Genomic DNA, 97,161 nt, shown 5'->3' with positions numbered 1-97,161 from the left:
CTCGCTCCTACAGTAGGCAGCCGCGGTAGCTGACCCAAGGCATCTGTGATGAAATGCGACCCCAACCAATTTCGCGCCGCACCGCCATCACTTGCCGTGAAACCACGCCTGATCCGCCAACTGTTCCTGCCGCCGTTGATCATCGCCCTGATGATCGGCCTGGGTTTCATCGGCTTCTGGGTCAGTGAGTACTACGGCATCCGCACCCTCAGCGACACCGGCGAACGCCAGCTGGAGCTGCATGCCCGCACCGTCGAAAGTGAACTGAGCAAATACACCTACCTGCCCAGCCTGCTCGAACTGGAGTCCAGCGTCTCCACGCTGCTGGCCGATCCGAACCAGGAAACCCGCAAGACCGTCAACGATTACCTCGAAGGCCTGAACCGACGCAGTCGCAGTCGGGCCATCTACGTGATGGACACCACTGGCCGCGTGCTGGCCACCAGTAACTGGCGCGATGCCGACAGTTACCAGGGTGAAGACCTGTCCTTCCGTGCCTATTTCCAGAATGCCGTGCGTGGCCAGCCGGGCCGTTTCTACGGTATCGGCAGCACCAACGGCGAACCCGGCTACTACCTGGCCCATGGCCTGGAAGAGCACGGCAAGATCATCGGCGTCGCGGTGGTCAAGGTGCGCCTCGAAGCCCTCGAAGAGCGCTGGCAGCGCGCGCGCCTCGAAGCCTTTGTGAGCGACGAGAACGGCATCATCATCCTTTCCAGCGACCCGGCCCGCCGCCTCAAGGCCGTGCGCCCGCTGAGCGATGACACCAAGGACCGCCTGGCCCATAGCCTGCAATATTACTGGGCAACGCTGAACGAACTGGAGCCCCTGGCCCGCGAGCGTCTCAACGAAGGCACCGAAAAACTGACCTTTCCGGCCAACAGCGAAGTGGTCAACGACGAGCACGAAGTCAGCTACCTGGCGCAAACCCGCCCGCTGAATGACACGCCGTGGAATTTCACCTTGCTCACGCCGCTCAACGACTTGCGCCGCGCCGCGATCAACCAGGGCATTTTGGTCGCTGTCGCGTTTGGCCTGGTGGCGTTTTTGCTGATCGCCTGGAACGAGCGGCGCAAGGTCATCGCCACCCGCCTCGCCGCCCGTGAAGCCCTTCAGGAAGCCAACAGCCAGTTGGAACGGAGAATTGCCGAGCGCACTGCCGACCTGCGCGCCAGCAACGAACGGCTCAAGGGCCAGATCCGCGAACGACGCCAGGCCGAAGAGACGCTGCGCCGCGCCCAGGATGAGCTGGTGCAGGCCGGCAAACTGGCGGCCATCGGCCAGATGTCCACCAGCATCGCCCACGAATTGAACCAGCCACTGGCGGCGCTGCGCACCTTGTCCGGCAATACCGTGCGCTTCCTTGAGCGCGGTGCCCTCGACACCGCCAGCGCCAACCTCAAGACCATCAACGAACTGATCGACCGCATGGGCCGCATCACCGCCAGCCTGCGCTCCTTCGCCCGGCGCGGCGATGACCAGGGTGAAGCCAGCCTGGCCAAAGCGGTCGACGCAGCCTTCCAGGTACTTGGCGCACGCTTGGACAGCCTGCCGCTGACCCTACACCGCGACTTTTCCCACGCTCAATTGCAAATCGACCAGACGCGCCTGGAGCAGATCCTGGTCAACCTGATCGGCAATGCCCTGGACGCCATGCAGGCCCAACCCGCGCCCGAGCTGTGGCTGGAGGGCAGCAGCAGCGAGGGCAAATATCGCCTGCACGTGCGCGATAATGGCCACGGTATCGACGCCGAGGCGCGCAAGCATTTGTTTGAACCGTTCTTCACCACCAAGCCCGGCGAGCAAGGCCTGGGCCTGGGCCTGACGCTGTCCGCCAGCCTCGCGGCGGCCACCGGCGGCAACCTCGCCGTGGAACACCCGGCCAGTGGTGGAACGGCCTTTGTCTTGTGCCTGCCGTTGGCGGGCGCTCAAAAAGCTGAGTCGACATGAATACAGACGCTAAAGCCATTAAAGACGAGCTCACCGTGCTGATCGTCGAAGACGATCCCCATGTGCTGCTCGGCTGCCAGCAGGCCCTGGCCCTGGAAGACATTCCCAGTGTCGGCGTGGGCAGCGCTGAAGAAGCGTTGAAGCGCATCGGCGAGAACTTCGCGGGCATCGTGATCAGCGACATTCGCTTGCCAGGCATTGACGGCCTGGAACTGCTCACCCGCCTCAAGGCCCTGGATAAAAGCCTGCCGGTGGTGCTGATCACCGGGCATGGCGATATCTCCATGGCCGTCGGCGCCATGCGCAATGGCGCTTATGACTTCATGGAAAAACCCTTCTCCCCCGAACGCCTGGTCGACGTGGCGCGTCGCGCCCTGGAGCAGCGCGGGTTGGCACGGGAAGTCTGGTCGTTGCGCCGCCAATTGGCCGAGCGCGATTCGCTGGAAGGCCGCATCATCGGCCGCTCGCCAGCCATGCAAAACCTGCGCGAGCTGATCGCCAACGTCGCAGACACCTCGGCCAATGTGCTGATCGAAGGTGAGACTGGCACCGGCAAGGAACTCGTCGCGCGCTGCCTGCATGATTTCAGCCGGCGTCACGCCCACCAGTTCGTCGCCCTGAACTGCGGCGGCCTGCCGGAGAACCTGTTCGAAAGCGAGATTTTCGGCCACGAAGCCAACGCTTTCACCGGTGCAGGCAAACGTCGCATCGGCAAGATCGAACACGCTCACGAAGGCACGCTGTTCCTCGATGAAGTGGAAAGCATGCCGATCAACCTGCAGATCAAACTGCTGCGGGTGTTGCAGGAGCGCACCCTGGAGCGCCTGGGTTCGAACCAGAGCGTGGCGGTGGATTGCCGGGTGATCGCTGCCACCAAGTCCGACCTCGACGAACTGAGCCGTGCCAACCAGTTCCGCAGCGACCTGTACTATCGCCTCAACGTAGTGACCCTGGAACTGCCGCCATTGCGCGAGCGCCGTGAAGACATCCTGCAGCTGTTCGAACACTTCCTGCAGCAGTCGTCGCTGCGTTTTGACCGTAGCGTGCCGGAGCTGGACAACCAGACCCTGTCGAGCCTGATGAGCCACGACTGGCCGGGCAACGTGCGTGAGCTGCGCAACGTCGCCGAACGCTTCGCCCTGGGCCTGCCAGCCTTCAAGAAAAGCGGCGCCAGCAGCGGCAGCCAGGGCCTGGCCTTCACCGAAGCGGTAGAAGCGTTCGAGCGCAACCTGCTCAACGATGCCTTGCAACGCAGCGGCGGCAACCTGACCCAGGCCAGCCAGGAACTGGGGATGGCCAAGACCACGCTGTTCGACAAAGTCAAAAAATACGGATTGAGCCACTGATGGATCTGTTCTTGAAGGCCGCCCTGGGCGCGGCAGTGGTATTGATCCTGGCCGCGCTGGCCAAGACCAAGAACTATTACATCGCAGGTTTGGTACCGCTGTTTCCGACCTTTGCCTTGATCGCCCACTACATCGTTGGCAAAGGCCGTTCGGTGGACGACTTGAAGACCACGATCCTGTTCGGGATGTGGTCGATCATTCCGTACTTTGTGTATTTGGCGACGTTGTATGTGATGGTCGATCGGATGCGGCTGGAAGCTTCGTTAGCTGTGGCCGCAGTCGCATGGCTAATAGCCGCGACGGTGTTGGTGAGCGTCTGGGTCCGCCTACACGCCTGACACAACTCGGTCAAAAACTGTGGGAGCTGGCTTGCCTGCGATAGCGGTATGTCAGTGCCAAATGAGCTGACTGATACACCGCTATCGCAGGCAAGCCAGCTCCCACATTTAGATTGAGGTGTATCAGACAGGTCAGCGGACTATTTTGTCGACTTGGATGCCCAGCTTCTTCAGCCGATACCAGAAGCTGCGCTCCGAAATCCCGATCTTCGCCGCCGCAGCAGCCTGCACGCCGTTGCTCTCCTGCAACGCCGCGAGTATGTAGGCCTTCTCCACCTCCGCCAGCGCCGCGTCCAGGTCCTGGGGAATGCCCGGCCCATCGCTGAGGATCGCCGTCACACCCTCCTCGCTTGGTTTCGAAGCAAACAAGTAACCCGGCAAGTCGATGTCCTCGATCACCGGCGACGCCGCCACGATGGTCGCGCGCTCTACGCAGTTCTGCAGTTCACGGATATTGCCTGGCCAGTGATACGCCGCCATGGCCTGCAACGCCTCAGGGCTGAAGCCGGTGATGCGTTTACCCGCTGTAGCGCTGAGGGTCTGGGCGAAGTGACGGGCCAGGGGCGCGATGTCTTCCCCCCGCTCACGCAAGGACGGCAGGGGAATCGGGAACACGTTGAGGCGGTAGTACAAGTCTTCGCGAAACTCCTTGTTGGCCACCGCTTCCAGCAGATTCTTGTTGGTCGCGGCGATTACGCGCACGTCGACCTTGCGTTCGCGGGGATCGCCCACAGGCTCAATCACCCGCTCCTGCAACGCCCGCAGGATCTTGGCCTGCAACGCCAGGGGCATATCACCCACTTCATCGAGAAACAGCGTGCCCTTGTCCGCCTGCTGGAAGCGCCCTACCCGGTCCGCCACGGCGCCGGTAAACGCGCCTTTGCGATGGCCGAACATTTCGCTTTCCAGCAGCCCTTCCGGGATGGCCGCGCAATTGACCGCCACGAAGGGCTTGTCGGCGCGGCTGCCATGCTTGTGAATAGCGCGGGCGACCATTTCCTTGCCAGTGCCGCTTTCGCCGGTCAGCAAGATGGTGGCGCTGCTGTCGCGCACAGAATCCACGGCTTGCAGCACCTTGCGAAACGCCGGGCTGTCACCCACCAGGCTGTCGAACTGCGCGTGCTCGTCCAGCTCGGCACGCATGCGCGCGTTGTCGCGCATGATGTCGCGAAATTGCAGGGCCTTGGCCACGGTGATGTCCAGCTCGTCGATATCGAACGGCTTGGCGATGTAGTCGTAAGCGCCGTTGCGCATCGACTGCACGGCGTTTTTCACTGTGCTGTAGGCGGTCATCACGATCACCGGCACATGGGGGTAGCGCACCTTGATCTCGGCCAGCAACGCCGGCCCGTCCATGCCTGGCATGCGCCAGTCGCTGATCACCAGGTCGATGTCTTCCTGCTCCAGCACCTTGAGCGCGTGCAGGCCGTTGCCGGCGACAAACACCTGCACGTCGTTCTGGCCCAGGGCCGAGGCCAACAGGTCGCAGAGCTTGGGTTCGTCGTCGACTACCAGAATGTTATGCGTCATGACTGTCCTCGTCGTCTTCGCCACTCGCCGGAATGTACAGGCTGAAGGTGGCGCCGGCATCTTTCTCACTGGCACATTCGATGCTGCCGTCGTGACTTTCCATGATCGAATAGACTTTGGCCAGGCCCAACCCCGTGCCCGACGCCTTGGTGGTGACAAATGGCGTGAAGATGCGCTCGATCATGTCCGCCGGAATGCCTTGGCCGGTGTCGGTGATGCTGATCAGCGTGTTCTCGCCTTCCGTGCGAATGCCCAGGGTCAGGCGCCCGCCTTCGGGCATCGCGTCGATGGCGTTGAGGATCAGGTTGAGGCACGCCTGCTTGAGCTGCTTGGCATCCGCGTAGATCGTCGCTCCGGGTGCCTGGTCGTCGATGTGCGCGTCGATGTTATGGGTGGCCAGTTCCGGCGCGCAGAAGCCGAGGATTTCCTCCACCAACGGGCGCGCCGGCAGCAACACGCGCAATGGCGGATTGGGCTTGGCAAAGTCGAGGAATTCGGTGATCAGGTCGTTGATGCGGCTGACCTCGCTGACCACATATTCCAGATGGCGCTTGTCGGTTTCCGCCAGGTCGGCGCGGCGGTGCAGCAACTGTGTCGCCGTCTTGATGATGCCCAGCGGGTTGCGGATTTCGTGGGCCAGGCCCATGGCGACTTCACCCAGGGCGTGCAGGCGATCACGTCGACGTAGCTGGGCTTCAAGGTGATGCAACTCGCCCAGGCGTTCGGTCATGTGGTTGAAGGTACTGCTCAACTGCGCCAGCTCGTCGCCACCGCTAACCACCACGCGGTGCGCGTAATCACCGGAAATCACTGCGCTTACGCCCTGGGACAGGTCCCGCAGCGGCTTGGTCAGGCGCCGCGACACCAACACCCCGGCGGCCAGCGACAGCGCCGAACTGAGCAGGAAGATCAGCACGAACAGATTGCTCTGATTCACCAGCCCCACCAGGCTGGTGTGGCGCAGCAAGCCGCTGAAGATCACACCTTGCAGCTCACCGGCGTCGTTGAAGATCGGCCAGTACAACCCGCTGTAGTTGTTGGTGAACTGCTCGCTCGGCTGCTTGGTGCTGCGCATGGCGATTTCGACGTTCTTGGGGATGCGCGACGGGTGATCTTCAAAGCGCTGGGTCGAGAAAATCTCTGAGAAGCCATTGGGGTTGGCCAGGTACAGGCGCAGGTCGAGGGAGTGCACGTCGGCGACGCTGGTGAGGAAACTGCTGTCCAGGTAAGTGGCTACCAGCAGCACATAATCGACGCCGTCCTGGGTGGTCTCGAAGGTGGACACCACCACACCTGTGCTCACCCCAGCCACCTGAACGGTCTGTAATACGGCGTTACTGGTGAGGCTGATCTGCTTGATGATGTCGTCGGAGGCAGTGCTGAACACCAGCTTGTGGTCGCTCACGCGAATCAGTGCCACCACGTCGATATCGGTGGCGTCGGCAATATCGGCGGTCAGGCGGTCATGCTTGGCGGCTTGCCGGCTCGAGGGCGGGCTGGTGTAGCGCAGGAACAACTTGGCCATGCGCGCGTTGTCGTGAAGGATGTCGCCGATCTCGTCCTTGACGATCTTGGTCGACTCCTGCAGCCAGATGCGCACGTTGCTGTCGAAGATCTGCGAAAGCGTGGTGGCCGCCAGTTCGGCGGCGATCATGGTGGGAATCACGCTGACCAACCAGAACGCCAGCACCAGCTTGCGCTGGACGCTCCAGCGCGAAATGGCAAAGGGGCGGGCTTTCTGGCGGGTCTTGGTGATCATCAGGTTTCGCTTATCGCAGCAGCCATGGCAGGGTCGGAACGATCCGGTCGAATAAACAGTTTTACAAGCTTGAGCAGGCCGTTGACCAGCCGGTTGCGGTGGCGGAAAAACACACTGTTGCCCTGGAACTCACAACCCAGGCGCAGCTTACTCGCATACCCGGCCTGGCCGCACTCATACACGGCAATATTGTGTTGAATACAGTAGTCGACATTGGTCAACCAGCTACGGAAGTACAGGTTGTAGTCACGGGTGAACGCGACGTCATGCCCGAAAAACTTGTCCACCAGCCGGTGTTCGTCCACCAGGATCAGGTTGAACGCCACCAGTTGCTCATCCACCCAGTAAAGAACACAGACCGCCCGCTCATCAAGGCGTTCGAGCACACCGGTGAAGTAGCCGGCGGGCAGCCGCTCGAACTGCAACTCGGCACGCGTCAGCGTGGCCTCGTACAAGCGCATGACCTCGGGCAGCACGTCGTCGATATTGCGCCGCCACTCCACCCTAGGCCCCGGCGCGCGCAGTTTGCGGCGCAGGTCCTTGCGTGTGGATTTACCCAGGGAACCCAGGTAGGCGTCCACCGAGCCATAGGGCAGCGGCAACACCCCCGTGGGCAAGCTCGGCATGCTCTGGAAGCCTGCCGCGCGACAACTTTCGACCCAGTGCGGGTCTTTGCTCGGCGCATCCTTGACCGCCACCAGGCCGATACCGAAGTCATCGGCATCCTGGCGCGCGGCTTCCAGCAGGTGCTTGAGCAGCAGCGGGCGGCGTGCATCCGCTACATTGCTGGCAAAGCCAACGTCGCAGCGCTCCGCCACGGGGGAACCGAGGGCATACAGCCCCAGTTGCAAAAGCCCCGGCCACAGCCGCTCTACACGCTCGGTCAAGCGTTTGCCGGCGCCCGACACCGTGGTGTCGAGACGATAATGGGTGATGAACGCCGCGGCCACAGCCACCAGCGCTCCATCGTCGTAAACCGCCAGGTAACGCCACTGAAAATCATCGATGGCGGCGTTTTCCACGGCGACGTAATAGTCCCAGTCCTCCAGGGCACCCGGGAAACAGTCGTTCCAGGCACTGCGCTGGAGGGCCCGGATGGTCGGGAAGGCTTGGGCGGTAATCACAGGGTTTCCTTAAGGCTCAAGCCCGCTGTCGATAATCTTGAGGGGCCGGAATGGACTCGGCATGCTGCCCGACAAACTCCGCGCTCAACTCGATCACACGGCGGTATTGCAAATCGACGGTGATCATGTGGTAGCAGTTGTCCAGCAGGATCTTGGTCACCGGCCCACCGAGGTGGCGTTCCACATAGTCCGCGTTCCAACGGCTGGTGATATCGTCCTCGATGGAGTGCAACACCAACGCCGGCACCTTGACCTGCGGCATGCGCTTCTTGACCACGGCGTTCATCCGGTGCAACTCGCGCACGGTGATGCCCTCCATGGTAAGCAAGCCCGCCTCGCTGCTCTCGCCCTCCTTCATTTGCCGCTCGACGATGCCACGCAGGCGCTCGTTCTTGATGCCATACGGCGGCTTCTCTTCGAAGCGGCAGATATGCACGCCGAAGGGGATTTTCATCAGCAACGGCGTGAGAAACGCCAGCTTGTTGATGCTCCAGCCGTCGTACTTCAGGGTGGTGGAATACATCAACAGCCCGGCGACTTGCCCAGGGTGCTCGGCGGCCACGTACATCGACATCACCGCGCCCATGGACAAGCCACCGACGAACACCTGTTCATGGCGCTGTTTCACAGCCACGAAGGTTTTGCGCACGCCTTCGTACCAGTCGCGCCAGCCGGTGGCTTGAAGGTCGCTGTTATCACCGCAGTGTCCGGCCAGGGTGGGCACGTACACCGTGCAATTGCCCACCTTGGCCAGGCCCTTGGCGACCTGGCGCAATTCCGTCGGGGTGCCGGTCAGGCCGTGGATCAACAGGATCCCGACCGGACCATCACCGAGAACGAAACCGGCATCACCTTCACCGAGGTCGATCTCTGCTGTGTTCACCGGTTGGTCGCCCGCACCAGCAGTTGCTCAAGCAGCTTCAGGCCCAGTTCGATTTCCGGGTAGCTGATTTCCAGCGACGGTGCCAGGGTGATCACGTTTTTGTAGTAACCGCCCACGTCGAGGATCAGGCCGAGTTTCTGGCCGTCCACCACCATGTCACCCTTCATGCCTTCTTCGACCATGTAGTCCAGGGTCGCCTTGTCCGGCGTGAAACCATCCGGGCCGCAGATTTCGCAGCGCAGGGCCAGGCCCAGGCCGTCGACGTCGCCGATGATCGGGAAACGCTTCTGCAGATCTTGCAGGCCTTCTAGGAAGAACTTGCCCTTGGCCATGACCATCGCGCCGTAGTCGACTTCGTTGGTCATCTTGAACATTTCCAGGCCTACCGCCGTGCCCAATGGGTTGGAGGCGAAGGTGGAGTGAGTCGAACCAGGTGGGAAGATCTTCGGGTTGATCAACTCTTCACGGGCCCAGATGCCGCCCAGTGGGTTGAGGCCGTTGGTCAGCGCCTTGCCGAACACGATCACGTCCGGTTGCACGTCGAAGTGTTCGATCGACCACAGTTTGCCGGTGCGGTAGAAGCCCATCTGGATCTCGTCGGAGACCATCAGGATGCCGTGCTGATCCAGCACGTGCTTCAACTCACGGTAGAAGTTCATCGGCGGGATCACGTAGCCGCCTGTGCCCTGGATCGGCTCGACGTAGAACGCGGCGTATTCGCTGGAACCGACTTTCGGGTCCCACACACCGTTGTATTCGGTTTCGAACAGGCGGGCGAATTGCTGCACGCAGTGGCTGCCGTACTCTTCCTTGGTCATGCCTTTAGGGCCACGGAAGTGGTACGGGAACGGGATGAACTGCGCGCGCTCGCCGAAGTGGCCATAACGACGACGGTAGCGGTAGCTGGAAGTGATCGACGACGCGCCGAGGGTACGCCCGTGGTAGCCGCCTTCGAAGGCGAACATCAGGCTCTTGCCGTTGGTGGCGTTACGCACGACCTTCAGGGAGTCTTCGATGGACTGCGAACCGCCGACGTTGAAGTGCACGCGACCGTCGAGGCCGAATTTCTTCTTGGCGTCGACCGCGATCATTTCCGACAGCTCGATCTTGCCCTTGTGCAGGTACTGGCTGGCGATTTGCGGCAGGGTGTCGATCTGTTGTTTCAGTGCATTGTTCAGGCGTGGGTTGGCGTAGCCGAAGTTGACCGCCGAGTACCACATTTGCAGGTCGAGGTAGGCCTGGTCTTCGGTGTCCCACACGTAGGAGCCTTCACAACGGCTGAAAATGCGCGGCGGCTCGATGTAGTGGACGGTGTCGCCGTAGGAGCAGTATTTGGCTTCTTTATCCAGAAGGATCTGGTCTTCGGCAGTAGCGATACGGATATCAGACATGGTGGAAGAGTTCCTGGTTGTCAGCAGCAGTAAAGGAGGTGGCGTTGGCAGCAATGCCTTGTGGCAGTTGGGCCAGCAGCGCAGGCAGTTCGGCAAAGGTGTCGAAGCGTGCGTGAGGAATGTTGTTGGCTTCGCAGTACTTGGCGAGGCTGCCCTTGGCGAACACGAAGTCGGCGGTGGACGCCACGCACATGTCGGACTTGCCGTCGCCGATCACCAGCACGCGCTTGTTGCGCGGCGTGGACTTGCACTTGCAGTTGCCGGAGGCGGCGCGGCAGGCATCGCTGGAATACGGGAAGTCGATGCGCCAGCTGTTCTGGTCGACCTGGCGCAGGCGGTTGGCGAGGATCGGCAGCAAGGTCACGTAGTTGCGCGACAGGATCCGCGCGATGCCTTGCTCGATGCCGTCACTGACCACTTCGATGGTTGCGCCCAAGCCCATGACGTGATCGACGAAGTCCGGGAAGTCCGGGTCAATCTCGACGCTGTCGAAATACGCCAGCAATTCGGAAGGCGTCGCCTTGATCAGCGCCAGTTGGCGGCTCAGGCATTCGCGTGAACCGATATGCCCATCCAGCCATTCCTGTTCGATGGTTTCCCACTCGGGGCCGGCGAAGCGTTGGAGGACGTTGTCGATGACATCGGTGGGGGTAATGGTCCCGTCGAAGTCACACACGATATGCCACTGGATCATCGTTGTTTACCTTGGAGGAGCGCGCTGTGTGCGCTTGCAACAAGGGGTAGAGCAGGGAGTGTGCCAACTGGCCACCGCCCAGCGGGGCTGGGGCTTTGCCTGGCATGGCGGGCAATTTGTGTCGCAAGAGCTACAATTTTTGTAGCTTGCTACAAACAAGATGAGTGCTTGCGTGGAAAGGATGCTTTGCGCGTTCATGCGCGCCTATTCAATCAAGGAACTGTGACCATGTTGAGGATCACATGCGCTGCACTCGCTGGTTTGCTTGGCCTGTGGGGCTTTTCAAACGCAGCCGTGGCCGAGGGCATCACCGGTGAAGTGGGCGCGGGCGTCAGTTATCAGCCCCATGACCCCTCCGGCAGCCGCTATGAAACTCGACCCGTGCCCTACCTGGACCTGGATTGGGGCAGCGTCAGCCTAAGCACCGATGACGGCTTGACCTGGAGCGCGCTCAACACCCAGGGGCTGACCGCCGGCCCCTATATCAACTACCTGTCGGGGCGCACGTCCAATGGCGATCTGCAGGGCCTGCGCAATGTGTCGGACATGGCGGAAGTCGGTGGTTTCATCCAATACGCCCCGGCTGATTTCTGGCGGGTCTACGCGCAACTGGGGCAAGCCGTGGGCGGGGGGCATTCGCAGAGCGGTGCCCTGGGCAAAGTCGGCGGCGAACTGGGCTATCCCCTGGGTGGCGGGATTATCGGCAGCAGCGGCCTGGTCGCACATTTTGCCGATGCGCGCCAGACCAACACGTTTTTCGGCGTGGATGACAACGAGGCCGCGGCCACGGGCTTTCGCCCCTATAACGCCAGTGGCGGCTTCCAGAACCTGACGCTGACCCAGAGTTTCGAGTTTCCCCTGGCGGCTAAATGGTCATTGCTGACCAGCGCCAGTTGGGTTCACCTCGTCGGCTCGGCGGCCGACAGCAGCATCGTGCGGCAGACCGGCGACGTGAACCAAGGCCAGGTGCAGACGGCTATCAGCTACAAGTTCGATTAGGTTGGTCTGGGGTTTGCAGTGAGGTCCTGGAATCCATTTTTCCAGGACACTCTTCATGGCTCGCCCCGCTTACCGCCTGTTGCATCATTCGCTGTGGGATCTGATCCCCATTGCCCTGGGCCTGGCACATTTCGCCTTTGTCATTTGGCTGGTCACCGCCTTCCATAGTCTGAGCTGGTGGGCGCTCGTGCCCCTGGCGCTGGTCTACGCGATCAGCCTGTCGTGGAGCATCAACAGCATCTCCCACAACCAGATCCACAACGCCTACTTCACCCATCGTGCGATGAACCGGGCGTTCGATCTGCTGCTGTCGGTGACCATCGGCTTTTCCCAGACGCTCTATCGCGATATCCACAACCGCCATCACCGTGGCAACGCCGACCTGCCTGGGCCGGACGGTAAAACCATCGACCCGCTGTCGATCTACCAGCGCGGCCACAATGGCCAGCCGGAAAACCCGTGGGCCTACACCTTCCTGAGTTTTTTCCGCGACGATCCCAAGCCGTTCTACGACGAAATGAAGCGCAAGCGCCCGGCGGATGCACGCTGGGTCAAGGTTGAGATCGGCGTGACGGTGGCGTTTTATATCGCCCTGGCCTTCTACAACTGGCAGGCGGTGCTGTGGCTGTTGCCGTTCTGGTACCTGGGCCAGTGCCTGTCATCGCTCAATGGCTACTACGAACACTTCGGCGGCAACCCGGACCTGCCGATCGCCTGGGGCGTGAGTTCCTACAGCGTGCTATACAACCTGATCTGGATGAACAACGGCTATCACGCCGAGCACCACTACCGGCCGAAGATGCACTGGACCCAGGTAAAGGCGTTTCATCGCGAGATTGCCGAGCAGCAGCGTGCGGCAGGGGTCAAGGCGCTTGCGGTGTCCCATGGTTTAGGGTTCTTGGTGGCACACCGCAAACCCTAGGCACTCAGTTTTCTTCGCCCTCTGCCAGGAGGGCGATACCGCCAATGATCACCGCCACCCCCACCCAGTGCAGCGGGCTGATATGTTCCCCCAGCCCCAGCCACGAACCGAGCAGCACCACCACAAACACCAGTGAACTCAGCGGAAACGCCAGGGACAGGCTACTGCGCCGCAGGATCAGCATCCACACGAAAAACGCGCCGATGTAACTGGCGATCGCTGCCAGAATCCCGGGGTTACGCGCTACGTCCGCCAGCCACTGCCAGCTCAAATCCATCTGCCCCAACTGATCCCCGGCCACTTTGGTAAACAACTGGCCGGCGCTTTCGGTACAGATCAACAAGGCCCACAGCACCACCGTGCCGAGGCGCCCGTGCAGCCATCCATTATTCATCGTTTGCGTACTCATGCCTGACTCCCTGCAATGGCTACCAACATCACGCCTAAGGTAATCACCAGCGTGCCCAGCCAGCGGCGGCGGCTGACGGTTTCGCCCAGCACCACCTTGCCCGCCAGCACCACGCCGCAATAAGCCAGCGCAGCGGCCGGAAACAGCAGGCTCAACGGCGCACGGGACAAGGCTTCGAGCCACACGAAGAACTCGACGGCATAGGCGCCGATCCCGGCCCACAACAACGGCGCATTGAACACCTGGCCCCAGAACGCATTCAGGCGAAAACCGCCGTCCAGTTCAGGCAAACGGTCGAGGCCGATCTTGAAACACAACTGGCCGATCACATCGAGCACGATGGAAAACGCCACCAGCAACACCACGGTCAACGTCACGGGAACAGCTCCTCAAACAGGTCGATCAGGGCTTCATTGGTGGCCGCATTACGCTGCAGATCTTCCGCGCTCCAGCGCTCGGGCGGTGGCTGGTCGGACTTGGCTTCCCAACGCTTGAACGCATTGCTGAAGGCGGGGGTGGCGAACTCGCCGCACACGTCGATGCCGATGATGCGTTTACGCGCTGCCAAGGCCCGCAAGGCTTGCAGCAGATGGGTCAGGCGCATGCCGCCCTGGTCCCAGTTGGTGGCCGCGTCTTCGCTGGCGAGTACGTCTTTGTCGATGGTGATCCAGATCGCTTCGGTGGGCAGGCTGGTGATCATCTGATCGAGGAATTGAGCCCAATCCAGCTCGGCCAGGTTGCGCCAGTACAGGTGGTTTTCCTGCTGCTGGTGACCGGCGCCATCCCCTACCCGGCCCCAGACTTTCGACGGCGGATGCTGCCAAGGAAACAACTGCAAGTGCCCGCGCTTGAGGGCACCGAGGTTACCCCCGCGCAGTTGCGGGTTGTGCAGGTCATCGCTGCACGGGCCGAGGGTGACGATGCGCTTGATCGCCGGCATCTTCAGCGCGCGGTTGACCCACGAACCACAGTGGCGCTTGGGCGCAAAGCGTACCCAGTCGGGGTGATTGTCGAAGTGGATCAGGCTGATGGGTTCTTTCAGGTCGGCGAGAAAGGCCGGCGTGAGGTGATGATAGTCGCCGGAGCCGACAAACAGGATTTCCGGCCGCGCATCGGTGGGCCGGGGCCGTTGGGCCAGGCGTTCGGCGAAGCGCTTCCAGGTTTTTTCGGTGGACCACAGGCGCAGCTTGGGGCCCAGGTCCAGCAGGTCGATACGCGTGGCACGGCCGCTGGCCAGACGCCGGGCAATCGGTGCCTGGCCGGTGAGGCTGTGGTCGAGGTCAAGAATGTTCAAGGTAATGTTTCACCCCTAATGGCAGCGCCCATCCGGTACCGGATGGGCTTTAGGGGGTCAATGCAAGGGACGGGCCAGCGCTTAGCCTTTGGCCTCTTGGATGATCTGGCGGATCGCCCCCACAAAGGCTTCCGCCGGCTGGCCGCCGCTGACGGCGTACTGGTCGTTGAACACGATGGTCGGCACCGAGGTCACGCCACGGGAGATCCACAGTTGCTCTTGCTCGCGCACTTCAGCGGCGTATTCATCGGAGGCGAGAATCTCGGCCGCACGCTGGATATCCAGGCCGACGCTTTCGGCGATCATCGCCAGGGTGGCGTGATCGGACGGGTCCTGGCCATCAGTGAAATACGCCTTGAACAGCGCTTCCTTGAGGTTGTACTGCAAGCCTTCCAGCCCGGCCCAATGCAGCAGGCGATGCGCGTCGAAGGTGTTGTAGATGCGGCTTTGGCCGTCGGTGCGGAACGAGAAGCCCAACCCGGCGCCCAGGTCGCGGATACGCTCGCGGTTGGCCTGGGATTGCTCGGCGGTGGAACCGTACTTTTCGGTGATGTGCTCGACGATGTTCTGACCGATGGCAGGCATGTTCGGGTTCAACTCGAACGGCTGGAAATGGATCTCGGCCTGCACCTCGGCGCCCAGTTGGTCGAGGGCCTCAGTCAGGCCACGCAGGCCGATGATGCACCAGGGGCAGGACACGTCGCTGACGAAATCGATTTTCAGGGGAGTACTCATGACAGGCAACCTCGCAGGCGCAAATGGGCCACAAAGGTTGCACGATACACCAATGTCACAACACCTTCGAAGGCTCGCCCAGGTCAATCTGCGCCCAATGCGCCGCGTCTTCGCGATGGGCTTGCAGGTACGGCAACACCGCCGTCAGCAGCGGCGCCTTGAACGCTTCCTGGAAACGATGGGCCATGCCGGGAATCAGCTTCAACTGGCTGCCCTGGATATGCGCCGCGAGGTGCACGCCATGCATCACCGGCAACAGCGGGTCGGCGGTGCCGTGCACCACCAGGGTCGGTACGCGCAGTTGGTTGAGCAACGGTACGCGGCTCGGCTCGGCGAGGATCGCCATGATCTGGCGCTTCACGCCGTCCGGGTTGAAGGCGCGGTCGTAGGACAGCGCCGCCTGGTGCAACAGCGTCTGGCGATCATCCGTCACGTTCGGGCTGCCTAGGGCCGCCAGCAGATCGGCCTGCTGTTCCAGGGCCACTTCACGGTTTGGAGCGCTGCGCCGCGACAGCAGTTGCACCAACGCCGCATTCGGCGCCGGCAAGCCTTCGGCGCCGGAGCTGGTCATGATCAGCGTAAGGCTCTCGACCCGCTGCGGCGCCATGGCCGCCAGGTGCTGGGCGATCATGCCGCCCATGCTCGCGCCCAGCACGTGGAACTGCTGGATCTGCAGGGCGTCCATCAAGCCGATTGCGTCGTCGGCCATGTCGGTCAGCGTGTAGGGCGCCGCCACCGGCAGCCCAAGCTTGTAGCGCAGCACTTCAAAGGTCAGGTTGGCGTTGGCAGGCGCCTGGCGCCAGGTGGACAGGCCAACGTCACGGTTGTCGTAACGGATCACCCGGAAACCCTGTTGGCACAGGGCGACCACCACTTCATCCGGCCAGTGGATCAACTGCCCGCCCAGGCCCATCACCAGCAGCAACGCAGGATCAGACGCACGGCCGATGCTCTGGTAGGCGATGCTTACCTGAGCCAGGTCGACCGTTTGGGTCGGGACATTGACGTCACATCGAGAAGCCGCAAAAGACGGCAGGCCGAACAAGAAGGCGGCCAGTAAAAACAACACGCGCATGAAAAACACCGAAACGCAGAACCCCAGTAGAGCGCGAGTCTGATGAAGTTTGTACAAGCGCGCTGCCACAGTTGCGTGACAGTTTCATGAATGCCGCTCAACGGTCGGCTATCTAACTATCTATCCCTCGCCGTCGTGCTCGGCATTTTTAAATGAGGCACTGACCGGCAGAGCACCGCTCTGCCCTTTTTTTGAGTGCCGCCCCATGACCGATACACCCGACACGCTCTCCCCCATTGTCGTGCGCGACTTCCCGCAGCCCTCCCGCGCCGTGACCCACCCGGTAGATGAAAGCCTGCTGCTGCAAGCCTCGACCCGTTGGCGACAGAGCCAGCAACACATGCTCGCGCTGACCACAGAGGCCCCCAGCGTACGAGCCTCGCTCAAAACGTTTATTAAGGAGCAACTGAACCTGGATGGCGACAGCGTGCAATTGCATTTTGCAGCCACCGACGACAAGCCCGAGCGCCACATTACACTCACCCAGGCGTGTGCCTTTGTTCATCAATTCCCCGCCCACGCCTCGCTATATCTGCATTGCCGGGTCATGGGCCTACCGGATGATCAACAGCAGTACGCGGCGCAGCCGTTTGAATTGCTCAAGCACTTCACGCAACTTAACGTACACCAGGCCCTGAGATCCGCCTGGGTCACCTACTGGTGGTTCACCCGCGCGCCCGGCACGCCGGTATCGCGTCGCGACCACGCCATCGCGCAATACAGCGACCACCTCCAGGCGGCTGCACAATGGGCCTGCGCATCGGGCAGCATCACGGCGGACCAGTTGAAGCCACTGCTCAAAGTGCTCGACCCGCCGGCCGGAGAGCTGCAACTGGACGGCCAAAAGATCTATACCGAACAACTGCTGCTCAAGCGTGCGGGCCACAAAAATGTGGAGTTGCCTGGCGCGCTGGTCATCACCCTGGATACCGACATCGTCCTCCAGTTGTTGTATCTGCCAGCCCAGGAACCGGCGTTGCGGCTGTTCAACAACCGCAACAGCATGGAACAGTGGCTGCTCACTCAGACCGAGCTGTTCCCGGGGGTGGCTCAGGTTACCAGCGAGCACCTGATCGATTACCGCGAAGTCAGCGACGCCCTGCAAACCGGCGTGACCCACTTACTGGAGGAACGCCTCACACAGAAGCAGGCCAGCCTGCAATACCCACATGGCCGAGACCTCGCCGAGCATGGGCATCGCGCCCTGAAAGCGGCCGACCAGGTTGACCTCCAGCAACGCAGCCTGGGGGTTTTCGCCTTGGCGCCGACGTTTTCGCCTGACGACGAAGCACTGCTTGGCAGCCAACCCATGGTCTTCGCCGGCTTGACCGCCGATCTCCCATTGGAGCAGCGCCGCCGTGTACTGGGGCAGCAGCAGGAAGCGTTCAAAGCCGTGCTGGCCGATGACGCAGGCAATGACCGCCTGAGCGCCATCGGCCTCCAGCTTGAACGCCTGCACGAGGCACAGCAGCAAGCCCACGCAGCGGCGAGCGCTCTGTGGGATCAGCCCCTGGCCAACCTGCTGGAGCTATCCCAACAGGCCAATCCGAACTACCACACCTTGCTCCAGGCAAGGCTCAACGGCTTGCTCGCCGAGGCCAGCCTGCAACTTCAGTTGGCTCAGATCTCCGACGCCGAACACAACATGCTCCTGAGCGCATTTGACCCGCCCAACGCCCCAAACCCCGAATTAAAGGTCTCGGTAGCCACGCTAATTGTGTCAACCCGCGAACGCACCAATGGCGAACGCAAAATCAAGAGCAAAGAACTCGATGGGGTCCTGCTCATCACGCGTGAGGAGGCGCTGCTTAACCCTTCATCTTCACAGAATCTGTTGTTGTATTGGCCAGGCAGCCATGGCGGGCTCCAGCGCTTCGACTCTCTCAAGTCCGTTGAACAATGGTTGAAAGTGATGCCGTCTAATGGCTCATCGCTGGAACTCGCCCTGCTCAATCAAACCCCGTTTGACTACAGCCTCACGGCGCAACTGGATGGTTGGGTCGTAAAAATCGAGGAGATGTTGGCACAAGCGCCGGACGATACCGAACGCCAAACCCGGGAGTTGGCCCCCATGCGCCTGCAAGCCCTGCATGAGCTGGGCGTACCCGCCAATGCCGTACGGGAACTGGCCTATGCGCAGGTGCAGGAGCAACACCAGAGCGGCGCACTGGCCGGGCAGTTGCCCACCTGGCTTGGCCAGATAGCGGCAACGGACAGGCGCGAACTCAAGACGCTGCTCGAAGCCTACCTTCGCGCTTTAGAGCAGGCCGAGGCCGCGTTGGGCGTGAAGCTGCCGCTGGTCAGCGATTTTTGCAAAAAGCACCTGGACGCACGCCTGTCACGGGACTTTTCACTCAGTCAGCCGTTCAGTATTCAACTCGACCTGCCCGAGTCGGTCAGCCATCAACAGCACTTCGTTGCGGCACCGGGTGCGCCGGGCACACCGACCAAGACCGTGCCAGTCCCGAGTGCCACCCGGGTGAAAATGTCTCTGGAAGCGTTGGCGCTGAGTAATATCGACACCACGATCTCTGAGCGATTGTCGTTCATGAACGTTGAACTGCGCCCCCTGGGCGCCACGCAGAACCAGGCCCTTACCGCCGGACTTACTGCCAACTACCTGCGCAGACTGGTGCCTGAGCTGGACCTGGCCCAGCGTTACGAAACCCTGATCGTCGAGACCTATCAGGGCGCGGATCGCGAAGCGGACTTCACCCGCGCCCACCGGCTTGAGTGCCTTATAGAGCCCTATCGCCTGATGCTAAAGCTCCAAGGGCGCCAAACATTTCTGCAGAAGCTCATCAATGCCAACGAGTTGGAAGCCTTCAATTTCGCCATCGACGCGGGTTCATCCCACATTGAGTTGCTGCCTGCATTCCTGAGCGTCGGCGGAACCGATACGGCAGACGGCCCGAGCACCTTGTCCGGGATCACCTTTATCCGCCAGAAAAACACCGGGAGTACCCTGCTCTATCTGCCTGACAGCCCGGACGGAGACTACCTGCGTAGCTACACCAGCCTTGAAGCCGCCCGCCAGGCCCTGTTCAACCGATGCCTGAGCAGCAAGATGGTGAGCTACCTCGCCAGTCGCGCCTTGCTGGGCACCGCCGCCAACCACATAAGCCGGATCAACCAGGCTGTGCTCCGGCACTTCGACGCATTGATTGGTGTAGGCGTGCCCTGGCCAGCCACCACGTCACTGGCGAGTCATCTGCTCAATGCGCAAATGGGCCGTGTGATTGAAGCCCACCGCGCCAGCTCGCGGTCCAACAGCGCATTGTTCCTGGAACAGTACGCGGTGAAAGGCACCCAGGCCTTCAATTACATCAAGATGGCGCTCGGCGTGGTGCCTGTCGTGGGTACGGTGATCGGCGTCATCGATGCCTGGGACAGCGCCAATGACGCTGTCGACGCCTTCCGGCGCGGCGAGCACGCCCAAGGCATGCAGCACATCACTCTCGTGTTGCAGTCACTGATCGATGCCGGTGTGGATGTCGCCAGCGGCGTGTTGATCAGCCCCAATGCGGCGCGCGCCCGAACCCTGGGCCGCCAACTGCGTAATGCGTTCAAGGGCGGCGGGTTCCTGCAACCCCCCATGAGCCGTAAAGCCCAACATGTCGCCGAGCGTTTCAAAGGGTACGAATATGAAAAAGTGATTACCCTGGCGCCCCTGAATCCCGCGACGCACGGTCTATACCGCAACATCTACCGTCATGCCGACGGCGATTTTATTGTGCGCCAGGGCAATAGCTACCGGGTCGAACTGCACAACGGCCACTGGCGCTTGAGTGGCAACTCAGTAAAAACCTACAAACAACCGATTGCCCTGGATGAAGCCGGCCAATGGGACACCCACTTCGGTGTCTACGGCACCGCGCAACCCGGTGGGTTGGCCGGAGGTGGCGGCGTGCTCGGGTATATGGCTGACAGGCTGGACCCGCTTTGGCCCCTGGCCATTCGCAGGCAGTTGCCGGTCTGGTGGACCGACCCTGTGCTGCGCCATCAGTTGGCACTCAATAGCACCATCAATACCCTGGGCAGCCGACTTGATACGCAACTCGCCTCGACGGCCAACCTGCAGAACCTGAACAACCAGAGTAATCTCGCCACCCGTAAAACATTGGTGCCAACCCTCTACCAGGCTTATGCAAAAGACATCGACTTGGCGATACAGCACGCCAACGCAATTGACGACGTGATTACGTTCAGCCCCGCAGCCGAACACATGAGCCTCAAAGGCATGCAGAGCCGCGATGCCTGGATTGTGACCAGCAGAAGCCTGGAGCAGCTTAAAAGTGCCGCGGCTAACCTGGAGGCGCTGACCCATCAATTCAACGCAATCACCCTTCCTGAGGTACGGCCGGACGCCGTCCTGAATTTTCTGCAAAACCGAAAACGAATCAGCCAGAACCTGTTGCGTGAGCTCGACCGGATCGACAGTACCTTCACGGTGATCAACGAATGGAACAACAAGATCAACCTCAGGGCGCAGGAAAGCATGGTGCGCACCCAAGGACTAGACGCCCGCAAGACCGCGCAGCAAATCAATCTGGACGTGCAGGAGACGCTTAAGCAGTTGGGAGACGTTCGCAATGAGGTGGCGCAGTGGAACGAGCTCTATGACCTGGAGTTCCGTCTGCACCTCAGAACAGTCCACAGCATCGAAACTTTCAACCGCTATGACCACGTCACCGATTACTCGTGGCTGTATTTGCAGTCCGAAGTCAACCGCGTCTACGTCGATGCTCACCTGGCCCTGACCACGCATTATTCGCTGACAAGCACAACGACCACCGTCAGCCAGCGCACCCGCATCCTCAACGAATGCATCGCCGCCTATGAGCGTTTCAGCCTCAGCCTTAAAACCCTGAGTACAGGCTACCCGCAACATTTTGACCTGGATAACCTGGGCGCACTGCTGCTCAACCTTGAGCGCATTCGCGAACTGGCGCTTAGACGTATCGGCACTGCATCGCCTGTTCGCCGTCAGCCACCCAATATACCCAAAGGCACGGTGTTTGAAACCGAAGACAACCGGCTGTTGATCGGGGTAAAAAGCACCGACCCGCGTACCAACACCACGCGCTACACCATCGACAACCTCAACGGCCGCACGGAAACCTGGGAGCTGCGGCCGAGCGGCAAAGCCCAGCGCCAAGCCGCCCCAGAGGTTCAGCCGCCACCTGAGGCGAACGTAAAATCGGTGTTGGTAACCGAAGCCCAAAAACGCCTGCAAGCCGTACCGACGTACCAGGCCAAAGTCGACGCGTACGCCAGGCAAGGCATGTTGCCGGTAGACCTTGAACACATGCTGGTCAGCGAAGCCGCCGAGCTGACCCTGCGCTCAAACCGCATTGAGCGGCTTGACCCTGAAGACGCAATCATCGAGCAACTAAGGAGCGCCTCGACGGAACTGACCGCCAGGGGCCGCACCCTGCGTACCCAACAATCACTGGACAGCAAAAAACCCACCGACGGCATGTTGGATGACCTGGTGAGACAACGGGTGGTCGACGTGCGCCGCACCACCCCCATCACAGAGTTGGGCAGACGCCCCGGTGGGCATCGGGATTTCATGCAGGAATATGAAGTCTGGGACCTGACCTCAACCCCGCCGCGCCCGCTGTGGTATGCGCACTTCCATTACAACCGCCGTGCGGCGCCCTTCGACGAATTCGAAAAGGCCCACCTGAAACTTCCGGAGCACCGCTACCTGACCCATGCCGATGACCCGTCGCTGCCGTTCTCCGACATTGGCAGGCAGTCCGTGGCATTGACTCATATCCGCCCATTGTGGGTGGCCCAATAGCCGTAGAGCATGAAAAGCCGCAGCGCCCTGCGGCTTTTCATCAAGGCGTAGGAATCACAGTTTCAGGAACAGCTTTTCATCCAGAGGCGGGCCTATGCGGGCCCTGACGATCTGCTCAACGACACGGTTGTTACCCGCCTCCGCGATCAAGTCCTTTTGAGTCTTGGCGCGCTGCGAAGGTATTTTCAAGTGCGCAGCGGTATAGAGGTTGCGGGGTGAGCCTTTTACCGGGTAATGAAAGTGGGCGTACCAAAGGACATCGACTTTGCCTTTGTCACGTACCGCGTACTCGGTGAAGACGTCGCCACTTTTGGTCGCTGTATCCCGCCGTACCAGGTTGATATCGACGAAGCCATGCTTCCACAGGTAGTCGATATTTTCCGGTTTGGGCGGGAGCACCTTGTAGCCGTCGGCGCAATGCTGGCGAGCTTTCTTCAGCAGATCGTCGGCCTGCGCACGCCATTGCTTGACCAGCTGTTCGGTTTCGGGCCTTGCGCTATGGCTGTTTTCGGCTTGCAAGGCCGTGGCTTGCAGTCGGTCGGCTTGAGCTTCCAGCATGTCGTTCCAGTCCAACGGGTTGATACCTTCCCTGCGCTGCGGGTCGTTGAGTTTCTTTTTCTGAAAGGCTATCGAGCGTTCAATCCCGGCACTGTCTTCGAGCAGTTTCTGGGCGTCGGCCTTGAGCGTCGACAGGGACTTGGGCGACGGTGCAGGCCTTGGGGGCTCAGCGGGCACGATCTTTACCCACTCGCCGTCACTGGGGTGCTCGCTGTAACTGGCGACGGGCTTGCCGGTTTGCAGATCCATCACATCAATGATGGTGGTTGTTGAGCCTGACTCTTGAGGGCGTGTGGTGCCAATCAGGGTTTCCTTGTCACGGGTTCTGAACGTTCGCTGGCCCGCCGGCTTTTGTTGTTGATCGATGCGCGCAACCGCCGCAGGCACCAACGATTGTTCCTCTCGAATCACTTCGGCCAGATCTGCTTGGGCATCACCGATAGCTTCATTGAGGCGCTCGACAAAAAGTTGTTGGTATTGAGCCCGCATCAAGCCGGGATTGGCTTCTTGCAGCGACAGGCTATCGCTGAGTACCTGCTGGTACTTGCCGATAACGGTTTCCAGCGTCGCCTTGCGCTCACTCAAGGTGTAGCCGGTGTACTGCCGTTGGTCCATATGGGCCCGGTAGATCGGGATCAGATTGGTTTCCTTGAATCGCCTCAGGTGAAACAGCTCAGCCGGGGCAACCGTTCGGGCATTACGGTCCTGGCTCAGCTCTTTCAGGTTCGACAGCGTGGACAGTTTCATGCGCAGTGCGGTATTGGCGGGTGGTTGCTTGTCTTGAAGCTTTAGAAAGAGCGCAGCCTTCGTCTTGCCAAACGAAGAGTCGTTCGTCCATTTCTCAAGGGCGGTAGCAGAGACAAGGGCGGCTTCTTTCACGTTTTCCAGGTCCTGATAGACCTTCGCGAAATTGTCGATCACCTCGCCGTAGGCACTGACCGAACCTGTTCTTGCCTCATCGACCACCTCTGCCATGGGTCTTCCACTCGGGAGGAACTGGTTACTGTCGTCAACCAGGCTTGTGTAGAACGTTTCGATTTGGCGGTAGTTGTAGAGCATCTCGCCAAAGAGCGTGGAGCGTAATTGCTTTTCATCGGAGAGGTCGTCAAGCGCGCCCATCTTTTTCGGTTGAATCATCTCAATACTGTCTTGAAGGGCTGCACTGTTGCGTTGAGTACGTTGCTTGAGTTCTGCGAACTCATGGTCGATTTTCACCCTGAGCGTTTTTGTAATCTCCAACTGCTTTAAGTAGGGGTCGAGAAAGCGCTGTTGCTGCTCCCCGGTGGTGGACAGGCTCCAGAGTGTGCGCAGTTTTCTACGGGCGCTGTGGTAATCGCTGATGGTTGCCACCAATTCATCACGCGCCTCCTCTCGCAGCTTGTTTAGCGGTGCCGCGTCCAACAGGCTCTGATTGAAGCGGGCATTGCGCTCTTGCCTGGCCTGCAGGTTCTGTTTGACCGTTTCGGCAACGCCGCCTTTTTTCGGCATGCCTCCCCGTAACCGAAGGCTGCTATCGAAATGCCATTGGCCCAGCCCGTCACTGCTCACCGGCGGCCCGGTACGCGCCTTGTTGTGCTCATCGATGATGAATACACCGTCAACGTCGTTGGCCGCCCTGAACCAGCGATTGTCGATCTTGGCATACAGCCGATCCTGACTCAGGTACAAGCCCTTTTTTGGCCCATCGGCAATTACTGCGCCAGCGTCTTCAGGCGCCGGAACCACAAACGAATCTATGTGTGCCCGCTGGCGCTCGGTCAATCGGCGGGGCGTTGAAAACGCAAAATCCAGCTCGGTCGTGTTATCGCCAATAACGCCAACAGTCGGCTCCACAGGACTTTGGCTGATGGTCGCGCGATGGGTGATCGGCTCCTGGCTCGGCGCACGGCGTCCAGGGCCACCGGCCAAAGGAATCTCCTTGAGCGTGTCGAGCGTCACGGGGGGCCGAGTCATGTCAGCCGGTACAGAGTGGGTCAACAACATGCCCATGTTGAGCAACAAGTCCACCACTACCGCCGCTGAGTCTCCCTGGTTATTGGGGTCAGACAGCTTCCTGATATCGTCCTCGCTACCGGCCAACTGTAGCAGCCACCCGGCCATCGCCCCCGGCCCGCGCATCACTGGCAGCAGTGTATTGAACAGCAACCCACCCAGCTCCTTATAGGAAGCCCAGCGGCTTTGTGCATCCGATACGGATTGCCCCTGGGCCAGGTGGACCAGGCTGTGGGTATTGCTTTGAAACAAGTGCTGCATCAGGCGGCCTTGCTCCAGGTCCTGGCGCAAGGTGCTGGCCGTACCATAGCCATCCACGGCCAGTGCGGTCGGTGCCGGAGTGGGAGGCGCGTCGAACTCGTTGAACATACCGTAGCGGGCAATGTTCGGGATCTTGAATCCACCGTTACCGTACACCGCGCGGGTTCTGTCATCGGGCAACCAGGCTAGAACACTTTGCTGCAAGGGGCCGGGTTGTTGTATCGCCTCCAGCAACGCCTGGCGCGTCGCAAACTCCTGCAACGCGGGCGATAACATCGGCCGGTAGAGAACATGCGGGCCAGTAGCGGAGTCCGCAGGCTCAATCACAAACATGTTCTCGACGACATCCGGTGTCGCGCCGGGCTTGCGTAAAAAAGCCAGTGGGCGAACAACGATGTCTTGTCCATCGACTTGCTTGGCACCCCCACCCGGCGTGAACACGGCCTCGACATATGAGTAGCCGCGCGCGGTGATCCCCGCTTCGCCCTTGAGCTTGAGTTCCAGGGCCTGCATCATCAGTTGCAGGGGCACTTGCTCGGCAAACAAGGCGCTGCGCTGGCGTGATTCAGTGCTGTCGCCGAGCAGCCGTTGTTGCAGCAGTTCAGGGTAGTGCTTGCCGATATCCACTTGGGTGATGATGTCTTTGAGGCGCTGGGGTGTTGTCGGGTCGGTGATCAGTTGGCCGAGGTGACGCACTTCCATTTCGCCCTTGGGCAGCCCTGCAAGATTGCGCAAGGCCATGTCGGTCAGGCTCATGGTCACGCGTTCGATGTAGCCGCCGCCCAGGGTGCCTACGGGCACCTTGAACGTGACCTCCAGGTGTTGCGCGAGAAAACCGGTGTCCTGCAATTGAGCCTGGAGTTGTTGCTCGGTATAGGCCCGAATATCCGGAATATCCGCAAGGAAGTTACGGCCCTGATTACGCTGTACGTCGCTGGCCAACTCCAGCGCATGCTGGTGATAGGCAAAACGATCGGCTTCACTGGCGTTACGCAACCACGACGGTAGTTTTTCCTGTAGCCGCGCCACCTGATCGGTGTCTGGCGCATAGGCGCCGACGAGCCAGGGGCTGGGGTCGCTGATCAACGAAAGCCGCTGCTCCAGGTCGCTGAGACTGCTGGTTTGCGGGAGTTCGGTGACCGCCACCGCCTGCAACTGGTTATTCAGAATGATGGCGGCCTGCGCATCGAAGATATTCGCGTCTGGCTCATGACGCTTCCAGGTCAGACTGTCGAACACAAAGTCCTTTTCCAGGCGCTCTCCCCACGCCTTGCCAAACGCTTCCAGCGATTCGTAGGGCGTCACCTGGCCATTAGGACTTGCATGCAGCACCTGGGTGCTGTCGCCAACCTGGCGGGTGATCAACAGATCGGGGCTGAGCTGCGTGGCCATGTCGCCACCCTCGCGGGCGGTGGAGTCCAGGACAAAGACCCTGGCCGCGTCAGCCCCTTTGGCACTCAGGCGCTGCGAACGGTCGGGGTAGGAAACGACCTGGTCAAGCGTGGCGCGTTGCGCATCCGTGAGGCCGGGTTGTTTGAGTGCCGCGCCCCTGAGGCTGTCACTGAGCATGCCGCTCATCCACAACCAGCGACTGCTCGCAGCGGGGCCGGTAGCGCCTGCCGCGCTTTGCCCCCAATACTCCGCCAAGGCCTGTGCAAACGCGCTTTTCAGGCTTGGCCGAAGGCTACGGATCGCCAGCTCAATGACTGACAGGTCTATATCGTCTCTTTGGTTCCCCGAAGGGGCTGGCACTCTGAGGGTGGCGCCTGTGCGCTGATTGACTAGCTTCTGGGGCAATGCGTATTTGTCGGTGAAATCCAGTTGGCTGCCACTGGCAAGATGCTTGAGTGCCATATCCAACAGTGGGGTCAGGCGGTACTGCACCGGATTGTCGCCAATCGGTTCTGCTACGGAAGTCTGTGCCAGGTTGATCTCCAGATCGGGGTACTGGCTTTTGATGGCTTCGCTCAGCATGTCGCTGACCACTGAACGTACCGTGGGCCGTGTTGCGAACTGGCTGTTTACGGCGTGTGCCGCCGGGTTGCTTGTAACGGCTGGGGGCAACGGTGCGGGGGCTGCCTGCACAGGGGAGCTGACGTTGCGAAGCCGGGTAGCAGGCCATTCGGGCGTAGGCGCTGTCGACAGTGGGTGCGGCATAAACGGGCTTGATGAGTTTCTATGGATCATGAAGGCGCATCCTTGGCGTGAAAAACGGGCTCGTCCCAACTCCGTGCTGAGAGAGGCTCACGGCAAAATACCGACCGCCTCCCACGATGAAATCAGAAATGCGTAATCGACTATTTCCAACAACACACACCCCGCGAATCCAGCGAAGGAGCGCCTTTTCGCAATGTGTGGCCGAATATGAACACCTCAGTCGACAGCCCAGTCAACATGAGACAAACTCAACACTATCGAGTTAATCATCAATATTCCTCATGGAGTCCACAGTGCTGGAAATCCGCCACCTGAAAACCCTGCACGCCTTGCGCGAGGCCGATAGCCTGGTCGAAGCCGCCGAACGCCTGCACTTGACGCAGTCCGCCTTGTCCCACCAGTTCAAAGAGCTGGAAGAGCGCCTGGGCATGCCGTTGTTCGTGCGCAAGACCAAGCCGTTGCGCTTCACCAGTGCCGGACTGCGCCTGTTGCAACTGGCCGACGCCACCCTGCCGCTGCTGCGCGGCGCCGAGCGTGATATTGCGCGGTTGGCCGGCGGCACTGCCGGGCGCCTGCACATGGCGATCGAATGCCATAGCTGCTTCCAGTGGCTGATGCCGACCATCGACCAGTTCCGCGATGCCTGGCCGGAAGTCGAGCTGGACCTGGCCTCCGGCTTCGCCTTCGCCCCGCTGCCAGCCCTGGCCCGTGGCGACCTGGACCTGGTGGTGACCTCCGACCCGCTGGACCTGCCGGGCATCACCTATGTGCCGCTGTTCACCTACGAAGCCATGCTCGCCGTCGCCAACCAGCACGCGCTGGCGACCAAGGCGTACATCGTGCCCGAAGACCTGTTGACCGAAACCCTGATCACCTACCCGGTGGAGCGCGACCGCCTGGATATTTTCACGCGTTTCCTCGAACCCGCCGATGTGGAACCGGCTCAGGTGCGCACGTCCGAGCTGTCGGTGATGATGATGCAACTGGTGGCCAGCGGCCGTGGCGTGTGCGGCATGCCCCATTGGGCGCTGCATGAGTACAGCTCGCGTGGCTACGTGAAGGCCAAGCGCCTGGGCGAGAAAGGTTTGTTTGCCACGCTGTATGCCGGGATTCGTGCGGACATGCTGGATGCGCCGTATATGCGCGATTTTTTGCTGACGGCCAAGGACACGTCATTTTCCACCTTGGATGGGGTCAGCGCAGTGCGCTAGCGCGCAAGCTCGCGCCACATGTGGATCTTGTCGAAGTAATCCACACCAACCCGCACCGCCAGCGGCTCCAGGCCGTACTGGATGAAACCGCAGCGCTGGTACAGGGCAAGCGCCGCTTCATTGCCGGCGGTGACCGTCAGCTGGATCACTTTGAGGCGCGGCTGTTTACGCGCTTCGTCGAGTGCCGCTTCCACCAACTGACGGCCCAAGCCTTTTTGTTGGTGGTCCGCATTCACGTACATGCCGAACAGGGTCACCTTGTGCCGCGCTTTTTCTCGCGGCTCAAACGCCAGGCCGACAATGCCGGCCAACTCATCCCCGTCAAACGCACCGAGCAGGCAATCCAACGGGCTGCTCAAGCGTTTTTCCCACCAGCTCAGCGGCATTGCCGCACGCTCCGCCACGCTGGAGGTAAATGCCTGGGGATAGGCGCCATACGCCTCCAGCATCAACGCCCGATACGCCTCGGCATCGCTGGCCGCCAGCGTGCGGATGATCATGCCGTCAGCGAGGCACGGTAAAACGGCAGGATCAGATCGCGCGTCAGCGGAGCCAACTGCAGGCCGCCGTCTCCAGCCGGGTCGATCCAGCGCACTTCTTCAATCTCGGCGGCAGGCGTGACCGCCACATCGATCTGCACCTGGAACAGCTCGGCTTCCACGGTGAAACCCGGCTCGTTGACCGCAGGCGCGGAAAACTTGCCGAGGTAGACCGCAGCGCTTGGCTCGATACGCAGGTTAAGCTCTTCGTGCAGCTCACGGGCCAGGGCTTGCGCAGGCTGCTCGCCAGCATCGATCTTGCCGCCAGGTTGCATGAACGCTTGGGTGCCGCGTTTGCGCACCAGCAGGGTCTGGCCGTCAGCGCCGATCAGGAGGGCGGCGGCGATGCGGATGGTGGAGGGCATGAACGATCTTCCTTGGCTGCAAAGGGCCAAGGATCACATGATCCGCAGACACGCCGCAATCAATGTGGGAGCGGGCTTGCTCGCGAAAGCAGACTGTCAGTCACAGCATCTGTGGCTGATACTCCGCTTTCGCGAGCAAGCCCGCTCCCACATATTGAACTCACTTCAACCTGAAATGATCGCGGGGTCTTTGATGAACACGCTGTAGCGCGCCCCTTCCATGGTCTCGAAGGCAATCAATTTATCCACCAATGGCAGGTTCAACACTTTCCCGGCGTTGAGCAACAGCATGCCGTTGTCGGCATTGAGGTTGCGCGCGAGCACCATGCCCTCCGCAAGCTCGCGTGTACCGAGGACTTTGACGTTGGGATCACCCAGGGTCACGTCATTGAGGTAGGTCGCGCAGACCAGCACAAAGTCTTCGACCATCACCGGGTCATACAGCCGACCGGCGTATTTGCGGATGTACAGCAGCGCTTCGTCGCTGTTCATCTGCCGCTCCAGGATCAAGCCCTTTTGCAACTCGATGAAATCCACCGCCAGTTTCAACAAACGGGAACCGGCAGGAATCGCTTTGCCTTTGAGGTGATCGGGAAAACCGCTGCCATCCCAACGTTCCTGATGATGGCGGATCAGGCGCGCGGCGTCTTTCATCGGTTCCAGGGTCATCAGCAGCGATTCGCTCTGGGTGGCGTAGGCGCGATAGCGTTCACGGTCGCTGCTGTGCAGCAGGTCCGAGGGTGAGGCCATCATGCTGTCGCTCCAGCTCAGCTTGCCGATGTTGTAGAGCGCGGCGGCCATGGTCAGGTCGCGGTTGCTGGCCTCGTCCAGACCATGGGTGTTGCACCAGGTGCGTACCAGTTCGATGATCTGCCGGTTGGTCTGTTTGGCGCGCGGCAGGCGTAGGTTGGCCAGCAACGAGAACACTTCGGTGCCGGTGGCGTAGCTATGTTTGAGTTCTTCATAGGCCAGGTCGAGCATATCGGCGGTCTGCTGCAGTTCGCTGGTACGCGAGGCCACGCGCTTTTCCAGGGTGGCGTTGAGTTGCTTGAGTTCATCGTTCTGCTGCTGGATCAGTTGTTCGAGGCGCAGCCGTTCCAGCTCGGAATGCTGATGGGCCAGGGATTGGCGCAATGCCAGCAGCAATTCTTCGTCTTTCCAGGGTTTGCTCAGGTAGCGGTAGATTTCGCCTTCGTTGATGGCTTTGACGATCAGGGTCAAATCAGTCTCGCCAGTCAGCAGAATGCGCACGGTGTGAGGGTAGTGTTGATGGATATGCGCCAGCAACGAGGCGCCGTCCATGTCGGGCAGGCGTGCGGCACTCATCACCAGGTCGACGGGTTGGCTGGCGAGAATGGCCAGGGCATCCGCAGCGCAGGTGGCGCTGTGCAGATCGAAGGGTTCCAGCCGCAAGAGTTGGGTGAGGCTGTGGAGGACGTCCGGGTGAGCGTCGATCAGCAGCACCACGGCACGTTCGGCATCGGTGAAAGTGACTGACTCTCCCATGGGACACCTCGGATCGTCGGTGTGCGGTCCTTATGGTCTGGGTCTGCCTTCCTGGCGATTACTGACTTGCCTGTTACTGAGTAGCTTAGTAGATTTTTCAGAAAATGATGGCCTTTCAGTATCACCCCTTTTCAACCGCCAATAAAAACCCGGCACTCTCGCCGGGTTTGAAGAAGTCGAACATCAGGCGCAATGCGCGACTTTCTCCACTTCCTTGGATATCTGAGCGCCCTTGGCAATTTCCACCGTACGCAAATCATAAGCAGTCTGCAGGTTAAGCCAAAACTGCGCGGATGTTTCCAACGCAGCGGCCAAGCGAAGCGCCACATCAGCACTGATGCTACGGCGCATCAGCACAATGTCATTCACCGTGGGCGCGGAGACATGCAGCGCCCGCGCAAGGGCTGCAGCCGTAAGGCCCAACGGCTCCAAGTACTCTTCCTTGAGAATCTCTCCAGGGTGTACGGGACGCATGCCGTTTTTAAACATGATTCACCTCAGTGGTAATCCACAATTTCAACGTTTTGCGGACCGTTAGGTCCCCAAATGAAACAGATCCGGAATTGACCATTGATTCGGATGCTGTGCTGCCCCTCTCTGTCACCGTACAGTGCTTCCAGCCTGTTCCCAGGTGGCGAGCGCAAGTCGGCAAGATCAATGGCCGCATCGAGCATGCTGAGCTTTCGTTCAATCACCGACACGATGGCAGACCAGCGCCGGGTTCGACCGGTTTCAAAAAGGGTTTTGGTATCCGCACATTTGAAGCTTCTGATCATCGCTTAATGCTTAACGTTATTCGTTAACGCCGAACTCTACACGGGTTCCCAGGATATTCAACGGGTCATTGAGCACGCTCAGGGATGTAGCGACAAACGGTCAGCACCGAAGCAAAAAAGCCGCTCCAAATACCGGAGCGGCCTTCGAGGTGAAAGCTGTAAACCTCACGCGTCAGCTTTTTTCGGACTCGAACCGAACGAAGCGAAACGCTTGTTGAAGCCGGCAATTCGGCCTTCGGCCTGGGTCTTGCGCTGTTGGCCGGTGTAGATCGGGTGCGAAGCGCTGGAAACGTCCAGCGGGATGTACGGGTAAGTGTTGCCGTCGCTGTGTTTATGGGTGCGGTCGCTGTCGGCGGTGGAGCCGATCAGGAAGAACACGTCGGCGGCAGTATCGTGGAACAGCACGGTGCGGTAGTCGGGATGGATACCAGCTTTCATAAGGCCTCCGGGGCGTCTGGGTGCATTTGATGTGTTATACAGTAACACAAATCATGCACCCAAACGAGAACCGATTGCAATAAGAATAGGCCCGTCGCTTCTATGCGGCTTCCTGGAAGTCCATCTCCGGTGGCTGCTGTGAGAACCCGCGAGTCAGCACGCCCAGGTAAACCAGGCCGATCGCCAACCACACCAGGCCCAGGTAGATCGCCAGATGATCGAGGCTGACCATCAACCACAGGTCCGCCAGCAGGCCAATGAACGGGAACACCAGAAACAGGATCAACTCGCGCAGGCCTCTCTGCTTGGCGCCAATCCAGTAGTGGAAAATCACCGACAGGTTGACCAGACTGAACGCCAGGAATGCACCGAAGTTGATGAACGAGGTGGAAGTGGTCACGTCCAGCTTCAACGCCAGCAGCGCCACCACCGCACACAACAGGATGCTGTTGACCGGCGTGCCGAAGCGCGCATGCAAGGCACCGAAGAACGACTTGGGCAACACACCGTCACGGCCCATGGCGAACAGCAAGCGCGAACCACTGGCCTGGGCCGACAGCCCCGAGGCGAACTGGCCGACAATCAATCCGATCAGGAAGATCGACACAAACAGGTCGCCACCGATATTGCGCGCGATTTCATACGCCGCCGAATCCACATTGGCGAATTCGAACGACGGATGGGCCACCTGCACAAAGTAGGACACCGCCACGAAGATCAGGCCGCCAATCAAGGTAATCAACATGATCGCCCGTGGGATGGTGCGGCGTGGGTCGCGGGTTTCTTCGGTCAGCGTACTCACCGCGTCAAAGCCCAGGAACGAGTAGCAGGCGATGGCCGCGCCGCTCATGATCAACGGCATGTGCATCTGGCCATTGAAGAAGGGGGCGATGGTCCACAGCGGCTTGCTTGCGTCACCACCGATGTAGTGAATGCACAGCGCCACAAACGCAATCAACACCAGAAATTGCACGAGCATCAGCAACGCATTGATGCCGTTGGCCAGCTTGAGGCCGACGATGTTGATGGCGCTGGTGATGCCGATAAAGGCCAGCACCCAGATCCACTGCGGCACCGCCGGGAACGCCGAATTGAGGTACGCCGCCCCGATCAGCCAGATGGCCATGGGCAGGAACAAATAGTCGAGCAACACCGCCCAACCGGCGATAAAGCCCAGCTTGGGGCTGATGGCCTTGCGCACATAGCTGTAGGCGGAACCGGCCACCGGAAACGCCGAGGCCATTCGCCCGTAGCTCATGGCGGTGAAAAACATCGCCACCAGGGCGGCCAGGTAAGCGGCGGGGACCATGCCCGCAGTGGATTGCGCCAGGATGCCGAAGGTGCCGAGCACGATGATCGGCGTCATATAGGCGATGCCAAACAGCACCACCGACCCTAATGACAGGGTGCGTTGCAAACGAGCCATGGGTGATTCTCCGCGCAATTATTAGATTTATGGCAGAACTGAAGTCGGTGTTGCGAATGTCATTTTTCTTATGATCAAGTCTGTTTCGTGTGGCGAGCGGGCTTGTCCCGCGTTGGGCTGCGAAGCGGCCCCCAAAACCTGCCCCTGAGATCTGCTCGGAAAAATGCGGTGAATGTCACTGGGGCTGCTGGGCAGCCCAACGCGGGACAAGCCCGCTCGCCACAATGGTCCGATGCACAAAGGGAGATCAGTGTTGTGGGATCAACAGCTCGCGCGTCCCATCGCTGTGCTCAATCACCTCACCCGGCAATTTCATGCGCTGGTCATCCAGGTAGCGGTAGTCCTTGCGCGCCGCTGCCAGTCGGTCGAGATCCAGCTCAACCGCGAATTGCCCCTCCTCACGCCCCGCTTCAAACAGCAGCGTGCCAAACGGGTCCACCAATGCACTGCCGCCGGCGAACACCAGGTCGCCATCGCCCGCTTCCACCCGGTTGACCATCAGCGCGAACGCCTGGTTTTCCTGGGCTCGGGCCATGATCGCGGTGCGGTGGGTTGGACCGTAGGGGTCCATGTTGCCGTTGGTGACAATCAGCAACTCGGCACCCAACTGCGCCAGGGCGCGAGCAGTTTCAGGGAACTCGATGTCGTAGCAGATCAACAGGCCTACGCGCAGACCGTTCCACATGCAGGTAGGGTAACGGTCACCCGGGTTGAATACGCCTCGCTCCAAAGGCCACAAGTGGGTCTTGCGGTACTTCAGGGCAATGCCTTCGGAAGTGATCAACAAGGTGGCGTTATAGAACTGGCCGCCATCATTTTCGGCGATGCCGATGACCACAGCGACGTCGCGTGCACGAGCTGCCTGGATAATCGCCTGCACGGCGGGGCCATCCAGCGGCTCGGCGATGGCCGCGACGGTCTCGGATGTCGGGAACCCCGTCAGATGGGTTTCCGGGAATACGATCAGTTGCGTATCGTCGGCGCAGGCAGCAATTGACGCCAAGGCGCGCTCAAGGTTGTAAGCTGTATCGTTATCACGACCGGCCAACTGGGCAAATTCGACCTTCATGGGTATTCCTTGTTCTTTAGCTGTGCCGCAGTATGCGCAGCCTCAACCCACCAGGGAATCACGCGGCGGGGGTAACCCGATAGGGGTAGATCAATGACCATGTCGCTGCAAGACATCGCCTGGCACCGTGCGGTGGGGCAAATGATAGACGCGCTGGACCAGCCAAACTTCTGGACCCAGCTTGTCCGATTGCTGGACCAGTACGTGCCGTCCGACAGTTGGGTGGCACTGTTGTTCAGCAGCGAACACCGCCCGCTGGTGTTCGCCGAATGCCCAGGGGCCGACGGCACGCCGGACCACCTGTTCCAGGACTACCTCAACGGCCTGTACCTGCTAGACCCCTTCTACATCGCTAGCCGCGAACACGCGCGCACCGGGCTTTTGCGCCTGGCCGAAGTCGCGCCGGAGCACTTCGAACTCACCGAGTACTACCAGCGCTATTTCCGCCTGAACGTGGTCGCCGATGAAATCCAATTTAATTGCCACCTGCCGGATGGGCGTACCCTGTGCCTGTCGCTGGGATCGAAGCAACGCTTTGACCCGCAGCAGATCGCTCTGCTGTCGCTGATTCAACCTTGGGTGGTGAGCTTGCTGCGCCAGCGTCTGCCGTATGAACTCAGCCAGGTCAGTACGCCGCAACCGATCCAGACTGATGACTGGGGTGCGCAACTCACCGTCCGCGAGCTGGATGTGGGCCGCTTGATGCTCAGCGGTTGCTCCAGCAAGGAAATCGCTCGTAAGCTGGAAATCTCTGTTGAAACCGTGAAAGTCCATAAGAAACACATCTACAGCAAGCTAGGGATCAAATCCCAGTCAGAGCTGTTCTCGATCTTTCTACAGGCGCAAAACGCCTAGCCGATGAGTCCGAACCAAGGAAAACCGTATGAGCCTGTCGTTATTAAGCCGTTACGCCTTCTTTGCCGTGTGCGTCATTTTCACCCTCGCCAGCCTCCCCTTCATCGAGCACGAATGGCTGTGGCCGATCACCCTGGTCACGGGCGTATTGAGTCTGATCGGTATTTTCGACCTGCTGCAAAGCCCGCACGCCGTGCGCCGCAACTACCCGATCCTGGGCAATATCCGTTATCTGGTGGAAGCCATCCGCCCGGAAATCCGCCAGTACCTGCTGGAGTCCGACAGCGACGCCCTGCCCTTCTCCCGGGCCCAGCGTTCACTGGTCTATTCGCGCGCCAAGAATGAAACCGCCGACAAACCCTTCGGCACCCTGATTGACGTGTACCAGTCGGGCTTCGAATTCATCGGCCACTCCATGCGCCCGGCGCCGCTCAGTGACCCTAGCGCATTTCGTGTGATGGTCGGCGGCCCGCAATGCACGCAGCCGTACTCGGCATCGGTGTTCAATATCTCGGCGATGAGTTTTGGCTCGTTGAGCGCCAACGCGATTCGCGCACTCAACCAGGGCGCCAAACTGGGCAACTTCGCCCACGACACCGGCGAAGGCAGCATCAGCCCCTACCACCGCGAAAACGGCGGCGACCTGACCTGGGAGCTGGGCAGCGGCTACTTCGGCTGCCGCACCAGCGACGGCCGCTTCGACCCGGAACGTTTCGCCGTGCAGGCGCAGAACCCGCAAGTGCGCATGATCGAAATCAAGATGAGCCAGGGAGCCAAACCCGGCCATGGCGGTATTTTGCCCAAGCATAAGGTCACCCAGGAAATCGCTGAAACCCGCGGCATCCTGATGGGCGAGGACTGCATCTCGCCGTCACGCCACAGCGCGTTTTCTACGCCAATCGAATTGATGCAGTTCATTGCCCAACTGCGCGAACTGTCCGGCGGTAAACCCGTGGGTTTCAAGTTTTGCCTGGGTCACCCTTGGGAATTCATGGGCATCGCCAAGGCCATGCTCGAAACCGGCATCCTCCCGGACTTTATCGTGGTGGACGGCAAGGAAGGCGGCACCGGCGCTGCGCCCGTGGAGTTTACCGACCATATCGGCGTGCCACTGCGCGAAGGCCTGCTGTTTGTGCACAACACCCTGGTGGGCCTGAACCTGCGCGACAAGATCAAGCTCGGCGCCAGCGGCAAGATCGTCAGTGCGTTCGACATTGCCAGCGTGCTGGCCATCGGCGCCGACTGGGCCAACTCGGCGCGGGGCTTTATGTTTGCGATTGGCTGTATTCAGTCGCAGTCATGCCACACCAACAAATGCCCGACCGGCGTCGCGACCCAAGACCCACTGCGCCAACGCGCCCTGGTAGTGCCGGACAAAGCCCAGCGTGTGTTCAACTTCCATCGCAACACCCTCAAGGCCCTGGCCGAGATGCTGGCTGCGGCGGGCCTGGATCACCCTTCACAACTGTCGGCCAAGCATCTGGTACGGCGTATGTCCGCCACCGAGATCAAGCTGTTCTCGCAATTGCACGTGTTCCTCAAACCCGGCGAATTGCTCACCGGCGAGGTGAATGGCGAGTTCTATTCGCGTATGTGGCAGATGGCACGGGCGGATAGTTTTGAACCCCATGAAGTGGCTGCCGCCTGATAAATAAACAAACCCTACCTGCTGAACCGGACCACCGACGGCATCGCTGAAACAAGGAGATTCACATGCCGTTACTGGATTTCGCCGCCATCGCCGAGCAACTGCCCGATACTTGGAAATCAACGCGCCTGGGCCAGGTTGGCCCGGCGCGGGTCAAGGTGCTGCGCATGGATGAGCAGGCGTATGAGGAGGAAACCCATGATTACAACGAAGGGTTGTTGGTGATCAGTGGGTGTCTGCACTTGTCACTGGGCGGCGAACCGATCCAGGTCGGCGCCGGCCAGATGTACCTGATGGAAGCCGGCACCGCCCATGCCGTGCTTGCAGGCAGCCATGGCACGTTGGTTATCCTGGATGTCTAGAGACATTCAGTAATACCCAACCTTTGCAATTGCTTACAAATACCGCCAACCTGCGCCCGCCCGACGTGCGGCGTACGACAACACCCGCGTTCGCCTGTCCTTACTAAACCTTTCGTACAAGAGCCCGCTGCCATGCTGAACGGACGCGACCCACGCATCGATTTTTTTCGGGGCCTGGCGTTGATCTTCATTTTCTGGGATCACGTCCCCCACAACCCCCTCGGCCAGATCACCCTGCGCAACATCGGTTTCAGCGATGCGGCGGAGGTGTTTGTATTTCTCGCCGGTTATGCCGCCGTGCTCGCCTACGGCAAGATCCTGCAACGCGACGGCTACTGGATTGCCTCGCTGAAAATCCTGCGGCGCGCCTGGGTGCTGTACGTGGTGCATATATTCCTGCTGGCGATGCTGATGGGCATCGTGTTCTTCGCCAACAGCCATGTGGAAACCCGCGACCTGGTTGAAGAGATGGGCCTGACGCACTTCGTCACACACCCGCAACAGGCACTCACCGATGAATTGCTGCTGCGCTTCAAGCCCAACCTGATGGACCCGCTGCCGCTGTACATCGTGCTGTTGGGCGGTTTGCCGCTGGTGTTGCCGTTGCTGCTGCGCAAGACTTGGGCGGTGGTGGGCGTTTCGTTGACCGTGTACCTGCTGGCGCCGTGGATGGGCTGGAACCTGCGGGCGATTGCCGACGGCGTGTGGTATTTCAACCCCGTCACCTGGCAATTGTTGTTTGTGCTGGGCGGCGCAGCGGCGATTCATGCCCGTCAACCACGTCCTGTCGAGACACGTGGCTTGCTCAGGCAGCCATTGTTCGTCGCGGCGGCGGCCTACTCGGTCATGGCCGGGATCATCACGATTTCCTGGCGCTGGCCCGAGGTGCATGACGCGTGGATGCCCTCGGCGCTCAGCGACCTGCTGTACCCCATCAGCAAGACCGACCTGTCACCCGTACGCCTGCTGCACTTCCTGGCCCTGGCCTATGTCACCGCCAAACTCTTGCCCAGCGTGGGCTGGACCCGCCACTGGCTGGCGCAACAAAGCTGTCGCATGGGCCGTTACTCACTGGAAGTATTCTGCCTGGGCGTGCTGCTGGCGCCGTTGGCGGACATGCTCAATGCCCTGGCGGGCGACGCGCTGGCCATGCAGTTGTTCAGCGCAACAATGGGCGTGGTACTGATGGGGCTGCTGGCGGCCTGGCTGGAGTTCAACAAGCGCCTGGACACGTCACTGCAAGAGCGCCGCGCCCGTGCCGTCATTACATAGTTAACCCCGACGGCACCTTCGGCGGTGCTTCCATGACCTTCCACTCATTGTGAAAGGTCATGGTTTATGTCGACGTATCAACTGCTCAATGGTTTATCCGGGAACCTGCAATCCAGCACGTCCTGGGCACGCCAACAAGCCCTTGAGCAGATCCAGCACAACGTGATTCAAGCCTTGAGCAGCTTGAGTCCAGCGGAAAAAACCCGCTACCTCGCCCTGCAACGCGATGCGTTGAACGCCCTGCTCGCCCTCGAAACCGCCCAACAAGCGCTCACGCAAGACTTCAAAACACAGGGCCTTGCGCAACTACGCGCAAAAATCGGCGGGCGCGATCCCGAGCACTACAGCCTGTTCACCCTGTACAAGGAAAAACGCGAACAGGGCTTCCCCTGGGACCCGCCACAGTCACTTGCCCCGGTGGGCTATGTGTCCAGGCAGCGCACGCGACGGGCCCAGTACGACTTTCACTACATCGAACACCTGAAACAGATGTCGCTGTGGGAAGCCGCTTGCCTCAATTTCGGTTTCACCCATGCTATCCCCGGGGATTCGGGGTTCAGCCAGGTGGAGGCCAGCTACATTGTCGGCCCGGACAATGACCGAAGCCTCGACGCCGCCACGTTTATCAAGGCGGCTCGTGAGCTGGACCTGGGTCGCCAATTGCGCGATAAAACCCGCGCCGCCATGGCCGCAAACGGCCCGCTGCACCGGTTATTCATGGCGTCAGCCAAAGCCAGCCTGTTGTTTGACTTGATCGACGCCTACCGCAACCGTGCCACCAGCGGCGTGACGCTGGAGTACTACAACCGGCTGCACGCCGCCCTCGAAGGCTCCGGCCCACAGTTGCCCTTCGACACCCTGAACCTGAACTCCGGTGTCACTCCCATCATCTCGGTGCCGTTCGTGCCGTGGGACACCACCCTACCGGTGCCCCTGCTGCTGATCCGCGTGGCCAGCCTTGGCGTGTTGTCCTATTTCCCCGCCCGCCCTGACGGGGCCCTGCAGTACCACAATGATGCACAGACGGCAGAACGTGCGCTTCGCCAGCAATTGCTCAGGAGCCACGATCAAAAAGACCTGGGTTGGTTTTCCAGGCAACTGCCATTGCTGGGTCTCTCGGTGTTCAAGTCCCTGCTCGACAAAGAGCAACGCCCCAAAGGCCTCAACGCGTTGGCTGGCTACCTGTATGACGCCTTCCACAAGGCCTTCCCGAAAAAGACCCTCGAAAACATCCGCTTCAATACCGACATAAAATCCGGCCGCGAACTCACCCTGGTACAAGCCTATGCCGCCCGCCAGATGCAGCGCTTCCAGACAGACCTGGACGCACTGGCACAAATCCGTTCGGAAAAAGACTGGCAAGCCCTCAAGGACGCGGCGGCAGCGATTGCCGGCGAGGTGCTGCAACTGCTACTCACACCACTGCCCGGCGGCGTTACTGGAATGAACCGGGTCATGCAACTGGCGATGATGGGCAGCCTGACCTACAGCGCCGCCCAAGGCATCAACGAACTGGGCAAGGGTGAGGCCAGCGGGTTTGCCTCGGCCCTGGCCGATGTAGCCGACCTTGCGGTCAGCGGCAGGTTGATCTCGACCGCTGGCAAGGTGCACCGCCAACGCATGCACGCGTACCTGGAAAAACTCGGCAACCCGCAGAAAATCACACGCCCCGACGGCAGCCACGGCCTCTGGAAAGCCGATGCCCGGCCGTACGCCCATGACAATCAGCGTTTGGTCAACGGTATCACCCCCAACGCACTGGGTATTTACACGTACCGGGCCCGGCACTACGCCAAGCTGCGTGAGGGCGAGTTGGATGTACTGGCCGAAGTCCGCTTCGACGAGGTGCATAAACGTTATGTGCTCACCAACGGCAAGGACAGCTACACCCCGCCGATTATTTTCGACCCGGCGATCCAGGCGTGGATCTTCGACCTGCACAACGCCCATGTCATGTCCAACCACGAGTTGCTGCAACGCATGCTGCCCAACGGGTCTTCGACCGTCCCGCCAGCCGACCTCGAACAGATGCTGCGCAGCACCGCCACCACACGCACCACCCTGGACAAGGTCTGGCGCGGCGAAGCGGCGCCACTGAACCTGATCGAAGGCGTGCGGCGTTTGCAGGTCGACCGGGTGATCCGGCAGATCATCACGACCTTTGCCCATACCGGACACCTGCCTGCGCACGCCGACGGCACGGTCTTTTGCCTGCTGACCCAGCTGAGCGGCTGGCCGACCGACAGCCTGTTGCACATCCATGACGCACAGGGCGTACTGATCGAGACCTATGGCAAAACCGAACAACCGCCGCCCAGGCCGCACGCCATCAACCTCAAACGTCGCGACGACGGCAGCTACACAGGCCTCAATGACGAAGGCGACGGGCAGTGGCTGCAACGGATCATCCGCCAGCAACCGCCCGGTTCGACGCTTGGCAAAGAAGGCCAACCCAACGCCAGCGAAGATGCTCGCATCAGCGCGGTACGTGAGCAGGTCGCAGCGTTGGCAAACACCGAGCAACACGCCCTGTTTTCAGCACTGTTCGATTACTGGGGTTTTGAGAAAGGCGATCCCGCCACGGCCATGCAGGTCAGGCGATTCCTGCCGGTCAAGGTGTCCCCTGCCCTGATCACCGTCACGCCCTTACTGAAAAAACTGCGTGAGCTGAACCCGCCGTTAACTGCCGCTGCCCTGGACCGGATTCTCGTCGAACACCCGTTGAGCCCCCGTGAGCAGGCGGCCTTTCTCAGCGGCGGCACACTGCCGGTGGCCTTCGCTGAAGTGATCAGCCACCACCGCACCGCGCTACGCATCGACGCCGTGATCGACAGCCTCTACCACCCACGCGACTTCAATGCCGATACCGATCTGTGGGCCCGGGAGTTTGCCGGTGCGCTGATCCGCGACACCCTCAAGCGTCCCTTTGTGGTGACTGATATCACCCTGGGCGAGACCTTCGTGCCCAGTGGGTTGGACGACAACACCGTGAATCTTCGCTTGCACCACGGCGGTCGCTACCGCGGCTACGATATCCGTAACGACAGTGAAATCCCTGTTTCGCCGGCACAGGACAGCTTCTACCTGGCCATCGCTTCAGTACTCCACCCCCACGAACGCACACTGCTGGGCATGAACAGCGTCACCGACGCCAAGGGCCTGCGTAAAACCCTGGGCGATAACATGAGTGCACGTCGCAACCCCGAAGGGTTTGTCAGCCTGGTCAACGGCTCGCTGGTGCAGTACGAACACCACCTGATGCTGTCACCGGCCCTCAAGCCCAGGGCCGATGGGATCTTCACGGTCGAGGGCAAGGACTACCTGCCGCTGTCCGGCAGCCTTTACCCCATTGTCTTCGATAAAACCCGCTTCAAATGGCGGCTCAAGCACCCGAGCAAGATCGGCGTCGACACCCCGCTGCTGGAACACAACGGCCACGGTGCCTGGCGACTCGCCAGCGAGAACCCCATGACCTGGGACACCCACCAGTTGTTCAGCCGCCTGGGCCACCGGGACTATGCGTTCACCCAGCCGCGAGCCAATCAAATCCTCGCCCTGACCGACACGCCAGACCACGTATTGCGCCAGGTTCACCGCACCGGCCATCCGCCACCGCCGCTGCTGGCCGATACCTGCAAGCGCTTCAGGATCGAGCAACAGATTCAATACTTTATCAACGCACTGCAGGCGAACCCGAACACCCAGGAGGCAAACCCGGACCTGCAACTGCTGGTGATTTCCTCGATGCCGGGTTGGCCGGACAGCCACCGTCTGCACATCACTGGCACCGATGGTCAGGTGCGCTATCAATACCCGGACAACGGAGCGTCGAACGTTGAAACCATCACCCTCACTGACCAACAGTACAAGGGCGCCCAGCTACTGAACGAACTGACCCGCAACGATGGATTGATCACCGCTCTGCTTGGCGAACTGCCCGCCACCCCGCAAGAACGGCTGTTCAAACTGGTGAAAAAAATCGTCGAGTTCGCGCAGAAGGAAACCAACAGTCTGTTCGATTCACTTTATCGGGAGAGTGAGCACCGCCAACCCGATGGGCTGCTGGAACGGTTCAAGGCCGAACATGCCGACTTACCCAACCGCGCCATCGAGGCCATCCTCGGCCACGCTACCCGGCGCGAACTCAAGCAGCTGCACGAACAGGGCAAGGTCAGCCTGCGCCTCGGCGAACAGGCCAGGTTGACCGCCCATGAACTGCGCCTGAACCGTGCCTTCGAAGGGTTGTACCTGGACAACCTGATCAACCCCGACAGCGACAAGATCACCCTGCACCTGCTCGGTAAAGTGCCCGGCTGGCCCGTCAACCTGCGTGTCGAGGTACGCGAGCGGTCCTTCAACGGCCCCAGTATCGAAAGCGCCGGGAACCCGGCCGGGACGTTGCGCAAAGTGCTGGTCAAGACGCACCGGGGGTACCAGGCCTACGACGCCGCAGAAACCGCAATCGCCGCCAGTGGCAGCAACTTGCTGGCGGCCATCGTCCAGACCTTGAGTGGTCCTGAACGGAACTCGCTGGGCATTAACGATGAATTTGACCTTACGCCCCTCCAGGAACAGATCGCCCAATTGGCGCTGGCCCGGCGCGTAGAAATCAAAGGCCTGCTGGACATTCCCCACCTGCAACCCTGGCTGCAACCGGCCATGGGCCTGGATCGCTCGTTTCTCGTGTACCCCATCTGGAGCCGGTTCTGGCCGTTTGCCGGTAATCGGGCACCGAACCTGATGAACCGTGTCCAGGAACTGTATCCACGGTTCGACAATGACAATGCCCGCCACTTTATCCGCCAGCTCAACCTGGATGAACCCGCCGCCCTGATCGAGCTGGACCGGCGCCAGGCCGAGTTCAGTTTTATGGACACTGAACTGACCCGCTGGAGCGATACCCCACGCCCGATCGACGACGCCCAGACAGACCCCTTGGGCCTTAACCTGGGCCAGCGCCGCTCTATCGCCAACCAACTGCGCCGGGCGTGGCGACGTGAAGAGCCACCCCGGCATTATGTCGCGGGCTTGATTGATGCCCATTCACTGACACTGCGACTGGACGACATCGACCTGCCCATGGCGGCCTTTGCCACAGGGTTCACCGGCTTCGCACACATCGAGTACCTGAATATCGCCGCGAATGCGTTCCCAACCTCAGGCGATGCCTTCCTCGCCCTCTTCCCTGGGCTACAAGCACTGGAAATCGACTGCCAGTTGACGGACCTGCCAACCTCTATCACCGACATGAGGCAACTCACCTACCTAGACCTGCAAGCCAACAGACTTCGTTTAACCGCAGAGTCCGCCAGCCGCCTCGAAACCCTGGTGAACCTGCGTACCCTTGACCTGAGCGGCAACCTCCTGGGGGTCCTGCCGGACATTACCCCGATGACCCAGCTCTCGACCTTGAACCTCAGAGCCACCAACCTCCATCAATGGCCCATGGGCGCCGCGCAGCATGGGACTTTGATCGGGTTGTACTTGCAGGAAAACCAACTCACCACCATTCCTGAACAAGTCTTTACCCACCCCAGCGGCACCATCCGCAATCGCAATACGTACCTGCATGACAACCCCCTGTCCGCACAAACCCGGCAACGCATTACGCAATACATCATCGACACCAATATCTTCATGGCTGGCGCCTTTCCCGGCATCGCCCACGTGCTGCCGGCCGAACGCAACATCGGCCCCTGGCTCAGCGCCCTCAACAAAACGCAGCACGCCCCGGCAACTGACCTGTGGGCCCATCTGCTGAATCAGGAGGGCGCGCGACCTGATGACGTGTTCAGGGTGCTGGCAGATCTGGCACAGTCCCACGATTACCTGCAGGGAGGCTCAACACAAACCACGCTGACGCGCCGAGTCTGGAGGTTACTCAATGGTCTGGGCGAATCCACTGAGCTGCGCGAAAAAGTCTTCCTCAACACCAGCGCAGCGGGCACCTGTGGCGACGGTGCGATGCTGCTATTCAGCAACATGGAACTCATGCACCGAATCCACCAAACCCTCGCGCGTTACGGCGAAAATCGCATCGATCAGGAACTGCTCGGCCTGGCCAAACAGGTGTACTACCTGGAGCAGCTGGATCAGTTCGCAGAGAACCAGATCACTCGATTGACGGCCGACAACCGTTCGCCGGACCCGGCCGAAATAGTCTTGTTTTATCGGGTAAGGCTGCGCGAAGAGTTCAACCTGCCGGTTCAAATCGACCAGATGCTGTACACGGTGCACGGCTATGGCGTGGTCGAAAAAGACGTGCAGGATGCAAGGCAAATGCTGTTGGGGCTGGAGGGGTCTGTGGGGCTGGCAAATTCGTACAGGACACGCGACTTCTGGATCGACTACCTGGAGCGTCGTTTTCCCGACCCCTTCTTAACCATCAAGAATGCAACCCGCTACAAGATCGGGCAATTGCAAAAAGAGGTTCCGGACAAGCGCTCCGAAGAGCATCTGGACAAGCTGCAAGCACTGCTCGACAAGGAAACAGAGGAGCGTAATCGACTGATCGACCAACTGACTCAAGCGGCACTTCACGCCTTGCGCCACGCTTGAGGTGATCTAGGCTGCCTGTGAGACAGGCAGCCTAAAGTTTACATCACACCGAGCGCACGGTGCCCTGAGCAACCTGGGTCGGTTGCAACTTGAACACGTAAAACAGCACCGTCAGCAGCACCAGGAACACCGGCCCCACATACAGCGCCACGCGGGTGTCCGGGAAGTACGCCATCAGGCCGACTACCAGCAACAGGAACGCCAACGCCAGGTAGGAACTGATCGGGTATAGCCACATGCGGTACTTGAGCCCGGCCTGTTCTGCCGGGCTCAGGCCTTTGCGGAACTTGAGCTGGGCCAACAGGATCATCAGCCAGGTCCAGATCGCGCCGAAGGTGGCGATGGACGTCACCCAGACGAAGACTTTCTCCGGCACCAAGTAGTTGAGCAATACCCCCAGCAGCAACGCGAAGATCGACAGCAGCAGTGCCTTGCGCGGCACGCCGTTGCTGGAGGTCTTGGCAAACGTGGCCGGTGCCTGACCGTTCTGTGCCAGGCTGTAGAGCATGCGCCCGGTACTGAAGATGCCGCCGTTGCAGGACGACAGCGCCGCCGTGATCACCACAAAGTTGATGATACCGGCGGCGGTCTTGATGCCCAGGCGCTCGAAGGTCATCACAAACGGGCTGCCCTGGGTGCCGATTTCATTCCACGGGTAGATCGACAGGATCACGAACAACGCACCCACGTAGAACAGCAGGATGCGCCAGAACACCGAGCCGATCGCACTCGGAATAGTCTTCTGCGGGTTCTTCGCTTCACCGGCTGTGAGGCCGATCATCTCCACTCCCAGGTAGGCGAACATCACCATTTGCAGGGACATCAACACGCCCTGTATGCCGTTGGGCATAAAGCCGCCGTGGGCCCACAGGTTGGAGATACCCAGCGCCACGCCGTCGTTGCCAAAGCCGAATGCAATGATGCCGACGCCGCCGATCACCATCGCAATGATGGTGACGATCTTGATCAGCGCAAACCAGAACTCGAACTCACCGAAGGCCTTGACCGCGATCAAGTTGATGCTGCCCATGCTGATCAAGGCCGCCAGGGCCCAGATCCAGCGCGGCGTGTCGGGGAACCACACGCCCATATACACGGCCACGGCGGTGATTTCCGCGACGCAGGTCACCAGCCACAGGAACCAGTAGTTCCAGCCGGTGAGAAAGCCCGCCAACGGGCCGAGGTAATCCTGGGCGTAACGGCTGAACGAACCGGCGACGGGGTTGTGTACCGCCATTTCACCGAGGGCGCGCATGATTACCAGGATCGCCAGGCCGCCAATGATGTAGGACAGCATGATCGCCGGGCCGGCCATTTCAATGGCCTTGGCCGAGCCAAGGAACAGGCCGACACCGATGCAGGCACCGAGGGCCATCAGGCGAATATGCCGTTCACCCAGTTCACGTTTCAGCGGGCCGCCTTGAGCGGTCTCGCCATGGGGCAGGTGGTTGCCAACTGGCATAGGGGTACAACCTCGTCTTGTTATTGGATTGAGCCACCGCGTGCTCGACGCCACGGCGGGTCTGCCATGACGCCCTCACACCGGGCCGGCCTCATGGGCCAACCCGTCTGGCCAGGCCAGTTCAGCGGGGGTGCAGTATAAAAAGCCCAACCCAGGGTTTTTCACTCTATAACGGGCAAGATTCAGCGAGAACTCTCGGTAAAGGCCGCTTTTGCGGAGAGGCATTACCTGGTTTGCGTAGGAATTCTCGCCAATTTAAGGGCGCCGAGTATTGCACAGCTATGGTGCAGCGTCATTGATCCAGCCGCCAGGCCACCCTCACCACCGCCCCGTCCACTGCGGTGCGTCGAAGAACAATCGCCTGGCCATGCGCAGGTTGATTTCACTTCGATGAATGGCAAAGGTCGGTTGAGCACGACCGCTCTGGCCGGCCTGGATACGGGCAAAGGCCTGCGCCTGGACCTGGGCCTGGGCTTGCTTGCCCAGGCGGTGTTGCTCTGGCGTTTTGAGATGGGCGGCAGTGAAGTGGTCGTTGAACGCCTGTGCCGTTTCATAGTGAAAGTGCGCGTAGCACAAGGTCTGGTGGTCATTTGCATCGAACACTCCGTAGACCTGCAGAAAATCATTGCGCTTACCCTTTAGGGCGACCCGGTCCTGCATCCGATAAATTCGCACTTCATCATGGCCCGACAAGAAATCGATCCCCGCCTGCGTGGGCGGACGCGCCTTGAGGGCATTGACCCGTGCCTGCAAGCCTTGCTCGGCCAACCGGCTGGCAGCAGCAGTCAGCTCATGCGCGCGGGTTTGTGCGCGGGCGCGCTGGGTCGCAGCCAGCCGGGTCACATCGTCGTGCAACAGCCGTTGATTGATCGCGCTGGCACACTCGCGCAACGTATTGGCCTGATGTTCGAGGATGTCCTGCAGCGACTGCGGCTCATTGGCTGTCGACGCCTGCCTGAGCACCTTGCTGATAGCTGGCTCGACCTGCCCGAGCAACGTCTGCCCCTGATCCATCAGTCGACTCAGTGCCGGCATGGGGACCACGCGAGCAACTGGCACCTGAACCTGTTCCCAAATACCATCGTCGGCCTGGGTGAACGAGGCAATCACCACCTCTTTGTCATCCTTGAGCTCGGCCACCTCACCCGACGCGTCTGCCGAAGGCTCTCGAAGGGTTGCCACCAGCATGTCCTGGTTACGCGTACGGATAATTTTTTGCCGCGCCCTGCCGCGAGTGGGGGCCGGTGTCGGGACAGCCGAAAGCAGGTCGGTCAATTGCAACTCGGCTTCGTAGTTCAAGCGCGTCAGCAGTTGCTGGAGTTTTTCCATAAACTCAACGTTGAAATGCTCAGCCTCCACCTCTCGCCAGAACTCAAAACTGTCGTAGGTTTCGGCGTAGACCCGGGTGATACTTTCCAGCAGCTCAATACGCTCGGAATCAGAGATCTGCGCCAACTGGTCAAAAGACGCGTGGGACCGGGTCGCCCAGCGAACCCGCTCGACCACTTTATTGAGTTCCTGGAAAAAAGCGTCGTCAATCTTTGCGCGACTACTGTCCAGCGCCAATCCCCACAAGGTGGTCACCTGCAAGGCTTGCAGATCCAACACCGAAGGCTGGGTACCGGCACTCAGGGTCAACGCCTCGGCCTTGTCCCGGCCAAACCGTGGCACCTCGCTCAGTTCTTGAAGGTGTCTGTTTTCCATGGCCCGCCAACGAATGGCGTTGGCGTTGATCTCGGCCAAGCGGCGCAAGCCGTCGACAATCGCCTGATGATCCTTGCGCTCGTCCTCCGTCATGACGGCGTCATCGTCCACCGCCTCCGCACGTTCAAGGGCGGGCCCGAGCACGGCATGCACGCGGGCCGTCTGGGTGCGCATCTGCACAGTGAGCAACTGCTCGGTCAGAATCAGGTTTTCCAGGGTCGAGCACAATTCGGCTTCGTAGCCACGTCGCGGCCCCTTGGCGCGTAGGCTCTTGAGCACCTGGACTTCCAACAGCACGTTGTTGAGTTTGCCCTTGAGTTCCTGCACGAAGCGATCGTGCGCAGCCGTACGTTGGGCCTCACTTGCAACGCGGTTGTCGATCAAGCCACGCGCGATGTTGATGGCCCGATCGGCGCTCTCCACCTGCGCCCTGATCCTTGCCAGCTCGGCAATAAGGACCGGCACACTGTCTGCATCGGCGCGCTGGCGCTCGGCGATCGCCTCATCGGCGTTACCGCCGGCCAGGCGTAGGCGCAGGTCGACGTCCCAACGGTCGTCCGCCAGGCGCTTGAGCCATGGGCCCAGCGCCTCGCCGTCGGCACTGACCACCCGCACGCTGGCGTGGCGCACTTGCACGCGGTAACGGCGCCCGCGAACGTCGGCCTGCCACTGCTCACCGTCACGAAACAGGCCCTTGAGCACCCCGCGGGGTTCAAGCGTGCCCTTGGCGGCCTCGGGATTCAGGCGCATACCCTCCAGCCGTGCCTGTAACGCAGGCGACAACACGTCAGTGCCGCTGAACCAACCGCTCGGCTGGGTATTGATCAATACTCGGGTCGCAGGCATCACGTGGCGGGGGGCGGTCGGTGCAGCGGGTTCAAGGCGTGAATGCTCCGATACACCGTGGGGCGAAAGGTGATGCGCCAGAACCAGCACCAGATTGACCAGCAGATCGACGGTTGCCTGGCTCGCGTCCGGCGAATCCGCATCGGCCAGTACCGCACTGTCCTGCTGCACGCTCGCCATCAGCTGAAACAGCCAGCCGGCCAGGCTCACCGGTCCCGTGACCAGCGGCAACAGTGTGCCGAACAGCAGCCAGCCACCGGCCTTCAGCGTGGCCCAGCGGGCCTGGGCATTGGAGACCGATTGCGCATCGGCCAGGGTCACCAACGCCTGCACTGTGCCGACAAATACCTGATGCAACGGGTCGCCCGCCACGCTTTGCTTGCTCAACTGCACGGGTGCAGGTCTGGTTGGCGGGGTAAATTCGTCCCCCTGAAACATCTGCGCGATATGTGGTTCAGCGAAGCCGCCATTGGCATAGACATGCCTGCGCGACGGGGTGATCCAGTCCAACACGCTGTCTTGTAACGGGCCCGGCGCCTTGATCGCGGCGAACAGTGCCTCTTGGGAGGTGTACTCCTGCAGTGCCGGTTGCAGCAGCGGTCGGTACAACAGGTGCGGTCCGCCTGCCCCATCGCGCGGTCCGATGACGTACATATTCACCGCTATATCCGCGCCGTCACGCGACCGGGCCTTGAATGCCAGCGGCCAGAGCGCGGCTGCCGTTGTCGCCTGCACCGCAGCCGCAAGCAACCGATAACCACTGGCCGTGAGGCCATGTTCGCGTTTTATTTTTTGCTCCAGGGCCAACAGCGGCAGCTGTGCCCGCAACTGCGCGGCAAACAATCGCTCGCGGCGCGTCGCCTCGACGGTGTCGGTGATGAAGGTGCGCTTGAGCAGGTCCGGGTAGCGTTGGCCAATATCAACCTGGGTCACGCAGGCCTTGAGCAGCGCGTAAGTCAACGTGGTCGGCGTCGAACCGCCTTTGACGGCGATTGTTACGGGGGCATGCGCAAAACCACTGAGGTTTTCCAGGGCCAGTTGCGGCAGGGACAGGCTCAGGTGCTCGATTTCACCGACGGCAAATCCCCCCGGCATCCCGGCGCCCGCCACGCGGGTAAATGTCAGGGTAATCTCATCCACCCGCACACCCGCTGCATTCGGCTCGGCATCCAGACAGGCCTGCAAGGCGTTCGCGGCAAACCGCTCAATGGGCGCAATGCCTTCCAGAAAATCACGCCCTGCCGCCTCGCGCTGCGCCACGGCCAGTGCAGTCAAGTGCTGCGTATAGGCCGTTATGTCTTGATCATCCGCCTGGCTCAGCCACAGGGGCAGCGCGTGTTGCAGGCGCTGCTGCGCCGGAGTCAGTACGGCGGCGAACCATCGGCGTGGGTCGAGGATATGATCCAGCAGCGCCTGCAGTTGCCCGGGGGTTCGCGCCGTGCCGGGCGTGATCGCCTCAATCTCGCGACACTGCAAGTCGGCACAGGCAGCGGCCAGCAGCGTGAACGGATCATCCAGGGGCTCCAGGGCAAACCACTCCAGGGTCTGAACACTGAGCGCATCCGGTAACAGGCCAAGGGCATCCTCCAGGCGCCCCAGGTTGCGTACTCCCGTCGCCGGACTGAACAGCAACAAAGCCTGTGATTCGCTGCCCAGTACCAGCAAGGGCAGCATCTGCGCAGGCTCGCTGGCGGGCGCGTCCTGGCGCCGTACATGCAGGGTCCGAACCTGCACCGCCGCGCCGCGCACCATCTGGCTGGCACGCACCAGGTGTCGGGGGAACAGTGCGCGCAAGCGCTGGTGAGTCATCCCCGCCGGTTTAGGGCTGTCGTACATCAGCTCCAGCAAGGTATCCGCCAGATACGCGAAGCGCGTCGCCTTGCCGACAACCTCGCGCTGCCACCATGTTTGCCACGCCTCTCGCCAGGCCAGCAGCAAAAACGGCCCCTGCTGATTGACCATGCCTTCTACCTGCGCCAACACGAGGCCTGTGGGCAAATAATTCTCGCGGGCGCGCTTGTCCACTCGGTGATAACCCTCGGTGTAGAGGACCGGTTGGCCGCTGGCCAGGCGTTCCAACAGCACATCGGGCAAACGGGTGTACGTATCTGGGGTACCGACAGCCAGTGTGTCGGCCGACAGGTTCAGCGTTGCACAATGTCGATCCAGCCAGGCCTGGGCCCGCTGTATGGCCACCGCGCGCAAACGTGGAGCATCGGAAAATACCGTGCAGATGCGCTCAATGCGAGCCTGCCAGGGTGAAGCGGAATCGGGGGTTAATGCGGTCATAGCCACTACCTGTGTTGCAGGGCGATCCTTTACTGCCCTGTTCACCGGCCAGCGTAGGGCCCGTTCAAGCTCAGTTGGCAGTAAAGAAATAAAGCCATCGACAACCCGGAACCCGCCCACCGATAACCCGGAACCTTCGCGATACCCCACCGGCTGCTGCCACCTCACGATGCACAGCTTCGATTGCCAGGAAGGCAATCTCCTCGAAGGGACACCCATGCAAACCACCCTCGACGTATTCCGGCAGGGCCGCGCGCTACGCCTCGCGGCCGACCGTCAGTTGATGACTGCGCTGTTCAATCAGCTGAAATCTGCCCGTACCACCGTAAAAGTCCCGCAGCAGTCCTCACTCGGCTGCTGGCTGCAGGTGTACCGCAGGGCACTCAACCGCCCGAACCTGTGGGCCAAGGTCACGCGCCTGCCCCTGAACTTGGCCAGCCTGGCGGTGCAGTACGACGGCCTGGACCTGGAACTGCCCGCTGAAGAGGTACTGAAGTTCTACGGCTACCCATCCCCTCGGCATCGTGGGCAGTTAATGGTGATCAGCCAGGCCCTTGATCAACCCGGCAACAAGCCCGGCCTGAACGACCGCCTCAAGCGGCTGGACCAGGACCTGCACCAGATCGCCGAGGCCCTGGAAAACCTGATTGACGAGGACTTCAATCTATATGCCTGCTACAGGACTTACCTCAAGCTCGACTCCGGCTCGTTCTGGGCGACGGCGCAGCAGACCGGTGCGGCATTGCTGGACGCGATCACCACCAAAGCCGAGTTTCTGGCCCTGGATACGGTGCAAGGCCTGCAACCCGGCGCCTATGCGTTCAACGCCGCCACACGCCAACTCAGCGGCAAGACGGCGTGGGGCACGCTGGTGTACATCGGCATCGAAGACTTGCTGGCGCTACCGCTGGACGGCCAGCTGGAACAGTTGCTCGATGTCGCCGAACAGCTCGGCACACCGGTCCACCAGAGCGGCCTGCTCAGCCTCGCCGAGCTACTGCGCTGCCACGATCTGGAAGTGCCCGACACCCCCGAAGAAGCCCGTGCACGGGTCGCAACGCTGCGCCAGTCGACACCGCTGGCCCTGGTGACGCTCAGCGACCTCGTGCACTCCGATCTCGCGCTGATGCAACACCAGCGATGGCTAACCATGGATCACGACCGGGACGTCATGGCCGAGGCCTTGAAAAACCTGGTCCGGGACAAACCCGGCGACAGCCTGATCGACACCGCCCGCGTGACCGTGGTCCCGGCCCCAACCGCCAGCCATCCGGCCATGAGTGACAGCCCGGCCTGCGGCCCCTTCAACCTCAAGCAACTGTTGCAACAGCATGCACTCGCTATCCCTGGCACTGCCGACGAAGCCCAGGGCATCCTGCAAACGCTGGAAATGAACCTGCCCCGCTCGCCTGAATACGGCGACTACCACGCGCTGCTGAGCGCCACGCTGCAAGCCCCGTTACAACTGGATGCCGCGCAGCGCCAAACGATTATCGAGACAACGCATGGCACCTCACGCTTGCTCGACCGGCTGTGCGGCACACTGTTGGTCGGCAAGCATGCCGATGAGATACGTGCCCAAGCCGACAGCCTGCTCAAGCAGTTGCTTGACCTTGAACCGGCACGCGCGTTGGCAAAACAGCTGGTGACTGCACTGCGCTGGTACGGGCAAAACGCGGATGAACGTCCCAGCCAGACCAGCCTCGATCTGCTGGTATTGAGTGCGCTGATCCTCGATCTGGACGCCACCGCCGGCGAAGAAGACGCCGCGCTGGCGGGCTTCGATCTGGCCGCCGGCACACATTCGGGCAAAACCTGCGCCGAGCTGCGCAGCGACCTGGAACTGCATTTGGTGCGCCGCCGCAAAGTCTCCACGCTTGCCGCTCAATTGGCCGCCCACTTGCTGCTGGCCGGCGCCGCGCCGGAGTGCCTGGTACAAGCGCTGCCTGCGACCTTACGTTTTCGCACCTCGATTGCCTGGATGAGTTTCAAACAAGGAGTGATGATGGCAGAGGCCTTGGCGCCCGGCTCTGCGCGCTACATGACCTACGACGACATGATCAGCCTTGCGTCCCAACCGTCGACCACTTCCCAGCAACAGCAGTGGCGTGAATACACCGCCACCCGTGTCTTGCTCGACTGGGCCATCGCAGTAGGCGAACTGCCCGAGCGTGAGAACGGGCATTACACCGCAGGCGAAATCGACGTGGTGAAGCAGCGCCTCACACAACGCCTGCAAGCCCTCAAAGACGCGCTGGTGACCTTTGCCAGTGAACCGCCTACCCGCAACAGTATTGCCCTGGCCGACCTCAAACGCGTGTTCCCCCAACACCCCTTGCTGGAAAAAGCCTGCCTGTGGCGCCCGGTCCCACCCCTCGCCAGCAGCAGTCTGCGCTTCCCCATGCACCATCACGACCGCCAGAATTACAGCCTGCACTCGCTAGTGGAGTTACACATGGACGGCCAGTTGGGTGACACACGCTGGCAGTCCACCGAACCGCAGTTAGACCTCACCCAAATGCGCACACGGTTTGGGCAACTGGTCAACATCAATGAACGCTTCGACAGTGCCTTCGGCGCCCATATCGAGCGTATGAAACAGGCCTACAGCACCGCGATTGAAGATATGTTGGCACAATTGTCTCCGGCTGATCGCTTGCACATCCAACAGGCTGACTTGCAGTTGCTGGTATTGAAAAAGGAGCCCGGCAAAGACCTTGCGCTGCTTAGCCCGGCGGAAGAAATCGCCCGCACCGCCCGAATGGGGGTGATCCTGCGCGCCGCCTCGCCCACTGCCGTGCATGAGTACGAGTTGTTCCCCTTGTTGAACCGCGTGGACAAACGCAGTGGACCGCCCCTGACATATCGCGAGGGCGGCACGCCCATGTCGGTGATCACCGGCGGCCCCCATTCGGCCCAGCCGGTCACACAACTGTTGATCGGCGATGAGCTGCCCGTGGACTGGGACGCCTATGCCAGCGGGCGCCCGCCCAGGCCGCAGGCACGCGCCAAAGTGATTGTCCACGTGCTGTGGTCATCCAGCCCGGCGACGCTCACCTTTGGCTCGCCGGTTACCCGCGCCATTGCCCGAGCCATCGTGCAGCGGCACTTCTTCCTCGACGTGGACGCCATGCGCCAGCAAGCCCGTGGCACGACCCAGCTGGAACGGGCTCAACATACCTGGGACCGGTTGATAGCACGCCTCAAAGCCCTGATACCGTTCTGGTCCTGCACCGAAGACATTGCCTCCGGGGACACCCGTCGCATCATCGACGGGGCGTATGGCTGTTTTATCGATTTGCTGCTGGTGCTGTTCCCCGCCAAACAATTTGCCGGCGCATCCCTGGCCATCCTGAAGAGAACCGCGCCCCTGCCGATCAAACTGCTCCAACTGGGCCGCTTGGGCGGTACGTTCCTCAATACCGTGCTCAACCCGATTGATGGGATTCCCGCCCTGTTCCGGCTAGCGCGCAGCGGCCTGATCCGTCTAAGCGCCAGTGCCCGACAAATCCTCGACACCGCCCTTGGGCAAGTGCAGCGGCTTTCGGCCACCCTGCCATTGCTGGACTACCCCACATTGCTGGCCCGTGCCGACATCGGCGCCGGGTCGGTGCTGCGCGGCAGCGACTACGTACGTATCAACACGGTCCTGCACAAACACCAGTGGCACACCTGCGACCCGTTCAGCACCCGACCTTATGGGCCGCCGCTCAATACGTTTCGCCTGGACAGCGCCCTCAGCGTCGTCCCGATGCACGCCGCCAACGGTTATCAGGCGTTGGTCACCGAGCGCCTGTTCGCCACCCCGCCATTGCTCATCCCACGCTCCGATGTCACCGACCTGCTGACCCACGACAGTCTGCTACGCCTTGAACACCACGCGCCGACTCACCTCAACGACCTGACCTCACCCGCCTACTTCAAGACAGCCGAAGGCTTCGACAGCCTCTGCGGCCCTGCGCGAACCAAACGCAGCCCGGTCCCATTGATCTGCTTTACTAAAAAACTCGCCACCTTCAACGCCTCGATCCATCAGCGCCGGGTCCAGGCCATCGAGCACATCCGCCTGATACCCGCGCCGGCCATCGGCAGCGACACGCGTAAAGTCGTCCACAACCGCAGGCTGTATGAGGCCACGCCCCAGGGCACCACCTTCGAACTGACACCCGTGACCATGCACTCACCGCTGGTCTACAAAGCGCAGGTAAACGGCAAGCTCATTGAAGAGCCACAATTCGGCCTGCCCAACGATCAACTGGACAACAAACTCAGCCGCGACACTCGCGTGGTCGAACTGGAGGGGCTGACCCACAGCGTCGATGACCGCCGCACCTTACGTGCCATGGCCATCGACCTCAAACCTTCCGGTACACGGATCATCGTGGAAGCCGACGCTGGCGTGTTCTATGGGGCGGTCGCCACGACAACCGACCCCTCGCTGCACTTCACCCAACTGGACTTCAGTTGGGGAGGCCCCCACGAGCAATTGATTCGCGCATTCGGCCAGCACAAACTTGATTATCTGACCGCTGGCGGTTTTACCCATAGCCGCCCCTTGATCAACCTGCCCACCCTGGAGGTGCTGTACCGACAACTGGCGCAACGCGGCTTCAACCAACAAAAACTCGCTCGGCTGCAAGCACAGGCCAGCACCTTGACTCCGCTCAAGCAACGCGAGCTGTTGCTCAACGCCAGTGATCAAGGGCAACGCCTGGGGATGAGTGTGGCGGTCGCACCGCTGCAACTGGACACCTGGCCGCCCTATCGGACGGGGAGCGCCAACGCGCAGAGCATCAATCAATACCTCGCGACACAGGCCCACGCCAGTACCGTGGCGCTGGTCCAGAGCACCGGCATCGGCTCGGCCAATGTGGTCGGCACAGGCACCCGCGAACTGGACAGGTTGTCCATCGCCGAACCCTTGGTGATGTGGCAGTACAGCCGCGTCGGCCAGCCCAACTACACAGAGGTGATCCTCAAGACCGGCGCGGGTAATTGCGACCAGATGGCCCATGTGGCGAGTGAGCTGATCAAAGTCAACGGTGGCGTTGCCCAGGTGTGGGGCACCAGCCCGCCGGCGCATGCGTTTGTGGTCGTGGGTATACAGCCCCCGACGCTGGCCCCCACACTGGAGTTTCGCGAAGCAGGCTGGGCTGGCCTGTGGATATGCGACCCGTGGGCGGGAATTGCCTGCCCGGCGGGGGATTACATGCGCAAACTCAATGAAAAAATGATCGTCTGGCATCTTCAGGATGTGTCGGTATTTTTCAATGACGGGGGCACCTATCGCTGGGCTCAGGCCAACGATCGCAATTGGTTGAAGGCGCTCAAGGACGGCATCAAGCGTCCGCAGTTTTGACGCGACAATTCTCACCCACCCCGCCACCAGCGTCTAAGCTTCACCCAAGTCCGATCAATCTACGTCAATGGATCAATCGACTATGGGCGCTTTATGGCAAACCGATTCGAAACGGGCTGAGGTCCCAACCGACAGCCCGGATCAACCGCCATTGCCACAAAGCCCCCGCTCGCGAAGGCTGTGGTGGCGGCTGGTGTGGCTGGTTCTGGTGATCGCGCTGGCGGCCCTGGGTTGGGCCGCCAACAAGGAAATGCGCACCTCGCGCCTGCAGGCCGAACACCTCAGCCGGTTTGCCGCGTCGCTGACCTATCAGGTCGAGCCCGGCGCCAGCGATGCCATGGTTTACCCAGGCGACGGCCCGTTCGACCAGCGCTTGGGCTACAGCGCCCTGAATGAATTCCTGCCACGCCTGCTCAAGCGCAATTACCTCGTCCAGGCACAGGCACGTTTCTCACCCGCGCTGATGGATTACACCCGGCACGGGCTGTTCGTGCCCTACGCGGAGAAAGTCCAGGCCGGCCTGACCATCACCGATTGCCGTGCCATGCCGCTCTACAGCTTCACCTACCCGCAACAGCTTTACGCCAACTTTGCCGCAATCCCGCCGTTGGTGGTGCAAAGTCTGCTGTTTATCGAAGACCGTGACTTGCTCGACCCGAAACAGCCCTTGGCCAACCCGGCAGTGGACTGGCCACGTTTCGCCAAGGCTGCCTGGTCACAAGTGGCGAAACTCTTGCACCTTCCAGGGCAAACGGCTGGCGGCAGCACCCTGGCCACACAACTCGAAAAGTATCGTCACTCGCCCGACGGCCTGACCCTGTCCGGCGGCGAGAAGATTCGTCAGATGATGTCCGCCAGCGTCAGGGCCTATCAGGCCGGGCCGAACACCCTCGGCAGCCGCCAGAACATCGTGCGCGATTACCTCAATAGCGTGCCGCTGTCGGCGGTGCCCGGCCACGGCGAAGTGCATGGCATGGCCGAAGGGTTGCGGGTGTGGTACGGCGCCGACTTCAACCAGGTCAATCAAGCCTTGAGTGGGACTGCCCAGGACCCGGCGAGCCTGGCCAAACGCGGCCTGGCCCTGCGCCAGGTGCTGTCGTTGATGATCGCCCAGCGCCGCCCGTCCCATTACCTGAACAAGGGACGTGACGAACTCGCACAATTGACCGACAGCCATATCCGCCTGCTCGCGCAGAACAACGTGATCGCGGCCAACCTGTCGGCCGCCGCCCTTACCAGCAAGGTCACCTACCGCGACTGGCAACAGCAACCGACGATCCAGCCGGTGGACACCAACAAGGCGATCAACGTTGCCCGCAGCCGCCTCGCCAGCTTGCTCAACCGCCCGCTGTATGACCTCGACCGACTCGACCTGTCCGCCACCAGCACCTTGCAGGGCGAGTTGCAACAACAGGCCACCGACTACCTCAAGCGCCTGGCCGACCCGGCGTTCGCCGCGCAAATGGGCCTGCTTGGCCCGCGCCTGCTGACACCTCAAAGCACGCCCCAGGTGCGCTACAGCTTCACCCTGTTCGAACTGACGCCCGATGGCGCGCGCGTGCGGGTGCAAACCGACAACACCGACCAGCCCTTCGACATCAACGACGGCAGCAAACTGGAACTGGGCTCCACCGCCAAGCTGCGGGTGCTGACCACCTACCTGCAAATCATCACCGAGCTGCATGATCGCTACGGCGCAAAAAACCCGGCCGAGTTGAAAAAGGTCGAAGTGCCCGACCAGGACCCACTCTCGCGCTGGGCCCTGGATTACCTGGCCCAGAATCCCGACCGCGACCTGTCGAAGATGCTCGACGCAGCGCTCAACCGTACCTATTCAGCCAGCCCTGGCGAGGCATTTTTCACCGGCGGCGGCCTGCATCGTTTCCATAACTTTCGCAACGAGGACAACGGCCGCAACCCAACTCTGCGCGATGCCCTGCGCGAGTCGATCAACCTGCCGTTCATTCGTCTGATGCGCGATTTGGTGCGCTACACCACCTATTCGGGCGCAGACAACAGCGCCCAATTGCTCAAGGACGACAACGACCCGCGCCGCCAGGAATACCTGGCCAAGTTTGCCGACCACGAAGGCACCGCGTTCCTGCTCAAGTTCTGGAAAAAATACCGCAACAAAGACACCCAGGCGCGCCTCGACACGTTCATGGACAGCCTGCACCCCACTGCGATTCGCCTGGCCGCCGTACACCGCTACCTGCTGCCCCAGGCCAGCCAGGAGAGCTTTAACACCTTTGTGCGCGCGCACCTGAAGAACGTCAAAACCACCGACAAACTCACTGACGAGCGCCTCGAAAAGCTGTATCAAAGCTACGGCCCCGGCGCCTATGACCTGCCCGACCAAGGCTACATCGCCAAGGTGCATCCCCTGGACCTGTGGCTGCTGGGCTACCTGCTCAACCATCCCGAGGCGACCTTCAGCGACGTCGTCAAGGCCAGCGAATTCGAACGCCAGGAGGTCTATAGCTGGCTGTTCAAGAGCCGCCATCAAAGCGCCCGTGACAGCCGTATCCGCACCATGCTGGAGATCGAAGCGTTCCTGGATATCCACCAGCGCTGGCAGGCGGTGGGCTACCCGTTCGACCATCTGGTGCCATCGCTGGCCACGGCCATCGGCAGCTCGGGCGACCGCCCCGCCGCGCTGGCGGAACTGATGGGGATCATCCTCAATGATGGCGTGCGCTTGCCAGTGCTGCGTATCGACAGCCTGACATTCGCCAGCGGCACCCCCTATGAAACCCATGTAGTCAATGACCCGAACCGTGGCAAACGCGTGCTACCGAGCGAAGTCGCCACAGCCTTGCGCGGCGCGCTGTCCCAAGTGGTGGACGCCGGCACAGCCAAACGCGTAGCCGGCAGCTTCAAACTGGCGGACGGCACACCGCTGGCCATGGGTGGCAAGACCGGCACCGGTGACAACCGCCTGCAAGCCATGGGCGCCGGTGGGCGCATGCTCAGCTCCAAATCGATCAACCGTACGGCAACCTTTGTGTTCTACATCGGCGAACACCACTTCGGCACGCTGACCGCCTTTGTGCCGGGGACCTCCGCCCAGCACTTCACCTTCACGTCGGCGTTGCCGGTACAGGTGCTCAAAGGCATGGCTCCGATTCTCTACCCGCTACTACAACCGCGGAGTTCCGCCACGTGCCTGCGGTAAGAGGAAGGGATCACGTAGTGCTTATTTAGACCTGACGCTCGCTCGACGCCCATTAGTCTAGGCATCAGCGTGCGGCCCCTTCCCTGACACCGGCCTGCACGATTCCCCCTATCGCGACAGGAAACCCGCGCTATGCCTTCACAACCCCAACCTTCTACCGAGGACCTGCTACGCCGTGTGCCAGTGTGTATCAGCGCCATCGAGCACCTGCTGGACGCACAGCCGGATCTGGCGACGGTCATGGCCACTGAACTGCGCCAGGCATTGGCAAAACGTGTGCCTGCCAGTGCACCGAACCCGGATGCGATTTATCTCAACGAGTACGTTTACGACACTGCGTCGCAGGCAGATCAAGACAGCACCGCACGGACACACCGCGTCACCCGTACGCGCAACCTGACCCAGGTGCTTCAAGAGACGATTGCCACCCAAAACATGCCGACCGCACTGACCAAGGAGCCGGAAACCGGCGCCACCCACCAGGCAGTCGGGTTCTATGCAAATGCCAACGGCGCTGGCCGCAGCAATGAGATGGCGCCGTTGGAAGTCGCAGCAGTCAATCAGTTGATCAGTGATCTGCAACTCAACTGCCAGACGCTGTACTTGAACAGTGTCAGGGCGTTCTGGTCATCGCCCCACGCGAGTACGGGTGCACTGAGTGTCATGGAGGCTGTGAGTCAAAAGCAGCGTGAGGTATTTACGCTGGAGGCGGACCTGAAACTGCAGGATGCTCGGCAACAGCTCAGCCAAGCCGAGCAAACCCTAAAGAAAACGCCTGAGGATACCCACGCGCAAGCGGCCGTCACCACGGCCCAGTCACACCTTGAGGTGTTGATCAAAGGCCGACAATTGATCGAAAACTGCGTGCGCCATGAGACCACGAACAACGCCACACCGCCGCTCATACTCGGCCTCACGCTGGAATTGACCGGGCAGCCTGAATGGGTCGCACCACTCAATGGCTGCTTCGTACTCACCGAGCACCTGCATGGGACACGACCGACCGTCCTGTATACCCCGCAATTCGGTGTTGAGTTCTTCATGAATTTCGCCACCGTGGAAAATACCTTGCGCCTACGCCTGGTGAGCAGCGACGAAAGAACCCTGCTGCTCGCCAACATCCCCGCCAGCGAACGCTCCGCTGCCACCGACGCGTTAAGAACTCGGCAGGCACTCACCTATCCCTCAATCACAGGGCCGATGTTCAGTGCATGCCTGCGCGCCCAACGTCTCCAGCAAGAGGCCGATATCGAACATGCCTTCGGTGCATCCCACACCACGTTTGAACCCCTGGCAGCCAGCGTACGTACCACCCTGGCACTGCCCCTCAAGGGCAACCCTGGGCTGATCGCCCGCATGCCCGAATCGCCAGACCTGACTCGCGCCTCTCCCGTCCCACTGACCTCGCCGGACGTTGGGCAACAAACGCACCTGATACGACAGTGGAACTCTCTAAACGAACAACTCGACCAGGTACTGGAAAAGGACAAACATCCCTCGCTGCGCGGTGTGCTGACGTCGCTGCTCAAAGAAAGCTACCCAGATCTGCCGGCCGACACCGAGCTGGGCAGCCTGTATGTCAACCGCTACCTCATTGACAGCGATGGCCTGCGTCATTTTGAGTCTTCCCGCCCGTTGCTCGAGGCGGCGTGTACCTTGTTGCTTTGGGACAACCCCGCAGAGCAAACGCAAGAGGATCAAACTGCCCGAGAAGAGGGCACCGCCACGCTCGACATGTTCGCTGAAAGCGTCTTCAGCAGCCCGACCGCTATCAACGAAGTCGACGAGTTGGCCCAGAACGGCACATTGCTGGACCTGGCGCACACCCTACAGACACGACTGGCCGAGCAGATCACCACCTATTGGCGTACGCCGATAGCGCCGAATTTGGTCTGCCCACAGGTTCGGCTGATCGATGTCCAGCGCCAAGCCCTGGAGATACAGGCACGCCTGCGCGTGGCCGACAATACCTTGAGCCCACAAGCCAAATTGCTGACTGATCGCGCACTGCGTTACCCGACCCAGGCCCGACGTGAAGCACGCTTCAGCCATGGCAACCGCCCCGGTGTGTATCAGTTGACCGTCGACACTGGCCCCGCCGCGCATGCGCGTATGGCCGCCAGCTTCGTCCTGACCCTGGATGACGGCTCCAGCCCCGTCGCGCCCCATTGGCCCCATGGGCACAAAAACCTCAGTACTCACACGGCCGGGGTTGGCGCGGTAGTGCTGTATACCCCGGACATGGGGTTTGAAGAATATGCGTCCCTGCAAGCCCTGCATGACACGCTGAAAGCCCGCATCAACGCTGGTGAAGACGCTGGCAGGTTGTGTATCAGCGGCTTGCCGCTGGCAGTCCAGCATGGCAAAACCGGGCTGTGGGGCAACGACCTGAGTACTATTTATGCGCCGATAACCGACGACTTCGTGGCTGACGGCATCCAGGCGCTGCTCGACAAACAGCAGTCCGACATCGAGACCATTCTGGGCCTGACCGAGGGCGAATCGGACAATGAAAAAAATGGCCGCCTGGAACTGGCCGAACTGGTGGATTTGGCCGGGCCGTTCATGGCACGCAACCGACTGCTGAAGGATCACTGGCGGCCAGACTGGGAAAAGCGCTTGAGCTCGGCGGACCAGAAGGCTCTGCAAGACCAGGCTGACACTACCCAGGCCAAACAGGATGAACTGGCCAAGCAATGGCAAGCACTTATCCCAACATTGGCCGAGTATGCAAAGCGACAGGTACTGCCAAAGATTCGTGCCTTCCTGGCCGAAAAAGGCCAGGACTATCCCGAACAGGGCATTGACCCGGACAAGACGATAGTCACCCACATCACCCGAACACGGGTCGTAGCCGATGGAGGAGGTTTTGGAACGACGCATACCAGCGCCACGAGCAAGCAGATGAGCCTGACCAACCTGCTGTTGAAAAACACAAAACCCTGGGAAAAGAGCCTCACCTGGGTCGAAAACGACGATCTGGATGCCACACTGACGACCCCCCAGGGAAACTGGGTGCGCGATACGCGTGGGCGTCCCATCACCGTGGACAAACAACGCCTTGAGCTGTGGGTCAAGGAGCTGAATGTTGGCCACCAGTACACGCAAAACGTGCTCGAGAAATACCTCGCCCCGCAGGCTACGGCAACCGAGGCCCGCGCCTTGAGACAGGCGTGGCGCGCGAGCCAGGCATCCGTTATTGACTATGCGGCCCTTTCGGCCCGGTTGAATCCTGATATCTACCTCAGGGAAACACACAGTGCCCCCAAGCAAAAGAAAGCAGCCGCTTGGATGGCGGCGGTGCAGACCTCTCCACAACCCGCGACACGCCCACTGGTCGATGGGCGCGCAGTGATCGCCAATGCACTGATGTTCAACCCAGCCAACGATGCTCCCGAAGGCCGTGGTGGACAAACCGTGAATGGCGTTTTGATTCTCTCCACCGCTGCCGATGACATGCGCGTACTGTATACCCCGCACGCGCCCGACGGTTTGGAGCTAAGGGAACTGGCCAACGAGGCCGAACTGATCCGGCTGATACAGGGCTCCGCCTGGTTGGATTACCTTCGCGCACGCGCACCGACCGATACACGCGTGCTCAATTCGCGCCTGGCCGCACACTCAGGCGATGTCTGGGCCGGGCTGTACCGGCAGAACTATCTGTACCTGCTGAACAAAGCCGACGAGCAAAGTGTGACTAACGAAGAGCTGGACGCCCAGTCCACCCTCAATAAAGTGCTTTTCGGTGTTGAAGTGGTAACCACCGTACTGAGCGGGCTTCCCTGGAGCGGGCAACTGGCCTCTTCGGCCGCCAGGTTTGTCGGCCGGGCCGGGCGCACCACGGTCCATGCCTTGCGCAGCCTGGGGCGAACCGCGGCGGGGCTTGTCGTACGTCGAGGGCCACGCGCGCTCATGCTGTTTGAACTTGCAAAGGCCACCACCACGGTCGCCGGGGTGACGCGCACGGCCAGCCTGGGTATCAAGCCACTGCCCATGCTACTGAGGCCCGCGAGAAACATACGGCGACCGAACCTGACGAAATACCAGAGAGACTTCCAGCAAGAAAGCTCCCGCCTGCTGGTGAAAAATGGCATCCCGCCCGAAGCGGAACTGGCGCAAGGCACAGGCATTTATCGAGTCCCCAGCTCGCCCCCCACCTATCTGGTACGCGGCGTCGGTGAAAAGGGCAAAGAGCAGGTGTATCGCATTCAGAATTCTTTCAACGTCTATGACCGCAATGGCTTGGTCGCCCCCGTACTCACGCCCTCTGGTGGCTTGACCCCGTTCCGGTTGCGGCGCCTGCCGAACAAACAGTGGGAATTGGACACATGGCAACGCGCGCCCGGCGGCGGGCCAAAAAGCGACAACAAAATAACACTAGCACTTAGAGAATGGGACGCACACGTCAAAGCCAACGCGGCTTTACCCAACCCGGTCACCACGCTAGACCCAGCCGCTTTTTTCAATAGTCGCAATATCACGCACCGCTCGTGGAACAAGCTTGTAAAGCAAGGCGGCGAAATTAGCGAACTGGGCAAGGCGCGGCTCAATCCTGAAACGTTTACACACCTGACAGACGAACTGTTCATGAAATGGGTAAACATGAAGCAACCGACCAAAGCAGCTGCCGCTGCATTTGCGAAATCACATAGCATTCGTCCAGAGCGTTTTGCCTTGTACGTGAACGCGAAGAACGGGACGTTGAACAGATTTGGCGAAGCCCGCTTTGCAAGACTGACAAAACCCTCCGACAAGTATTTCACCCACGTCACCGACACACATTATCAAGACTGGTATCAGTTGGCCCTTCGACCCGAGAACCAGAATACTACCGCGGCCTGGAAATTTGCCGTTGATCGGGGCCTCCACCCATCTTCCTGGGTCAAATACGTGAGTAACGACGGCTCCTTCAATATGGCCATTCCTACTGTTGCGGCGCGGGTCAACCGACTGGGACTTGGAGTCCCAATAGACCTGACGCGTCCGGGCCCGTCCCAGCCTCCCGTCTGATCCACAAGGCTGTTGATCGCAGGAGCGAGCTTGCTCGCTCCACGCTGCACTATCTATCTGCCACCGCCACGTGACACAGCTGAACACACTCATGGATTAATCCGATTGTTCAGGACTTGATCCATGCCCGATACAGCCACGCTCGACGAACCGTTCAACGGCGTCCATTACACGTATTTCCAAGACAACCTACCGGACTGGCTTATCCAGACCGCGCCCATCCGGATAGCCGCCTTCCAGGCCACACCGCTGAAAGACTTTCCGCCTTACCCCCATGCCGCCCCCGAGCAACACCAACAACTCAAAACCGCCATCGCTGACCACTGGCATCGGCAGAACCTTCTGGACAAGCGGCTCGCCGGCTTGATCGATGTGTATGCGTTTGCCGAACCCCTGCTCAAAGCGGCGCTGAGTGACTACGGCGACGTTGATGTACGCAACACTTACCTGCGCCTTTACGTGGAAGCCGCCAAAGCCTGGTGGACGATCAACGTGACCGGCGCACAAACCAGCAAAACCGTCTCGCTGCTTGATGCGGCGCTGGGTAACTTCGCCGCCGCCGACCGTTTTCTCGATTTCGCCTTCCTTGGCCCGCAAGACGCTCGGGGGCAGCGCGACATTCTGTCGATACCGCACCGCACCACCGGCGTACGGCTCACGGCCGAGCGCTTCAAAAGCATTTGTCGCACGCTGGATATCGGCGCGCAGTATCAACGCAAACTCACCGATGCCCTCGGGTTCAACAACCCGACGGTCGCCCGCGCATTACGTGATGATGGGGTGGCCCGCCAAAAGGCCGCGTTAAAATCCGCCGCCCACATGGCGCTGGTCAGGGGCGACCTCAAGCACCACGGCCATGACGCCATACTCAAGCTGGTGGACGATCGCCCAGGCGCGACACTGGATGGCGCCCCGCTTCAGGCCTACACCATGAGCCTGATGAATGTGGCCCTGGTGGGCATCGTGTTGTTTATCAACACACCAGGTAGTCGAGTGATCGCCTACGTCGCTGAAGACCCCGACCACCCGCTCAAGGAATACCCTTCGCCGCTCGCCTTCATGCAGGAACTGACCCGCCAGTTGCGCGACAGGGCGCGCTATCAAGTGTTCTTCAGCCAATTCGTGCCCCACCACGAGCGCGGCGCTTTTTTTGCGGGGCTCAATGCGCGCCTGAGCCAGGTCAAATGGCGTCAGAAGGCGCGCACCGACAGAGGGCCGAGCTGGAAGGACACGCCGATTAGCGACCCCAACCTGCACTTCAGCGTCCAGCACTGGCAACTCGATTATCGCCAGCGCCCCCCCACGCCCGCCACCGATACGCTGTGGCATTACCTGTTTCGCACGCAGCTAAATAAAGTCGTCAACGATGCCCGCGACATTGCTTGGTCTACCGCAGACGTCGACCGCCGCGCACGCTGGGCCTGGTGGGACAACCTGGAACAGATGCTGTCGGACATCCTCAACGCCGCCCTGCTGGTGCTGACCCCCTTCGTGCCCGGTCTGGGTGAACTGATGCTCGCCTACAGTGCTTACCAAGTGCTGGATGAAGTGTTCGAAGGCATCGTCGATTGGGCCCAGGGCCGGCGAATTGAAGCCTGGGAACACGCACTCGGAGTGGCCGAAAGCGTTGGTCAATTCGTAGTGTTTGCCGGCGCAACCAAGCTCGGTACGCTGACGCGCCTGAAACTCTCGCCTTTTGTCGAGGGTTTGATACCCGTGGAACGGGCCGACGGTACACGGCGTTTGTGGAACCCGGACATCACCCCCTACGCGCAAAAACACCTGAGAATTGCCGAAGGCTCTACGCCCTCGCCCTCTGGCCTACACTCACGCGAAGGCAAAACCCTGCTGACCCTGGATGCCCACCCTCTGGAAGTGCAATACGACCCGCTCATCGAAGAGCACCGCGTGGTACACCCCGAACGCCCGCAGGCGTTCCAGCCACGCGTGCAATTGAACGGCGACGGCGTCGTGACCCATGAGGGCGAAAACCCGCGCACATGGGAGCGTCCCGAACTCATGCGCCGCCTTGGGCATCGCGTGCAACCGTTCAGCGACCTGCAATTGGAGCAACTGCGAATCGCCAGCGGCACTGAAGACGGCGTGTTGCGCCGGATGTATGTCAATAACGAGCCCTTGCCGCCATTGCTCGACACCAGCCTCAAGCGCCTGGAAGCCGTCGAAGCGCTCAAACGTGCAGGAGAGCACATTCGTACAGGGCAAGCCTTGAGCGCGGACCCGGCGAACGACTGGTTCGAACAAATGGTCACCGAACTTGACGGGTGGCCCCAGGGCAAGGCGCTGGAAGTGTTTCTCAAGCCCGACCTGACCGGCAGCTCGCACCATTACGGCGCCTCGGACGCACTGCCCACCGACACATTGCGCATCAGCATCGGCGAGGTGTTATCCGGACGTTTGCCGGAAAGGGTCTTGGAGTTTCTTGATGAAGCGGCCATCACCACCCTGCTGGGTGGGGAAGTCCCTGCGGAGCAACGGGTACAAACGCTACGCGATAAACTGGCCAACTACGTACTGAGCCAGACCGGCGACCTGGCGCCAGCACTCCATGGCGCCAGTGAAGCGAGCGACGACCCCGCCATCATTGGCCTGCGAGAAGATCATCCCAATCTCGAACTGAGCTTGGCACGGCGCCTGCTGGACAACGCCCTGCCCAGCGAACGGCAGACCTTGGCCAACACACAACACTGGCCTCTGCGCCTGCGCAATCAGGCCAGTGAGCTGCACCTGTCTGCCGAATCGGTACGCGCCTACGAAGGCTTTTATCCTCCGGCAGCGCCCACCCCGGCGACCGAAAACCTGGTCCTCAGAAGCCTGCTTTTCAATACCGATGCGCTGGCTGACCTGCGCGTGCAAATCCGAGAGGGTAGCGTGGACGGCACCCTGCGCAGTGAAGTCGGCCAGGACACCGCCGCCACCCGGCGGGTGCTGGTGCACAGCAGCCTGGGGTATGCGGTCTGCGACGGCGCAGGCCTGCAGTTGCACAGTTCCACCAGCCTGTACGAAGCCGTATTACTGGGCTTGCCCGGCGAGAGCAACCTGGGTTTCAAGCCCGGCGAGGGCGAAGCTTTCAAGGAGTGGTTGATGTCCACCTTCGAACCTATGAGCGAACGGCGCAGGGTCTTGGCCGAGCCTGAACAGCACCGCGTCATCACCCGCGAAACCCAGCAACTGCTCGGCGGGCCGACGCTCAGCAGTTGCCGGCCAACCCGCGCGCAGACCAACCCAGAACACGCCCGCGACGTCCTGCAACGCTTGTTTCCCAGCTTGAGCGAGGAACGGCTCAAACGCTTCATTGACGAAATCCCTCCCACTCAATTGAATGCCACCCTGGATGAACTGACCGAGCAAAAATACACGCTGCAAGCCCAATTGCGGGCCTGGAAACAGTCACCCACCCTGCACCCTAAAGGCAGCCCCGAGGAGCACCAACAACGCATCAGGCGCAAACGCCTGGTGCACACCCTTGAACACTGCTGGGGTGACCGCTTCGCTGAATACACCGACGATTGGGGCAGAACCCAGAGTGGCGCCCGGTTGATGCTGGACGGCATACCGTTTCCCGAGTCCCTGCCCGAACTGAGCGTCACCTTCGAGCACGTGACGTACCTTGGGCTGAGCCAAAGCAGCTTCGGCCAAACCCATTGCAGCTTGCTCAAACTGTTCCCGTCTTTGCGCTCACTGGACCTGAGTTACAACGCCGTCACGCGCTTGCCAAGTGAGTTGAGGCAGATGTTCTCCCTGAAAAACCTCAACCTGTCGAACAACCGCATGGTGTTATTCCCGGAAGACGTTGCGCTGTTACGCAATCTGCGACGTGTGCAAGCTTTGGCCCTGAGCCATAACCCGCTCGGCTTGCAACCCGACATCAGCCTGATGCCCAAATTGCGTCACCTCGACTTGAGCCACACGCAGATCAGCGAATGGCCCACGGGGCTGTTCGCCCACCCCAGGGAGGCTGCGTTCTTTCTGGATCTAAGCGGTAATCCCATCACTCACCTGCCCGCCCTGACACCCGAGCCCAGCGCAGCTCACACCGTGGCGCGGGCCCGCCTGGAGCGCAACGCACTGAGCAATGATCAACGCGACCTGTACGAACGCTACCGCACCGAGGCCGGGCTGGACCCGTATCGTACCTACCAGCCTCAGGGCAAGAGCGACCCGTGGACGACAGGCGACAACTTCGACACCCGCCTCAAGCGCGAGCGATTGTGGGACGCCGTTGAGGCGGAGCACGGTTCACAGGGGTTCTTCGAGGTCATCAAATTGCTTGAACCACCGACGTTTTTTGAGACCCCTGAAGACCAGCGGCGCTTTGCCCTCAACCAGACTGAACAGACAGAGCGGGTCTGGCGCCTGATCGAAGCGGCCCACGCCGACAGCGCCCTGCGCGAACGGCTGTTCAAACTGTCGAGCTTTCCGGGGTTGTGTGGCGACGGTGGCGCGCAGATTTTCAACGAGATGGGCGTTGAGGTCATGGCCAGCGAGGCACGGCGCTTTTCGGTAACACTGGCTGAACTGGAAGGCCGACTGGTAACCCTGGCGAAGGGCTCGGCACGCCTCAAACACCTGAACCTGGTGGCCCAGGAGGATATCGCCCGCCGCCTGCGTCCTGTAGAGGCCGGTGGCGAAGGGTTGCGGCTCAGGTCACAGGTGGTGGACGGCCTGGCGGGCGAGGTGGATGAAGTCGAGATCCACCTGTCCTACCAGACCTCGCTGGCCTATCTGCTGGACTTGCCCTGGTTGTCCGATCACATGCTGTACCGCGAGACGGCTGGCGTCAGCCCGAAGCAGGTCGAACGGGCCTACAACATGGTGCGAGAACTGGGCCAGGGCGACGGCCTGGTCAACCAGATGCTGCTGGAGCCATATTGGGAGACCTTTCTGCGCGAAACCTACGACAGCCTCTATCAAGAAAATGCCAATACCTACACACAGAAATTTTACCGCCTGGATGACCTGCAAACCCTGCAGGCACAGTGGCTGGAAGAACATCTACCGCAACAAAAGGAGGAGCTGAAGGCATTGGCCTACGAACTGGAGGTCCCCGAAAGTGTGGTGTTCGCCGACGTACCATTGAGCGACGAACGTTACAATCGCCTGCTCAATGACTTGGGCTATAACGAAAAAGAATGGATGCACAGCCTGACGCGTCAAGCCCTGAAGAAAGCCCAAACGCGCCGCAACAGAACGCCATTACCGAACAGCTGAGAGCAGCGCAGGCGCGGCTTAGCTCGCGCCTGCGCCACGCTTAGGCGCGACTATCCGCGTCGTCCATCCAGCGACAGATAAAGGCTTCTCCCACTTCGCTGCGATGGCTTGCCAGCACTGAGGCCGCATCCGCGATCATCCATCGGGCAAATGACAGTGATGGCTGTGTTTGCCTGATCGCGTGGTGCTGCGCGCAGGTATTGAGAGAGGCCTTGATGAATACGTCATCGCAACCGGTTGACGACGGGTAATGCAGGTGGATATACGCCAGGGGCTGGCCGCTGGGTACCTCCTGCACCCGGTAGAACTGCACGAACTGATGCGCGGCGCTGTCAACCCGGAAACGCCCCGGCTGCTTCAGCAACACGGCATCGCGACCGGTCAGCAACGCTTCTACAGCGGCCTGGACAGGCACATGCGCTTTGATGGCAGCGAGACGGACGCGAGCCTCCTGCTCGTGCAAACGTGCCGCCGCCGCCAGCCAAGCCGCTTTGTGCGGTTGCGCCAAGGCCTGCTGCGTGATGTCCAGCTCCTTCCACATGTAGACCAGTATTGCGTCGTGCGCCTCCAGGAGACGGGCCGGTACTTCGAGCAAGTTGGGCAGCAAATGTGCGCACTTGGCAGTAGGGATACTATTGATCACTTGAGCGATCAGTTGATCGATCTGCGCGATCGTTTGCTGGCCCAGTTTGATCAAATCGGCAAGGGAGGAGCCCGGAGGGCTGGGAAACCTGGCATGACTTTCCGCCATCGGGTGCCACAGCGCGTCGACTGTTTCTCTAAAGATGGCAATCACTTCATCGTCGATGTCACGCACTTGCGCGGTGCGCGCCAGCGTTTCTTCAGTGGCGTCGAGAATGTGCGCCTGATAAACATCGCCGCTACGGGTACGAATCAAGCTGCCGCGCGCCGCCTCCGAGGGCAGGCTGACAGGGTCCGCCAATGTCGCCAGCAGGTGGTGTTCCGCTGCATCGTATAACTCGCCGATCAAGGTCTGAAGCTCACCGAGGTATCCCAGATCAAACGCTTGGGGGGTCACGGCAGTGCAAAACTCAATCTGGTCGATGCTTTCGCCGTAGACCTGCACCACGCTGGTGAGCAACTCGATACGCTCGGCGCGGTTCAGGACGTTAAACCCTGCATGGGACTGACTGGCGCACATAGCGCGCTGCAGGGTTTTTTCGAGCAGGCCACTGAACATTGTCTGGCTCCCCGCCGCCTCGGCACACCAGGCCGCCTGCCATAGCCTGCGCAGCTGCTGCGCCTGCAACGCCAACACCGAGGGTGGCGCAACGGCCAGTGTCAGCGCTTGCGCCTTTTCGGCACCACAGCCGATGACCGCCCTCAACTCATCGAGATGACGCGTTTCCAGATCACGCAAGGCAATCGACCACTTGTACGCCACCAGACGGTCATGCCTGGCCTTGATCCGCACGGGATCACGTTCAACCAGCAACCCAGCAAGTTGGGTGTCGAGTGTAACAATGTGACGTGCCTCAAGGTCTGCAAGGAGCCGCGCCGTTTGCACGATTGATTCCAGCAGGGCGCAAATCTGCGCCTCATAGCCCAGGCGCGGTACTAAGGCTCGCAGGTGCTTAAGTGTCTGCAATTGTTGTGACAGTGCCTTGAGCTTGACGTGCAGGGTATGGTGGTACGGCTTGAGCACCTGGCTGACCTGCGTCTGCGTGAGGGTGTCGGTAAACCCGTCGACGGCAGTGGACAGCGCTGCCACACGGGCCTCGGCCTGGGCGAGCGTGCGGCTGGCGGCGTCGTAATCGGCCTGGAGCTGCTCAACCTTCACCCCCACTTGTTGCCGCGCCTGCAAGACGGCCGCTTTAACACTGCGTACCGCCCCCCATTTATCCGACTGCGTGAACGTCCGAGGCATGGGAATACGGGTGAGCTTCGGACGGCTCTGCGTCACCTGCGGAATCGCGAACCTCGATGCGGATAACAAGTCCGCGTAATAATTCAAGTGCAACTGGACGTTAGCCGGCGAGACCTCATGTGCCAGCAACCACGCCAGGTTGCCGAGCAGGTCGATACTTGCCCTGGGGCCGCCCACATACCCAGGCACATCCCGACGCACATCACTCATCAATTGCCCCAGCCATCCGGTCAGCGTATCCGCACCCTGGACCAACGGCGTCAACCCATAGGGCAGCGACCAGCCTCCGGATTTGAAGCTGGCCCAATGCAACGGGTCGCCGCCCGACGCGGGCCACTCTGCCAATGCCTGCAGCACGCTCAAGAACGCCCCACGCATTGACCGCGCCAACGTGGGATCCTGGTTCAGTTCTACTGTGAGCCAAGGATCAAGCGCTTTGTTGACATCCGTCAGATGGGGCTCGAAGAGCGCCCTGCGATCAGCCGGTAGCCACGCCAGGACACCGTCACGCAAGGGACCCGGCTGCTGGATCGCCGCCAGCACCTCTTCCAACGATATGAACTCCTGCACGACCGGGTGCAGTAACGGAGTGAATAACACGCATATTCCCGGCTGCATGTCCCTGCGTGTCAGCACATACAGGTGTTGTACAACGGCCTGATTGTTTTCGCCAATTCCCAGTGCCAACGGGAAGAGTCGCGAAGGGGCCCTTGCCCCCCCAAGCTCGGTGATCATCTGATATCCCTGCTGGGTCAGCCCGTGCAGGCCTCGGATTTTGTACATCAACGCTGACAGGTAGAGCTGCGAAATCATCTGCGATCCAGCGTTGTACAGGTCCCACGCTTTCGGTTCTTCGTCCCAGAGCCGGGCCCCTACGTCCAAGCCTTGCGCCTGTTCAAATTGCTGGTTCAGCACCGCGCTGTACGCCTTGGCCAGGTCAGCGTGTTCGCGCCAGCCTTCGAGCATGGAAAATGTTAGCCAGGTGGGCGCGGCCTCCCCCCCTTTAAGCGTGATGGCTGTGGGCGTACGTGCGAACCCACCCAGGGATTCCAGGGCCCAGGTGGGCAGGGTCAGCTCAAGTGGCTCGCCGTCTGGCGGACCGAACACCAAGTGAATGTCTTGGGCCTTGAGCGAAATGGCTTGCGGCTCGTTGTCCAGGCAGCCTTGCAACGCCGCCTCGGCAAACGCCGCCAGGGACGGTATCTCGGGGAAAAAACGCTCACCATGCGCACGATTCAAATGACCCACCTGATCGCAAAGCCGTTGTGCGAATTCGACTCGTTCGACCTGGGAGGCATTGAACAGCCAGGTCGGCATCGCCTCCCGACCCCCCTGCCCGAAAGCGCTCAACGGCGCTACAAACCAGCGGCGGGTATCGGTGATGGCATTGAGCAGGTCCTGACACTGCTGCGCCGTTCTACGCACCGTGAGGTCGATGGCATCGATTTCGGCCAATTGCCGTGCCAGGTAACTGCTCGCGAGCGCTTCAGGGGCCGGGCCTGTGTAATCACACACAAACCACTCCCCCGGCGATTCGCCCAACAGCGGGCTCAGATGATCGGCCAGCAACGGCCCAATCGCGTCCAGATCGTTGAGCAAGTGCACGCCCGAGGCGGGACTGTAGAGCGCCATGGCAGTGGAGGCGGTTGCCTTGAGCAACAACAGGGGCAAAGCCTGCCCCGGCTCGTCGGCCCCGGCGCCCTGGCGCCGGATGTGCACTGTCGAAACGCGCAACGAGCCCGCCGGCGCCGTCAGTTGGCCGCCGGGACGGGTGAAAGACAACGAGAAGAAGGTATCCAGGTCCCGTTCGCTCATACCGGGTTGTGTGGGGGTATCGCTGACAATGCCCTTCAAAGCCTCGACCAGCGGTAACCAACGCACTTTCCACCCGGCCTGCAACTGCTCCTGATACGACGCCAGTAACAGCGCACCGCACTCATTGACCACCCCTTCACACTCGAACAGGCTCAGTGCAACCGGTTCATAGTGACCGCCCTTCAACTGCACAACGTCGTGGTGGTTGAGCACGTAGAGAGTAGGCTCGCCATTAGCCAGCCGCGCCACTAGGGCATCGGCCAATGGCTGGTATTCATCTGTCGCGGCCTGAGCGGGTGATGGCAGGCGCACGTAAAGCTGCTCGGCAGTCAGCCTGCGCAGCGCGAAGTGCTCGTCCAGATGAGCCTGGGCGCTGGCCTGGGCCACCGCCCGCAGGGATGGCAGATCGAGGAACAACGTGTGGATCGTGTCAATGTGCTTCTGACGCAGCAGCGCCGTGGGGTTCGGATGTATCACAGGGTTTTCTCCTTGCAGGGGTGAGTCGACGACTCACGCAAGCCAGGGAAACTAGTGCGGACCACACACTGGCCTGCGGTACACAGTTACCCCAGAACAGGGCAACTACGCCCGCCTACGACAAGAGAACACCGGCCTCCGCCATCCAACGACAGGCAAACTGCCGGCTGACGTGACTACGGTGGCGGGCAAGCACTGACGCCGTATCAGGAAGCGTCCAACGCTTGAACGACAGCGGTCGCACTGTTTGCCGGATCGCCTGGTGCTGCTCAGGGGTTTTCACATAAGCGTCGGTGAACAAGTCATCCCGACCGGCAGCGTGCCCGTAGCGCAGGTGGATATAACCGCTGGGCTGGCCACTGTGCACATCCAGCACCGGGTACACCTGCACATACTGATCGGCGCTGTCCTCCAACCGGAAACGCCCCGACTGTTTGAGCACTCGCACCTCATGACCGGCCAGGAGCGCTTCGATTCCGCGCTGGGCGGGCGCATGTGCCCTGATGACCGCGATACGCGCTTGAGCCCCTTGTTCGTATAAACGCGCTGCAGCGGCTCGCCAATCCGCTTCGATACGTTGCGCGGTAAGGTGCCGCGTGATGGGCCAACGGTCATTGACCGCACTCGCCAGTTTGCGCCGCATCGCTTCGGCACACGTCAGCAAATACGCGGCGGGCACCGCCAGTGCGACTTGCAGGGAATGCGCACATTGGGCCGTGGGGACCATCCTCTGTGTTTTTTCGAGCATCTGCTCGACGCCGGCTATGGTTTGCTTACCTTGCTCGATCATTTCCACCAGCGTGCCGCTGGGGTTACACGCGATCGCAGCAGCCGCCTCCAGTGGTTCCCACAGGCCATCGGCGGCCTGCTTTAAACTGCCGATAAGCTCGCCGGAGACATCGTGCAGTTCGGCCAGGTGCGCTGAGTGTTCGTACGTCGCTTCAATCACACGCGCCACATACACATCGCCGCTGCGGGCACGCAGCAGACTGTGGCCGGGCACACTTGCGTCCAAGGTCACAGGTGCAACGTGCGCCATAGCCTCCAGCAGGTGTTTTTCTGCCGTGTCGTGCAGCTCGCGGATCAACGTCTGGAGTTCTTCCAGGTACTCCAGATCAAACGCCTGCGGCGTCATGGCGCGACAGAACTCAAGCTGGTCGAGGCTCTCGCCATACACTTGCAGTGCGCTTTCGAGCACCTCGATCCGATCGGCGGGCAGCAAGTCCATGAGATCTGCATGGGACTGGCTGGCATACCCGGCGCGTAGGAGCGTACTGCTAAGCATCCCGACAAACATCGCCGCGTTGCCTGTAAGGCTGGCGCGCCAGACTACGCGCCCTAGCCGGCGTAAATGTTGCGCCCGCAACGCCAGCAACGAGGGGCGCGCAATGGCCAATGTGAGGGCTTTGGCCGCTTCTTCGCCACAGCCGATGAGCGTTTTCAACTCATCGAGGTAACGGGATTCCTCCTCGCGCCAAGTAATGATCGATCTGAAGGCGGCCAAACACTCATGCTTTTCTTCCAGCACTGACGCAAGTTGCCCATCAGGTAACGAGGCCTGCTGAACGTCGAACGCCGCGATGACGCGCTCTTTCAGACTGGCGAGGGTACGGACCGTCGGCACCAGCGCCTCCAGCAGCCCACAGACTTGCGCCTCATAACCCTGACGCGGCGCCAGGGCGCGCATGAGCTTGAGCGTTTCCAATTGCATTAAAAGCGCCCGTAGCTTGTCCATCAGGACCTTATAGTATTGCTCGCGCACCTGCCTGCCCTGTGCCTCATTAAGGGTGTCGACCACGTTGTCCAACACCTGGGACATGGCAACCTCCCGGGTTTGGGCTTCAGCGCGGTCCCGGGCCGCGCCATCGTACAAAGCCTGCAGTTTTTCACTATTCAAACGCGCCCGTTGTCGCCCGTGCACAGCCCAAACCTCGACACTGTGCACCGTGCCCCATTTAGCAGGTTGGCTGAAAGCCTCGGGCACCGGAATTTGAGTCATTTGCGGTAGGGTCTGGGCCCGCTGCTGTGTCGCAAACATCAAGGGCGCCATGTCCAATTGCAGCTGCACATTGGTGGGCGAGTCCCGGTGCGCCAACACCCACGCCAGGTTGCCCAGCACATCGACACTGGTGGGGGTGCCTCGCAGATTGGACCTGAGGAGCCCCAGCCATCCGCTCATGGTATCCACACCCTGAACCAGCGGCATCATGCCACTGGGCATCGACCAATCGCCAGGTTTGAACGTGGCCCAACGCAACGCATCACCGCCCGACTCGGGCCAGTCTCCTAATGTGTCCAAGGCCAGGTAGAACGCCTCGCGCAGCGACTGGACTTCCTCAACGTCTTCGCTCACGTCTAACGTTAATTCAGCCTCAGAAGCGCTGCTCAAGAGCGGTGTGAACGTCGACCGGCGCCCCGCCGGCAGCCATGCCACAAGACTGTCACGCAGGGTGCCAGGCGCCTTGATCGCCGCCAGCAAATCGGCCGTCGAGGCAAATTCCTGCAACATCGGGTGCAACAACGGTCGGTACAGCAGGCACGGTCCCGGCTGCGCTTCACGGGGCTGCAACACATACATGTTCTGCACCGTCCCCGTCTGCCCCGCCTCTGTTCCCTTGAGCATCAGTGGCAGCAGACGTGCCGAGGCGAGCAGCCCCCCGGCACGGTCACTGATCATGCGATAACCGTGCTGAGTCAGCCCGTACAGGCCCTGGATCTTGCAGGCCAGCGTGAGCATTTTCAGTTGCGACAACATGTGATCACCGGCCACGCCAAGGTCCCAGTCTTTTTGACCTTCTCGCTTGGCGAACTGTTGCCTCAATATCGCGCCGAACACGGTGGCAATATCGGCTTTCACCCGCCAGCCGCCGAGCACCTGCCAGTTCAGCCAGGCCGGGGCCTGCGCGCCGTTCAGCGTGATCGCACGGGGCACACCGGCGAAACCGCCCAAGGTCTCCAACGCCCAGTCGACCAGGCTCAGCGTCAACGGCTCGGCATGTGGCAGGCCGAATATTAGGTGAATGGCCCCAACCTTGAGCTGCGCCGCTCGCGGCTCACTGTCGAGGCACGCTTGCAAGGCGGTTTCGGCAAACGCCGCCAGGCTAGGGATGTCGGGGAAAAAGTGCTGGCCCGCCGCCTCGTTCAACTGCCGTACCTGATCGATCAGCAGACGCGCGCACTGCAATCGATCCGCTGGCGGTGCATTGAACAACCACGCTGGCATGGCCTCGTGCACGCTCTGACCGAAGGCAGTCAGCGGCGACAAAAACCAGCGACGGGTGTCGGTGATCGCGTCGAGCAGCGCCTGGTACTGTTGCGCCGTTCTACGCACCGTGAGGTCGATGGCAGCGATTTCACTCAACTGGCGGGCACAGTAACAGCTTGCCAACGCTTCAGGCGCCAGGCCCGGGTAATCGCACACAAACCACTGCGCTACCGGTGCTTGCGACGCAGGGCTCAGGTGATCCGCCAGCAGCGGCGCGATATCTTCCTGGCTGTCGAGCAACTGCACACCCGAGGCCGGGCTGTAGAGTGCCATCGCGTTCGACGGGGTTGCCGTGAGCAACCAGAGGGGCAAGGCCTCGCCCGAATCGTCGGCCGCCGCGCCCTGGCGTCGGACATGAACCGTAGACACCTGCAAAGGACCGGACGGGGCAGCCAACCCACCGCCGGGGTTGGTGAAATACAGCGAACAGAACGTATCACGGCTGTGTCGGCTCATACCGGGCTGCTCAGGCGTGGTGCGGACGATGTCCGTCAACGCGTCCACCAGCGGCTGCCAACGGGTTTGCCACCGGGCCTGTACCTGCTCCTGGTAAGACATCAGCAACAGCGCACCGCGCTCATTGACCAGTGCCTCGCACTCAAAGAGCGTCAACTCGCTTGGCTCATAGCTATCGCCATTTTTTTGCATCACGTCGTGGTGACCCGGTACATAAAGCGTCGCTGCGTGATTGACCATCCGCGCCACCACGGCATCGGCCAATGGCAGATAGGCGTACGGGGTGGCTTGACCGGTCAACGGCGTGCGTACATGCAGATGTTCGGCGGTCAGTTTACGCGGGGCGAAGAGCTCATCCAGGTAAGCTTGGGCGCTGTTCTGGGCCACGTCACGAAGTGTCGGGGCGTCGGCGAACAACGTCTGGATGGTGTCGATGTGCACTTGGCGCTGCACGGCCTGAGGGTTGGCTTGTGTCACTCATTTGTCTCCTTGAATGGGTGAGTCGGTGACTCACGCAGTCAAGCAAACTAGTACCGCCACCCTGTCCGCTGGTGGTACTTGGGTATGGCCGTTACACCTCGGAATCCCAATCACCGTGACGTTGCTTTCATAGTTGCTGGCCTCGCCCGGTTTACGCCCCTGTTAAGGGGAGAGATCAACGCAATCATCGTACATGGTGGGCACAGGCGCCGCACGGTGGTAGATACGTAAGGCTGGCGAGACGCGGCGAAAAAGCGCCTCGGTCTTGAACACAACGGTCGACGCCTTAGACTAGGGCCGGGTCATGGCACCCCCATTATGAGTACGCCGCTGCCGCTTATGGGCCCGGCGGTAGGCAGGGATCCCGCTCGTCGAACTAGGGTAAACGTCACATCGTCGCCCCCCACGCTGTTATCGATGCGGGTCAGGAATGAACTGCCGACTTGTACCGCAGAACCCGCACGTACCATGGCGGTGCCTACGTCCGGATTGGTCATCATCAACAGGCGTGTGTCGAACGAGGAGCGGCTGCCCTGGTAAGTGATGGTGATCGGCGAAGTAATCCCTGGGTCCGGGCAGGTGTAGGTCAGCCTTTGGTCCTTGCGAATGGTCGTTGTCAGCGGATCGGTGCCGATTCCGCGCTGGTGCACGTTGCCGAAGTTGATCTCGATCGGGTTGTTATTGTTGATCGTGCAGGCAGAGGGGGAGACGGTGAAGTTGTTGGCTGCGGTATACGTTACCGAGATCCTCGTCGAATCTCCGTTGTAGTTGTTCGTTTGGGTGAGGCGCAGGACTCCTAGCGTATCCCCTGCTCGAACATCGATTGGGTTTGACGGATTGTTACGCACCAGAATGTAGGGCGTAACATCGATTGGATAACCTCTCATGTCATCAGGCAACGTGGCGACCCGTATGCCATTCGCAATGGGAATATTGTAGTGCCCTCCACCGATTCGCAAACCGGCCCCTTGGTTGATGAACTTGATGCCAGGTACCCAGGGAGTACCCGCCGAACTGCCGGTTGACCAGAAATCCTGCCGCCAAGATGGGCTTTGCGAGCCTCTGGAAAACCCGCACTCAAGCCGTGCGCCTTCCAGCATGATCCGCGTACGATCCGCGGCCAGGGTAACGGTCACGGGAACTTGTAGGGGAAGCTCCCCGAATATCGGCTCCCAAGGCCCACCATTCACTCGGCATGTGGCTGCGTTCGCGGTTGCAGTAAAACCAATCAGGACGAGCAGCGTCATGACGCCATACAGTCGTTTCATTTTAATCTCTCATTGCTCCTCTACCCAGGCGTGCGTAGCGAACAGCCGCCCAGGCGAGAGTGGAGGTTTGTTTGAGGCGCTTACGGATAATCCAACGTAAACGTGGAGGTCACCGTAAAGGTGCCGTGCCCGATGGTTTGATCGCTGATGGCCCTGGGCTCGCCCTGTACATAGGCCTTGAGCTCAATCACATTGCTGCCATTGCTCAACACCTGCTCATCGCTGACGCTATTGAGCGGTAATGGCTTGTTGCTTGGCGTTTCCAAGCCGACCCCGATACCCGAGGCACCGCTGCCACCGTCCAACGCGAACAACCCCGGTAGAGCGGGGTTTTCCCTGCCACCGAACTGGATGGTGACCGTGTTGCCAATCGTGGTGTCGCAGTCCTCCAGGTGCACCTTGAAACCCTTACCCTGGGTGCGCGTGTTGATGTAGAGGTGCTTGCTGGTCACGTCCCAGAGTTCCAACGTGATGGCCTCGTCACCCGGCCGAATCGTGCAAGCCTCTTCAACCAGGTTGCCCTTGAGGCTCAGGTTGTCCGCCGCATACGCATTGGGTATCAGGCCCCCGGTCAGCAGTAACGCCAGCCCGGCACATGACCAAGTCTTGTAAACGCTTTCATGTCGCATCGACTCAGCTCCTACTCGTATTCGGCCAACAACGTGGCCACCGCTGCAAACCTGGCGGGGGCCAGCGTTGCGCCGGGCTGTTTGACGGGCACCACTTCCAATACCGGCGGTGATGGCAGGGATATGTCCAAGCGCGTATTAAGTGGAAACGGCACGTTGTTCTGATACACCCGGATGCCCAACGCAGGCACATTGGTCTGCACCGCTGAGGCGTCATACGGCGTTGGTGTACCGTTTACGCTCAGCTTCAGTTCCCACGGCAGCGTGGCCGGGCCGCAACTGATGGTGTAGGCGAGCCCTTTGCGGTATTTCACACCGTCGACGCGCTTGACCCCGACATCGCCAAAATCCACTTCAATCGTGTTGCCCGCGTCTATCGTGCAGGGCGGCGGCTCGTTCAGCGTGCCGCTAAAGGTGAGATTGGCCGACGCCGCACTGCACAAGCCGATGGAACACAAGGCGAGCAACGCTCGCGGCTGCCAACAGGTCATTGATCATTCCTCTTCATTGATAGTCGACCACCAGGGTGGCGGTCGCATCAAAGGCCCCTCCCGTCAGTGTGCTGCCCGTGCGTTTGACCGGTACCGCCTGCACCACCGGAAAGTTGGGATAGGTAAAATTCACGGCGGTATTGAGCGGCCAGTCGGCGCCGTTCACGAACAGCTTTACGCCAAGGTCCGGCTTGCGGGTCACGAGCACGCGGTTATCAAACGCAGCCCCTGTGCCCTTGAGTTCCAGGGTCAAGGCATTGCTGAAAGGCGAGTCGCAGGTGACGGTATAGGGCACGCCGCGACGGTAATTCACCCCGTCGACCCGCGACGTCAGCAGGTCATTGCCAAACGGCACATCGAGGGTCGTGCCGCTGTTAATCACACACGGCGGCGGCGCGATGATGACCGCACGAATAGTCAAATTGGTGTTGTTGGCCTGCACACCTTGGCTGACAGCCCACAGCAGGCCGCCACCGAACAGCAGGGTTAACTTAGCCATCGTTCTGCCCTTACTCATAGTTGAGCCTGAAATCCACCACCGCCCGATAGGCCCCGCTGGTCAACGCTGCGGCGGTGCGTGTGGGCTGCACCAGCCAGGTCTGGGTGTTGCTGCCCAGCGGCAAGAACAACGGTTCGCCCCTCGAGCCCAGCTGTACATCCCGCCCCAGTGCATCGGTCAATTGCAGGCCCATCCCGGTCACGCCTTGCACTTTGACCAGGCGTGAATCCTCGTCATCGGCGGGCGCTAAAAACGCCACCGACAACACCGGTTGAAAGGCGCTCCAAGTCAGCCTCCCCGTACGCTCACTGCGGATGCTGCCGGCCGTGCGCTGGCAATCGGTAAAGCGCAGTTGAAACGCCACCGGTTTTGCCTGATCACCGGGCCGTTGCAACTGGCTGGCCGACACCGCGCCCAGGTCGATCGTTTGGTGCAGCGAAGTCATTTCCAGGCTGCACGGGGTTTCATGCATCGACCCGGTAACGTTCAACCGCCCATTCATGCCCTCGACATCCTCAGCATGCGCCGGCCCGACAATGGCCAGTAACAGGCCGCCCAAGCCCTTCACAATCTGCAACTTCATGACGTTCTCCAGCAGCAGGGGCTATTTATCAGGCGAGACTTGTGCACTCACGGTGCAACCGCTGCCGGTGCAGGTGAAAGCCAGCAACGGGCGTCCGCCGTAATCATTCACGTAGGCCAGGTGGGGGGTGGTGCCGAGCTCCTTGGCGGTCGGCCCCAACGTCAACATGCCTTTGGGCGGGACCATCAGCGGCTCGAAGCCCGGCACGGTTTTGCCATCTTTGCTGCTGCGCGCATCCACCAGCGTCACGTAGTAAGGCGTCGGGTTGTTCACCTGGTAACGCTCGCCGGCGAGGGTCAGGGTCAGCTTTTGCTGCCAAGGGTTGGACAGGTCTTGCTGGCTCGGCGTGATGGCTTGCGGTCGGTAGAACAATTTGATCCGGGTTTGCAGCGCAATTTGCAGGGTGTTGGCCTTATCACTGCGCGGCGGAATTTCCCTCAGGTTGAAGTAGAAAACCGTCTCGCGGTCCTGCGGCAACGACTTGGCCGCCGGTAACGCCTGCACTTTCAGCTGGCTTTGTTTCCCGGGCTCCAGGCGTTGAACCGGTGGCAGCACGATCAAAGGCGAGGTGATTTTTTTGCCCGCCTCATCCTCGATCCAGCCCTGGGCCAGATACGGTAATTGGGTGTTGTTATTGGTGATGTTCACGCTGGTGGCATCTTTGCCACCATCAAAAATCACACGGGTACGGTCCAGACCGACAGCGGCATTGGCGCCCTGGCTCAAGCCGAGGGCCAGCAGCACAAGGGCCTGGAGTGAGAGGTGAATATTGAGCTTCATGAGGATGTGTTCTCCGTGTCGGTAGGCTTCCCGGTCAGCGAGGCTGGCTCGGGTGCAGATTGATCAGTGGGGGCTAGGCGGCAGCCCAGTTGCAGGGCATCGGTCAAGGCGTCTGCCGGCAAAACGACGGGCAGCGTGAGAGTGCATCGCTCGCTTCCTCCCCAACTCACGGTCATCGCTTCGCCCGCCTGAATACCGCTCAAGTAGACCTGCCCGCCGTCGTTCACAATCCCGGTGTCCTGCTGTTTTGTGTTCTTCACCACCGCACCGAAGGGCGGTGAACTGCCATCCGCCAGACGAAGCACCGCCATGGCCTTCTCACCGGCAATCACGTCCAGGGAGCGATAACCAATGGCCCCTTCGGTGAGGGTCAGTTGCGTGACGGATTGAGTGGCTTCGACGTTGCTCGGCAAACTGTCCAGGTCGACACTGGCCGCCGTACGCTGATAGCTGCCGATATCGGAAATCACCGCCTTGCCGAAAACGTTGCTGCGCGTCGGCGTGCCGTAACCGCGCACTGGCACATCGGGCACACCACCGGTGTCCACCATCAGGCGGGTGCCGCCGGTACTGTTGGTGCGATGCAGCGCTCCACCCTGCGGCGTGAGCGTGCCGCCGCCGCGAGCCGACGCACTGAGGCTGGTGTAATTACCTTCTTGCTGACTGACGGCGAGGTCGATGTCGGCGTAGTCACCGATATGACTCAGGTAACCACTGGCGGACTTGTTGCCGGCGCTGAGTTGGTAGCTGTTGCGTTCATCGAGGCGATCGCTGTAGCGCGTTGAAAAACGGTTTTTGCCTGCGCCTCTGTTAGCGTCCATCGACAGCGTTCCAGTGCGACCCAACGGAAGGCTGACCGTCAGCGCCATGCCGTTGTCCTTGTAGTTGTAATCCAGCGTGCGGTACAGGTTCAGGGACAGGCTCAGGTTCTTCACGGTGCCCACATTGAAGTAACGTGATGCCGACAGGTTCCAGCGTTGAGTGGCGGGCCGCTCCCAATACGTCTGCTTGTTGTAGCTGGCGTAAACGGTGGTGTTCAGGTCACGAAACTGCTTGTTGACCGTCGCGGTATACAGGGCCTTGCTGCCGCCGATCGGTTTCCAGGATCCGTTCACGTCGGCCCCGGCGAGTTCACCGTTGCGCCCGTAATGGCGAGCATCGAGGTATTCGCTCATGCTCAAGTAGTTTTTCTCGGAAAACCGGTAACCGGCGAAGGTGACTTGGCTGTCGTACTCTTCAAAGTGCTTGGAGTATTGAAGGCGGTAGGATTTACCCGAAAGCGCCTCGCTCCACACCGTTGCACGGGACTGCGTGGCATCAAGCGACACCGCACCAAACGCCAACAGGTCACGGCCAACCCCGGCCGTCAACGCGCGGTAATTGTTATCGGTGATACCGCCGCCGAACAGCGACCAGCCATTGCTGACGCCCCACGAAAACTCGCCACTGCCGAAAAAGTTGCCATCCGCGCCGTACTGAAGATTGGACGGTCGCCCGGTCGCCAGTTTGTAACGGACTTGCCCTGGACGCGTCAGGTAGGGAACGCCTGCGGTATCGACCTGGGAGGTGTGTACCGTGCCGTCCTGCTCTTCGACCCGCACATCCAGCCTGCCGGTGACGGCGTCGTTAAGGTCCTGGATACGAAACGGCCCGGCCGCGACCAGCGTTTCATAGAGCACGCGGCCTTGCTGGCTGATGATCACCCTCGCGTTGGTTTTGGCCACGCCAACCACTTCCGGCGCGTAACCGCGCAAGTTGGGCGGCAACTGGCTTTCGTCCGAATTGAGTGCGGCACCGGTAAAGCGGAAGCTGTCAAACAGGTCCGAATACAGGTAGTTTTCGCCCACCACCAGGCGGGCTTTCAGCGCAGGAATGGCGCGGTAAGCGTAGTAACGGCTCCACTCCAGCGTCGAACGCCTGGACGGCTGATCGCGATCCTGGTCGACACGCCCCTGCCAATCGGCCCGCAGGCGCCAAGCCCCGGCATTCGCCCCAACGGTGCCGTTACCGCTGACGTTATTGCGGGTGCCATCACTCCTTTGGTAGCTCGACTGCGCCGTCATGTTGTAGTCAACCAACAACCCCGGCACCCCATCATCCCAACGCGAGGGTGGGTCCCAGTTGATAGCGCTGTATTCAAGGTAGGCTTGGGGCAGGCTAATGTTCAGCGTGGACGTCGCCAGATCACCACTGACTTCCATGCCTGGCAATCCTTGAATATCAAGGCACTCCCCGCCTTTCCACCACGTGAGCTTGGCAGCACCGGACTCTTTGAGGCCCAATTGTTCCACAAGCCCTTGGGATAAACAGGCCTGACTCCCTTTGGGATCATTATCGGGGGGGTAAAATGCCACCGATTGCTCGGCAATAGGCTGGTTATTGATTTGCACAACCATTGAGTACGTGCCCGGCAGAATAAACCCGCTGCGCGCAAACTGAGACAAGTCAATATTGGTGCGATCACTGAGATCAAGAACGTCGGTATTAAACTCGATATCCCCTGCACCCCATGCAGTTCCTGCCAAGGATATCAATCCACCCACAAGTAGACCCGGACGGAACGCTTTTTTAATTTTCGACGCATTCAACATGAAAGCAACCCATCAATGTTCAAAAGTATTCCAACTTGAACCGCACGGCGGCTGCGTGAGCCCCGGGCGCCAACGGCAGTCCGTTGCCAACAAGGCGAAGCGTGTAGTTGAGTGTCATGTCACCCTCAGCCAGCGGGCGCAGGGCCATCGGCACCCCCGGGACACTCTCCTCACCCCTCGAATCCCAGATGTGCAAGGCAACGCCCTGGGAATCACCAAAGGCTGCAAAGGAGCGACCGTCCCTGTCGGGAGCCCCGTCAAACGTGACCCGCAGGTGCTCCCAATCAGGCAAGTTGACGCCGGGGCGCAACGGATCAGGGCGAGTCAGCGAGCAATTGACCAGGCGTAACTGGAAGGGGTGTGGTGCTCCCAGTGCATTGCGCAATAGCCGGCCGATAGGTTCGGGCGTCATGTCGATGGTTTGATCGACACTGGCCAGTTCCAGCCCGCAGGCAGAGTCAATGACCTGTCCACCCAGCGTGACGATGCCCTCGCCTTGCGCATCGGCTTGCGCGTAAACCCAAGGATTGATGAACACCGTCAGTGAAGAGGCCATAGCGAGGTTTATGAATGTTTTCACCGTTATCTCCCGCCAGCTTCCCCCCGCCACTCAACGTGGCGGGGGAAACACTTACTGATAAGCCAAGGTGAAATTGGTGACCGCGCTGAAATTGCCTGGGACGATCGGAGCCGTCGCTGCGCCTTGTACATAGGCACCGAACTCCAACGTGTTATCACCGGCAGCAATGGCCTGCGGCGTGGTAGGAACACCCAACTCAATGAGTTTGCTGCCGTGGGTCATCATGATGCCCACACCACCTGCGCCACCGACGGTACCAATCGCACCCGGCACGACGGTGGAAGGCGCCGCCGTGAAGGTGGTGGTCACTGTGTTGTCGGTGAGGCCCGTCAGATCGCAGCCTTCCAGCTCAATCCGTACAGGTCGGGCTTCAGACTTGCCCCCGGCTTGCAACTGATGCTTTGCGATCGCGCCCAGGTGAACTGACTGATCCACGGACTCAGGCTTGATAGAGCAGGCACCCGAATGGACCGACCCGGTGAACGTAACGGTTCCGTCCGCCGCTTGCGCAACGGAAGCCGAACCCATCAGCAGGCCGAGAGACAACAGTGCAGTTTTCATTTTGGTATTCATTAGCAAACACTCACATTGATAAAAGAAACCCTGCCGCAGGAGTGCGAAGGACTTATCAGTTAAGCGACGGTCAGGTGGTAACCCTTGATTGAGTTCGGCAAAAAGTTGAGTGCAGACAGGGTGACTGCAGCACTGTTTTTCCAACTATTTGCATTGCCAATCGGGAACCCGTTCGAAGCCAGGCAAGTTTCAATGTTCGCCTTGAGAATGTAAGCCGGGAAATTCAACACGTTGCGTAGCCCTGTTACATCAGGACATATAGGAAGAATATGGCAATTTGCCAAAACTTTGAAAACAGCCGTAAGAATTAGACTACACGCGCACTAATGATAATTTTTCAACTAAGGAAGCGTATGTAAGAAGTAGATTACGCCACCTCAAAAACAACAACATTTACTGAACAAGAGTAACTAACGAGTCAAAGAGTGCCCGAGGAAATGAAGACCGTCTGTCGGGAGCCCTTGTGAATCACGTAAGATATATCTTACGTTATATCTAGACACACACAGAGGCTCCTACCCATGCGAGACCATCCTCATCCACGCGACGGCTTTGACCCGCGCTCCGGTCGCGGTCGCGGCCCCCGGGTCTTTGCGCCCGGCGATCTGAAATTGCTGCTACCGGCGTTGATCGCCGAGCAACCGTGCCATGGCTACGATCTTATCCGCCAGATCGAAAGCCTGTTCGATGGCGCCTACAGCCCCAGCCCGGGCGTGATTTACCCGACCCTGACCTTCCTCGAAGAAAGCGATTTGATCCAGGGCGACGCCGATGGCGGAAAAAAACGCTACACAATCACCGACGCCGGTCGTCTCTTCATAAGCGAGCAACAGGTCGCCCTGGACGGCGTGCGCATGCGCATAGACGTGAGCAAGCGTTCACTGCGCGGTCATGATCGCCCACCGGAAATCCACGAGGCGGTACATAACCTGCGTCATGCCCTGCACTCGCACCACGGGCGATGGAGCCCGGAAGAAATCGTTCGTGTCGCGGCGCTGCTCAATCGCACCGCTCAAGCCATTGCCGACGGGAAAGACCAATGAATACTCAAGCGATCCACCGCGTGACCCACGAAATCAAACGCCGCCGCCTGCAAGTCCTGCGGGTAGTCGACATCACGCCACGCATGCGCCGCATCACACTGGGCGGGCCAGAGCTTGCGGGTTTTGTCAGCCTGGGTGCCGACGATCACATCAAGCTGCTGTTCCCACAGAACGCCGCCGAGCAGGCCGCGCTGGAAAGCCCGAGCTTCACCATCAAGGGCGACGGCCCACAACCGGCCATGCGCGACTACACGCCGCGTCGGTTTGACCTGAGCGTCGGCGAACTGGATATCGACTTCGTGCTGCACGGCGATGGCCCCGCGTCCACTTGGGCCGAGCAAGTGCAGGTCGGCCAACACCTGTACATCGGCGGGCCTCGGGGTTCGTTGATCGTGCCGGATATCTTCGACAACTACTTGCTGATCGGCGATGAAACCGCCCTGCCCGCCATCGCGCGGCGCCTGGAAGAGTTGTCGGCAGGGCGTAAGGCACTGGCGGTGATTGAGATCGCCAATGCGGCAGAAAAGCAGACGCTGCAAAGCGCTGCCGATGTCGAAGTGATTTGGGTAATCCGGGGTCAGGACGACCTGCTTGAAACCGTGCAGAAACTGACGTTACCGAGTGGCTCGTTGTACAGCTTCGTCGCCACTGAAACCAAGTTGTCGCGCCGCGTGCGCCGTGTGCTGCTGGACACACACAAGGTCAATGAGGACTACCTCAAGGCCGTAGGTTACTGGCGTGCCGACGGCAGCGAAGAGGAATGATCAGGGCCGGGGCTTGATCAGTTTATCCAGCCCCACCACTGCCAACGCGATCACCACAAAGCCCAGCAAAATCCCCCCGGCATTCACAAATACCTGTGGATAGCCGAGGGTGCCCACGTCAATGAACGGGTACTGATACTGCCCGAGCAAGTCCCCGCGCAGCAGTGCATAGGCGAAGTACACCAACGGGTAAATCACCCAGCCGCCGATGTGTTTCAAGCGTAAATCGCCCTTGGGCACACACCGCCACCAGTAGATGAAAAACAGCACCGGCATCACGTCGTGCAGCAACTCATCGGCGATGAACTGGAAGCCTTCGGGCTGCCACAGATGGCGCAGCAACAAGTTATAGGCCAGGCCTACCACCAGGATGCTCACGGCGATGCCACTGCTGATTCCCGGCGCGAGGAAAAACCGCTTCGCAGGGCAATCACGGCTCACCCGCGCATAGCTCAACACCACCACCGCCAGGGTGTTGGTGAGCACGGTGAAGAAGCTGAAAAAGTTGATCAACCCGCCCAACAGGCTGGCACCGGATTCCCAGCGCGAATAGAAAATCAGGTATTGCTGGATCGCCAACCCTGCCCAACCGGCCAGCGCCGCTGCTGCCACGAACCGCTTCATCGAATCAATCCAGCGGGCGTTTGGTGCGCATCAGTTTTACGTACAGGCCTTCGACTTTCTCCCGCGCCCAGGGGGTTTTGCGCAAGAACGTCAGGCTCGACTTGATGCTGGGGTCGCTCTTGAAGCAGCGAACATCAATGCGCTCGGCCAGGCCTTCCCATTCGTAGTGCTCCACCAGGGTGGTGAGGACGTGCTGTAGGGTCACGCCGTGGAGTGGGTCGTTGCTTGTCGCGGTCATGCCGGGCCTTTTACAAAAAGTAGAAATACAGCCGCTCACTTTAGCACGAAGAAAAAAGTTCCCGTCCTCAACGAAAAAGAGATGTTATATTGTAACCATACCTTTCAACTCTTTTAGTCGTTTTGCCAAGGAATGTGTCTGATGTCCTTCTCTTCTCTATGGCGCTTGTCCCCGCTTGCCGCCGCCCTGTTGATCGGCTCCGAAGCCCACGCGCTTGAGCTGCAGCCCCAAGTCATCACCGGCAACCCGCTGGGCAGTGAACAGCTCGCCTCGCCCACCACGGTGCTGGAAGGTGATGACCTGACCCTGCAACAGAAAGGTAGCCTCGGCGAAACGTTGAACAAGCAACCGGGCGTGTCGTCTTCGTACTTCGGCCCAGGCGCCAGCCGGCCGATCATCCGTGGCCAGGATGGCGACCGCATTCGCATCCTGCGCAATGGCGTGGGTGCGCTGGATGCGTCGTCGCTGTCCTACGACCACGCGGTGCCGCTGGACCCGGTCAACGTCGACCGCATTGAAATCGTGCGCGGCCCGGCAGCGTTGTTGTACGGCGGCAGCGCCATCGGCGGTGTGGTCAATACCTTCGACAATCGCATCCCCACCGAGGCCATCGAAGGCATCCACGGTGCCGGTGAACTGCGCTACGGCGGCGCCGACACCACCCGCAGCAGCGCGGGCAAACTGGAAGCCGGCAACGGCACCTTCGCCCTGCACCTGGATGCCAATGCGCGGGAATTCAACGACCTGAAAATCCCCGGCCAGGCACGCAGCCGTCACGCGCCGGCAACCGAAGATGCTCCCGGCAAAAACGGCCGCTTGGGCAACAGCGACGGGCGCCAGGACGGCGGTGCAGTGGGCGGTTCCTACACCTGGGACGACGGTTATGCTGGCTTGTCCTACAGCAATTACGACGCGAACTACGGCTCCCCGGCCGAGCAGGACGTGCGTATCCGCATGAAGCAGGATCACTACGCCTTCGCGTCGGAAATCCGCAACCTGCAAGGCTCGTTTACCTCGGTGAAACTCGATGCCGGCTACACCGACTACGAACACCGCGAGATCGAAGGCGGCGAAACCGGCACCACCTTCAAGAACAAGGGTTACGAAGCGCGCGTTGAAGCCCGCCATCAACCGATTGGCCCGTTCGATGGCGTGGTCGGAGCCCAAGTCACCCGCAACGAGTTCTCGGCCCTCGGTGAAGAAGCCTTCGTACCGCAGACCGACACCAACGCGGGCGCGCTGTTTATCCTCGAAGAAATGCAAGCCACCGAACGCCTGAAACTCAGCCTCGGCGGGCGCCTGGAACACACCAGCGTCGACCCGGACGCCAAGGGCAACGCACGCTTTGCCACCGCCGACAAAAGCAATGACTTCACCGCCGGCAGCCTGTCATCCGGCGCCGTGTATACCCTCACGCCAATCTGGTCCGTGGCGGCAACCTTGGGCTACACCGAGCGCGCACCGACGTTCTACGAGCTGTATGCCAACGGTACCCACGTTGCCACCAACACTTACGAGCGAGGGGATGCCAACCTGAACAAAGAAAAAGCGGTGTCCAGCGACCTGGCCCTGCGCTTTGACAATGGTACTCACAAAGGCAGCTTCGGCGTGTTCTACAGCCGCTTCGCCAACTACATCGGCCTGCTGGGCAGTGGTCGCACGTTGAACGAAGAAGGTGAAGAAGACGCAGGTGGCAAACCTGAGTACAACTACTCCGGTGTACGTGCCCGTTTCGCCGGCTTTGAAGCCCAGGATCACTGGAAGCTTGGCGAAAGCGCCTACGGCAAGTTCGCCTTGGAGCTGTCGGGCGACTACACCCGCGCCACCAACCTGGACACCGGCGAAGCCTTGCCGCGTATTGCACCGCTGCGCTTGAACAGCGGCTTGCTGTGGGAACTGGACCGCTGGCAGGCGCGCATCGACGTGGAACATGCGGCGGGCCAGGGCCGTGTGCCGGATAACGAGAGCGGCACCGATGGCTACACCACGCTGGGGGCGAGCGCGGGTTATCACTTCAATATGGGTGGCAGCCAGTGGCTGGCGTTTGTGAACGGTGAAAACCTGACCAATCAGACTGTGCGGTATGCCAGCTCGATCTTGCGCGATATCGCGCCGGCGCCGGGGCGCAGCGTGCAGTTCGGCATTCGTACTACCTTCTAACCCACACCACCACTCCCTCTGTGGGAACCGGATTTATGTGGGAGCTGGCTTGCCTGCGATGCGGCCACCTCGGTGTTTCAGTAATACCGAGGTGATGCTATCGCAGGCAAGCCAGCTCCCACACAAGCCAGCTCCCACGAAGCCCCTACCACACTCATTTTTTGCAGCGACACTTGGTCACTGTTACCAATTCAGAAATGATGCATATCGCGATTCGTCCTTTCTCTCCAAGGCAACTGCCTTTATCCTTGCCCGCAACAAACTGAAACGTTTCACTTCCGCGGTCGACCCCATCTTGCCGAATTCCCCCTCTTTCCAAGACAGCGCTGTCTCACACCGACCTGCGCCTGGGGATAAATCGCCCGCCTGTGGATAACCGCACTTATCCCCAGAAAAACCGAATTAACGCTGAACCAAGCCTGTGTCGAATCGTCATCTACAGTGAAGAAACACGGGGATACATAATTCCAACGTCACGGAGAAACACACTATGAGCACTGATGGTGCTTCGAGCCCAAGCCGCCTGCTGCCCAGGTTGCTAGGCGTCTTGCTGCTGATCATGGGCCTGGCCTTGCTGGCCGGGGGTATCAAGCTGACGATGCTTGGCGGGTCGCTGTATTACCTGCTGGCCGGTATCGGCATCACCCTGACCGGCCTGCTGCTGCTGGCCACCCGTCGCGCCGCGCTGGGCCTGTACGCACTGGTGCTGTTTGCCAGCACCGTGTGGGCGCTGTGGGAAGTCGGCCTGGATTGGTGGCAGTTGGTGCCGCGCCTGGCGCTGCTGTTCGCCTTGGGCATCGTCATGTTGCTTCCGTGGTTTCGCCGTCCGTTGCTGCGTGGCCAACCTGCCCCGCTGGGCACTGGCGCGCTGAGCGTGGCCGTGGTGCTGGCGGGTGCTACCGCCCTGGCCAGCCAATTCACCAACCCAGGTGAAATGGTCAAGACCGGCCAACTGGACCGCGACGCAGTCCCTGGCATGGCCAGCGCTGCGCCGTCACAAGCTGATGGCGACTGGAACTCCTACGGCCGTTCGGCCTACGGCGATCGCTACTCGCCACTGGCGCAGATCACCGCGGAAAACGCCCACAAGCTGGTGCCGGCGTGGACGTATCGCACCGGTGACATCCCTGGCCCGAACGATCCAGGCGAGACCACCGCAGAAAACACCCCGCTGAAAGTCAACGGCATGCTCTACGTGTGCACGCCGCACAGCCAGGTGATTGCGCTGGACCCGGACACCGGCAAGGAAATCTGGCGCTTCGATCCGAAGATCAGCAGCATGGGTGCCGAGAACTTCAAGGGCTGGGCGCACATGACCTGCCGTGGCGTGTCGTATCACGATGACGCCGCGTACGCGTCCGAGCAGAGCCCTACTGGCAGCGCCAGCCCGGCTGCCGCGCCGAATGCCTGCCCGAAACGCATCTTCGTGCCGACCGCCGACACCCGTCTGATCGCACTCAACGCCGACACCGGCAAGATGTGCGAAGACTTTGGTGACAAAGGCCAGGTCGACCTGCGTGCCAACATCGGTGGCTTCGCCCCCGGCGGTTACTACTCCACCTCGCCACCGGCCGTGACCAAGAACCTGGTCGTGATCGGCGGTCACGTCACCGACAACGTCTCCACCGACGAGCCGAGCGGCGTGATCCGTGCGTTCGACGTGCACACCGGCAAGCTGGTGTGGAACTGGGACAGCGGCAACCCGGACGACACCACCCCGTTGGCCGAAGGCAAGACCTACACCCGCAACTCGCCGAACATGTGGTCCATGTTCGCCGTGGACGAAAAACTCGGCATGCTCTACCTGCCGATGGGCAACCAGATGCCCGACCAATACGGCGGCGACCGTACCGAAGACTCGGAAAAATACAGCGCTGGCCTGACGGCCCTGGACATCGACAGTGGCCACGTGAAGTGGACCTTCCAGTTCACTCACCATGACCTGTGGGACATGGACGTGGGCGGCCAGCCTTCGCTGATCGACATCAAGACCGAAGCTGGCGTGAAGCAGGCGGTGATGGCGTCGACCAAGCAAGGCAGCATCTACGTGCTGGACCGTGCGACCGGCCAGCCGGTAGTGCCGATCCACGAAGTGGCGGTACCACAAGGCGCTGTTGCTGGCGACCACACCTCGCCGACCCAACCGAAGTCCGACCTGAACTTCATGCCACCGCCGCTCAAAGAGCGTGACATGTGGGGCGTGACGCCGTTCGACCAACTGCTGTGCCGGATTGATTTCAAATCCATGCGCTACGACGGGGCCTTCACCCCGCCATCGCTGCAAGGTTCGATCGTTTACCCAGGCAACTTTGGTGTGTTCGACTGGGGTGGTATTTCCGTCGACCCGGTACGCCAGATCGCGTTCGTGAACCCGAGCTACATGGCGTTCAAATCCAAGCTGATCCCGGCCGCCGACATTGCCAAGCAAGGTCCACGCGTCAGTGAAACCGAAGGCGTGCAGCCGAACAAAGGTGCGCCATACGGCGTGATCCTCGAAGCCATGCTGTCGCCAATGGGCCTGCCGTGCCAGGCACCGGCATGGGGTTATGTGGCGGCGGTCGACCTGACCACCCACAAAACGATCTGGATGCACAAGAACGGCACCGTGCGTGACAGCGCGCCGGTTCCGATCCCGCTGACCATGGGCGTGCCTAGCCTGGGCGGCACCTTCACCACCGCCGGTGGCGTGGCGTTCCTCAGCGGTACGCTCGACCAGTACCTGCGTGCCTATGACGTGAAAAACGGCAAGCAACTGTGGGAAGGCCGCCTGCCAGCCGGCGCGCAAACCACCCCAATGACCTACACCGGTAAAGACGGCAAGCAGTACGTGCTGGTCATGGCCGGCGGTCACGGTTCCCTGGGGACCAAACAGGGTGACTACGTGATGGCGTTCAAACTGCCGGAATAAGCTTCACTGGCGGTAAAACAAAGGCGGCTACCTGTGAAGGTAGCCGCCTTTTTTATGCCGGTTAAATCGGAACCCGCTCGCGACGCATCCACATTTCGAACGCCATGGCGTTCAACGGCCGGCTGATCAGATAGCCTTGGGCGGTGTCGCAGTTCCACTGTTTGAGCAGCTTCAGGCTGGGGGCGAATTCCACGCCTTCGGCCACCACCTTGAGCCCGAGGTTGTGGCTCATCTCGATGGTGGAACGCACGATTACCCCGTCGCCACTGGTGCTATCGAGGTTGCGTATGAAGGATTGGTCGATCTTCAATTCCTGCACCGGCAGGCGCTGCAATTGCGCCAGGGACGAATAGCCAGTGCCGAAGTCATCCACCGACAGGCTGATGCCACAGCCGCGCAGTTGCTCCAACACACTGAGGGCCTGTTGCGGGTTGTGCATGATCGCGCTTTCGGTGATCTCGAAAATCAGCTGCTCGGCCTCCACCTGGTACTGCATCAACAGCGCAGTGACCCGAATCGCCAGGTCATCATCGGCCAAATCGTCCACCGAGATATTCACCGACAGCTGAATCAGCATGCCGCGCTGCGCCCACTCGGCAATCTGGCGGATGGCTTCTTCGATCACCCACAGGGTCAGGCTGCTCATACTGCCGGTGCGTTCGGCGAGGGGGATAAATTCGGAAGGAGACACCTGGCCCAAGGTCGGATGCTGCCAGCGCAACAAGGCTTCGGCCTGGCGTACGTGGCCGTGCTTGAGGTCGAGTTTGGGCTGGTAGCACAGGAACAATTCGCCCTCGATGGCGGCGCGGCGCAGATCACGGATCAGGGTGATCTGGCGCTGGTGGGCCAGGTCGCGGTCCTGTTGGTAGATCTGCAAATGCCCTGGCAGGCTGGCCGCGTCATGCCGGGCGATGGCGGCGCGGCTGATCAACTCCTCCACCTGTTGGCCATCGGCAGGGTAGGCGGCGATGCCGATACTCACTTCGTGACGCAACTCGTCATGGCCGATGCGCTGGGGCTCGGTGAGTAGCGTGTAGAGACGGTCGGCACGGGCCACGGCGCGGTCAACCTCAGTGTTTTCCAGCAACAGCAGGAACTCGCTACCGGCGATGCGCGCCGCCGTGTCACTGGCCAACAGGCTCATGGACAGGCAGCGGCTGGCTTCACGCAGCATCTCTTCGACGCCCTCGGGGCCGAAGCCTTCGTTGATCACCCGGTAATTTTCGATGCCGACGTACAGCAGCACCACCGGCCGCCGAGCACTGATCGCACTGCCCAGGCGCTCCATGGCCAGGGCGCGGTTGGGCAGGCCAGTGAGCGGGTCATGCAAGGCGTTGTGTGCCAACTGCCGCTCCCGCACGGCGATGCCGCTTTGCATGGCGTTGAAGGCGCGAGCCAGCAAGCCGAATTCATCGTGGCTGCGCACCCGCACCGGCGTGCGGTAATCACCGGCACCGATACGCTCAGCCGCCTGAACCAAGGCGTTGAGCGGGCGCGACACCCGCCGCGCCAAAAACAACGCACCGGCCAACGACACCAACAGCACCGCCAGGGCAATCCCGAGGAACTGCCGGTCCAGGGGCGCAAAGGATTCCAGGGCATGGTCCAGCGGGCTTTGCAGCAGCACCCGCACTTCATCGCCATCGCCGGTGTTGGCCAGCGGCAACACCTGGCTGAGCACACGCTGACCATAAAACACATGGATTTTCGGTTCAGGGTCGACATGCCCTTCGCGCAACAGGCTGAGCGTACCGGCCTGGTAAGCATCCGGTTGAGTGCTGAACAGCGGGCCGGGCGTGCCGTTTTGCACACTTAGGAACGACACCTCCAGGTTGCTCATGGAGCGCAGTTCATTGGCGAACAGCTTGTCCATGGGAAAGCCCATGACAACGCGCGCAATGGGTAGATCGTCGATCACTTCGCGTTGCACCAAGAGGTAGGGTCGCCCATCCAGGGCCACTACCAGCATCTGCAAGCCCGTGCGTCGGGCATGGCGCAGGGCGTCGTCATAGGGGAATAGCTGACCGCGTGTGAGGATCGGCAAGGTGCTGACCATGACCTTGCCATCCAGGCCCAGCACAAACACTTCGCTGGAACGGATGCCCGTACCGTGGCGGCGCAATGCAGCGAGAATCGGCACGGTATTGCCTTCGGCCACGGCCTGTTTGAAGGGGAGATCTACGGTCAGCCAGTCGAGCCCGTATTGCAGGCGACGCCCACGCAGGTCGAGCAGGCGTTCGAACACCTGGCTACCGGTTTGCAATTGGACTTGCGCCTGGTTTTCCACGGCGCGAGTGGTGGCGGTTTTCACGGCGAAATAGGTGGCGCCGACCACCACCAGCAGTAACAGCGCCAGCACCCCGGCGATGCGGGTTTGGAACGTGTGGCGCCACCTCATTGCAGTGCCCTCTGGCAGCGTTCGCCTCTCTCTGCCACTACGTCCCTTTGTCATGTGCATTCCTTGCGACTGCTGACCTGGCGTCAAAAAAATATCCATTTGGATTGAATATTAGGTCTTAGGAGATTAGCTGGGACTTGGGTTAAGTGCACCCAATAAAACTGGGGAATGTTGTGGCGGTTTTTTGGCGACAATGGGTTGGCTGGGGGGTTGAGTTGAGTTGAGTACATATCCGTTATTTGGGTAACGGCTGCTTAGGGTTCCGCCCTTACGGCGGCTCACTTTGGAAAAGCCCCAAAGTAAGCAAAGGGCTCTTGCCCCAACAC

The 97,161-nt window shown here is 60.8% G+C and carries 56 protein-coding genes; 20 read left to right on the top strand and 36 right to left on the bottom strand.

Annotation, left to right across the window (positions count from 1 at the left end; genetic code table 11):
• Nucleotides 1-48: 48 nt before the first annotated feature.
• From aauS to HX793_RS21070, 3 genes are read left to right on the top strand one after another with little or no spacing between them, the layout of a single operon-like run.
• Nucleotides 49-1,950, top strand: a complete 1,902-nt coding sequence (gene aauS, locus HX793_RS21080; RefSeq protein WP_016977476.1) for a two-component sensor histidine kinase AauS — start codon at nt 49-51, stop codon at nt 1,948-1,950.
• A complete protein-coding gene (gene aauR, locus HX793_RS21075) occupies nt 1,947-3,296 on the top strand; it encodes a two-component response regulator AauR (RefSeq protein WP_016977477.1) in 1,350 nt (449 codons plus the stop codon). Before aauS ends, aauR begins: the two co-directional genes overlap by 4 nt.
• On the top strand, nt 3,296-3,634 hold the full coding sequence (locus tag HX793_RS21070; RefSeq protein ID WP_016977478.1) for a GlpM family protein: 339 nt from the start codon (nt 3,296-3,298) through the stop codon (nt 3,632-3,634). Before aauR ends, HX793_RS21070 begins: the two co-directional genes overlap by 1 nt.
• A gap of 132 nt (nt 3,635-3,766) precedes the next feature.
• On the opposite strand, the gene HX793_RS21065 is transcribed toward HX793_RS21070, so the two are convergent.
• From HX793_RS21065 to HX793_RS21040, 6 genes are read right to left on the bottom strand one after another with little or no spacing between them, the layout of a single operon-like run.
• Nucleotides 3,767-5,164 (bottom strand): sigma-54-dependent transcriptional regulator, encoded by a 1,398-nt coding sequence (locus tag HX793_RS21065; RefSeq protein WP_177053271.1) that lies wholly within the window; start codon nt 5,162-5,164, stop codon nt 3,767-3,769.
• A complete protein-coding gene (locus tag HX793_RS21060; RefSeq protein ID WP_095014892.1) occupies nt 5,154-6,923 on the bottom strand; it encodes a sensor histidine kinase in 1,770 nt (589 codons plus the stop codon). Before HX793_RS21060 ends, HX793_RS21065 begins: the two co-directional genes overlap by 11 nt.
• Entirely contained in the window at nt 6,923-8,047 is a 1,125-nt protein-coding gene (locus HX793_RS21055) for a GNAT family N-acetyltransferase (RefSeq protein WP_016977481.1), read from the bottom strand. Before HX793_RS21055 ends, HX793_RS21060 begins: the two co-directional genes overlap by 1 nt.
• 16 nt (nt 8,048-8,063) lie before the next feature.
• The gene (locus tag HX793_RS21050) at nt 8,064-8,930 is read right to left on the bottom strand and encodes an alpha/beta hydrolase (protein WP_016977482.1); all 867 of its coding nucleotides are present in this window, start codon (nt 8,928-8,930) and stop codon (nt 8,064-8,066) included.
• A complete protein-coding gene (locus tag HX793_RS21045; RefSeq protein WP_016977483.1) occupies nt 8,927-10,321 on the bottom strand; it encodes an aspartate aminotransferase family protein in 1,395 nt (464 codons plus the stop codon). The genes HX793_RS21050 and HX793_RS21045 overlap by 4 nt, the downstream gene beginning before the upstream one ends.
• Nucleotides 10,314-11,015 carry an MtnX-like HAD-IB family phosphatase gene (locus HX793_RS21040; RefSeq protein WP_177053269.1) on the bottom strand — a complete coding sequence of 234 codons (702 nt, stop codon included), beginning with the start codon at nt 11,013-11,015 and terminating at the stop codon, nt 10,314-10,316. Before HX793_RS21040 ends, HX793_RS21045 begins: the two co-directional genes overlap by 8 nt.
• A 228-nt stretch (nt 11,016-11,243) precedes the next feature.
• Here HX793_RS21040 and HX793_RS21035 point away from each other — a divergent pair, with 228 nt between their 5' ends.
• Together HX793_RS21035 and HX793_RS21030 are read left to right on the top strand one after the other, a co-directional pair.
• Nucleotides 11,244-12,014, top strand: a complete 771-nt coding sequence (locus HX793_RS21035; protein ID WP_177053268.1) for a MipA/OmpV family protein — start codon at nt 11,244-11,246, stop codon at nt 12,012-12,014.
• 55 nt (nt 12,015-12,069) lie between these two features.
• Complete coding sequence (locus HX793_RS21030; RefSeq protein WP_177053267.1) at nt 12,070-12,936, top strand: fatty acid desaturase family protein; 867 nt, start codon at nt 12,070-12,072, stop codon at nt 12,934-12,936.
• A gap of 4 nt (nt 12,937-12,940) precedes the next feature.
• On the opposite strand, the gene HX793_RS21025 is transcribed toward HX793_RS21030, so the two are convergent.
• The 5 genes from HX793_RS21025 to HX793_RS21005 all read right to left on the bottom strand — a co-directional run bounded on the left by HX793_RS21025 (nt 12,941) and on the right by HX793_RS21005 (nt 16,449).
• On the bottom strand, nt 12,941-13,345 hold the full coding sequence (locus HX793_RS21025) for a DMT family transporter (RefSeq protein ID WP_033896394.1): 405 nt from the start codon (nt 13,343-13,345) through the stop codon (nt 12,941-12,943).
• The gene (locus tag HX793_RS21020) at nt 13,342-13,722 is read right to left on the bottom strand and encodes a DMT family transporter (RefSeq protein WP_016977488.1); all 381 of its coding nucleotides are present in this window, start codon (nt 13,720-13,722) and stop codon (nt 13,342-13,344) included. The genes HX793_RS21025 and HX793_RS21020 overlap by 4 nt, the downstream gene beginning before the upstream one ends.
• Complete coding sequence (locus HX793_RS21015; protein ID WP_033896393.1) at nt 13,719-14,639, bottom strand: arginase family protein; 921 nt, start codon at nt 14,637-14,639, stop codon at nt 13,719-13,721. Before HX793_RS21015 ends, HX793_RS21020 begins: the two co-directional genes overlap by 4 nt.
• An 81-nt stretch (nt 14,640-14,720) precedes the next feature.
• Nucleotides 14,721-15,374 carry a DsbA family oxidoreductase gene (locus HX793_RS21010; protein ID WP_033896392.1) on the bottom strand — a complete coding sequence of 218 codons (654 nt, stop codon included), beginning with the start codon at nt 15,372-15,374 and terminating at the stop codon, nt 14,721-14,723.
• 55 nt (nt 15,375-15,429) lie between these two features.
• Complete coding sequence (locus HX793_RS21005) at nt 15,430-16,449, bottom strand: alpha/beta fold hydrolase (RefSeq protein WP_177094845.1); 1,020 nt, start codon at nt 16,447-16,449, stop codon at nt 15,430-15,432.
• A gap of 205 nt (nt 16,450-16,654) precedes the next feature.
• Between HX793_RS21005 and HX793_RS21000 the strand changes: the two genes are divergently transcribed.
• On the top strand, nt 16,655-22,258 hold the full coding sequence (locus HX793_RS21000; RefSeq protein ID WP_177094848.1) for a dermonecrotic toxin domain-containing protein: 5,604 nt from the start codon (nt 16,655-16,657) through the stop codon (nt 22,256-22,258).
• A gap of 54 nt (nt 22,259-22,312) precedes the next feature.
• Here HX793_RS21000 and HX793_RS20995 read toward each other — a convergent pair whose 3' ends face one another.
• Nucleotides 22,313-27,043, bottom strand: coding sequence for a dermonecrotic toxin domain-containing protein (locus HX793_RS20995; protein ID WP_218178588.1), 4,731 nt, complete (start codon nt 27,041-27,043; stop codon nt 22,313-22,315).
• A 476-nt stretch (nt 27,044-27,519) separates the two neighbouring features.
• Here HX793_RS20995 and metR point away from each other — a divergent pair, with 476 nt between their 5' ends.
• Complete coding sequence (gene metR / locus HX793_RS20990) at nt 27,520-28,437, top strand: transcriptional regulator MetR (RefSeq protein ID WP_016977494.1); 918 nt, start codon at nt 27,520-27,522, stop codon at nt 28,435-28,437.
• Here metR and HX793_RS20985 read toward each other — a convergent pair.
• The 8 genes from HX793_RS20985 to HX793_RS20950 all read right to left on the bottom strand — a co-directional run bounded on the left by HX793_RS20985 (nt 28,434) and on the right by HX793_RS20950 (nt 34,556).
• Nucleotides 28,434-28,937, bottom strand: a complete 504-nt coding sequence (locus HX793_RS20985; protein ID WP_177053263.1) for a GNAT family N-acetyltransferase — start codon at nt 28,935-28,937, stop codon at nt 28,434-28,436. The two genes, metR and HX793_RS20985, sit on opposite strands and share 4 nt — an antisense overlap.
• A complete protein-coding gene (locus HX793_RS20980; RefSeq protein WP_177059402.1) occupies nt 28,934-29,341 on the bottom strand; it encodes an NUDIX hydrolase in 408 nt (135 codons plus the stop codon). Before HX793_RS20980 ends, HX793_RS20985 begins: the two co-directional genes overlap by 4 nt.
• A 165-nt stretch (nt 29,342-29,506) precedes the next feature.
• Nucleotides 29,507-30,847, bottom strand: a complete 1,341-nt coding sequence (gene nosR, locus HX793_RS20975; RefSeq protein WP_177094852.1) for a response regulator c-di-GMP phosphodiesterase, NosR family — start codon at nt 30,845-30,847, stop codon at nt 29,507-29,509.
• Between the two features lie 183 nt (nt 30,848-31,030).
• Entirely contained in the window at nt 31,031-31,336 is a 306-nt protein-coding gene (locus HX793_RS20970; RefSeq protein WP_033896386.1) for a HigA family addiction module antitoxin, read from the bottom strand.
• A gap of 8 nt (nt 31,337-31,344) precedes the next feature.
• Entirely contained in the window at nt 31,345-31,623 is a 279-nt protein-coding gene (locus HX793_RS20965) for a type II toxin-antitoxin system RelE/ParE family toxin (RefSeq protein ID WP_038846016.1), read from the bottom strand.
• Nucleotides 31,624-31,788: 165 nt separating this feature from the next.
• Nucleotides 31,789-32,061 carry a type B 50S ribosomal protein L31 gene (locus tag HX793_RS20960; protein WP_016970719.1) on the bottom strand — a complete coding sequence of 91 codons (273 nt, stop codon included), beginning with the start codon at nt 32,059-32,061 and terminating at the stop codon, nt 31,789-31,791.
• 100 nt (nt 32,062-32,161) lie between these two features.
• Nucleotides 32,162-33,487, bottom strand: a complete 1,326-nt coding sequence (locus HX793_RS20955; protein WP_016977498.1) for an APC family permease — start codon at nt 33,485-33,487, stop codon at nt 32,162-32,164.
• 247 nt (nt 33,488-33,734) lie between these two features.
• On the bottom strand, nt 33,735-34,556 hold the full coding sequence (locus HX793_RS20950; protein WP_177053261.1) for a carbon-nitrogen hydrolase family protein: 822 nt from the start codon (nt 34,554-34,556) through the stop codon (nt 33,735-33,737).
• Nucleotides 34,557-34,649: 93 nt separating this feature from the next.
• On the opposite strand from HX793_RS20950, the gene HX793_RS20945 reads away from it, so the two are divergent.
• The 5 genes from HX793_RS20945 (at nt 34,650) to HX793_RS20925 (ending at nt 45,251) form a co-directional block, all read left to right on the top strand.
• Nucleotides 34,650-35,411, top strand: coding sequence for a helix-turn-helix transcriptional regulator (locus HX793_RS20945; RefSeq protein WP_177053260.1), 762 nt, complete (start codon nt 34,650-34,652; stop codon nt 35,409-35,411).
• Nucleotides 35,412-35,439: 28 nt separating this feature from the next.
• Nucleotides 35,440-37,059, top strand: coding sequence for an FMN-binding glutamate synthase family protein (locus HX793_RS20940; RefSeq protein WP_016977502.1), 1,620 nt, complete (start codon nt 35,440-35,442; stop codon nt 37,057-37,059).
• Between the two features lie 65 nt (nt 37,060-37,124).
• Nucleotides 37,125-37,421 carry a cupin domain-containing protein gene (locus HX793_RS20935; protein ID WP_177059406.1) on the top strand — a complete coding sequence of 99 codons (297 nt, stop codon included), beginning with the start codon at nt 37,125-37,127 and terminating at the stop codon, nt 37,419-37,421.
• A gap of 132 nt (nt 37,422-37,553) precedes the next feature.
• Nucleotides 37,554-38,693 carry an OpgC family protein gene (locus HX793_RS20930; protein ID WP_177053257.1) on the top strand — a complete coding sequence of 380 codons (1,140 nt, stop codon included), beginning with the start codon at nt 37,554-37,556 and terminating at the stop codon, nt 38,691-38,693.
• A gap of 66 nt (nt 38,694-38,759) precedes the next feature.
• Nucleotides 38,760-45,251, top strand: coding sequence for an NEL-type E3 ubiquitin ligase domain-containing protein (locus tag HX793_RS20925; RefSeq protein ID WP_177094854.1), 6,492 nt, complete (start codon nt 38,760-38,762; stop codon nt 45,249-45,251).
• Nucleotides 45,252-45,294: 43 nt separating this feature from the next.
• Here HX793_RS20925 and HX793_RS20920 read toward each other — a convergent pair whose 3' ends face one another.
• Together HX793_RS20920 and HX793_RS20915 are read right to left on the bottom strand one after the other, a co-directional pair.
• The gene (locus HX793_RS20920; RefSeq protein ID WP_177053255.1) at nt 45,295-46,713 is read right to left on the bottom strand and encodes an amino acid permease; all 1,419 of its coding nucleotides are present in this window, start codon (nt 46,711-46,713) and stop codon (nt 45,295-45,297) included.
• Between the two features lie 318 nt (nt 46,714-47,031).
• Nucleotides 47,032-51,552, bottom strand: a complete 4,521-nt coding sequence (locus HX793_RS20915; RefSeq protein ID WP_177059412.1) for a hypothetical protein — start codon at nt 51,550-51,552, stop codon at nt 47,032-47,034.
• Nucleotides 51,553-51,769: 217 nt separating this feature from the next.
• Between HX793_RS20915 and HX793_RS20910 the strand changes: the two genes are divergently transcribed.
• The 4 genes from HX793_RS20910 (at nt 51,770) to HX793_RS20895 (ending at nt 70,325) form a co-directional block, all read left to right on the top strand.
• Nucleotides 51,770-56,911, top strand: coding sequence for a hypothetical protein (locus HX793_RS20910; protein ID WP_177059414.1), 5,142 nt, complete (start codon nt 51,770-51,772; stop codon nt 56,909-56,911).
• A gap of 82 nt (nt 56,912-56,993) precedes the next feature.
• Nucleotides 56,994-60,086 carry a transglycosylase domain-containing protein gene (locus HX793_RS20905; protein WP_177059416.1) on the top strand — a complete coding sequence of 1,031 codons (3,093 nt, stop codon included), beginning with the start codon at nt 56,994-56,996 and terminating at the stop codon, nt 60,084-60,086.
• A 132-nt stretch (nt 60,087-60,218) separates the two neighbouring features.
• Nucleotides 60,219-65,096 carry a dermonecrotic toxin domain-containing protein gene (locus HX793_RS20900; protein WP_178905534.1) on the top strand — a complete coding sequence of 1,626 codons (4,878 nt, stop codon included), beginning with the start codon at nt 60,219-60,221 and terminating at the stop codon, nt 65,094-65,096.
• Nucleotides 65,097-65,219: 123 nt separating this feature from the next.
• The gene (locus HX793_RS20895; RefSeq protein ID WP_177094858.1) at nt 65,220-70,325 is read left to right on the top strand and encodes a dermonecrotic toxin domain-containing protein; all 5,106 of its coding nucleotides are present in this window, start codon (nt 65,220-65,222) and stop codon (nt 70,323-70,325) included.
• Between the two features lie 40 nt (nt 70,326-70,365).
• Here the strand turns inward: HX793_RS20895 and HX793_RS20890 are convergent, their stop codons facing one another.
• From HX793_RS20890 to HX793_RS20840, 11 genes are all read right to left on the bottom strand, one after another.
• Nucleotides 70,366-74,505, bottom strand: a complete 4,140-nt coding sequence (locus tag HX793_RS20890; RefSeq protein ID WP_177053249.1) for a hypothetical protein — start codon at nt 74,503-74,505, stop codon at nt 70,366-70,368.
• A gap of 115 nt (nt 74,506-74,620) precedes the next feature.
• The gene (locus HX793_RS20885; RefSeq protein ID WP_177053248.1) at nt 74,621-78,703 is read right to left on the bottom strand and encodes an ATP-binding protein; all 4,083 of its coding nucleotides are present in this window, start codon (nt 78,701-78,703) and stop codon (nt 74,621-74,623) included.
• Nucleotides 78,704-79,008: 305 nt separating this feature from the next.
• Nucleotides 79,009-79,974, bottom strand: coding sequence for a fimbrial protein (locus HX793_RS20880; protein WP_177053247.1), 966 nt, complete (start codon nt 79,972-79,974; stop codon nt 79,009-79,011).
• Nucleotides 79,975-80,054: 80 nt separating this feature from the next.
• Complete coding sequence (locus HX793_RS20875; RefSeq protein WP_177053246.1) at nt 80,055-80,603, bottom strand: fimbrial protein; 549 nt, start codon at nt 80,601-80,603, stop codon at nt 80,055-80,057.
• 11 nt (nt 80,604-80,614) lie between these two features.
• Entirely contained in the window at nt 80,615-81,094 is a 480-nt protein-coding gene (locus HX793_RS20870) for a fimbrial protein (RefSeq protein WP_177053245.1), read from the bottom strand.
• A 13-nt stretch (nt 81,095-81,107) separates the two neighbouring features.
• Nucleotides 81,108-81,593, bottom strand: a complete 486-nt coding sequence (locus HX793_RS20865) for a fimbrial protein (protein WP_177053244.1) — start codon at nt 81,591-81,593, stop codon at nt 81,108-81,110.
• A gap of 10 nt (nt 81,594-81,603) precedes the next feature.
• Nucleotides 81,604-82,176 (bottom strand): fimbrial protein, encoded by a 573-nt coding sequence (locus HX793_RS20860; protein WP_177005355.1) that lies wholly within the window; start codon nt 82,174-82,176, stop codon nt 81,604-81,606.
• A gap of 21 nt (nt 82,177-82,197) precedes the next feature.
• Nucleotides 82,198-82,956: a fimbria/pilus periplasmic chaperone gene (locus HX793_RS20855; protein ID WP_177053243.1), complete on the bottom strand. Its 759-nt coding sequence runs from the start codon at nt 82,954-82,956 to the stop codon at nt 82,198-82,200.
• Entirely contained in the window at nt 82,953-85,547 is a 2,595-nt protein-coding gene (locus HX793_RS20850; RefSeq protein WP_177094860.1) for an outer membrane usher protein, read from the bottom strand. The genes HX793_RS20855 and HX793_RS20850 overlap by 4 nt, the downstream gene beginning before the upstream one ends.
• A 19-nt stretch (nt 85,548-85,566) precedes the next feature.
• A complete protein-coding gene (locus HX793_RS20845) occupies nt 85,567-86,127 on the bottom strand; it encodes a fimbrial protein (RefSeq protein ID WP_177053241.1) in 561 nt (186 codons plus the stop codon).
• A 51-nt stretch (nt 86,128-86,178) separates the two neighbouring features.
• Nucleotides 86,179-86,688: a fimbrial protein gene (locus tag HX793_RS20840; RefSeq protein ID WP_177059425.1), complete on the bottom strand. Its 510-nt coding sequence runs from the start codon at nt 86,686-86,688 to the stop codon at nt 86,179-86,181.
• 533 nt (nt 86,689-87,221) lie between these two features.
• Here HX793_RS20840 and HX793_RS20835 point away from each other — a divergent pair.
• Nucleotides 87,222-87,743 carry a PadR family transcriptional regulator gene (locus tag HX793_RS20835; RefSeq protein ID WP_016977531.1) on the top strand — a complete coding sequence of 174 codons (522 nt, stop codon included), beginning with the start codon at nt 87,222-87,224 and terminating at the stop codon, nt 87,741-87,743.
• A complete protein-coding gene (locus HX793_RS20830) occupies nt 87,740-88,507 on the top strand; it encodes a siderophore-interacting protein (protein ID WP_177053239.1) in 768 nt (255 codons plus the stop codon). Before HX793_RS20835 ends, HX793_RS20830 begins: the two co-directional genes overlap by 4 nt.
• On the opposite strand, the gene HX793_RS20825 is transcribed toward HX793_RS20830, so the two are convergent.
• Together HX793_RS20825 and HX793_RS20820 are read right to left on the bottom strand one after the other, a co-directional pair.
• Nucleotides 88,508-89,131: a Pr6Pr family membrane protein gene (locus HX793_RS20825; protein ID WP_177053238.1), complete on the bottom strand. Its 624-nt coding sequence runs from the start codon at nt 89,129-89,131 to the stop codon at nt 88,508-88,510. It abuts the gene before it with no gap.
• Between the two features lie 4 nt (nt 89,132-89,135).
• On the bottom strand, nt 89,136-89,369 hold the full coding sequence (locus tag HX793_RS20820) for a VF530 family protein (RefSeq protein WP_016977534.1): 234 nt from the start codon (nt 89,367-89,369) through the stop codon (nt 89,136-89,138).
• A 141-nt stretch (nt 89,370-89,510) separates the two neighbouring features.
• Here HX793_RS20820 and HX793_RS20815 point away from each other — a divergent pair, with 141 nt between their 5' ends.
• Nucleotides 89,511-91,529: a TonB-dependent receptor gene (locus HX793_RS20815; protein ID WP_177094862.1), complete on the top strand. Its 2,019-nt coding sequence runs from the start codon at nt 89,511-89,513 to the stop codon at nt 91,527-91,529.
• Between the two features lie 490 nt (nt 91,530-92,019).
• Nucleotides 92,020-94,437: a glucose/quinate/shikimate family membrane-bound PQQ-dependent dehydrogenase gene (locus HX793_RS20810; protein ID WP_016977537.1), complete on the top strand. Its 2,418-nt coding sequence runs from the start codon at nt 92,020-92,022 to the stop codon at nt 94,435-94,437.
• A 61-nt stretch (nt 94,438-94,498) separates the two neighbouring features.
• On the opposite strand, the gene HX793_RS20805 is transcribed toward HX793_RS20810, so the two are convergent.
• Entirely contained in the window at nt 94,499-96,835 is a 2,337-nt protein-coding gene (locus HX793_RS20805; RefSeq protein ID WP_016977538.1) for a putative bifunctional diguanylate cyclase/phosphodiesterase, read from the bottom strand.
• Between the last annotated feature and the right edge of the window lie 326 nt (nt 96,836-97,161).

This window comes from Pseudomonas reactans (assembly GCF_013387025.1).
Lineage (GTDB): Bacteria > Pseudomonadota > Gammaproteobacteria > Pseudomonadales > Pseudomonadaceae > Aquipseudomonas > Aquipseudomonas reactans.
This window is presented reverse-complemented; position numbering and strand designations above follow the sequence as displayed.

Bases quoted from the DNA above. Each gene is read 5' to 3' on its own strand.
- HX793_RS20920 (WP_177053255.1), bottom strand. From the start codon at position 46,713: ATGCCAGTTGGCAACCACCTGCCCCATGGCGAGACCGCTCAAGGCGGC.
- HX793_RS21040 (WP_177053269.1), bottom strand. From the start codon at position 11,015: ATGATCCAGTGGCATATCGTGTGTGACTTCGACGGGACCATTACCCCC.
- HX793_RS21010 (WP_033896392.1), bottom strand. From the start codon at position 15,374: ATGAGTACTCCCCTGAAAATCGATTTCGTCAGCGACGTGTCCTGCCCC.
- HX793_RS21060 (WP_095014892.1), bottom strand. From the start codon at position 6,923: ATGATCACCAAGACCCGCCAGAAAGCCCGCCCCTTTGCCATTTCGCGC.
- HX793_RS20935 (WP_177059406.1), top strand. From the start codon at position 37,125: ATGCCGTTACTGGATTTCGCCGCCATCGCCGAGCAACTGCCCGATACT.
- HX793_RS20830 (WP_177053239.1), top strand. From the start codon at position 87,740: ATGAATACTCAAGCGATCCACCGCGTGACCCACGAAATCAAACGCCGC.
- HX793_RS20825 (WP_177053238.1), bottom strand. From the start codon at position 89,131: ATGAAGCGGTTCGTGGCAGCAGCGGCGCTGGCCGGTTGGGCAGGGTTG.
- HX793_RS20930 (WP_177053257.1), top strand. From the start codon at position 37,554: ATGCTGAACGGACGCGACCCACGCATCGATTTTTTTCGGGGCCTGGCG.
- HX793_RS20900 (WP_178905534.1), top strand. From the start codon at position 60,219: ATGCCTTCACAACCCCAACCTTCTACCGAGGACCTGCTACGCCGTGTG.
- HX793_RS20985 (WP_177053263.1), bottom strand. From the start codon at position 28,937: ATGATCATCCGCACGCTGGCGGCCAGCGATGCCGAGGCGTATCGGGCG.
- HX793_RS20960 (WP_016970719.1), bottom strand. From the start codon at position 32,061: ATGAAAGCTGGTATCCATCCCGACTACCGCACCGTGCTGTTCCACGAT.
- HX793_RS20870 (WP_177053245.1), bottom strand. From the start codon at position 81,094: ATGACCTGTTGGCAGCCGCGAGCGTTGCTCGCCTTGTGTTCCATCGGC.
- HX793_RS21030 (WP_177053267.1), top strand. From the start codon at position 12,070: ATGGCTCGCCCCGCTTACCGCCTGTTGCATCATTCGCTGTGGGATCTG.
- HX793_RS20980 (WP_177059402.1), bottom strand. From the start codon at position 29,341: ATGCCCTCCACCATCCGCATCGCCGCCGCCCTCCTGATCGGCGCTGAC.
- HX793_RS20880 (WP_177053247.1), bottom strand. From the start codon at position 79,974: ATGAAACGACTGTATGGCGTCATGACGCTGCTCGTCCTGATTGGTTTT.
- HX793_RS20815 (WP_177094862.1), top strand. From the start codon at position 89,511: ATGTCCTTCTCTTCTCTATGGCGCTTGTCCCCGCTTGCCGCCGCCCTG.
- HX793_RS20805 (WP_016977538.1), bottom strand. From the start codon at position 96,835: ATGAGGTGGCGCCACACGTTCCAAACCCGCATCGCCGGGGTGCTGGCG.
- HX793_RS21070 (WP_016977478.1), top strand. From the start codon at position 3,296: ATGGATCTGTTCTTGAAGGCCGCCCTGGGCGCGGCAGTGGTATTGATC.
- aauR (WP_016977477.1), top strand. From the start codon at position 1,947: ATGAATACAGACGCTAAAGCCATTAAAGACGAGCTCACCGTGCTGATC.
- HX793_RS21035 (WP_177053268.1), top strand. From the start codon at position 11,244: ATGTTGAGGATCACATGCGCTGCACTCGCTGGTTTGCTTGGCCTGTGG.
- HX793_RS20865 (WP_177053244.1), bottom strand. From the start codon at position 81,593: ATGGCTAAGTTAACCCTGCTGTTCGGTGGCGGCCTGCTGTGGGCTGTC.
- HX793_RS20855 (WP_177053243.1), bottom strand. From the start codon at position 82,956: ATGAAGCTCAATATTCACCTCTCACTCCAGGCCCTTGTGCTGCTGGCC.
- HX793_RS21045 (WP_016977483.1), bottom strand. From the start codon at position 10,321: ATGTCTGATATCCGTATCGCTACTGCCGAAGACCAGATCCTTCTGGAT.
- HX793_RS20835 (WP_016977531.1), top strand. From the start codon at position 87,222: ATGCGAGACCATCCTCATCCACGCGACGGCTTTGACCCGCGCTCCGGT.
- HX793_RS20950 (WP_177053261.1), bottom strand. From the start codon at position 34,556: ATGAAGGTCGAATTTGCCCAGTTGGCCGGTCGTGATAACGATACAGCT.
- HX793_RS20840 (WP_177059425.1), bottom strand. From the start codon at position 86,688: ATGAAAACTGCACTGTTGTCTCTCGGCCTGCTGATGGGTTCGGCTTCC.
- HX793_RS20810 (WP_016977537.1), top strand. From the start codon at position 92,020: ATGAGCACTGATGGTGCTTCGAGCCCAAGCCGCCTGCTGCCCAGGTTG.
- aauS (WP_016977476.1), top strand. From the start codon at position 49: ATGAAATGCGACCCCAACCAATTTCGCGCCGCACCGCCATCACTTGCC.
- nosR (WP_177094852.1), bottom strand. From the start codon at position 30,847: ATGGGAGAGTCAGTCACTTTCACCGATGCCGAACGTGCCGTGGTGCTG.
- HX793_RS20940 (WP_016977502.1), top strand. From the start codon at position 35,440: ATGAGCCTGTCGTTATTAAGCCGTTACGCCTTCTTTGCCGTGTGCGTC.
- HX793_RS21065 (WP_177053271.1), bottom strand. From the start codon at position 5,164: ATGACGCATAACATTCTGGTAGTCGACGACGAACCCAAGCTCTGCGAC.
- HX793_RS20945 (WP_177053260.1), top strand. From the start codon at position 34,650: ATGACCATGTCGCTGCAAGACATCGCCTGGCACCGTGCGGTGGGGCAA.
- HX793_RS20965 (WP_038846016.1), bottom strand. From the start codon at position 31,623: ATGATCAGAAGCTTCAAATGTGCGGATACCAAAACCCTTTTTGAAACC.
- HX793_RS21000 (WP_177094848.1), top strand. From the start codon at position 16,655: ATGACCGATACACCCGACACGCTCTCCCCCATTGTCGTGCGCGACTTC.
- HX793_RS20905 (WP_177059416.1), top strand. From the start codon at position 56,994: ATGGGCGCTTTATGGCAAACCGATTCGAAACGGGCTGAGGTCCCAACC.
- HX793_RS20955 (WP_016977498.1), bottom strand. From the start codon at position 33,487: ATGGCTCGTTTGCAACGCACCCTGTCATTAGGGTCGGTGGTGCTGTTT.
- HX793_RS20875 (WP_177053246.1), bottom strand. From the start codon at position 80,603: ATGCGACATGAAAGCGTTTACAAGACTTGGTCATGTGCCGGGCTGGCG.
- HX793_RS20970 (WP_033896386.1), bottom strand. From the start codon at position 31,336: ATGTTTAAAAACGGCATGCGTCCCGTACACCCTGGAGAGATTCTCAAG.
- HX793_RS21025 (WP_033896394.1), bottom strand. From the start codon at position 13,345: ATGAGTACGCAAACGATGAATAATGGATGGCTGCACGGGCGCCTCGGC.
- HX793_RS21005 (WP_177094845.1), bottom strand. From the start codon at position 16,449: ATGCGCGTGTTGTTTTTACTGGCCGCCTTCTTGTTCGGCCTGCCGTCT.
- HX793_RS20915 (WP_177059412.1), bottom strand. From the start codon at position 51,552: ATGACCGCATTAACCCCCGATTCCGCTTCACCCTGGCAGGCTCGCATT.
- HX793_RS20850 (WP_177094860.1), bottom strand. From the start codon at position 85,547: ATGTTGAATGCGTCGAAAATTAAAAAAGCGTTCCGTCCGGGTCTACTT.
- HX793_RS20995 (WP_218178588.1), bottom strand. From the start codon at position 27,043: ATGCTGAGCGAAGCCATCAAAAGCCAGTACCCCGATCTGGAGATCAAC.
- HX793_RS20895 (WP_177094858.1), top strand. From the start codon at position 65,220: ATGCCCGATACAGCCACGCTCGACGAACCGTTCAACGGCGTCCATTAC.
- HX793_RS20860 (WP_177005355.1), bottom strand. From the start codon at position 82,176: ATGAAGTTGCAGATTGTGAAGGGCTTGGGCGGCCTGTTACTGGCCATT.
- HX793_RS20925 (WP_177094854.1), top strand. From the start codon at position 38,760: ATGTCGACGTATCAACTGCTCAATGGTTTATCCGGGAACCTGCAATCC.
- HX793_RS20910 (WP_177059414.1), top strand. From the start codon at position 51,770: ATGCAAACCACCCTCGACGTATTCCGGCAGGGCCGCGCGCTACGCCTC.
- HX793_RS20820 (WP_016977534.1), bottom strand. From the start codon at position 89,369: ATGACCGCGACAAGCAACGACCCACTCCACGGCGTGACCCTACAGCAC.